This is a genomic window from Alteribacillus sp. YIM 98480, assembly GCF_009765375.1.
Classification (GTDB): domain Bacteria; phylum Bacillota; class Bacilli; order Bacillales; family Marinococcaceae; genus Alteribacillus.
Genome location: NZ_VTOK01000011.1, coordinates 1 through 115,343, shown reverse-complemented (window position 1 = coordinate 115,343; position 115,343 = coordinate 1). Strand labels below are relative to the sequence as shown.

The window sequence follows — 115,343 nt, the reverse complement described above, 5'->3', positions numbered from 1 at the left end:
GAAAAGACTACGAACAACAATCTGTCTGTAAAAGAAGAGCGGACTGCACAGCCCGTAAAAGGTATGCGCAAAGTGATAGCTGAACGTATGCATAACAGCCTTCAACAAAGCGCTCAGCTTACGATTATGAAAAAAGCAGATGTAACCAAACTGCTTCATCTGCAAAAACAAGTTCGCGGCGAGCTAAAAGAAAGAGGTATGGAATCAAAACTGACCTTAACTGCTTTCATTGCCAAGGCTGTAACAGAAGCATTAAAGGACCATCCTTTCATAAACAGCTCATTTGAGAACGATACGATAACTTTTTACAGCTCTATCCATTTAGGAATTGCTACTTCATTGGATGACGGGTTGGTTGTTCCAGTGCTTAAAGATGCGGATAAAAAATCTGTCGGAAATTTAAACCAATGCATTCAATTACTGAGCAGTAAAGCTAGACAAGGGGAGTTGACAGCAGATGAAATGACAGGATCTACATTCACTATTACAAACCTGGGAGCAGCAGGAGTAGAATTTTTTACTCCTATACTCAACCCGTCTGAAGCAGGAATTCTTGGTGTAGGGATGTCACAAGAAGCAGCAGTGTTTGAAAATGGAACAGCTGTACCTCGCCAACATTTACCACTAAGCCTTACATTTGATCACAGAGTAGTAGATGGAGAACCAGCGAGCCGCTTCTTAAATAATATAGCTTCACTGTTAGAAAAACCGTATCAGCTTTTACTATAGTAATAAACAGTATAGGAGGGAAACTGTGGGGACGGAATATGCAGAGCAGAGCGTGGAGACATTAGTAATAGGCGCTGGACCAGGCGGTTATGTGGCAGCTATCAGGGCTGCCCAGCTTGGTCAAAATGTTATGATTACAGATAAAAGTGAATTGGGCGGGGTTTGCTTGAATGCAGGCTGTATATCGTCAAAAGCTTTAATAGAAGCAGGTCAAAAATATAAAATACCAGAAACCTCTCACACGATGGGGATTCGATTTAACAAACCAGAGTTAAATGTTAAAGAATTACGTGGCTGGAAAAATAGTATTGTTAAAAGATTGACTGATGGAGTGAGCGGGCTTTTAAAAGCAAATAATGTAACGATAACTCCAGGAAACGTTTCTTTTGTGAACGAAAATACGGTTCTTATAAAAAACGAACAGGAGCAATCAAAGGTTACGTTTAATTCGTGTATTATTGCAACTGGTTCAAGGCCGGTAGACATTCCAACGATTCCAAATGGAAAAAGGATAATCACTTCTGATAAAGCCCTGGATTTTAAAGAGCTGCCCTCCAAAATGAACATTGTCGGCGGAGGCTATATTGGAATTGAGCTTGGTACAATGTTTTCTAACTTTGGAGTGGAAGTAACCATTATCGAAGCAGCGGAAAGGATTCTTCCAGCCTTCTCTGAGGATATGGCAGCCCTTGTAAGTAAAAAATTAATAGACCGTCCAAATGTAACAATAATGACAAATGCTGCAGTCGAAAGTGCAATAGAAAATGATGAAGAAGTTCAAGTTACAGTTTCTGCAAATGATACAACGCACGTATTAGATGGAGATTATTTACTTGTCACGGTAGGAAGAAAACCAAACAGTGATACATTAGAGCTGCAAAATGCCGGTATCGAACGCGATAAAAAAGGTTTTATCCCTGTAAACCAACAATGCCAGACAAATCAAAAACATATTTTTGCTATCGGTGATCTAACCGAAGGTCCTGCTTTGGCTCATAAAGCTTCTCTACAAGGAAAAATAGCTGCAGAAGCGATTAATGGACAAATAAATGATTTTACGGATTATCATATCCCAGCAATTGTATTTTCCGAGCCACAGTTAGCTGTGGTGGGTCTTACTGGATTGCAGGCAGTGGAAAAAGGGTTTGATGTTGACACCATCTCATTTCCTTTTACAGCAAATGGAAGAGCGATGACTACAAGAGAAGAGGAAGGCTTTACACGATTAATAATTGATAAAGAAGACGGCACGCTTCTCGGAGCTGAAACAGCTGGTCCTAATGCTTCTGAGTTAATCAATGAACTAACCGTGAGCATTCAGGCTGGATTGACTGCTGAAGACTTATCTCTGACTGTTCATGCTCACCCTACTCTTGGAGAGACCATAATGGAGGCAGGGGATAGAGCTCTTGGGACACCCGTTCATATTATATAACACTGTCTTTAACGTTGCAGTTGGATGAAGCGTCCAGCTGCAGCGTTTTTGTATTTTATAGTAAACCATAAAACCATCCGAAACTTAATCACGTAAAAAAAAAATTTAAGTGGTTTTAGTAGAAACTTCTATTACTAATGAATATCCTTTTGATGTTCACAAAGGAGAGATAATGGCTATTTTAGGGCCAAGTGGAGCAAGTGCAGGGAAAATTTTTAAAATGGGAAAAATGCCACGCTAAAGGAAATGATTAAATGGATAAAAAATAAACACGTCGCAGCTTTTTAGGCTGCGACATGTTTTTATTCCAGTGTTCGGTTGTTTTCATCTACTTCAAATGTGGTTTCCGGCTCAGGAGTTTCTCCTGCTTGTAAAATGCCGTCTCCTCCACACACACTGCATGAATACTTCCATTGTTCATCGTCCATCAAAAGGCCTGTGCCATCACATGCTCTACATACGTTTTGGTTTACATCCATTGCTGTTCGCTCCTTTAAGGGAGTACTAATCTATGCATTTTTTATTTGTTTGTCTTTCACCCAATTGATAAGTCCTCCTGTTAACATGATTTCCACTTGACGTTTAGATAATGCATGAAGCACCTTGATTTCTTTATTTTTATCTTTGAGAGAAGCTTTAAGCTCATTTCCTTTTTTGATACTTTCTCTTAAGTTTTTCATTACAATAATGTCTCCCGGATCAAACTGGTTATAATCATCTTCGTTTGCAAATGTCAGTGGAAGAATACCGAAATTTACAAGGTTTTGCCAATGAATTCGTGCAAAGTCTTTAACAAAAACAACACGAAGACCTAAATAACGCGGAGCCAGTGCAGCATGTTCACGGCTTGATCCTTGTCCGTAGTTGGATCCTCCTATAATAGCGTGGCCGGATTTTTCTTTTAAGCTCAAAGAACGATTGTAATAATCTTCGTCTAAAATTTCAAAGGCAAATTTGCTGATCTCAGGTAAATTGCTTCGATACGGTAAAACTCTGGCTCCGCCAGCTAAAATTTCATCAGTAGAGAAGTTGTCTCCTACTTTTAAAAGAACGGGAACTTCTATCTCATCAGGGAGCGGTTCCATATCAGGAAGAGAAGCAATATTGGGTCCTTTATGCAATTCGGTTTTTTTCGCTTCCTCTAAAGGCAGTGGTTCTTCTAGCAGACGGAAATCAACAGTTGGTTTATCAGGGTCTTTCACATCTGGATATTTCATATCAAGCGTCCGTGGATCCGTAATTTTTCCTTTTAAAGCAGATGCAGCGGCTACCTCAGGGCTGCAAAGAAATACACTGTCTTCTCTTGTACCGGAGCGGCCTGGAAAGTTACGAGGTGTCGTACGTAAACTATTTCTTCCTGTAGCTGGTGCCTGCCCCATTCCTATACAGCCGTTACAGCCCGCCTGATGAAGTCTGGCACCAGAAGATAACAAGCTGGCAATATGTCCGTTTTCAACTAGGTCTGTAAGCATTTGTCTAGATGTAGGGTTAATATCAAAAGACACACCACTAGCAATTTGCTGCCCTTTTACAATTTCGGCTGCAACAGCGAAATCACGGTAACCTGGGTTTGCAGAAGATCCAACATAAGACTGGTAAATGTCTTCTCCAGCTACCTCGTCAATGGTCACTACATTTCCTGGGCTCGATGGTTTAGCAATCAGTGGAACTAGTTCAGACAGATTAACCTCTTCATTAATATCATAGGAAGCGTCTTTGTCAGCAGTTATTTCATACCAGTCATCTTCTCGACCTTGGCTTTTGAGGAAACGTTTAATTTCCTGATCGGAAGGAAATACACTCGCCGTGGCACCCAGTTCTGCCCCCATGTTCGCAATGACGTGCCGGTCCATAGCGCTTAATTCTTCTAAGCCTGGTCCATAGTATTCCATGATCTTTCCTACGCCGCCTTTTACGTCATGACGGCGGAGCAGTTCTAAAATGATATCTTTAGCGCTCACCCAATCTGGAAGTTTTCCTGTGAGTTTTATCCCCCATATTTTAGGCATTTTTACATAGAATGGTTCTCCGGCTATAGCCATTGCCACATCTATACCACCTGCTCCCATTGCAAGCATTCCCATACAGCCGTTTGCGCAAGTATGACTATCAGAGCCAAGCAGTGTTCTTCCTGGCTTAGCTAGCCTTTGCATATGGACAGGATGACTGACGCCGTTTCCTGGCCTGCTGAAATGAAGACCAAACCGTTTAGCGGCACTTTCTAAAAACAAATGATCATCAGGGTTTTTGCTGTCTTCTTGAATGACATTATGATCGACGTATTGAGCGGAAGCTTCTGTTTTAGCCCGTTCAATTTCCATCGCTTCAAGTTCAAGCATTACCATAGTTCCTGTGGCGTCTTGCGTTAGTGTTTGATCAATAGAAAGTCCGATTTCTTCTCCAGGTGTTAATTTGCCAGAAACCAAATGTTCATTAATCAGCTTTTGAGATACATTTAAAGCCATGAAGTGATCCCCCTTCTTTGAGATAAGAAAAACTCGGCTTACCGCCAAGACCAATGGCGGAAGTCTTAGTTTTTGTTTATACTTTGAACCTTTACGAAAGTTTAAACTTTCGTAAAGTATAAAAACACATACCAATATATTGAACCTATTCCTTTCGCAAGGATATGATAAACAAAGAAATGGTTTTACAAGTAAAACGAAATTAAAAATGTTACAATAAAATCATGAAACGTTGTCTTTATTAATACGTACAAACATAAAGATTAAATACAAATAAGAAAATGGAGGAAATCAAAGTGGGCAGAAGAATTTTACTATTTATCTTAACCAACATTCTCGTTATTACTACAATTACGATTGTGTTTACGCTCTTACGTATGGCTGGTGTAGATATTTCAACGTACACAGCTGACGGCGGCATAAATTATCTGGCTCTCTTTATCATCAGTGCAGTCATTGGTTTCTCGGGTTCCTTTATATCACTGGCTTTATCAAGGTTCATGGCTAAAAAAATGATGGGCGTCACCGTCATTGATCCTGGCAACAGTACAGGAGCAGAACGCCAGCTTGTAGAAAAAGTTCACCGTCTATCTAGAAATGCTGGTCTGATGCACATGCCGGAAGTAGGTATTTATAACTCAAGAGAAGTAAATGCTTTTGCAACCGGTCCGTCTAAAAAGCGTTCATTAGTAGCTGTGTCCACTGGCTTACTAAATTCAATGGACGAGGATGCGGTTGAAGGTGTACTAGCCCATGAAGTTGCTCACGTTTCTAATGGTGATATGGTTACGATGACGCTTCTGCAAGGTGTAGTAAATACGTTTGTCGTTTTCTTTGCACGTATTGCTGCTGCAATCGTCTCTCGCTTTGTGCAAAATGATGCGATGCGCGTATTTGTACACTTTGGTGCTATTATTGTGTTTCAAATTTTGTTTTCTATTCTTGGAAGCATAGCAGTTATGGGATTCTCCAGATATAGAGAATACCATGCAGACCGCGGCGGAGCAGATCTTGCTGGTAAAGATAAAATGACACATGCATTACAGTCTCTTAAAGTGCATGTAAATAAGGTTGATAATAGTCAGACTTCCATGCAGACATTAAAAATAAACAATAAATCTTCTATGGCTATGTTATTTTCATCTCATCCGCCGTTAGAAGAACGTATTCGACGTTTGCAGGAAAGATAATAATATGGGGATCTCTCGTAAGTCGGTAATAACCGATTTTAGAGACTCCATTCTTTAGGAAAGGTTAACTTTGTTAAAGGATGGTAGTATAAGTAAAACCACGACTTCCGTTATAGGAATCGGCGGCAAGCCCGATTTTTCTAACTTAAACAAATGGTTATAAATTTGCCCATTATGTTCTTTGTACAGGCCTTGCCTTCATATTTTAAAGGGGACTATGAATATGAAGGAGGGCCTTCATTGAAAAATAATTGGGAAAGGGCGGCTCGGGAAGAACACTTATTTTGGCTTCAGATTCTTGGTGACCATGCTCGTTTCATCCACGATACACTAGCACCCTCGGAAACTGATTACATTGCAGCTGCACAAGGATTTGCTGCTTTGTTTGATCAGCTGCTAGAAAGAGCAAGAGCTGGCGGTAATAGTTATGCTTTAGAGGAATTAACTGCTCAGGCGCAACAGGCTGCAAAAGATATTCGTTTTTTAAAACTGCAAATTATCCGAACTCAATTGACAGGAAAGATTAAGATTGAACTGACTCCTACATTTATTAATCATATGGTAAATGAAGTGGATGAGTATTTACGTATTCTTCCATTTCTCGTAAGAAAAGAAGTGCCTCCTGTTTGTCATCCGCTTCACCATCATCTTATTTGGCTTATTGATGCTGCTGGGCATGCCGGGGCAATTACAGATTCGCTGGATAAAGTGGAAACCGGATTAAAAGAACGCTCGACCATGTTTGAAAAAGATTTTGATCACTTTTATTTAAAAGCAGTGGAAATGGCGGGATATTTACGTTCCAACGTAGATAACTTCCCAGCACTGCAACGTATGAATCATCAAGTAAGCTTAGAACTCCATATTTTCCGCTGCTTTTTAAATGAATTGGAACAAATGGGATTGACTAGGGAAATGCTGGGCACGCTTACTCCTCTGATGGCAGATCATATGGCTAGAGAAGAATGCTACTATTTATTGAAAGTTGCTGAGTCGGCGCATACCCAGAAACCAGATTGTGATCCGGCTAAGCCAAGAGTAGAATCATAAATATTTTACTCCCTTTTTAGGGAGATTTTTTTGTACTTTTTCTAAGTTTAACTATATAAAAAATATCAGCTTTCACCAAAAAGACTTGCCGATAAGCTCCTGGAAATTGTTTTCCCTTTGGAGTAAAATGTAGACACTCGAAATAAAATATATAGCATGAATAGAGGGAGAATGATGGAGGAGAAACAACAGGCATGGGGAGTCGCTGCAGCAAGTCTTGCCTACTTGTTCTGGGGCTTCCTTCCTTTATATTGGAAAATGGTAGGGCATGTTCCATCAGAAGAGGTGCTGGCCCACAGAATAATATGGTCCGTAGTATTTATGGTGGTCGTTTTATTTCTGGTGGGACGTTTACAAGGAGTTTGGAGAGAAATAAAGGTAACCTTTTCTTCAAAAAAGTCAGGCCTTGCTATAACACTAGCTGCGATACTTATCAGCTTTAATTGGTTTATTTTTATATTTGCGGTTAACAGTGACCGTGTGATCGAAGTTAGTCTAGGTTATTATATTAATCCACTTATTAATGTACTGCTTGGCACCCTCTTTTTAAAAGAAAAATTAACAAAAGCTGAAGGGTTAGCATTTTTGTTAGCGGCAGCCGGCGTTTTATTATTAACATTTTATTATGGCTATATTCCTTGGGCGGCGCTTAGTCTTGCTTTATTGTTTGGGATGTATGGTTTAATTAAAAAGACTGCCACTGTTGGGGCTTGGGCTGGATTAACGATTGAAACGCTCCTTATGACTCCGTTTGCATTATTATTTTTGGTTTTTATAAGAAATAATGAAACCCCATTTTTTTATGGAAGCTTGGAAACGGCCTTATTGTTAATAGGAGCAGGTGCAGCTACAGCAATTCCATTACTGTTGTTTGCAGCAGGGGCGAAGCGTATTTCTTTTTCTTTAATAGGCTTTCTTCAATATTTTGCTCCAACTATAATGCTCATATTGGGAGTCTTTCTTTTTCATGAACCATTTAGCCGTCAACAGTTGATCTCCTTTATTATTGTTTGGATTGGCTTAATTATCTTCACCGTATCCCGCTCTAATACAACGCTTAGAAATCGAAAAGAAAAGCTTGCCGATCAGAAAGCAGGTACTGGTTAAAAATAGCTGTTTTCTTTTCAAAGTGTTCATATGTGAAACGGAAAGGTTTCTTTCCTCGTAGAGATAATAAATAGAGCAAAAAAGAGGAGGGAACCTGCATGCAAGCAGCTAATGAAATATATTTCTCTGATAATTTTTTTTCTGCTGGTATCACAGATATTTTTGATAAAAACGAAAATAAAATTGGGAAGCTTGATTTAAAAAGTGCGTTTACTTCAAGTATTGATGTAATGGATCCAAACGGTAGTATTCGTTTATATGCTGCATTTCCTTTGTTTTCACGTCGCTGGGTCCTAAAAGATAAAGAAGATGAACGGATTGGAGAACTGCGCAGTACTTTTTCCTTTTTTGCAAAGAGGTTTGAATACGAGACGGAAGGACGCGGCGTTTACCGTGTGGAATCGGAAGCTTTTTCTCATGAATTTACAATTACAGAGGAAAGGGGAAATAATAAAATAGCCATTTTTGAAAAAATTAGCGGCTTTATGGAAGCTCCAGCTTATAAATTAATCAATTATTCAAACGTATTAAGCAATGACGAACTCATAGCTGTGGTTATGGGAGTTCGAATGATACTTAAAAAACGACGAAATAATAGTGCTGGACCGCCTCCCGGCCAGTAATAATGTTTAATAAAAACAGCTGTCCCTTGAGTTAAGTCTGAACTGCACTCTGTCAAGCAGACAGTAGTAATAATAAAAAGGATCTAAAGCGGCTTTACTCTTATATTCCATAGGGGTAAGGCCGTTTAATCGTTTTTGTAGCCGTTCGTGATTGTAAAAGTGTATATAGTCATCGATAGCTTGTTCTAACTCGTCAAACGCTTTGTACTTATGTAAATAATACTTCTCACACTTTAGCGTACCCCAAAAAGATTCCATCGGTCCGTTATCAATGCATTTCCCCACCCGTGACATGCTGGGCTCTATTTCTGCTTCTTGAAGCAATCGTTTAAATCCATGAGAAGTGTATTGAAAGCCACGATCACTACGGAGAAGGGGGGCGGTATCGAAGGCTTGGGTCGCCTAATTTAAAGTTTCAAAGACTAATGGATTGTTATTGGAAAGTCTTGTGAGACGAGCCATATTTAAATTCGGCTTACTTTTCGCCATAAAAATATCCCCCTCAAGGTTAAACAGATTGTTTATTTCATCTGTCTACCTTTTGGGGAGCATATCAGTCATTCTTTTCGTTCTTTAAAGTACAGTGTAAATAGTTTTTCTCGTTTGTTGGGTACAGGAAATACGCGTACCTGGGGACAAGCTGAAGAGATCTTCATAAAAGATAAAAGTATAATCATTAAACAGAAAAAGCGGCCCATATAATCTTCGAATGAAACCATATTTTCCCAAAAGCCGAACAATCCCACCCCTATTAGCAGAACTGAATATGCAGGTGAGATCACTCCTATAAGCTCCTGTTTCAGGGGCTATTTTTATACTTCAGGAAAGTTTAACTTTGTTAAAGGATCAAAGTAAAAGTAAAACTACGGCTTCCACCATATGGTTTCGGAGGCAAGCCGAGTTTTTCTAATGAAAACGGCATCTTTGAAGGTTTTATGAATAATTTGTGTTCATTTTGAAACATTTCCGTGAGCGTTATATGAAAAATGACTCTTCAAACCCTGTTTACCAAGTGAATTTGCTACGATATTCGTAAAGATTGAAGTGTGATGAAAATCACCTGGAAAGGAGTGTATCTGAGGGTGAAAAACATATATTTGCGAGTGAAGCTTTGGGCTGCACTGCCTGCTCTGTCTCTTTTATTATTAGTAAGCGGATGTGGTGAATTAACCGTTTTAGATCCAAAAGGGCCAGTGGGGGAAAGCCAGAAAGATCTAATTATCTTTTCTATTATTCTCATGTTAATCATAGTAGCAGTAGTTTTTATCGCTTTCACTTATATGATTGTTAAGTATAGAGACCGGCCGGGACGTGATGAAAAAGATTATGATCCTGATCATCATGGCAATACCACATTGGAAATTGTGTGGACGGTCATTCCATTAATTATTGTAACGGCTCTTTCGATCCCAACAGTCATTACGATTTATGAATTAGAAGAGGCTCCCGAAGCTTCTAGTGATAAAGAACCGCTCGTCGTTTATGCAACGACAGCGGATTGGAAATGGTTTTTTAGTTACCCTGAAGAAAACATTGAAACTGTGAATTACCTTCATATTCCAACGGACCGGGCGATAGAATTCCGCTTGTCATCGGCCGATTCCATGGCATCTTTGTGGATTCCTGCTCTTGGTGGACAAAAGTACAACATGGCCGGCATGGAAAATACGTTGTATCTTCAAGCAGATGAAGAAGGGACCTATGAAGGAAGAAATTCTAATTATAACGGATCCGGTTTTGCCGAGCATACGTTTGAGGTTCATGCAGAAAATGAGGAAGATTTTGAGAGCTGGGTAGAAAAAGTGAAAAATACAGCACCTGAATTAACACAGGAAGAATATGATTCGCTCCTTGCTCCAGGTCTTGAAGAAGAATTGGAATTCTCTTCAACTCATTTGGATTACGTGGATCATGGAACAAATGAAGGACGTGACTACTTAATAGAACGACACAAAGATGCATTTGAAGAACCTTTGCATCTAAAAGGTGGAAGAGGTGCTGGGGATGAGTGACCTTGGCATTCAGAAAGTGGGTGAAATGACGTGGAATTTATAGACTTTCTGTTAGAAGATTTCTTTGTGACTGGTCAGCCATTGATATATGGAGCGATGGTTTCTATTGTTTTAGTATCTATTGCCATTGTTTTTGTGTTATCTTATTTTAAAAAATGGGGATGGCTTTGGCGAGAATGGCTGACAACCGTTGACCATAAAAAAATCGGGATTATGTATATTATCGCTGCTTTGGCGATGCTTTTCCGGGGCGGAGTTGACGCGCTTTTAATGAGAACACAGCTGACACTTCCCGGAATGGAGTTTCTTGATTCTCAGCATTACAATGAAATATTTACAACCCATGGCACCATTATGATTATTTTTATGGCGATGCCTTTTCTGATTGGTTTAATGAACTATATTGTACCGCTTCAAATAGGAGCAAGAGACGTTGCATTCCCATTTTTAAATGCGCTTAGTTTTTGGTCTTTTGCTTTTGGGGCTATGATATTTAATCTATCTTTTGTTATTGGAGGCTCACCTGATGCAGGGTGGACCAGTTATACTCCTATGGCAGGAGCCACCCTTAATCCGGGGCCAGCTCAAAACTATTATCTAATAGGTCTGCAAGTTTCCGGTATAGGGACGCTGGCAACAGGCATTAACTTTATCGTTACGATTCTTAAGATGCGTGCTCCTGGAATGAAAATGATGAGATTGCCGATATTCACGTGGTCGACGTTTATTACTTCTATTATTATCGTGTTTGCGTTCCCTATTTTAACTGTAGCGCTGGCACTTATGACGATTGATCGTATTTTCGGTTCTCATTTCTTCACTTTAACAGGTGAAGGAATGCCTATGATGTGGGCAAACCTGTTTTGGCTTTGGGGACATCCGGAAGTGTATATAGTTATTCTACCAGCCTTTGGTATATTCTCAGAGATCATTTCAACTTTTGCCCGTAAGCAGCTATTTGGGTACAAAGCGATGGTTTACTCCATGGTTGTAATTGCTGGACTCAGTTTTGTCGTTTGGGTTCACCACTTCTTTACGATGGGGGCTGGAGGAGCAGTAAACTCCTTCTTCTCTATAACAACAATGCTTATTGCAGTACCGACTGGAGTGAAAATATTTAACTGGCTCGGTACAATGTATAAAGGCCGCATTCGCTTTGACACACCGATGCTTTGGTCGCTTGCTTTTATCCCTTGCTTTGTCATTGGCGGGGTGACCGGTGTAATGCTTGCTATGGCTGCGGCCGACTATCAATATCATAATACGTATTTTCTAGTAGCACACTTTCACTACGTATTAATTGCAGGAACGGTGTTTGGGTGTTTTGCAGGACTGACGTATTGGTATCCAAAAATGTTTGGTCACAAAATGAATGAAAAGCTCGGTAAAATAAGCTTTTGGTTCTTTGTAATCGGGTTTAATGTTTGTTTCTTCCCGATGTACTTCCTTGGATTCGCAGGTATGCCAAGACGTACGTATACCATTGAACCAGAATGGATGGCATTAAACGTAACAGCTAGCATTGGAGCCATTCTCATGGCTATTGGCTTTGCCGTATTTGTTTATAACATTTATTATAGTTTCCGCTATAGTCAGCGAGAAACGCACGGTGATACCTGGGACGGCAGAGCACTTGAATGGGCAACTACAACCCCTGTTCCATTTTATAACTTTGCAACCGTACCAAAAATAGAAGGACCGGAAGCCTATTGGAGAATGAAAGAAAATGGTAGAACCACGTATGAAAAAGAAAAAGTGGAACCTATTCACATGCCGAGTGATTCCGGCGTTCCGTTTGTTATGATGGCGTTTATGTTTATCGCAAGCTTTGGCTTGATTTGGGAATGGATAGGCATAGCCATAGCTGGTTTGATCGGTGTGCTTGCTTGTATGGTTATTCGTTCGTTTGATTATGATGATGGTTTCTATGTTTCTGTAGAAGAAATTAAACAAACAGAGAAAAAGGCAAGGGAGGGAGAACAATGAGTGCCCATACGGATATTAGTACCGGACCTCTTGAGTACCGGACACAAGAAGGACGAATGAACATTTTAGGATTTTGGATCTTTCTCGGTGCAGAAGTTGTATTGTTCTCCACCCTGTTTGCCACGTATGCTGTATTATTTGGACGAACGGCTGATGCTCCTGTACCGGCAGATCTGTTCGAGATGCCAATGGTTCTAATTATGACCTTTTTGCTTTTAACAAGCAGTTTCACGTGCGGTATTGCTATTCATCACATGAGACGCGGGTCGTTAAAAGGGTTGTTTGTCTGGCTTGGCATTACATTAGCGCTTGGTCTCGGCTTTCTTGGTTTCGAAATATACGAATTCGTACATTACGCACACGAAGGCGCTTCGCTTCCATCGAGCGCTTTCTGGTCTGCCTTTTTTGTTTTAACCGGAACACACGGTTTACACGTACTTTTAGGTATTTCATGGGCAGTTCTTATTTTAATTCAACTGCGTCAGCGCGGTCTGACACCGGTCACCTCAAGAAAAGTTTTTATTGTTGGGTTGTACTGGCACTTTCTGGACGTGATTTGGATCTTTATTTTTACAAGCGTTTATCTGATTGGGATGGTGGTTTAAATGAGTGAACTGACCAAACGAATCCCGAAACAACATGTCGTAGGATTTGTCGGATCTATTATATTGACAGTTGCTGCAGCATGGGCTGCCGTTGGCTCAGACCTGCCGACTCCATGGATTATCACTTCCATTATGGTACTTGCTGTTATTCAGGCGTTTATTCAGCTGTTTATGTTTATGCACATGACCGAGACCGAAAGTGGAGGTATACAAGCTGGCAACATGCTATATGGTTTTTTTGTTGCTGTTGTTATCGTAGCTGGTTCGATTTGGACCATGTCATTTGGCTACACACACGACCATGGCGGCGGCAGCGACAACGACAATGAAACAGAAGAACACGAGCACATGGATCATTAGAAAAACTCGGCCTGCCGCTAATTCCTATGGTGGAAGCCGTAGATTGCTTATACTTTGCTCCTTTAACAAAGTTAAGTGTTCCCTAAAGCATGAAATAAAAAATCCCCGTGAATGTACAATCTTCACGGGGAATTTTTTTATTTCATTTGAGAACGAAGTTCAGAGCGGAAAGAAGGTAATTTCTTTGTGTCTAATTCTTTAAAGAAACGTATCAAAAGCATAATAAGGGCAACATCTGCCAAAAGTAAACTTCCGTAAAAAGCAATAATGGAAGTAGGAGCATTAAGTACGGTAATAGAAGTGAAATGACTTAGAAAGTAATCCCACATACCAAGCATCAGCGCCCCCTGTAAAAGAGCAAGTCCCCACATACGACGGCGGGCAAAAAATAGTGGACTAACGGTAGCAAATATCATAAAGATCAGCAATATATCCATACCTTAACACCTCTTTAAAAGTAAACGGTTTCAATATTTGTTTTATTTATTGTAACAAATAATTCACAAAAAAGACATAAATAATTCAATAAATAAACAAATATTTTTGGACGAAAAGCAGGATAAGGTGAACATGCAGCGGAAACGAATACATTATTCACTATTTCAGTCTATAGAGAACAATTGACACTTGGTTTTGTTACTTTATATTCACGAGACTTTTGTCTTATTTTTTATGACAAATCTACTAAAAAATGTTAGAATTTTCTATATAAATTATTAATTAGGAGGTGTTTATATCATGTCATCTCTAAAATCAAGAGCTGCAGCGAAACTACAGAAAAAAGCCGAAAATAGGGCAAAAGAATTAAGAGACTTAATTGAAACAGGAAAGTTTAAAGAAGAACCAGGATTAGTTAGAGATAAGTTAGATGATTTTTTAGAGGATGATGAATATTTGCTTATCGTAGACAAAGATGGATGGAGTCATTTACATACGAATAGATTGCGAGAAGGTCATCCTTTTAATGATGAAGTTGGTCTAAAAGCTGCACGAACTACAGAAGCTTTACTTCAATTATATCCTCGAAATACTGGCGAATTACTAATTGATGCCTCCTGTCCAATTGGTACCAGTCCTGATGGGGAGTCATTTAATTTAAGAGTTGGAAGAGTGATACATAAAAAACTGCTCGGTCCTGTTATATTCAGTTTAGCCTTTCTGCCTGTACTTATGTTTTTTTTGCTGCAAATTCTTTTATCCAGCTCTAATGCTTTGTGGTGGGCAGGTCTTATTACTGTTATTTTTGCAGGAGGATTAGGATTTTATTTTCACCAAATTCTCACATCTTCTTTAAGGCAGTGGTATACCGTTACAAGAGCAACATCAGCTGGAAAATTAAACAAAGAGGTAAAAAATCAATCAAGAAGTGAATTTCATCAAATTGGCTTTGAGATTAACAAAATGGTCATTGGTATGAGAAATATGATAAAAGAAATTGATCACGCTGCACATTCTGTGAAAGAAATTAGTGATACACAAGAAAAAGAAACGACAGAACTTTCAGCAGGATTTGAACAAACAGCCTCTGGGATGCAGGAATTTCAAGCCGGAGCAGAAAATCAAATGTCTTCCCTTCAAACAGCCCAAATTACGATGCAGGAAATGATGGGAAACATCACCCGCATGAAAAACGGAATTCTTGAAGCATTAGATCAATCGGAAGAATCAAGCAGGGAAGCAGATAAAGGCAAAGAGGCGGTTGATTCCTCAGAAGAAAAAATGAACCACATTCAAGAAACAGTAGGAAACTCCACAAAAAAAATTAAATCTGTTGCTGCAGATGCGGATGAAATGATGAAAAAAGTGTCTTATATTACGGATATTGCAGAACAAACCAACTTACTGGCATTAAATGCGTCCATTGAAGCAGCTAGAGCAGGGGAGACAGGAAAGGGATTTGCAGTTGTAGCTTCGGAAGTGAGAAAATTAGCGGAAGATACTAATACTTTTGCCAACGACATTTTGAAAACGCTGACAAATACTAGAGAAGAGCTTGGAAGTGCTGTCTCGCAAGTGGGTAATAGTGCAGACGTCATTTCAGATGGTGTAACTATAGTGAAGCAAGCTGGAGACTCCATTAGGAAACTGCATGATTCTGCTGCTAACACCAGGACAGCAGTACAGGACAATATGAAAATTGCAGATAAATTAATGACAAATGGAGAAGAAGTTACTGGTATTATGGCGGATATCAATAAAATTGCAGAAGAGTTTACGGATACAGTTGTACAAAATGTAAGCAGTATGGATCAACAAGTTGCAGGTGTACAGCAAATTACGTCTGATGCTGCTAAGCTATCACAAGAAGCTAATCAATTAAACAAAATCGTAAGCCGTTTTCATTTAGATAAAGGGGAATAATATGACTTAAAAAGAAGCCTCCATTCATGTAGTGGAGGCTGTAAAGATGTAATACTCACTGTGCCGTACGACCTATTATCTTAAGACATTGCCCCCGGAGATTTTTACAGATTCACCTACAATGTTTGATGCAGCGTCAGTTAATAAGTAAGCAATCGTATGAGCAACCTCTTTTGGATCGGTTAATCGTCCGGATGGAATGCTATTTTTGGCGATTTCGAGCTGATCTTCAAATGAGCGGTTCTCTCGGATTGATTTATTTTTAATAGCGGCTTGTCCCATCTCCGTTTCAACATAACCAGGACATACAGCATTAACACGCACGTCATGAGTGATTGCCTCGATTGCCATGGATTGGGTGAAGCCAATCAACGCGAATTTTGATGCAGCATATGCTGTATTTCCATGTGTTCCCCGTAAACCTGATAAGGAGGAAACATTAACAATAGCTCCGTCCTTCTTTTCTCTCATCTTTTCATAAACGAGCTGGCTTAGTAAAACCGCAGATGTATAATTGATATGCATAATGCGCTCCATTTCCTTTTGTGTGAGGTTTTCAACAGTACTTCCACCAATCACTCCTGCAGAGTTTACCAATAATGAAATAAAACCATTAGCGTCACAAGAGGCTTCAAAAAGTTTTTTTCTATCGTTCTCATTTCCAATATTTGCAACAAACAAAAAAATGCGTGCATCAGGAAAATTTTTCTTCACATCGTTTTTTAACTGCTTTAATTTTTCTTCTCTACGTCCAGTGATAGTAACAGAAGCTCCCATGGAAGCGAGCACTAGCGCAGTTTCATATCCAATGCCGCCTGTTGCTCCTGTAATTAGTGCATGTTTTTCTTTTAAAGCATCATTTGCAAAAACGGGCATAACTTTAACTCCCTTCCGCTTTGTCTTTATACTTTAGAAAAGTAACAAATGACTAGAAAGCCAAGTTTCTAATACTTTATGAATATTTAATTTTATTAAAGGATTAAAGCTTACCTTTTAAAAAAGACATGGGGTTTTTACCACCATGTCTCTAAATATTCTACCAGCTAGCCTTTTTGACTCCTGGAACTTGTCCTTTATGAGCAAGTTCACGAAATACTATACGAGAAAGGTTAAACGTGCGCATATAACCACGCGGTCTTCCAGTCAATCCGCAGCGGTTATGAAGACGGGTTGGAGAAGAATCGCGTGGAAGTTTGCGAAGAGCTTCGTAGTCGCCTTTTTCTTTCAACTCCCTGCGCAGATCAGCGTATTTCTCAACTAGTTCTTGCCGTTTTTGTTCTTTAGCTCTTTTCGCTGCTCGTGCCAATATAATTTCCTCCTTTCATAAATATTGTAATAATTTATATGGAAAATCGTAATCAATACGATTAATGTTAGGTGAAACATTATAACATACTATTGCCTAAATAGTAAACAATTGAAAGAGGTACTGAAATAAAAAGAATAGGAGGTTATTCCCCTCCCTCTAGCTGTTTTCTTTCATTGAAAAATACTTTATAACCATTTTGAACAAACAAAATAACCGTGAGAGCAACGGCTCCAGCCACACCGAGAAGAATAGCTATTTGATATTCTATGGCAGTAACTGGGTTTACTCCGGCTAATATTTGTCCTGTCATCATCCCGGGTAAAAAGACAATCCCTGTTCCGACCATTGAGTTAATGGTAGGAAGTATAGCTGAATCAAATGCTTGGTTTACCATTTTTCGAGTTGCTTCCTTCGGTGTAGCTCCCAGCATTAAGGCTGCTTCTACACGAGAGCGCTGGTCTTTCATGTTTTCCATTAGTGTTTGTACACCTAAAGTAATGCCTGTCATTGAATTACCTATAATCATCCCCGCTATCGGAATGAAATACCGCGGTTCATACCAGGGGGAAAATTGGATAACAACGAAATTAAAGTAAATTAAACTTGAAAGTGTGCCAGCTGCCATCGAAATAGCAATTATCTTTTTCATTTTTTTATTTAAGTCCATGCGAACGCGCTTATATATGTTCCAAATCGCAAAAGTAACCATAATTAATACGACCGCTGTCGTCAAAAGCGGGTGAGGATTGTCGAATAAATACATCAATATGTATCCTACAATCAGCAGCTGAAAAGTCATCCGCAGTGTAGATATTAATATTTCTTTATTTCTTGGAATTTTTCTTAGTTTTACAATGATTAGTAAAAGGATAATAAAGACATAGGCAGAAAGAAGCTGCCATAGGGTTAGGTCGATAATGTTATCGTTCACGTTTCACACTCCCTTTTATGGAAAACGGGGTAATGTCCACTATATTGTCGGCAAATGCTTTTGCTATCGTTTTTGAATGGGTAACAAAAACAACGGTTTTTTCATGCTTTCTAGCATGATCGATAAACCGTTCCATCACCTTATGTTCTAAATCTTCATCGAGTGCGGAAGTTGGTTCGTCTAGCAAAAAAACAGACGAATCTAAAAGTATCATTCGAGAAAGAGCGAGTCGCTGCTGTTCCCCTCCTGAAAGAGTTTCTGCGTTTTCTTCTAAGTTTTTGTGTAAATAAAAATAATTCATCGTCTCTATTAATTTTTCCTCATCTGCTAAAGGTTTATCGGCAAATATTAGTCCAGCTTCCAAATTATCTTTTACTGTTTCACCAAAAAGTACAGGTGATTGCGACAGCATAGATATATCTCGTCTTATTTCAACAGGATCTAACTCTTCAACGGGTGTTTCGTTATAAAAAATCGTTCCGCTTGTTGAGGAAATCATATTGTTCATTAACTTTAACAAAGTAGACTTTCCCGTGCCGCTTTCACCAACCAGACAGGTAATTTGTCTCTTATTGATAGTGAGCTTGTTCAATTTTAAAATATCTTTATAAACCACATCCTGAAAAGTAAACAATGTTGTTTCCTCCTCTCTTGGTAAATTTTCTCTTTATATAGTATCGTCATAAATGCTTTTATACAAAAGAAGCGTTCCGTTACTATCGATATGATATACTATACAAATAATGGAAGGGAGAGATGATTGTATGAGTTTACTGCAAGATAAGTTTGTGAAAAACACGATTATTGATGCAATAGGTATTGAATTTGTGGAGATTAATGAGAATCATGTGGTTGCAACCATGCCGGTTCATGATGCAACTCGTCAGCCTATGGGGATGCTTCATGGCGGAGCCTCGGTTGTACTTGCAGAAAGTGTAGCAAGTATAGGAGCATGGAATCTTGTTGATCAAAAGACTGAATATGTAGTAGGACTTGAAATTAATGCAAATCACATTCGAGGGAAAAAAAGCGGGGAAGTGACTGCTGTTGGAACGCCGGTACATATAGGCAGAACGACTATGGTGTGGGAAGTAAAAATAACAGATGAAAATGACAAACTGATTTGTATTTCACGCTGCACGATTGCTGTTCGGAAACAGACTGATATGTAAGTCGCTTCTCTTTTATTTTCGAAATAATCAGATATATAATATAAGAAAGGAGGTATAAAATATATGCGAGAAAAAAAGCAAGGAACAAATTATACTGCTGCTCACTTTGGTAAATGGGAAGAGTTAAAAGACTATAAGATAGAAGAACCAGTAAAAGCGAGAGGAAAAGCTTTCTTAAATGACATTTTAGGTTTAAACGGGATGGAAGTTTCAATGAATTCATTTCCTCCGCAGACCTCTATGCCTTTTCACCATAAACATGGTGAAAATGAAGAACTTTATATTTTTGTCAAAGGTCAAGGGCAGTTCCAGGTAGATGAAGAGATTTTTGATGTAGAAGAAGGGACGGTTGTGAGAGTAGCTCCAGCTGGAGTAAGAATTTTTAGAAACAATTCTAATGAAAATTTATATTTTATTTGTGTACAGGCAAAAGAAAATTCCTTGCAGCATAATAATATTTCGGATGGAATTGTTGTCGAAAAACCAGTGGAATGGTAGAAGTGTTTAAAAGAATAGTCCTGCTGGGAATATAAAAAAAGACAACTCTGTAAGGAGAGTGTAAGTTATGACTGAAATTGCAAGAGGAGACGGAGAATTTTATATTTTGAAAAATGGTGAAAAAAAAGCGGAAATTACTTTTTCTCATGACAACAATAGCAATATTGTCATTGAACATACGTATGTTGCCGAAGAATTAGGAGGACAGGGCATAGGAAAACAGCTGGTAGCAAAAGTAGTGGAAAAAGCAAGAGCGGAAAATAAAAAAATTATCCCACAATGTGACTACGCAGAAAAACAATTAAAGAAAAAAGAAGAATATCATGATGTACTCGCTTCAACCTAAACAAATAGATTAGTCTAAAGAATTACGCTATTTAGTTCTGCATACTTTTTGATGTTGCAGAAATTTTTTTTAACTAACTAAAAATATAGAAGAGGGGCTGTTCATAAGTCGGGTCGGCTACATTTTTTAATTAACTTCAGTTGAAATACACGTAGACTTCAGCGGCCTGCAGTAAGCGGTCTTTGCTCACGAGGAAGCTGAAGTGTTCCCCGCTGCAAAGAAGATACTACGAGAACCAACAAGAGAGCTGGAGTAGAGGTCCCACTAGTGCCCTGAGGGTGAAAGCGAAGGGTATTTCAGCTGAAAAAAACCTTTTGGACAGCCCCAAGTTTATTTGACAAGTATAAGCAAGATTACTACTTCCGCCATTTGGACTTGGCGGTAAGTCAAGTTTTTCTAATATAATTTTTATACCACTCTGCAGCTCCTTGTACTTCTTCTAAAGTCAACTGGTGGCCGCTTTGTTCCCATTGCACCTTAACGTCAGCACCTGCTTCCTTTAGAAGTCTGCTAAGTCCTTCTGTTTCTTCTGGCGGGCAGATTGGATCATTTGCTCCAGCTCCTATGAAGATGGCTTTTCCCTGCAAATCTGGAAGTACAACTCCTTTGCGCGGGACCATCGGATGATGAAGCAATGCTCCTTTTAAGGCATTTTTATAATGGAACAGCAAGCTTCCGGCAATGTTTGCCCCATTAGAATAGCCTACAGCCACTATATTTTCACGGTCAAATTCATATTTTTCTGCACTGTCGTCAAGAAAGTCATGGAGTTCCTTTGTCCGGAAAACAAGATCTTCCTCGTCAAAAACACCTTCTGCTAAGCGCCGGAAAAATCGGGGCATACCGTTTTCAGATACGTTTCCTCGGACGCTTAGTATGGAAGCTTCGTCATCAATCATGCGGCCCACTTCAAGTAAATCCTCCTCAGTGCCGCCAGTGCCGTGCAAAAGTAATAATACCGGCGCATCTTTATTTTTTCCTTCTTTAAAAATATGCTTCATTGTTTGTTGTTCCACCTTTCTTCTTGTGTTAATTGGTCTAATGGGGAAAAAATGGATCAATGATATTCAGACATTTTATTATTTTTCTTTCCGACGTTTTGCTACCATATTTTCACACGTTTATTCAGGCTTATAATCGAGCGGCTTCAACCTTGCTTCGATTTGTTCGCGTTTTGGCTCGAGATAAGGAGGGAGGGCCAAAGATTCACCAAGATGATCGATATCTTCATCTCCGTCAAATCCTGGTCCGTCTGTTGCGATTTCAAATAATATTCCGTTTGGCTCTCTGAAATAAAGGGATCGGAAATAATATCGTTCTACAAAACCAGAATTAGGCAGGCCAACATCACTTATATGCTGAATCCATTTTTCTAGTTGCTCTAAGTCCTCTACACGAAAGGCGACATGATGCACCCCGCCCCGTCCTTGACGTTCAAATGCGAGATCAGGACGTTCTTCTAAATGGATTTCTGCACCGCTTCCTCCTTCACCGGTTTCAAACACGATAATGTCTGATTGGCCGTCTTGATCAGACGAGTACTTACCTTTTTCTCGAAAGCCCATCACATCAGTTAATACTTTAGTAGTAGGCGCAGCATCCCTAACTGTTAACTTTATAGGACCGAGCCCGGTCACACCGTGTCTTTGCGGAACAGGAGATTTGTCCCAAGGACTGCCTCCCGGAACGCCCTTGTTGTTTTCGTCTGATACGAGAATCAAACGCTGGCCTTCAAAATCTTTAAATGCAATTGTATTTCTGCCGCCGCGTTCTGCTACCTCTTCGTGCTCAACGCCGTGTTCTTCGAATCTTTTCTTCCAATAAAGCAGGGCCTCATTGTCCTGTACTCTTAAGGAAGTAGCAGATATACTGCTAGCCCCAGGCTGATTTGGAGCAGCCATCGGTATTTCAAAAAAAGTCAGCTCTGTACCAGGGTTGCCGCGTTCATCTCCGTAAAATAAGTGATAGACAGAAGTGTCGTCCTGATTGACTGTTTTTTTAACCAGCCGAAGCCCCATGACTTTTGTATAAAAATCAAGGTTTTCTTTTGCATTAGCTGTGATAGCTGATAAATGATGAATGCCTTTTAATTTCACTATAATTCCTCCACTTTTTCATTTTGCTGCTGAAGCTTTTTTAATAAGTCCAACAGTTGTTTTTGTTCTTCTTTTTCAAGCCCTTGAAACTGAGAAGCTTGAAATTGTTCTTGATGCGGTACTACTCCTTCGAATAAAGATTTACCTGCATCTGTTAAGGATATAACCTTCTTTTTCCAATCTTGTTCCCGCTGGATCCAGCCTAGTTGTTCCATGCGCCGCAGGACCTGAGTTATATTTCCTTTTGTAACAAAAAGTTTAGCTGCCAATTCATTTTGGGTTAATGGCTGATAGGTTCCAACTTGGACGAGCACATCAAATTGGGCAGCACTCAACTCCCATCTTTTTAAATGCTTATTCGACTTGCGTATACTCTGATTGTAAAAACGGGATAAACGAAACCAGAGAAGAAGGGCCAGCCTCTCGTTGTGTTTGGACAAAGGCGGGGTATTTTTAGATTGTGACATCATTTATCCATCCCTTTTCCAATCTATTTCCTCATCAGTTTACTTATAAACTGATGAGAATGCAAACGATATGATTTTAAAAGACAGGTACATAAGGCTTATAAATAAAAATCAACAGCTGAAAATGTTTTTAGTTTTTTTGAAAAAAGTAAGCAATATGCTTGTTATAAAAGGAGTTTCATCACTAATGTAGTGAAAGAGTTTATTAATTAATTATGCCTAATTTACAGAATAATTATTGACTTTCACTTTGCAGATGGAATACATTAGTAGTGAAAATGATATTCGTTATCAATTAACGTCGCCCTTTCGGGTAGGCGTTTTTTAAAACAAATAATTGATAATGATTATCAATATTGAACAAATGATGAAAAGGGGCTGCATAAATGGTTTTGTTAAAAACAAAAGAAACAAAAACAGAGGATAATTTAAACTCCTTTTTTATACAAACAGATGCAAAAAGAAATCAATCGTTTCAAGAAATGATGTTCAGCACAATAAAAATGCTTACGGACACGTTGGATAAAACAGAAGAGCCTTATTCTGGAAAAACACCTCTACAAATAAAAGAGATGCTTGAGCAGCCTGACCTTTATTCCTTTCGTGGAGAAACATGGGAAACGGTACTCGAAGATGTGAGAAGGTATGCAGTCGAACCAGCCATTAAAGTGCAGCACCCTGCGTGTATGGCTCATTTACAGTGCCCGGTTGTGAACCCTTCCATCGCAGCAGAGCTTATTTTAAGTACACTAAATCAATCAATGGATTCCTGGGATCAAAGCCCGGCGGCCACTTATTTAGAAGATCGACTTGTGAAATGGATGATAGAGCTTACCGGTCTTCCCGAAACAGGAGATGGTGTGTTTACAAGTGGAGGCACACAGTCGAATTACATGGGATTGCAGCTGGCAAGAGACAACTGGTGCCAGAAAAAACTTGGCCATTCCGTTAAAACAAAGGGATTACCGAAAGAGGCTGAACGTTTCCGGATTCTTTGTTCTGAAGATGCTCACTTTACGGTGAAAAAATCGGCAGTTCAGTTAGGTCTTGGCGAACAAGCAGTCACTACCATAAAAACCAATAACAATAAGGAAATAGACGGACAAGGCTGCCTGAGTACTGTAAAAGAATTGAAAAAGGATGGCTTGCTTCCGATTGCCATCGTGGCAACAGCAGGGACGACTGATTTTGGAAGTATCGATTCCTTAATGGAAATTGCCGATATAGCCGCCGCAGAAGGGTTGTGGTTTCACATAGATGCGGCCTACGGAGGAGGGCTTTTATTTAGTGACCAACATAAAAAACGACTAACAGGCATCGAACGAGCAGATTCCGTTACGATAGATTTTCATAAAATGCTATTTCAACCAGTCAGCTGTGGTATCTTTCTTGTCAAAGAAGCTGGCAGCTTAACGGTAAACAGTCAGCAGGCCGATTATTTAAGTCCAACAGAAGATGAAGAGTGCGGTATGCTGCACCTAGTTGATAAATCTGTTCAGACGTCAAGACGGTTTGACGCGTTAAAGTTATGGATGACCCTGAGACAAATAGGAATTAGAACTTTAGGAGAATGGATCGAGCAAATCATAGATTTAACGAAGAAATTGCATGATGAAATAGCCCAGAAACAAGCTTTTGAATTGGCATTAGCACCATCAATCAGCACACTTGTTTTTCGTTATATTCCCGAAACAGAAATCCCGGAAACGATGGTGGACCAGTTAAACCGAAGCATAAAAAATGAGCTGTTTTATGAAGGACAAGCAGTACTTTCCAAAACAAAAGTACACAATAAACAGTTCTTAAAAATAACATTATTACATCCTGGTGCTAATTTTCATAACGGAAAGCAAGTATTAGAAGCTATTATCCAAAAAGGTCAAACGTTAGAAGAAAAATGGAGAGGAGAAGAGATATATGGATAGTGGAAAAGCAGCAGAACAAAAATCCATCGAATGCTTTTTAAATTGCTATGTTAGAGAAACTGGCGAAGGAAAGATGGAAGACGGAATATTACATTTGCCGCTAAAGAAACAAGGAGCAGAAATAAAAGCAAAACTGCATTATACATCTTTAACAGGCCGGCATCTCTACTCTTTCCCTTTGTTTTACCGCATGAAAAATCAACCGGACTGGATAGAAGCAGACCTTGTCACACTGGTCAGCTTGTTATCGAAAGAACTGTCTCTTACCTTTGAAGGGCAGTCTATTCACATGCAGGAAATAATGAAGCGCGTGCTATTAAGCACTGAAAATATCAGATTGTTTTTGGAAAAAAGAAAAACAGAAAGCAGTCAGCTTTATGATCCTGTCAGAAGCTTCCTTGATTCTGAACAATCATTACTTTTCGGGCACTTGCTTCATCCAACACCGAAAAGCCGGCAGGGAATGAATGAGAAAGAAACAAATCAATGTTCACCGGAAACACGGGGGCAGTTTCAATTACGTTATTTTTTAATTCATGAATCCATAGCTGAGCGAGAAGGAGAAGAGGCAGAACAAGCTGTTTTATCTCTGTTGACAGAAGAAGAAAAGAAAGCATCTGGCGGAAAACCTGGTTTTCAGCTATTTCCAGTCCATCCTCTTCAGGCAGAAAAGCTGCTGCAAACCCCTGCCATCCAAGAATTAATGCAAGAAGAGCTGCTTTTTGATCTTGGACTTATGGGCAGAAAAGTGTCAGCTACTTCTTCGATTCGAACGGTCTATAATGAAAACTTGGATTATATGTTTAAGTTTTCGATACCGGTTAAAGTAACTAATTCCTTACGTGTAAATAAGAAAATTGAGTTGGAGAGAGGGCTGACCGTAAATAAGATTCTTGATAGTGAGATAGGCAAGCAGTTAAGTGAATTTTTCCCTGGCTTTTATGTTACCCGTGATCCTGCCTATCTAGCATTTAAAGGGGAGAAAGAGAGCGGATTAGAGGTCGTTATTCGGGAAAATCCTTTTAAAAAAGAGAAAGCTGCAGAAACCACATTAATAGCAGGACTATGCCAAGACGCTTTACCAGGTGAAAAACCACATATACAAAGGATTATGGAGGATCTCGCTGAACTAGAAATTAGAAACGTGGAAGAAGTCAGCATTGATTGGTTTAAAAAATATTTAAATATATCTTTGCAGCCTTTATTGTGGCTTTACTTTACGCATGGTATTGCATTGGAAGCACATCAGCAAAATTCCGTTTTAAAAATGGACAAAGGCTATCCAGAAGCTTTTTACTACAGAGATAACCAGGGGTATTATTTTGCCTCATCCAAACAGGACTATTTGCAACAGTTTGTACCAAACTTGAAGGAAAAAAGCGACACAGTCTGCGAGGATAGTCTTGTCGATGAGCGGCTCCGTTATTATTTCTTTTTTAATCATATTTTTGGTTTGATTAATGCATTTGGCTGCAGCGGCTTAGTGCAGGAAGAAAAGCTATTGCAGATGGTTAGAGAAGAATTGGAAAATTTTATTCCAGTCGTCTCTCACTCAAAATCAAATATATTAAACACATTACTGCAGCAAGAAGCGCTTCCATGCAAGGCGAATTTGCTGACACGCTTCCACGATATGGATGAATTGGTCGGTACTTTAGAGACACAGTCTGTTTACACTGAAGTGAAAAATCCGCTTGTTCAAAAGGAGGTTAGAGCTGTTGATTACTCGCATGAAACAAACATCGTATAAAAATGAGCTGGCAGATAGACAAGCTGTTGAGTTTCGGCCGTTTCAGCGAAAAGAAGACGAAGAATATCTATTTCAATGGATGCATAAAGAGCATGTGATCCCTTATTGGCAGCTGAATCTCCCAAGAGAAGCTTTTCGCTCTCACATCGACAAGGCGGTAAGGGATTCTCACCAGAAATTGTGGATTGGATTGGTCAACGGCATCCCTATGAGTTATTGGGAGACATATGACGTAAAAGATGATGTAGTAGGCCGCCATTATAAATATCAGCTTGATGATCAAGGAGTCCATTTATTATTTGGGCCAGAGTCTTTTTTAGGGAAAGGACTTGCTGCTCCGCTGGTTAAAGAAATGCTTTCTTTTATCTATGACCGTTCGAAGACAGTGAAGGTTGTTGCAGAGCCTGACATTAGAAATCACAAAATGATTCATGTGTTTAAAAAGTGTGGGTTTCAACCAGTAAAACCTATCAATCTTCCTGACAAAATCGGCCTTTTGATGGTTCATTACAGAGAAAAAGGAGGGGGAACGCTTGAACGCTGAGCAACCAGAGTTACTAGATGTAATAGGAGTAGGCATTGGTCCATTTAATTTAGGGATGGCTGCTCTTTTGGATACGATCCCGCATACGAAAGGTATGTTTTTTGAGCAAAAGCCGGAATTTAATTGGCATCCGGGAATGTTAATGGAAGGCACCACGCTTCAAGTTCCATTTATGGCTGACTTAGTAACGATGGCTGATCCTAAAAGTCCTTACAGCTTTTTAGAGTATTTAAATCAACACAACCGGCTTTATTCCTTTTATTTTTATGAAAAGTTCCATATTCCCCGCCGGGAGTATAACCATTATTGTCAGTGGGTGGCCAAAAAGCTCCCGCATTGCCGATTTAACAGCAGGGTAGAGCGGATAAAAGGAGAGCCTGGAAGCTGGGCGGTTTATGTGCATAATGTCGATAGCGGAGCCTTAGAAAAATATAATGCGAAAAACCTCGTTTTGGGGGTCGGCACAGTACCAGCTGTTCCAAACATAGAAGGGTTGGAACCTTCTGATAATATATTCCACACAGCAGAATTTATGGATAAAAAAGACGTTTGGAAAAACGCTCCTGTTGTCACTGTTATTGGTTCAGGACAAAGCGCAGGTGAAGTGTTTTATGAGCTCTTAAGCAGCAAGCCACCATCTCAACAAATAAATTGGGTGACACGCTCTCGAGGTTTTTTTCCAATGGAATATTCTAAGCTTGGTTTAGAGCACTTCTCCCCTGATTATAGCAATTACTTTCATTCCTTGCCGCAGGAGAAAAAAGATAAGCTGCTTCCTAAACAGGACCTCCTATACAAAGGAATGAGCACAGATACAATTGCAGCAATTTATGATCTTATGTATGAACGATCCATTGGAGGAGAAAAGCTCAATGTACTGTTAAAACCGTTAAGTGAGCTAGAGAAAGGAACAACAAAGGGAGATCGTTATACGCTTACTTTCCGGCAATGGGAGAAAGATAAAACATTTGACCTTGATACCGATGCAGTCATTATGGGAACAGGCTATAAGCCAACGGTTCCTCCGTGTTTGGAAGGAGCAGGCCCCTTAATGGAATGGGATGAAAAAGGGAGATTTAAAATAAAGAAACATTATGAAGTATCTTTAAAACCAACAGCTGCTGACGGCGGCAGGATTTTTGTTCAAAACGGAGAGGTTCATACCCATGGACCGGGGGCTCCAGACCTGGGGTTAGGGGCACATCGCAATGCGGTAATTATCAATGAAATCGCAGGTGAAACGATTTATCCCGTACAAGAAACCAATGTTTTCCAGCAGTTCGGATAATTACATAAGAAGGGATGAGAAATATGAAGTATGCCGAAGAATTATTACAAACATTAACTCCAGAAATGTGGCAAAAAGCTAACCGTTTACTTACTGCTAAAATGCTGCAGGAGTTTATGTATGAAGATATGATAGAGCCAGAACCTGCAGACGTAGAAGGAGATTATACGGTTTACAGCTTAGAGCTCAATGAAGGTATTGTTTATACATTTCATGCAAAGAAGCGTTTGTTTGACAGTTATTCTGTAAATGCTGAATCGGTAATAAAACATGTAAACGGCAGACAAGCTCCATTGAATACCAAAAGCTTTCTTCTCGAGCTTCAGTCTCTATTAAACATGGAAAGTACTACTGTCGGCCATTTAATAAAAGAATACGAGCAAACTTTGTTAGCGGATTGTCATTTAATGAAGAAAGATACGACGGCCGAAGAATTAATTCATCTAGATTATGCTGAACTCGAAGGCGAAATGTCAGGACACCCATGGATCACTTATAACAAAGGCAGATTAGGGTTCAGTTACGAAGATTATCTCCATTATGCCCCAGAGAAGAAGCAAGCAGTTACTCTTTATTGGATCGCAGTACACGAGGATATTGCAGAGGGGCACCATCTTTCATCTATAGATTTTTCTTTCTTAAAAGAAGAAATGGGTTCTTCGCTATGGAAGAGAGCAAATGAGAAGTTAATACAGGAAGTTCGAGAAAGACAGAAACAGTACTATTTTCTTCCTGTTCATCCCTGGCAGTGGGAAAATGTTGTTATACAGCGGTTTGCTGAAGAATTGGCTCAAAAGAAGATCATTCCGCTAGGGGAAGGAAATGACCAGTATTTGCCGCAGCAGTCCATCCGAACATTTGTCAACCAGACTCATCGATCCAAATACCATGTGAAGCTCCCGATGAGTATATTAAACACCCTGGTTTACCGGGGACTTCCTGGAGAACGCACAGTAATAGCCCCTCGAGTTACAAGCTTTATTAAAGGTATATGGGAAAACGATAAATATTTAAAAGACACATGTCAGCTCGATTTGCTTGGAGAAGAAGCAAGTGTTCACGTTTATCATCCGGGCTATGACAACGTAGAAGGCGTACCTTATCAGTATAAAGAAATGCTCGGTGCGATTTGGCGTGAAAGTGTTTATAACGTACTTGAAGAGGGGGAAAAGCCTGTAACACTTGCTGCTCTACTGCATGAGGACAGAAATGGGGACTCCTTAGTTGAACAGTGGATAAAACAATCCGGTCTCCCTGCACATGAATGGATAAAACAATTAAACACCGCTATTTTACCGCCGCTGCTCCACTATTTATACCAGTATGGAACTGTGTTTTCCCCGCATGGTCAAAATACGATTATTGTACTTGAAAACGGGAAACCAAAACGATTAATCATGAAAGACTTTGTGGATGATGTAAATATTAGTGATCAGCCTCTGCAGGAAATTCAGCATTTAGACCCAGATTCAAAAGAAGTGCTGAGAAGTGAGCCGCCGGAAGGTCTTACCCAATTTATTTTCACTGGTTTATTTATTTGTCACTTCCGTTATTTAGCTGATTTATTAGATAGAAAAGGGTTGCTGACTGAGAAGGAATTTTGGAAAACAGTACGTCAGCAGATTAATAATTATCATCAACAGTTCCCTCATCTTCAAGAACGTTTTGACACCTTTAATCTTTTTAAACCGAAGATGACAAAGCTGTGCTTAAACCGGAACCGAATGATGGCTGAAGGATACAGCGATAGTAACGACAGGCCGCACGCTTCTGAATATGGATTTGTCACTAATGCTTTGGCAGATACCCGCTCAGAAAATCCAGTATAAAAGAATTGCTGATGGAATATACAGAAAGAAGCTGTTCAAAAGGAAGCAGCTTCTTACTTTTCATGGACTTTTGTTCCGCTATTTTTCATTGGAAAAACGGAACTCATCGGTAGCGGCGTCAAGCTGGCTGGCTGAAGCAGCTACTTCACTAGAAGCTTTTTCAATAGCTTCTACTGACTGTAATAGTTTCTCTAGTTCTTTTTCAATACTGTCATTTTTATTTTTTGTTTGACTCATCGCACTCAAGATATCATCAAAGTGCTCACTCGTGAACTCCACGTTTTCTGATCCCTTTTCCACTATTTTTCCTATGCCGTCGACGGAGGATGTTACTAGCTGACCTTGCTCTTTTGAGTTATCAATTAATTCTGCAATTCTAGCCGTTGATGTTTTTGTCTGGGTAGAAAGCTTTCTGATTTCCCCTGCCACAACAGCAAATCCTTTGCCATGCTCGCCGGCTCTCGTCGCTTCTATAGAGGCATTTAATGCCAATAAATTAGTTTGTTCGGAGACTTTGTCAACTAATTCAATCACTTCGTTCATTTGACTGGAAATGTTATTTAGCTTTTGGACATGATCTGCAATACCAGTGACGCTCTCATTTACTTGATTCATATTTTTTCGAACGAGCTGAAGCTGCTCTTTTCCGTTTTCTGCCCGTCCCTGTGATTGAACAGCCAATTCGGTACCTTCTTTTGCTATAGTCATCGTGTCATTGGATTGCTGTTTTAAACTTCCTGCCGCATCGTTTGTTTGAGAGGAAATAGAAGCAAGTTCACCCGCAGTTTCACTAACATTTTTGCTCATTTCTTCTTGAGCCTCAGCACGTTCTTGCCGGATTCGTTCATGTTCTTTTTCATATTCTTCTAAAACAATTTGCTGTTCAAAGTTTAATAGCTTGCTCGTTGTTGTAATGGCTTCTATGAGTTCACTTGGTTCTTTTATATAAGATTTGTACACAGCGATAAGAGAATGGTAAAGTTTTTCAAAAGAAGCCATGTACCACTTTGTTTTGAGCCCTATTCTTACATGAGCATAGGCAATTTTTTTTCTTTTTTCTATAAAAGAGTCATCAATCTGTCCAAAAAACATTTCTTTAATATGGGTGGTGAACGTTTGTTTGAGTCGGTCAACAGTGCTGTTGTTTTCAATGATTTCTAATAAACCTGGCTGACTGGTGACTGTTTTATAAAAATCATCTGTAATCTCTGTGATATGTTCAATAACAAACGATTCGAGGCTCTTAATGACTTGAAGGTCTTCTTTTGAAAACTGAATAATGGCCAATTGTCTCTGTAAGTCTTCATGACCGCTTACATTCATTTTAATATCAGTACGCTCTTTGTTTAATAGAAACGTTTTCTTTTGTTGTTTTGAAAATGGTGACAACATTTTTTTCAATTTCCCCCCACCCCTGTTAAATTTAACAATTGTACGTTATTAATAACTTCGGTTTATAATTGGATTTTTGAAGTGGATTTTATCATTTCATAAAAATCCTTACCCTTATTCTCAAAAGGATGTAAAATAAAGAGGACGCAGATAAAGGGGATTTTGTTATGAAAGCATATTTGTTTTTACTAATCACTTCGATTATCTTTTCAGGAAATATTATTGTAGGTAAGGCGATCAATGAGCTTCCTCCTTATACGATTGCGTTTTTTCGTGTATTTATTGCATTGTTAGTCGTTTTTCCAATTGGCTTGAGACAGGCTAAACAGTATCAGACTGTTTTTCGACAAGAGTGGAAGCCGTTATTAGGCCTGGCCCTTACAGGGGTGGCTTTTTTTAATTCGTTTATTTATGCATCTTTGCAATTTACAAGTTCAACCAATGTAGCGATTATGGAGTCTGCTATTCCGGTAGTAACCATTTTGTTTAGTATGCTTTTTTTAAAAGAGAAATTGTTTGGCGTTCAATTGCTAGGTGTGATTTTATCAGTTGGCGGTGCTGTTTGGGTTATTACAGAAGGATCCTGGCAGGTAATTCGTGACCTTGCGTTTAATAGTGGAGACGTCATAATGATTGCGGCTGTTCTGACATGGGTCGCTTATTCCATTTTAGTGAAATTCCATATGATGAAATTTCCAATATACGGAAGCTTGTTGGTCATGCTGACAATTGCAAATATTGTGCTATTTCCAATTGCAGTTATAGAATGGTGGGTTATAGGTGGTTTTCCGGCAGTTTTTCAACTCAATCATTCATTAGGTTTAGTATATTTGGGCATTTTTCCTTCTCTCATTGCATTAATACTTTGGAATAAAGGGGTCGAAGAAGTCGGCCCATCACAGGCGTCTGTATTTCTTAATTTACTGCCTGTTTTCACTATAATAGGATCGCTTCTTTTTTTAGGCGAAAATATTACAATCGTTCAAGTGCTCGGAGCTCTCGTGGTGATCAGCGGTGTGCTCCTTACCACTAAAACGAAAATAAGGCCGAAATAAAATTTGACTAGCGCCAAACTGTTAGGTGAAGGCGATTGCCTAGCTGCTTATACTGATTTCCTCAAAATTTTGACGATCACAATGATTCATCCACGCTAATATTTTTATATATCAGTAAAGATAGACAGTTGTCATAAAAAAACGACAACTGTCTTCGTCATTTGATACCGTCAGCAAAAAGTAATGACTCTGTGTAATTTTCTTAAGAAGAAATAAATTCTCCGCCATTGATGTGAATCGATTGACCGGTCATATAGGAAGACTCTTCAGAAGCAAGCAGCACGTAAGCACCAGCATGTTCGGACGGTTGTCCGGGGCGGCCCATCGGACTATTTGTACCAAATTGTTCCACGCCCTCAGCTGGGAAAGTGGAAGGAATTAATGGCGTCCAAACGGGTCCAGGTGCCACCATATTAATTCTTATACCATCTTTTGCTAGCGGCTCTGCGAGGCTTCGTGTAAAAGCGACAATAGCACCTTTTGTTGCTGAATAGTCAATGAGACTTGGATTTCCGCGATAAGCATTTATTGATGTAGTGTTAATGATTGAGCTTCCTGCTTTTAAGTGGGGGATTGCTGCTTTGGTTACGTGGAAATAGGAATAAAAATTCGTCTGAAACGTTTCTTCTAGTTGTTCTGTAGAAACACCAAAAATATCATCTCGTACATATTGAACAGCTGCATTGTTCACTACAATATCTAACTGTCCAAATTCGTCTACGGTTTTTCGTACAATGTCTTTGCAAAAAGCTTCTTTTTTTAAATCTCCAGAAAGAAGTAAGCATTTAACCCCTTCTGCTTCCACCAGTTTTTTCGTTTCTTTTGCATCTTCGTGTTCGTCCAAGTAAGCAATTGCAACGTGAGCTCCTTCTTTAGCATATACCATTGAAACAGCACGGCCGATGCCGCTGTCTCCACCTGTGATCAAAGCAACTCGTCCTTTTAGTTTATCGCTGCCTTTGTATTCTTTTGGCTGAACAGGTAAAGGGTTCATTTCCGATTCAATACCAGGTTGTCTTGACTGTGTCTGAGGGGGTTGACCATCTGTTTGTCGTTGTCTGATATCCATGTTTACTTCCTCCTTTAGGTAGCCTGAGAAATGAAACTGTTTTATTTGTTCCACATCATAAGGAAACATAAACAAGAAGTTAGTGTATGTAATAACTAGCAGAATCAGACAAACGGCGGTTTCCCCGTAATTCATTGGTGAAAATCAGGTTTTCTAAAAGTACGTTAGTGGAAGATAGTGAAACAAAGCTGGACTCGTTAGGACGATGTTCCAGCTCTGTTTATGGATTCAGAAGCTAGCAGCATAATGGTCATATCGTCCATTGGCGGATTGTGAAGCCCAGCTCTGACATCCCTATAATAACGCTGCAGCGGATTTTGGCTGGATAAGCTTTTCGCACCAGCTATTCTCATCGCTAAGTCAACCATAGTGATAGCATCATTTACAACGCTGTATTTTACTGCTCCAAGCTCTGGTTTCATTTCTTGTCTTTTTTCGTTAGAGGATTCATCCCATTTTTTAGCTACACTGTACAGGAAGTGACTGCTTTTTTGAGCAAGCAGTTCGATTTCGCCGATTTTCTGTCTTACGTTAGGCAAATCTGATATGGTGCCTTTAATACTGTTGGGAGAATATTCTGTGGCAAATTGAATAGCGTATTCTTGTGCTGCTTTTGCGATTCCAAGATAGCAAGCAGGAATGTGAAGCAGCCATCCTGCTGCTGGTTTATCTCCTGGCGTCAGATAAGATACAAGATAGTGTTTTGGAATACGTACATTTTCCAATACAAGGTCATCACTGCCTGTTCCTCTCATGGCAATGGAGTCCCATGTTTCTTTAATAGTAAGTCCTTCGCTTTCACGAGGAATGAGAAAGTTCGCCACTTTGTCTTCTTTTGGGATGGTGGCGCTTACGACAAAATAGTCAAGGACTGGAGCCATTGTAGTAAATGTCTTACGTCCATTGATCTTCCACTGATCTGAACTAAACACAGCAGTTGTTTCCGGTTTTCCACCTCGTGTAGGACTGCCTGTTGCTGGTTCTGTTGCAGTATTGTTGAGCAAAGCGCCACGGTGAAGAGCTTCATTGCAAAAGTACTCATAAAGCTCTTCAGGCCAGCTTTTTTGCTCTCCGATGTTTTTTACAATTCCCATATGCCAGCCAATCGATAATGCAGTAGATCCATCAGCTTTTCCAATTATTTCTTGTGATTTCACCAGTTCTAAAAGTGATATCTCTTTTCCCCCATAATCTTTAGGAACGGTTAAAGCTGTATAACCGATATCTTTTAATTCTTGAATATTTTCTACAGGAAAAGATCCTTTTTTATCATGTATATAAGCTCGCTCTGAAAAAGGATAAACTGCTTTTTTAAGGGCTGTCAGCCGTTCTTCCATATTGTTTAGATTAAATAAATCCATGTTTTCACTCCTTTGGCTGCGACCATTCTTATTTTATACCACTGCAGCAAAAGAAGTCATTTTAATTGAACTAATTCCACCTATGTTTTCAATAAGAGGTGGGGCTAGTACAAATAAGAATGTGTATCTCTCTAGGTAGAGGATTTTAGTATTTCTTCTTCTAATAAATTCCATCCTTCTGTTAAATCTTCATGTTGGACTAGGAGAAATTAGAATACTATTAATTAGCAAAACCAGTAACGATGGAAGAAAACCAGGGAATAATGTGCTTTATGGTTTTTCACTTTAATAAATGATTGTATTCCAATAATGAGGGCAAAACAAACAATAGCAAGGGTGATGTCAAGTGATTGAAAATGATTGATTTGCTCGTGAAGTAAAGCGCCGTTTAATATGATCATTGATTCTTCCTCCAGCATCCTCTTTTTAGCACTCTTGTCTTATTTTCACTTAACTCGAGGTTATATCCAGCTGGATATAACGTATTTTTAACAAGCGGTGAGAGAGTGGCTAATGATAGGAGAAATGCAGCAAAGAGTTCCATTTACCTTTACCTCAATAACTCATTTTTGATTCTATCGTACCAGATAATTAGGAAAATAGTGTAAAAGATCATGATGGATAAGAAAAACGAAAAAACATTATACTAATATTTATCGAAGTGAGGAGGTGGTAAGTATGGAGAAAGGAAAAACGGGTACTGTTTTTAATAGTACCATGATAATTTTGATTCTAGCTATTATTGTCGGTGTAATAGCTCCTGATGCGTTAGAAAACGGAACGGCAGCAGCGAAAACATTTATTACTAATCGATTTGGCTGGTATTATTTAATTGTGGTTTCCATCTTTGTTATTGTTTGTCTGTATTTTATTATAAGTCCATATGGAAAAATCAAACTTGGAAAACCTGATGATAAACCGGATTACAGCCTTCCAACATGGTTTGCAATGCTGTTTAGTGCAGGAATGGGAATTGGGCTTGTGTTTTGGGGAGCAGCAGAACCAGTTTATCACTATGCAACAAATTCACCTACTGTTACTGAAGAAACAAATGAAGCTATTTTGGAGGCCATGCGGTTTACTTATTTTCATTGGGGTGTACATGCATGGGGAATTTATGCGATTATAGCGATTTGTCTTGCGTATTTTAAGTTTAGAAAAGACGCTCCAGGAATGATTAGTGCAACATTAAGTCCTATCATGAAAACAGACGGGGCTTTAGGAAAAACGATTGATGTCCTGGCTGTCACAGCGACGGTTTCTGGTATCGCGACTACTCTTGGTTTTGGGGCGGTGCAAATCAATGGCGGGTTATCATTTTTAACAGGTGTCCCGAATACGTTTTGGATGCAATTTGCTATTATTGCGATTGTCACATTTTTGTTTCTCATATCTGCGTCCACAGGGTTAAATAAAGGGATTAAAATTCTTAGCAATGTGAATATGCTTCTTGCAGTACTCCTTTTTGTGTTTATGCTTGTCCTTGGTCCTACTCTATTTTCACTAAACCTTTTTACAGATACGATAGGAAAATATGTTCAAACGCTGCCAAGCATGAGTTTTCGTATCGCGCCATTGGAAAAAGAGGCGCGAGAATGGATCGACAGCTGGACTATTTTCTACTGGGCTTGGTGGATAGCTTGGTCTCCCTTTGTAGGAACGTTTATTGCCAGAGTTTCGAAAGGTCGAACATTACGTGAATTTACTGCAGGCGTACTGCTTGTTCCTTCACTAGTCGGTTTTTTATGGTTTTCTGTATTTGGCGGAGCGTCTATCTTACTTGAATCAGAAGGCACGGCAGCTATTTCTGAAATGGCCGCAGAAGAAGCTTTATTCGGAGTGTTTGAGAATTTTCCATTCGGTACAGTCATGTCGATAATAGCAACTACTTTAATTGCTACCTTTTTCATCACATCTGCAGATTCAGCTACGTTTGTACTTGGTATGCAAACCTCACATGGTTCTTTAAATCCCGAAACAAGCGTAAAATTCATTTGGGGTATTATGCTTTCTGCTACAGCAGTTATTCTCCTTTATTCGGGGGGGTTGCAAGCATTAGAAAACACGATGATTGTTGCAGCTTTCCCTTTTTCCATTATAACGCTGTTTATGATATATGCCCTATTTAAAGCTCTGAAAGAAGAAAAATCATATTTCAAAAAACCTCCGAAAAGAGCAGATAAAAGAGCTTAATGAAAGCTGGTCCTTTCAATAACGGACCGGCTTTTTAAAAAGGTAAGAAATTATAAATATTTGGCGTTTTTGATGTCGAGCTCGAGCGCCTACTCGCTCGAGATTCCTTCGGTTCGTCAATGGAAAGCAAAGATCAGCTTTCCATATGCCGGCGGTTGCTCGTGAGCAAGGCGCTTGCGCTTTTCTTATGTTTAACTTTGTTAAAGAATCAACTTTTTGAAAGAAAAAGAGGAAAGTGGTACATCCAAACCATACATTTTATTCCGCTTATTAGGACAATCTTCTTTGTTTCTTTAAATGTGTAAAAATTGCGTTTATAACAAACAAAAAAGGGGATGGCAATAAGGGAAGGAGGTCAATGGAATGGAAAAAGCGATATGGAAACAAGCGGTGATCTGGATGATGGCGGGAATATTTTTTTCTGTCATTATTGAGAATGCAGATGCTCACCAAGGTGTTTTAAAAAAAGAAGACAGGGGGACTTCTGTTAAGGAGCTGCAGGAGGTTTTGATCAACATGGGGTATTTACATAGTGATGCTACTGGATATTATGGACCGCTGACAGACCAAGCTGTTCAACAATTTCAAAATGACTTTGGTCTTGGGGTTGATGGAATTAGTGGAGCAAACACATTGAGAAAGGTAGAAGACGTTAAACAAATGGCCCAAACGGTACACGGGGAAGCAAGGGGCGAGTCTTTTGAAGGCCAAGTGGCAGTAGCAGCCGTGATTCGTAATCGTCTCAACTCTTCGCAATTTCCGGAAACGGTAGAAGAGGTGATAACTGAAAGAAATGCTTTTACAGCTGTACAAGATGGTCAGTATTATCTTGAACCAAACGCAGCTGCGTATCAAGCCGTAAGAGAAGCCTGGCGAGGACGTGACCCATCACAAGGATCCCATTATTATTACAATCCAGTTATTGCTACCTCAGATTGGATTTTAACCAGAACAACTAAACTGCAAATCGGCAAACATGTTTTTGCAAATTGATCAAGGGAAATTATAAATATTTGGCGTTTTACATGTCTAGCTCCAAAGCCTACTTGCTTGAGATTCCTTCGGTTCGTCAATGGAAAGTAAAGATCAGCTTTCCATATGCAGACCATCCAGGACTTGTCGCTCGTGGGCAAGGAGCTTGCGCTTTTCTTAGTCCGTTTGTTTGATAGGAGGAAAGGATTTGGATGTTAATCGACTGCACCGCTTTTACAGCTTTAACGAAAAAAAGCGCTGGAATTAAAACCAGCGCTTTTTGCTGTTTGCAGAAAGCAGAAAACCTTTTAAGAAGGCCGTTTTACTTCGTTTTTAAGAAGTATAACTCGCGGATAAGGATATTCTTCTTCCTCTCCGGCGAAAGGATAATCGGTAAATTCTACACAGACAGTTCTTTCGTATTCTGCTATTACTCTGCATTCTTTTTGGTCATAAATCAATAATTCACCTTTTTCAAACCAGGATTCCTCTTTATTACTTTCCATTTTTAAGACCCCCTTTGTGTATTAAGTAATTTAAATCAAGTTGAAACAGAAATCAAGCGCCTCGTCTATTTCTATATCAAAATGCAATTGGACATACTTTGAACACTTTTTTTATTTTACGTGCTCAGAATAAAAGATGCAATTGATTCAAAGGAGCCTACATAGTAAAAAATCATCATTTTCTTCTATGCAACAATGAGTGCGAAAGTTGCAGAATACTCAAGGGTACTCCCGGGAAAGGAGTTTGTAAAGTCTTTACGACAAAGGTGGTGAAATGCGATTTCTGAAGAAGCTTCCAAAATAAATAAACAAAAAATAATAGCAGGTGCTGCTGCAGGCATTAGTGTTACAGGAGGAGCTATATATGTCATGAAAAAAAATGGATTCTCCAAATTATCAGCCAAAAAAGAACAAGCAAAAGAAGCAGCCAAAGAAGAAGCGTTCGAACAAGTAGAAGAATCACAGAAGCTAAAAAATGCCGCGGCAGCCACTGTCATAGCTAAAAAGTTTTATGACGCATTTGAAAAAATTCGTAAAGCGAAAGAACACGTGGAAGAAAATTTAATTGATGCCAAAGAGCAACTGAAAGATAAAGGACAGGAAGCAAAAGATAATCTCCAGCAGCTTAAGGGTGAAGTAAAAGAAAAAGGAGAAGAAGCTAAAGAAGAAATCAAAGAAAATATCGGAGGAGATAAAGATCATAGTGGTATAAAGAAACCTTCTGATATAAAAGGGCCCGTTGATGTAAAAGGTGCGACAGACATTAAAGGAGCAAATAATATTAAAAAAGTAACATAAAGGAGCTGATCAGTGTGGCAGCTATCCAAAAGAGTACAGATTCATCCAGCTTAGCAGAAGTGATTGATCGTATTCTCGATAAAGGCATTGTTATTGATTTATACGCAAGGGTCTCCCTTGTCGGAATCGAATTGATCACTGTTGAAGCACGCGTAGTTATTGCAAGCGTGGATACGTGGTTGAGATATGCAGAAGCGGTTGGCCTTCTAAGAGATGAAGTGCAAGGTGAAATAGATGATGAGTCAGGTACTAATGAAAGAGGCCAGCAGCAGTTGAATTTTGCATAGTTGGAAAGTTCGGTTAGCGAGGAGACTCTGAAATAGTGTTTTCAGAGTCTCTGGTTCTTATACTTTAGGAATATTTAACTTTATTAAAGGATCAAAGTATAAGCAAAACTACGCTTTCTGCCATAGGACTCGGCAGCAAGCCAAGTTTTCCTATCAAGGTAAGAAACATAAATATTTGGCGTTTTATTTAAATGTCTAGCTACAGCGCCTGCCCGCTCGGGGTTCCTTCGGTCCATCAATGGAAAGCAAAGATCAGCTTTCCATATGCCGGCCCTCCAGGACTTTTCGCGGGCTCCCAGGATGGGAGTCAGTTCGGCGTTGTCACAGGACGTGACGCTCGTAGCCGAACTTCCTTCTTTTAAGGCGCTCGCGCTTTTCTTACAATGTAGAGGTGAAAAGACATGAAAATGGAAGAAATAATCTCAACAGTGCACGAGTTTTTTTCTAAATATGTTCAGCCGCCTTTTCGCATTACCTCTGTAGTTAAACAAGAAAATGGATGGGATGTTGAACTAGAAGTAATAGAAGAAAAAGAATATATGAAAGCTTACGCCAAAGACCAACTGCTTGGAGTGTATGAAGCTAAGCTAGATCAAGACATGGAAGTGATTTCTTTTGAACGGGTCAGCCTGCGTCCTAGAAGTGCACCGTTAGATAAAAACGAAGGGGGGTAAACGTAATGGCGGTGAATAACACACCATTAAAAACAAAAGAAAAAACAGATGAGGAAAAGAATGAATATCAAAAGTCATCTACTTTTACAGAAAATCAAGAAGAGAAAGATGCTTCAAAACAAGAAGAACATTTTATAAAAACAAAAGAAAAAGCAGCGTTACTCTCGCGGACAAAAAAATATATAGAAGCCGGTTTTCCTGTTCACTTCACCGGACCGTCCGGAGTTGGGAAAACATCAATGGCACTCGAATTAGCCCGTCAATTTGAACAGCCTGTTATGCTTCTTCACGGTAACCATGAACTTTCTAACACGGATTTGTTGGGCGGTTTCACTGGTTATACATCTAAAAAGGTGATAGATAATTACGTTAGAACCGTATACAAAAAAGAAGAAAACCTTACAGAGCAATGGAGTCCCGGTCGATTAATGGAAGCTGTTAAAAAAGGATATACCGTTGTTTATGATGAGTTCACTCGCTCTAAACCAGAGACAAACAATTTATTTCTTTCTGTTTTAGAAGAAGGTGTATTGCCTTTGTACGGAATGAAACAAAAGGATTCATTTATCCGGGTCCATCCTAACTTTAAGGTGATTTTCACAAGCAATCCGAAAGAATTCGTTGGTGTGTATCATACTCAAGATGCTTTGATGGATAGATTGATTACCATTCCTATAGAAAATGAGGATGAAAAAACGGAAACGCGGATGCTGGCAAAGAAAACGAATTTAACATCAAGAGAAGCAGGTATTATCGTAACGTTTATTTCACGAATCAGAAAAACGTGCGAAGAAAAAAAAGAACAAGGACCAAGTTTTCGAACAGCGGTTATGATCGCTGAAATTTGTAAGAAAAACAATATATCTATAAATAATGAAAACAACACATTTGCCGATGTGTGCTCTGATATGGTCAGCGCTTATGTCATGAAGTGTAAAGGATACGAAAACCAGAATAAAGCGGAACGATTAATCAAACAAGAGTTAAAGAAAACGGGATAAGGAGTGAAGCAGAATGGCTGAAGAATTCGGATGTTACCTTTTTTGTGCAATAAAAACAGAGGAAAATCAAACCTTTGGCAGTGTTGCTCTAGCTGGGGAAGAAAGGAACGTATATACCGTTCACTATAAAAATTACGCTATGGTCGTGGCTGATGCTCCTATCAAAGTGTACGAACCAAGCCGTAAAAATGCAAAAGCTCATCAGGAGACGATAGCAAAAGTGATGAAAAAGTTTACGGTTGTTCCGATGAGTTTTGGCACCGTATTAAAAACGAACGAAGATGTTTACCTTTTACTAGAGCAACTAGAGGAGCAATTAAAAGAGATCTTTCCAAAGATAAACAACAAAATAGAAGTCGGTTTAAAAGTAATTGGGAAAAAAGAATGGCTAAACCAAGAAGCCAGTCAGCAATCTGATATAAAAAAATTAAAAGATAAAACAAAACAGAAATCAAAACAAGAAAGTTATTATGATCAAATTCAGCTTGGAGAGCGTGCGGAGCGTTTTGTAAGAGGGCTGCATGAAAGAATGGAGAATGAAATATTTTCTCCATTGGCGGAAATCGCTGATTCTTCAGTCAGCAACGAAGTGATTAGTGAGCGAATGCTTTTAAATGCTTCTTTTCTCATTGATTTAGAGAAAGAAGAGAAGTTTGATGAACTAGTTAATGAACTGTACGAAAAATGGCAGGATAAAACAGAATTTAAATATACTGGCCCTTGGCCTGCTTACAACTTTATAGACATTAAGCTAAAAGCGAAGAGCGCTACATGATACACAAATTATTTACGTGGCCGCTTGATACGGTTATAACCGTAGGGGAAAAAGTGAAAGAAGAAGTGGACAAAGAACTTTACGACCTTGATCATATCCAGAAAAAACTTGCTCATGTCCAAATGTTATATGAAATGGGAGATATAACGGAAGATGAATTTGACGAACAAGAAGAAGAACTACTAGCCCGCTTTCGAATAGCTAAAGAAAGAGAGCAGGAGGAAATCGAGGATTAGAAAGGAGTAAGAAAAATGGATGTATCTGCCCAAACGGATACCTTGATTTATTTATATGCATTTATACCAAGAAGAGAGTATGAGCAGACAGAGATTGATTCTTTAGAAGGAATAGAAGCTCCTTATGAAGTGGAATTTATATCATTTAAAGAGATTACGGCAGCTGTAACGAAAGTGCCGGAAGAAGAGTATTCGGAAGCCAATTTACAAAAAAATGTAGAAAATCTCCGGTGGCTGCAGGAAAAAGCATATCATCACCACAACCTGATGAATCAACTACATACACACTTCACCGTTCTGCCTTTAAAATTTGGTACGATTCATGAGACAAAAAGCCGGTTGGAAAAAGTAGTTGAGAATCAGGACAATAACATTCTAACTATGCTTGAACAATTGAAAAATAAGGAAGAATGGAATGTGAAAATCTATGCAGATAAAGATCAATTTGTTTCCTCTTTTATGGAAAACGATAGCGAAGTAAAAAAGAAAAAAGAAGAAATAAATCAACTGTCTCCAGGAAAGCAATTTTTTGCCAAAAAGAAAATGAATGAATGGGTGGATGAAAAAGCCAAAGCAGATATGATCTCACTTTGTGAGAAGTTTCATGAGAAGCTAGCACAATATAGTATGGATACGGAGTTAAAAAAGAACTGGGAAAAGAAAATAACAGGCAGAAAGGAAGAAATGTGCTGGAACAGTGTTTATCTTTTAAAAAAAAATCAAAAGGAGCAGTTTTTAGACTGTCTCCAATCAAAAAAAGAAGAGGCAGAAAAGGGTAATACTGGGCTTATCTACGAAATAACTGGACCTTGGCCAGCATACCACTTTTCACAGTTTAAGGAATGAGGTGAAAGCCATGCAGCAAGAGAGCCTGGAAAATAAAGATGTATCGCTGCTGGATATTTTAGATGCTGTGCTTGACAAAGGGGTTGTTATACGCGGAGATCTTACCATTTCCATTGCTGATATTGATTTAGTGTATTTAGATTTACGTATTTTACTTGCATCTGTAGAAAAGGTAAAAGAAACAGACGCAAGGGTACACCCGTCTTAATAGAAAGGAGGCCATTTGAAAGTGGATAAAACAAAATCACTTTCTTCCATGCAAATACACGAGCCGCAAGGGCGCATTTCTCTTGACCCGGAAAAAGCAGAAGAAGGATTGTCACAAATTGTATTAACTGTTATTGAATTGCTCAGGCAGCTTGTAGAAAAGCAAGCAATGAGAAGAGTGGAAGGGGGAGATTTAACAGAAGAACAAATAGAACAGTTAGGAACAGCTTTAATGAAATTAGAGGAAAAAATGGAAGAAATGAAAGAAATTTTCAATCTTGATGATGAAGATTTGAATATAGACTTGGGACCACTTGGGAATTTACTATAAAAAAGTATTAGAAGGAGGCTTCCACATGCCTGTAGAACATCCAGTAGAATCGAATAGTTTAGTAGATGTGTTAGAGACAGTACTAGATAAAGGGGTCGTTATTGCAGGGGATATCAAAATTAATTTAGCCGATGTAGAGTTGTTAACGATAAAAATTAGACTTATTGTTGCTTCTGTTGATAAAGCAAAAGAAATCGGCATGGATTGGTGGGAAAACGATCCGCACTATTCCTCTCACGCTAACAAATTACAAGAAGAAAATCAGTCACTGCAAAAGAGGGTAAAACAGCTGGAACAACGCCTGGAAAATGAATCTTCGATAATGGAAAAGAAAGAGGAGACTTCACATGATTAATCAATTTATACAAGATATCGGACACCTTATAAAGGACTTAGAAAAAGAAGATCGTTCTTCAGTCAGCAGAGTGTACGAAGAAACGGCACAGGATAATATGCCGGTGAGAAGGTATGAATATCATTTCACAAGTAAAACTTTAAACAATGACGATCCTGACTCTAATATAGAAGGGCGTGAGAATTAAAAATTGAAAAAAAGACCTGGCGGCGTTAAAGATTAACCAGCTGACTTATCTTAAAAAGGTATAAGTCAGCTGGTTATTTTATTTACACTGTAAGAACACTAGAAGTAAAACTATGGCATTTAACATCATCATACCCTTTTCCTGAACCTGTAATTGGTACTCTAAATATATCGTCAAACAATGGTCAAAACTATTTTATTATAATATTGGTTTGTATGGTTTTTTTAAAAAAGAGGTGAGAAAATAGGGGGGCTCCTCCAAAAATAAATCATTCCCCAGTAAAAAAGCAGTACATCCTCTTTTAGAGAGACCTAAGAGAAAAAAGAAGGTGATGGCAATGCGTTCAATGACTGCATATGGAATTACTGTAGCTGGAGCATCCTTTTGGGGTCTAACCGGCCTTTTTGTACAAAACCTTTATATTTTTGGTCTTTCTCCGATCCAGGTAGTCACCGTTCGTATGGTGCTCTCCACGATTATAATGTTCGCCCTAGTCAGCATCATACGACCCTATCTTTTAAAAATATTTATTCGCGACATTCCTCATTTTGTTGGTCTTGGTGTTGTCAGCATTGCGTTGTTTAACTGGTGTTATTTTACGGTAATGGAGCAGTCATCTCTTTCTGTTGCAGTGGTGCTGCTTTACACCAGCCCAGTATTTGTAGCTCTCATGTCAAGGTTTATATTCAAGGAGCCCCTGACTCTTAATAAAATCGCAGCAATTATACTTACACTGGCTGGCTGCAGCCTTGTTGCGGGTTTGCTGCCGGGAGGGGCAATGAATATAACATTCACCGTACTAATGATAGGAGTAGCTTCTGGATTTTTTTGTGCACTGTATAGTGTTATTGGGAAATTTGTGAGCAGAAAATATCATTCCGTTACGATTACGGCCTATTCTATGCTTTGCGGCAGTATCTTTTTATTACCGATCAGTAATTTGGAACAAAACGTAAAGCCGTTTACTCATCCTATGACATGGGTATATGCTGTGGGAAGCGTGCTCATATCAACCATTTTAGCTTATGTATTATATACAGCGGGCTTAAAGTATATCGAATCCAGCCACGCCGCGATCTTATCTACCGTAGAACCAATTGTAGCTATCATGGTAGGAGTTACGGTATTTAACGATATTCTGACGGTTTGGCAAAGTCTTGGGATAGTGCTGGTATTCTCTTCTATTTTGTTAGCAGTATTTTCGAGAAAAAAGAAATTCATTGCAAAGAAGAAAAAAAAGCAATTCTCTCTTGTTTTTCCATATAAAAAATAAAGCAATGGTGTGTTATAGCAGATCATTTGGATGGAACGGTAAAAGCGATTTATTATATACGGTTATGATACGTTTAAAGAATGCCGTACGGAACACAGTGTTCTTTAAAAACTACTACTGTTTTTACCATAAAACTTGACAAAAGAAGCGAGGAAAACGTATGCAGGGGTTTAAGTTTTTAACATACACGATGTATGTGTTCTTATATGTCATTCATATTTTTATAGAAAATAATAGTTTACTTTACGGAATAGGCTTGCTTGGAATTGCTGCATTTTTTATATCTTTTTATGGAGCAAGCCGCACCTATCAGGTGTTAGCCGCGGTATTTTTTAGTGTTTCTGTTTTCTTATTTTTGGTGTATAACCTCCCGATAAAGGATGTTCCGTTTTATTTCACCTCAATGGGGTTATTACTATCGCTATTGTACATGATTCCGCTTATAAATCATTTTATGATTGTCGGCAGATATGAACGGTCTTTATACCGGTTATTACAATCAAATACTGCTGATTTAGCGCAGTTTTATCGTAGAACATCCTTTACACATTATGTGTTGGGGCTGTTTATATTTCTTTCAGCCATTCCTATTGTGTACCGGTTTGTCGAGAAGCGTTTAAATGGATTTTCACAGGACGTGTTCCATCGATTTGCCACGCAGTCAATGCTTCGCTCGTTTGCTAGCGTGAATGTGTGGAGTCCGATTGAAGTATATATTGCGCTGGTCCTTGGCATTACAAGTGTTTCGTATTTAAGCATCCTGCCTTGGCTCTTTGGTTTCTCGATTCTTATGTTAATGCTCGATTGGCTTCTGGCAGGAAAGTATCGTAAATATTCGATTGTGAATGAAACTGGCCCGAAACGATTTATCACAAAAAAAGAAGGACGAAAATTGGTAACAATGGTGCTGTTTCTTGTGTTGTTTATTAGTACGGCATCTATGGTGCATTTGCTTATAGGTATTGATTTTTTCGAAGCCATTATTATTGTTATCTTCCCTTACACTTTTATATGGGCGGCAGGTATTAAACGAATGAGAACTTTTAGACGCTATAATATTCTTACATGGCCCAGACAGATTAATACCATGCAAAACTTTATGCTGCTTTTTTTAACTTTAGGGCTTTTTAATGAAATTGTAGAACAAACGAATATTTTTGCAGCTGTGCGCGCCTCTATGACGGGGATAGGAGAAACTCCTATTTTGTTATTATTATTATTACAGCTTAGTGCTCTTGGGTTGGCGTGTGCTGGGGTACATCCGCTAGTTACAATTAGTATGCAGGGACTGTTTGTAGAACCATTTTTACAAGAGATAAACCCGCTTAGCATAGCAATTGTGATGATTACTGCTACGCTTGCAAATGATGCAGCAGGAACATTTAACGTACCGATTACTATGATGAGCCAGTATATGAAACGACAACCTTATCAGCTTACACTTTGGAATTTGCCGTTTGCTTTAATGTTTGGGGGCACGGGAGTAGTGATTGCTTATCTCCTGTTATAAATGATGTGAAGGTATTTAGGGGGAGAGTGTGGAATATAAATGATAAGTTGTGTATAAAAAACTTTACTGGACACCTAATTTTTCTAATACTTTATTCTCTTAAGTAAAATAAAAAATTTAAAGTATAAAGAAAGAAGGGTAATAAAATGGGTTTCTCTATGGAAATGAACTGGGAAATTATTACTCAAAAAAAAGCAGAACGCTTAGGGGAACGCTCTTTTCGTTTAAAAAAAGAAGGATATCACATGTTTCCGCTTGACACTAAATTACCGATTCAAACGACCGAAGAAAAAGCACCCTTTGGAAGAGCAATTATTACAAAAGTGGAGTGGGGTGCAGGTTGTACTACTCTCCACTATGAGCTTGTTTCGTTGAGCTCTGTTAATTAATGGCAGTATGCCTCACCATTGAAAAATACGAAAGAGCTAACCATAGGTATACTTTTTGGATTAGCTCTTTCTCTAGTAACAATTTCTAAACAAACACCATTTCCTTTGTTTCCCCACGCATGCTTCGAACTTCATCAGGATTAGCAATGACTGTCGGCTGAAAATCAATAAGTATAGCCGATCGTTCTCCTGGACCGTCTGCATCTCCTTTTTCTACCTCACCGACATAATGTGTAACTAAGGGATCATACACACCGTAAGATTCTAAAGGGTTTTCTAAATAAAAAGAAGTCGTTATATCTTTTTCATTCAAGTCCTCCGGCATGTTGCCGCGCTGAGAAGGATTAGAAATAGCATTCATCCCGCCAGTAATGTTTCGTCTTCTAATTAAGTGAGCAAAGGTAAAGGGTTCGCCGTCTTGATGAAGGTTGTTTGGTGATGATACGGCCACATCCCCCTCTTTTTCGACTTGCAATTTCACAAAGTGGATTCCCGCATGAACGGGCATTAACGCATCTTCTCTCATCCAAAACGTTTCTTTAAAATCAAAACGAATAATTTCTTCAAGTAGTCTATTGGTCATCGTATCCTTTGTCAGCGAAGGAAAACGCCGATATTCACCGGTATATTCCGGGTTAAAGCTGCCTTGAAAGTATTCGTAATAGGCTTTTCCATTCACTTCGGATTCAGGAAGCCATTGAATTTGATATGTTTTAGGCATGATAACAGCCCTGGCATAACGCCGGTAACGATTTAATTGAGGGGCATATTCATCAGGCGGCAGGTTGTCAAAAGCACTTGTCAACTGCTCTAGATCTGTTTCTATTCCTTCATATTTAATCATATTTATTAAGTCATAATAGGCAAAGCCAGTTTCTTTTAATTGGCTCACAAGTATTACCTCCAACTGAAATATAACTCCTTAACACTATAAAAGTTTATCACGTTTCCTAGAATAGCAAAATGATCTATAATGATGGAAGGAACATTCGTTCTTATTGTAAACAGAATAAAAAATCAAGGAGCGAAGAAAATGCCTGTTATTTTAGCCGAAAAACCGAGTCAGGCAAAAGCTTATGCCGAAGCTTTTCCAAAAGGAAGTAAGAAAGAAGGATTTATAATTATTCCAGCTTGTTCTGTTTTTCCAAATGGCGCGCTGCTGACATGGGGAGTTGGTCATTTAGTGGAATTAAGGTCTCCGGCTGAGTACGAACCTTCTTGGAAACGCTGGAATCTCTCACAGCTTCCTATGATACCAAACACATTCCAATTTAAGCCTAGCTATAAAACGAGAAAACAGTTCCAGATTGTTCGAAGGCTTCTCCAAGAAACTAACGAAATTATTATTGCTACTGATTGCGACCGCGAAGGCGAAAATATTGCAAGGAGCATTATATATCATGCGGGGGCAGAGCATAAACCGACCCGGCGTCTTTGGATTAACAGTTTGGAAAAAGATGAAGTGAAAAAAGGATTTGAGCAGCTCCATCAGGCCGAGCAATATGTAACCTTGTACGAAGAAGCTCAAGCCAGGCAAATTTCAGACTGGGTAGTCGGTATGAATGCCAGCCGTTTATATACATTGCTTTTGCAGAAAAAGGGAATACAACATGTTTTTAGTGTAGGGAGAGTACAGACACCAACCTTGAAACTTATTTATGAACGTCAAAAAGAAATGGAAGAGTTCACACCAGAGCCATTTTTTGAAGTGAAAGCTCAATTTAAAACAGATAGGGGCTCATACGAAGGGAAAACGAAAAAACGTTACAAAACAAACGAAGAAGCCAAAAGTGTATTAGACAAACATGGAATTGCCTCCAAAGACAGATGTGAAGTGAAGGAAGTAAACGTTTCACAAAAGCGGGTGAAGCCTCCCATGCTTCATTCCCTTTCAACACTCCAGACTTTGGCTAATAAGAAATATAAATACAGCCCGTCTAAAACATTGGAAATAGTGCAATCTCTTTACGACCAGCCGTTGAAGCTTGTCACTTATCCAAGAACAGACACACAGCATATTACTAAAAACGAATTCGCCTATATTCAAAAAAATCTATGCTCTTATCAAAAGTTAACCGGTTATATGTTTGAACCTTCGTCCTTTCAGCCCAAAAAAAGATATGTAGACGACAGCAAAGTTAAAGAACACTATGCTATTATTCCAACGAAAAAACTTCCAACTGAAGCAGCTATTCAAAAGCTGCGCACAGATCAAAAAAATATTTATTTTGAAATCGTAAAAAGCGTATTGGCCATGTTTCATTACGATTATGAATTTGAAGAAACAAATGTGATAACCGATGTAAAAGGATTGAATTTTTATAGTAAAGGCAAAGTAGAAAAAGCAAGAGGCTGGAAAGAGCTGTTTGACAGCGGAGTTACTAAACAAAAACAAGGAAAACAGCAGCTTCCAGAACTTCCGCCAGTACACAAAGGTTTACAGGCTGACGCTTTTATCCATATTAATAAAGAGATGACAAAACCGCCAAAACCATACACAGAAGGACAGCTTATAAACATGATGAAAACGTGCGGACAGGTTATTGAAGATGATGAAGAAGCGAAGGCTGTTTTAAAGGAAGCAGAAGGACTTGGGACAGAAGCAACACGAAGCGGAATTATTAAAACACTCATTCGACAAGAGTATATCGAAGTGAAAAAGAACATTGTTTATGTCACTAAAAAAGGAGAAATACTCTGTCAGGCCGTGGAAGGCACGCTTTTATCCAAACCGGAAATGACAGCAAAATGGGAAATGTTTCTTAAAAAAATAGGGCAGGGAGAGGCACAAAAACAAACATTTATTAGTAATACCGCTGCTTTTACAAAAAAGCTTGTCGCTTCGGCAACGTTAGAAGTGGACAACTTAAAAGTCAATACAGAAGGTTTACCTGCGCAAAAGAGAAATTTTAGAAAAAAGACAGCAAATGATCCAATTGCTCTTTGTCCCGCCTGTAAAAAAGGAAACATTGTGCAGCGACAATCATTTTATGGCTGCACGGAGTATAAAAATGGATGCAGACAAACCTTTAATAAAACGATATTAAAAAAGACAATTACACCCGCACAAATCAGACAGCTGTGCGAGAAAGGGGAAACTCGTTTGTTAAAAGGCTTTAAAGGAAAAAAGACATTTGATGCTAAACTTGTTTTAAAACATAACAAGGTAGAATTTTCTTTCCCGAGCTCCACATAATAAGGAATCATAAGAGTGGATAATAGGGAGGGATATTATGAATTTTATTTGGGAATCAGTCGTTCTTGTATTAGGTGGCTTGCTGCTTTTAAGAGTGGCTGGGAGAAAATCAATCAGTCAAATGACAGTAGCTCAAACCGTCATTATGATTTCTATAGGGTCACTGATTATTCAGCCAATAATAGAAACTTCTATCTGGAAGACGATCGTTTCTTCGGCTATCTTTATTGGTTTTTTGCTTCTCATGGAGTACTTGCAGGTCAAATTTAATGCGATTGAAAAACTTTTGACTGGAAAATCCAAAATAGTGATTAGAGATGGTCAAATTCAGTATGATCAGCTAAAACAACTTCGATTTACAGTGGATCAATTAGAATTGAGATTAAGGCAGCAGGGGATAACTAACCCAGCTGATTTGAAAACAGCAACATTAGAATCAAACGGACAGCTAGGGTTTGAGTGGATGCCTAAGAAACGGCCGATAACAGTCGGGGATCTTGAACAGCTTTTGGGTAAATCGTTAACAGAGGTTGAAAATCCGCAAAATGTATTTACAGAAGCAGTAACCAAGCATCATCCGGTTTCAAACAACAAGCAATTCAAATAAGGGAGGACCATAAAGGTCTCTCCCGATATTTGTTATACGGTTACCCCTTGAGGAGCATTCATATGAAGCGGTGGTAAAACAAGCCAGCCTTTTTCTTTGTTCATTCGCAGTACCTTCGCACCTGCTTGTGCTTTATTCGTGTGATATTGACCGAATAACATAGCAATGTCTTCACGGGTACTTTCTCCAATGATTTGGCTGCAGCTAACCAAACCGGTCGCTATATCTTTGGCAATCATTGCTGATATTTCCGGATCGTTAAAGCGCGCTCCTATCGGAATATCTTCCGGATGAGAGTAAGGTCTTTCCGGAGGGGAAGGAGGCAGCCCAACGCCGTTTTCTTTTAACACTTGTTCAATTTCCATTTCTTCTCGTCTTGCTCCATCTACCATGTCTTCAAGCAATTTGAACAAATCAGCGTCTCCAGCGTGGTTCATATAGGTTTGGTAACTAGAAATAGCTCCTTTTAGTCCAGTTAAATACGTCCACAAACTAAAAACTTCCCCGTAATGCATCGGTTCTTCATATTGATTTCCGCTTAATATACCCATGATCATCCTCCTCAATGAGATCATTATAGGTCTCCTTTTATAATTTCAGGTATTCTGAAATGGGGGGGTGAACCGACATTTATTAGGCTGTGCAAACCACGCAAAAATATATATGGAGACAGGTGGTATGAAAACCAATAAATAAGCACGGGACTTTTTGTAAAGAAGTATAGTTTAGAATACAGAATAAGAAATTAACGGAAAGCAAAATTTTTATGACACTGCAAGAATTTCATCATTCATTTCTATATCAGTATAAACGAACATTAATAAAATTTCCTCGTTATCTTTCGATTTTCGCTTCAGACGGACGCTTTCCGCTACAATCGATATCATGTTCGTTTTTGATAATCAAAATAGCACTTATGAAATTTATTCCACTAAGTCAGTTTTTTCGTTATAATAAAAATACACATTGTTTTCTAGGGTTCCGCTTATTTAGGCCTGGTCCGAGAGAAAACACACAGTACCAACTGTGGCACGGAGGGAGAAAAGCCCGGGAGATCTTCAACAATGAGGACTCTCGGGCTTCTTTGAGGTGAAATGTAATGAATATAGAATGGTTAAAAGTTATTACGGCTGCTGTATTTGAAGTCATGTGGGTAATTGGTTTAAAGTATGCCTCTACTGTTATGGAGTGGGGAGGAACACTTTTTGCAATGTATGTTAGTTTTCATCTATTGGTTATGGCTGGAAAAAATCTTCCTGTCGGCACCGCTTATGCTGTGTTTGTTGGACTTGGAACAGCAGGAACTGTTTTGGCTGATATTATCTTCTTTGGAGAACCTATAAAGGTCATGAAAATCATTTTGATCCTTGTTCTGTTAATTGGGGTTATTGGTCTCAAATTGGCAGGTGATGAAACACCAGAGAAGCAGAAGGAGGTTCGCATGTAATGGCATGGTTTTATTTAATAATTGCCGGATTTTTTGAGATGACAGGAGTTACCATGATTAATAAGTTACATACCGAAAAAAGTAAAACAGCTTTTGTTTTGATGATAGCAGGGTTTGGTTTAAGTTTTATATTTTTGTCTTTAGCTATGGAAACCCTGTCAATGGGCACCGCCTATGCGGTGTGGACAGGAATAGGAGCAGCGGGGGGAGCACTTGCAGGAATCTTTTGGTACGGTGAATCCAAAAGTTTATTTAGGATAAGCTGTATAGCATTAATCGTGTCAGCAGTAATTGGATTAAAGCTTATCTCATAACACTTGAGAGAAAAGTGATACTTCTTTTAACAATAGGGGTAATCCCTTGCAGAGGGTATTTTAGTTCTATATATTGGGAAGAGAAGATAGAGTGAAAACATGTAAAACTTAATTTCTAAAAAAGGAGAAATGAGCACGATGGAAAGCATTTTTTACGAATCTCATGCAGGTTCATGGTTTTTTTTGATCTTGTTTTTTGTTATTAGTTATTTTTTCACAAAACAAAAGATCACCTTGATGCTGCAGCGCTTGTTTGCACTAATCATGATAATAACAGGTATTGGAACGCTCTTCTTTTATAATTTCCCGCTTCTTTATATTTTAAAAGGAGTGCTTGCCATTATACTTATTGCCGTGATGGAAATGCTGGTTGCTCGTAAAAAGAGAAATGAACCTCAAGGCGGTTTATGGGCTGCTTGTATTATTTTAATTATAGCTGTCTTACTTTTAGGCTTTAACGTAATTGGATAATAAAAAGCCAGAGCATCAGGTCTTTTACAACCTGCGCTCTGGCTTTTTTGTACTTTGGAATTTAATTTTGTTAAAGGATAAAAGTATATGCAAAACTGCCAATTCCACCACTTGGATACAAACGTTTCCAATAGCGTCAAGGGGTACTCGCATTTCTTCTTATTCTCTTTCAAAGTCCCCGTTTTTACCACCGGTTTTCTTTAACAAGTAAGTTGGACCGATGATCATGCCTTTATCGACTGCTTTACACATATCGTAAATCGTGAGTGCTGCAGTGGAAGCGGCTGTGAGAGCTTCCATTTCAACCCCTGTGTTCCCTTTTACTTTTACTTCAGAGGTGATGAGAATGGTATATTCTTCATCCTCGGTAACAGACCATTCAAATTGAATATCCACTCCATTTAAGGAAAGCGGGTGACACATTGGTATAATATCTGCTGTTTTTTTGGCTCCCATAATTCCTGCTACCTGAGAAACGGCAAATACGTCTCCCTTTTTGTTTGTGCCTTCCTGAATCTGGTCGTATACTGCTTTAGTCACTGTGATACTAGATCTTGCTATTGCTATACGTGCAGTTTCTTTTTTTTCTGTAATGTCAACCATTTTGGCACGGCCTTGTTCATTAAAATGAGTAAACTCCGACACATTTACCATTCCTTTTTCTATGAATATTTTTACCTGCTGAGTTTAATGCGGTAAATAAATGAGCTGGAATAAAAACAGGACAGCGAAGACATAAACGAGCGGATGAACAGTCTTTCCCTTTCCTTTAACGCATTTAATCAATGGATGAGAAATAAAACCAAAAGCGATTCCAGTAGCAATACTTGATGTTAATGGCATGCTTAAAATTACTAAAAAGGCAGGAAAAGCCTCATCAAATTCTTGCCATTTGATTTGTGAAACGGATCCGAGCATCAGGCTTCCTACAATAATTAGGACAGGAGAAGTGATAGCAGGAAGTCCAGAAACAGCACTCACTGCAGGCCCAAAAAAGATCGCCAGAATAAACAGTACTGCCACCGTTATGGTTGTAAGTCCTGTTCTGCCGCCAGCTGCTACTCCTGAAGAGGACTCTATATAAGCACTAGTCGGACTTGTCCCAAAAATAGAACCGACTGTTTTTGCAACTGAGTCAGCTAATAGAGCTTGCCGTACTCTTGGCATTTTATTGCCTTTCATCAGTCCTGCTTGCTCTGCAACACCGATCATTGTACCAGTGGTATCAAAAATAGTAACAAGTAAAAAAGAAAATACTACAGCGTAAAGACCGTATTGAAAAACATCAATAAAGGCTTCTAGTGGAGAGCCGAATATAAACCATTCCGGATTAGGCGGAGCAGAGGTAAAACCATCTTCAAAACTCAAGTGGCCGGTAAAAAATGCAATAATTCCGGTAATAACCATCCCTAAAAATAAGGCACTATTGACATTCATGGCCATGAAAATAATAGTAATGCCAAGCCCGATCAATGTAAGAAGCACTTGAGGAGACTGCAGATCACCTAGAGCTACTAGATTTTCTGGATGAGCTACAATCAGCCCGCTCATTCTCAAACCGATAAAAGCGATAAATAACCCGATGCCAGCAGTTATGCCATATTTTAAATTGGAGGGTATAGCTTCAATTAATTTTTCCCGAAAAGGAGTCAAGGAAAGTATGACAAATAACACTCCAGACACAAAAACAGCCCCAAATGCTGCTTCGTATCCGATTTGGTCATTTGCTCCGACTACGGAGTAAGCAAAATAAGCATTTAACCCCATCCCTGGTGCAACCGCAATTGGATAATTAGCAAAAACAGCCATCCACAATGTCCCAACAACTGTAGCTATAATGGTTGCCATAAAGACATGTTCAAAAGGAACGCCTGCATCGGAAAGAATGATCGGATTAACAACTACAATGTAAGCCATTGTTAAAAATGTCGTTATTCCGGCGAGCAGCTCTGTTTTTGTATTAGTATTGTTAGCCTGTAGTTTAAATAGCTTTTCCAACATGAATGATCACCCTAAAAACGAACTTTTAAAAAACCATGTTTAATAATATTCGTTTTTAGATTTTTTTACAAGGGCTGCATCAAATCTTTTTAAGAGCGGATCCGTTGTAATATATTTCTTTGTTCAAACATTTTAAGTAACGCATAGGCAAGAATACCTCCAGTGAATGCACTTAATAAAAAGGAAGGCACAAATGCAAATAAAGCAGTTGTTTCTCCGAGTAGAAGACGGGCAATTGGATATGTAAGCAAGGCTCCAATAATTCCTGTACCAATAACTTCTCCGGCTGTACTAATATTTAATTTTTTTGTGTACTTATACAAAATACCAGCAAATAGAGCTCCTACCATACTTCCAGGAAAAGCAAAGATGGAGCCTGTCCCAAACATATTCCGAAGAAGGGAGGTGCCAAATGCTTGAATGACGGCGTAGCCAGGTCCGAGCAAGACGGCAGAGATGACATTTACAAAGTGCTGAACAGGAAAAATTCTAGCGAATCCAATTGGGATAGAAACAAAAGGACTTGTCACTGTCGCAATGGCAATTAATAAAGCAGTGTAAGATAATTTTTTTGTGTGGTTCATGTGCGGTCCCTCCTTCTATAACTATCTCAAGAAAAAAGCTATTCTTCAATAAAACATCATGCTTTTTCGGAGGAAGAGAGAACAAATACAAGCATAATTGGAAACAGATAACCGATTACAGACTGAATGGTAGCTACAAGCTGTGAATAACCGACAGGGGTAATATCACCATAGCCGACAGCTGCCATCGTAATAACACTAAAATAAATCGATTTCCAGATAAATGTGGTCATTGAAATATCCTGGTGCTGCTCATAGTGATCGATAACATGTCCCATTTCAGTTACTTCTAAAACCATGTATATAACAGCAAAGCTAACAGAAACGTTTATGAATAACATGGAAAGGAAAAAAAGTGCGGTCCATTTGTTATTTAAAATACTCATGCTTATCCTCCCCATAAATAAGGCTTGATTATTTTATGGTTTTTACATGAGAATAATGAGTCGCATTAAGCGTATATTCAGATTTTTTTCATAGCATGTGTTACTATGAAAGTAACATAACATAAGGTTAACATAGTTTTTTGTAACTAATTGAATAGAAGGAGCACTTATTAATGGAGTATGTAAAGCCCATAAAAGAATTAGAAGTGATATTTTTAATGAAACGTGAGCTAAAACAACAATCTTCGAGAAATTATTTGTTATTCGTTATGGGTATTAATACAGGGTTAAGAATCAGTGAAATTCTTGCTCTTTCCATTAAAGACGTGTATCAAAGCAACGGAGAACCAGTGGATTTTTTAAAATTAAAAAGAGAAGATGTCTATCTTAATGCGCAAGTGAGGCGTGCCCTGAGATGGTTTGTAAAAAAACATCCATTTAGTAATCCAGAAAGTTATTTGTTTCTATCTTCTCGAGGGGAAACAGCGATCAGCAGGCAGCAGGCTTATCGCATTATTAACCAGGCTGCGGAAAATGTGGGTTTGGCAGAAAAAATTGGTCCCCACACGTTACGAAAAACGTTTGGTTACCATGCCTATAAGATGGGGATTGCGGTTTCACTTATACAAAGACGCTTTTGTCATCACACACCAGCTGAAACGCTAAGGTATATCGGTATAAATAAAGAACAAGTAAAACCACAGCTGGATATAAATTTATAGGGAGGGGGAGCCACGTGTTAATCGGAAGTTTTAATATCGATTCCTTTGTCTTATTAGCTGCTTTGCTATTGATTGTTGGCGTCAGTGTCACAAAATTTTCATCACGTCTTGGTATGCCCTCCTTGGTGCTGTTTATTTTAGTAGGAATGTTAATTGGAAGCGATGGATTAGGCATTATTTATTTTGATAACGCAGAACAAGCTCAATTAGTGGGTATTATTGCGTTGGTTATTATTTTGTTTGAAGGTGGTACACAGACAAAATGGTCAACCATCCGGCCGGTTATGTGGCCGTCTGTATCACTGGCTACAATCGGAGTATTGATAACATCCTTGATTGTTGGTTTTGCTGCTAGGTTTGTTGTCGATCTATCCTGGCTTGAAGCACTTTTACTTGGAGCTATTGTAGGTTCGACGGATGCTGCAGCCGTATTTGCCTCGCTTAAAGAGCGTAATATCAGCACAAAAGTTGGGGCAACAATGGAAGCTGAATCAGGCACAAATGATCCAATGGCTGTCTTTTTGACTTTAATCTTTATCGAATTGATCACTGTGAATCAGCCTAATTATTTACTTTTGTTTGGCTCCTTTTTTTGGCAGATGGGACTGGGTTTATTAATCGGGCTAGCACTTGGTAAAGTTGCCTCTATCTCTATTAATCATATTAACTTGGATTCGAGTGGACTGTATCCTATTTTTGCCCTTTCGTTCGCTCTATTAACATACAGCACAGCTTCCCTAATAAATGCAAGTGGTTTTTTGGCTGTATATGTTGCTGCTCTTGTTATAGGAAACTCCGAGTTGACGTATCGACACTCGATTTTTCGTTTCAATGAAGGTTTTGCATGGATGGCACAAATATTAATGTTTATTATTCTTGGTTTACTAGCGTTTCCGGAACAAATTTTATCTGCCCCTGTAATAATAAACGGCCTGCTGTTATCTGCTGTTCTAATTTTAATAGCACGGCCTGTCGCAACATTTTTATCAACCATTGCAATGAACTACTCGCTAAAAGAAAAAACATTTTTGGCCTGGGCAGGACTGCGAGGAGCAGTGCCAATTGTACTGGCTACATTCGCTATTGTGGCAGAAGTAGAAAAGGGACAAATGATCTTTAATATTGTTTTTTTTATTGTATTAACTTCTGCTCTTATTCAAGGTTCGTCGCTTTCGTTTATGGCAAAGAAACTTGGATTGTCTGGTCCAAAAAAAGAAACGCCGCATCATTCCCTTGAACTAATTTCCATAGGTAAAGCAAATGCTGAAATTATTGAATTTAAAACGGATGAAAATACGCCTATTGTCGGGCAGAAGCTTCAGGATATTGAGTTTCCAGATACAGTACTGGTAAGTGCAATTGTTAGGAACGAAAAACTAGTCACTCCCTATGGAGAGACGGAAATTAAAGAAGATGATTTCTTATATATTCTTGTTTCACGCAAACAAAAAAACAAGCTCCGCCGGATGTTAAAGCGTGATTATTAAACGATTAACCGACGAAGGCAGAAGGTGTGATAAAATGAAGACGGCAATTATTTTAGTAATGAGGTTAACAGCATAAGAAAAACGACGACATTTGCCTTAGACATGCGGCGGCAAGCCGTGCTTTTCTTATGCTTTAGAAGTGTTTAACTTTGTTAAAGGATCAAAGTATAAGCAAAACTATGAGTTTCGTCATTTGGATTTGGCGGTAAGCCAAGTTTTTTTAAAGATAAGAAATTATAAATATTTGGCGTTTTATGTCTAGCTCCGGCGCCTACTCGCTCGAGATTCCTTCGGTTCGTCAATGGAAAGCAAAGATCAGCTTTTCATATGCCGACCCTCCAGGACTTGTCGCTCGTGAGCAAGGCGCTTGCGCTTTTCTTAAATGGATTTTATTAAAGGTGGTCTTTGTATGACTGTACTTTTTGACGTTTTAATACCAATTGCTCTTATCTTTTTAACAGGTTTTTATTTGCAAAAAAAACAGATGATAGACGTTCGTTCTGTTTCATCTGTTGCTCTTTATATTTTAACACCTGCTCTCGTTTTTCGAACATTTTACACAACAGAACCTGATGGGGACTTATTTAAAATTGCTGTTTTTTCTGTATTGTTCTTACTAGTTATGCTTCTCGTTAATCGATTATTTGCTTACTTTTTTAAGTGGAATTCTAAAGAAACAAGCGGTATGGAACTTGCTGTGACTTTCATGAATTCTGGGAATTACGGTGCACCTTTGATATTATTTGCTTTTGGTGAAACAGCTTTTGCATATTCCGTAGTGTTTATGGTTATTCAATCGCTTTTAATGAGTACAGCTGGAGTATATTTGGCGAATCGAAGCAGTTTAACAGCAGCTGATGCTTTCCGGGTTGTGTTGAAGATGCCTGTTTTTTATGCTTTAATACTTGGAGTGTTGTTTCAAGCTTTACATATAGATATAAAAGAAACGTATATGGATGCGGTTAGTATGCTGGCGGATGCTGCTATTCCTGTTGTGATGGTGGTTCTTGGGATGCAGCTGTCAAAAATATCAATTTCTTCGCTGGAATGGAAACTAGTCAGTATAGGTACCTTATTAAGGCTTGTGATTTCCCCATTAATAGCTTTGGGACTTACTGCTTTGCTTCAAACAAATAGCACGTTAAGCATTGTATTGATAGTTTCTACTGCCATGCCCACAGCTGCCACCATAGCGATGATAGCTGTTCAATTTGATTCCAGTCCACAGCTGGTATCAAGTATTACATTAGTGACAACACTTTTAAGTGTGCCGTCTTTGTGGATATTGCTTACAATCATAGGAGTGTAAAAGAAGTGTCACAGGTGTTAAACGAAATATAAATTCAAACTGGTACAATAATTACTATAAACCCTATAGAAAGAAGGGAACAACATTGAAAAAGATAAGCGCCATCTTTTTATTTAGTCTTCTATTAGCGGCTTGCGGTCAAACGGAGGAAAAGGAAGGACAAACGAGTGATAACAATGATCCTGAGGAACCAATAGAAGTAGAAATTGAAATGGCAGAAGAAGCAGAACAAGAGGAAAAAGTTGAAATAGGGGCTTTGGTTACTCAAGGAGAAGAAAAAGTAACAGATGCTAATGAAGTGCTTTTTGAAATATGGAAAGAAGGCGAAAAAACGGAAAGCGAAGAATTTTTGGCTGACGAACCGGAAGATAACAAATATTCGATTGCACACACCTTTGAAGAGGACGGTGTTTACCATGTTACTGCACATGTGACAGCTCGAGGAATGCACAGCATGCCAACGGAGGAAATTACAGTAGGTCAGTCCGTTGAAAAAACAGAAGACAATGGTGAGGAAACAGATATTCATGCTGGTCATCAACATGGTTCTCCTGTAACGGCACATTTGCAATCTCCCTCTGAATTCAAAGCAGGAGAAGAAATGGAGATGTCGTTTCAAGTGACTGAAGAAGGAGAGCCGATACGTAATGCTAGAGTAAGGCTTGAGATATGGCAAAAAGGAGACGATACGCGGGACTGGATTGATGCTGAGGAAGAAAGTGGTTTATATATTGCTTCTCATACCTTTGAAGAATCAGGGGATTATATGATGACCGTTCATATTGAAGATGAGGAAGATCTGCACGAACATGTAGATAAAATGGTATCAGTAAAATAAGATAGAGATCTTATTACGAGACTGGCTCCAGTGTGTGAAGGAGCCAGCCCTGCCTATGAATCGTTATTCTCCTCTTTTTCTCCGTTCTGTAATAGGCTCTGCTCCAATCCCCCAGTTGTCTGTTTCTACCTCATCAATCACGACTACAGTAGTGTTAGGATTTTTACCAAGCACGTCTTGTAACAATTTGGTACTCCCAGCGATGAGCTCCTTTTTTTGTTCAGCAGTTACTGGTTCTTGTTCTTTTGTAATTTTAATATTAATGTATGGCATACATTTTCTCCTTTCTCATTTCAGTGGGTAAGAAACTTTTGATTTCATCTGTTTTTTTTCTAGTCCTTGTGCTATCCCGAGACACCCCATTCCAGTTAAAAGTACAGCACCTGCAAAGTAAAAAGAGGAAGATAAAGCTGCCGTTGCTGATATGAGTAAGCCGGCAGCAATGGGTCCTATCATTTGGCCTAGACTATAAATGAAAGTAAATCCCCCAATTATATTATTGCTTTGTCCCACAGCAGCATTCCTCGCTTCTGCCATAGTTAGTGTTACAATCCCCATAAAGGTTGCTCCAAAAAGAAAAGAGCCAACTAATGCACCGAAACCATTAAAGAAAATAACAGGGAAAAGAACACCTAATATTTGCAGAAAAAAAGCAGCCTGCAATGCTGCAAGGTTTCCAATTTTAGAAGCAACGCCAGACCATATAACACATGAGGGAGCAGCAGCCGCACCGACTAAAACCCAGGTTAAAGAAGGGTTCGATTGAAGCATCGGAATGTCACCTGCAAAAGCCACCAAATAAGTTCCGCTGATTATGTAACCGATTCCTTCTAGTCCATAAGCGGCGCAAAGCCACGGTAATATCGTTCTCGTTTTTGACTGGACTAGATTATTTTCTGCGTTTTTTATTTCAGGGCTCTCTTTTTCAGGTGCTTCAGAAAGTCTTTTCCAGGTAAATAATGCTAGAATAGAGGATAATATTCCAAGAGCAATCCAAATCCCTGCCCAGTCAAATGAAATGGATAAAAGTGGTACAAGAAGTCCGGTAGAAAATATACCTAATCCTACTCCTCCAAATAGGTATCCTGTCCAAGAAGCACGCCCTGCCCTGACTAGGTGATCTATGACAATGCTTGAAATAAGAACAAAAACAATACCGCTTGTTACCCCAGATAAAAAGCGTAAAAGATGCCAGATTAACTCATTTACGACAACTCCCATCAAGAAAGTAGAAGCTATGTTCAAGATCAAATGAAAATATGCATAATAGGCTTTTCCTTTTTTCCATGCCATTTTTCCTGCTAGAAGAGCACCTACAAGATAGCCAAAGTAATTGCTAGAAGCCAAGTATCCAGCTGTTTCATTATTTAAATGTGTTGCTTCTACCATTAATGGCAGGATGGGAGTGTAAGCAAATCTCCCAATACCCATTACGACAAACAGACCTGCCATTCCTGCTGCTAACATAAGTATTGCATATTTTTTTGAAAGTACTTGCATCATATATAACACGTCCTTGCTTTAACTTCCTCTATCTTATCACAGTTGCCGTTAAAATCACTTTTCCTAGTTTGACAGATTCGGTATGTTTGTTTTAAAATTTAGAAAAATACTAAATACAACCACTAGGGGTGCCTTATAGAAAGGCTGAGATTAAAGTGAACCTTTAAAACCCTCAGAACCTGAACTGGATTATTCCAGCGGAGGAAAGTGGAGCGAAATGGACATAACAGACAAAGCTGACCAGACCGCTTTCCACTTTCAGGAAAGCGGTCTTTTTAAATGTCTAGGAAATTATATTTTTTCAATTGTAGATAACTATTTCCATATCATTTTGGCCGCGTCTAGCTCCAGTGCCTACTCGCTCGAGATTCCTTCGGTTCGTCAATGGAAAGCAAAGATCAGCTTTCCATATGCCGACCCTCCAGGACTTGTCGCTCGTGAGCAAGGCGCTTGCGCTTTTCTTAATAAAAGGGGGTATTATGAAACCGTCCTTGCACGTTATTTCTACTGGAAATCAATCCCTAGAAAAATGGTTGAATATAACCGCTAACATTCATCCGTACGTTGATTTCATCCACATTCGTGAAAAGCTGTGGGATGTAAAAAAGATGGACGCTGCGATACTGGGATTATTAAACGCAGAAGTGCCTCCTCGTAAAATCATTCTTAATAACCGGCCGGAGTTGACAGCTGCGTATGGTTTAGGGGGCGTTCATTTTCCTGAAAACGTACCAATTCATAAATCGATGGAAGATAAATGGTTAACAGGCTGTTCTATACACAGCCAAGAAAACGCTGTAAAAAAAGAAATGGATGGTGCAGACTATTTATTTTTTGGACATGTCTTTGAAACAAAAAGTAAGCAAGATACTCCTCCTAGAGGTTTAAAGTCGCTGACGCAGGTTGTAAATTCCGTAACATGTCCAGTTATAGCGATAGGAGGAATCTCTTCTCAAAGAGTGAAGGATTGTGTTTCTCACGGAGCCAAAGGTATTGCTGTAATGTCTGGCATCTATGGGGCAGTCCAACCAATCGAGAAGGCAAAAGCTTATCAAAAAGCTTTAAAAGAGGAGGCATTACATGAAGAAAACATATGATGTGCTGATTATTGGCGGTGGCGTCAATGGCTGCTCTATCGCTTATCAAATGTCCAAAAGAGGTTATCAAGCAGCTGTGCTTGAAAAAACTAGAGTTGGTGCAGAAGCATCCAGCGCAGCTGCTGGAATGCTTGGGGCACAGGTTGAAATCAAAGAAAATGGACCGTTTTTTGATTTTGCGAGAAAAAGCAGAGATATGTTCTCTCAGTTGGTACCTGAATTAGAAGAAACGTCAGGAGTTCCCGTGTCTTATGTACGGAATGGAATGCTAAAAGTGGCTCAGACTGATACGGAAGTAAATCATCTTTTAGACATGCTCGCTTTTCAAAAAAAGGCGGGAGAACGAGCAGAGTGGAGAGATCCGAATGTAATCTCTGTCCAGGAACCAAACATAAAGGGTGATATAAAAGGAGCCCTTTATATTCCTGGAGATGGCCAGGTGAAAGCTAAAGAATTAACCCAGGCCTATGCACGCGGAGCAAACCTATTAGGAGCAGATATTTACGAATTTACTCCTGTCACAGGATTGTTAGAAGAAAAAGGAAGGGTAAATGGGGTGACTACGCCTTCTGGCCGCTTTTATGCCGAACATGTGGTACTCGCTGGCGGGGTTTCGTCTGATTTAATTCCAACTGCAAAAGCGAACATCCCTTCCATGATACCAGTAAAAGGCGAGTGTGTATCAGTCAAACCTGCAAAACCAGTAATGACAGCAACCATTCATGCTTCTGATTTTTACCTTGTTCCAAAACCTGGCGGAAACATTATCATAGGTGCAACCGAACAAGAAGGCCGCATGGATAAACCAGTTAGTGCAAGAGCTGTTCAGGAACTGCTTTCAAAAGCAATCCGGCTTGTCCCTGACCTTCAAGATGCCGAATGGGTCGAGGCATGGAGCGGTGTACGACCGCAAACGATTGATGGTATGCCGTATTTGGGTGCTGCTTCCATTAAAGGGCTGTGGATGGCAGCTGGCCACTACCGTAACGGTATATTGTTATCTGCATTAACGGGGGAATGGATGGCAGATTTAATAGAAGGCACTGCTGATAATGAGGAATGGATCCGGGCATTTGCTCCATTGCGATTAAAAGATGGAAAGGAGAATCTGGTTGAAACTAATCATTAATGGCATGACAAAAGAAATACCTGATAATAATTCTAATGTGACATTATTGCTCAACCATCTGCAAATCGGTCAAAAAAAAGCGGTAGTTGAAAGAAATGGAAATATTTTAGTCAAAGAACAACATGACAATGAACCCGTGAAGGACGGGGATAAATTTGAAATAGTTCATTTTGTTGGAGGAGGATAATACGATGTTAAATATCGGTCCATATTCTTTTCAGTCAAGGTTATTTCTAGGAACCGGAAAGTATGCTAGCGGAGAAGTGCAGAACCAGGCGGTAGAGACTTCTGAAACGGAAGTGCTTACATTTGCCGTAAGACGAATGAATATATTTGATGACAGTCAGCCCGATCCGTTTGAAAGCATGGATCTCAGCGGATTTAAACTGCTGCCTAATACTGCTGGTGCAAAAACGGCAGAAGAAGCTGTGCGAATTGCAAAAATGGCCCAAGCAGCTAACATGTGTGACATGATTAAAGTAGAAGTTATAGGGTGTGACAAGACGCTTTTACCTGACCCTGTAGAAACGATAAAAGCTACAGAACTGCTGCTTGATGAAGGTTTTATTGTTCTTCCTTATACGTCTGATGATGTTGTACTGGCCAGACATCTGCAGGAGCTTGGCATTCATGCTATTATGCCTGGCGCCTCCCCAATAGGTACCGGACTTGGTATTATAAATCCATATAATTTAGCCCACATTATCGAACAAGCTGAAGTTCCTGTTATTGTCGATGCTGGGATTGGCAGCCCTAAAGATGCCTCTTACGCCATGGAACTAGGGGCTGACGGTGTACTATTAAATACTGCAGTGTCTGGAGCTGGAGATCCTGTGAAAATGGCGGGAGCAATGAAACATGCAGTCGAAGCTGGTCGTTTAGGGTTTGAAGCTGGACGTATTGAAAAGAAAATGTATGCCCAGGCAAGCAGTCCTGTGGAAGGAATGAGCAAGCTTTGATGGACAGCCGTTATTCCAGACAAGAACTCTTTCATGGAATCGGTAAAACCGGCCAGCGGCTCTTAAAAAACAAGCACGCAGTCATTGTCGGAGCAGGAGCACTAGGAAGTGCAGCCGCAGAAACACTGGTACGAGCAGGGGTTGGGAAAATTACGATTATTGATCGTGATTTTGTTGAATACAGCAACTTGAACCGACAGCAGCTTTATACTGAACAAGATGCAGAAGCCAAAATGCCAAAAGCGGAAGCAGCTAAAACTAGATTGCAAGCAATAAATAAGGAAACAGAGATAATAAGTGTTACAGGAGAAGCCGACTCTTTTGTATTAGAGCAAGCACTTCCAGCCGATTTGTTTATTGATGCGCTGGACAATTTTGATACGAGAATGCTAATTAATGACTTTTGTCAAAAACAAGGCCTGCCATGGATATACGGAGCTTGTGTGGGCAGCTATGGCATTACTTTTACTATTCTGCCTCAAAGCACACCTTGCCTTCATTGTTTAATGGAAGATATTCCACTTGATGGGGAAACGTGTGATACAGCAGGGATTATTGCGCCGGCCGTACAAATGGTTAGTTCGTATCAATCCACAGAAGCGCTGAAAATTTTAACAGAAAACTGGTCTGCCTTACGAATGAAATTATTGTCATTTAACCTTTGGAACAATGAATCATCTTCTATTGATGTTAAGTTGTTAAAAAAAGCGGACTGCCCATCTTGTGGTAAAGCAGCCTCGTATCCATTTTTGGAATATAAAAACCGTGCAAAAACAGAGGTGTTATGCGGGCGTAATGCCGTACAAGTCCGACCGGCAGAACAGCAATATTTGGCGTTACCTGATTTAAAAAAGAGATATTCAAAAGTCATTCAACAAGAAAATAAACACCTTATTGTTCTCAATCTTGAAGGGAAACGATTTGTTATTTTTCAGGACGGCAGAACGATCATACACGGAGAAAACGATAAAGCCAGAGCTCGGCTCTTGTATCAAAGATATATAGGCGGATAATTATTTGAAATCTATGAATAGAGAGCTGTTCCAAGTAGGGTGAACAGCTCTTTTTCACTTGTTTTCAATACGTTTATGATGGCTTCTAGCATAGGTAATAAAATTTTTAAGCGCAGTCACAAAGAAGGGCATTTTTTTATTTGCTAAGTAGATTGTGAGTTTACTTAATATTGTTGCATTATTATAATATAGCGAAATCAATTTTGAACCAAAGAGAAAGTATTAGACGGAGCATCTTCTAGCAGTGTAATATTTGCGAAATGCAGCAGAACATGATACCTTTTCTATGGTTCCACATTTAACGTGAAAATATGAAAAAAACGTCTTTACGGCGTCCATATAGAATCAATTTTAGTAATCGAAACTATTTCAAGAGTGGAGGTAGTAACGTGAATATTATCGTTGCTGGCGGAGATGGATTTTGTGGATGGCCCACAGCCTTGTATTTATCAAAACAAGGGCATGATGTGTCAATTATTGACAATCTGGTAAGAAGAAAATATGACGATGAGTTAAGATCAAACTCAATTACTCCAATTGCTTCATTAGAGGATCGCGTTAAAAAATGGAAAGAACTAACTGGTAACGAAATTCGTACATACGAAGGCGATCTTAACCATTACGACTTCTTAAAAGAAGTACTTAAGCGTGAAAAACCAGAGGCATTCGTCCATTTTGCCGAGCAGCGTTCAGCTCCTTACTCCATGATTGACCGTGAACATGCTATATATACCCAAGTTAATAATGTTGTAGGCACCTTAAACGTTTTATATGGCATTAAAGAAGTAGTTCCTGACTGTCATTTGATTAAATTGGGGACAATGGGAGAGTACGGAACTCCAAATATTCCTATTGAAGAGGGTTATTTGGAAGTGGAGCATAAAGGGCGTAAAGATGTCCTTCCTTACCCAAAACAGCCAGGCTCTTTTTACCATCTTTCCAAAGTGCACGACAGCCATAATATAATGTTCACATGTAAAATTTGGGGAATACGAGCAACAGATTTAAACCAGGGAATTGTCTACGGTCTTGATACTGATGAAACAAAAATGGATCCAGTCTTAGTCAACCGTCTTGACTACGATGGGGTATTTGGCACAGCTTTAAACCGTTTTATTATTCAATCTACGATTGGACATGACCTCACTGTATATGGAGAAGGCGGGCAAATTCGTGGTTTCCTTAATATAAGAGATACCGTTAGATGCATTGAAATAGCAGCAGAAAATCCTGCTGTTAAAGGAGAATTCCGCGTATTTAATCAATTCACAGAAGAGTTCTCTGTTTTAGATCTTGCCAATAAGGTTCAAAAAGTTGCAAAACAAGAAGGTTATACCGTAGACGTCGCGCATTTAGAGAACCCTCGGGTGGAGCTTGAAAATCATTTCTATGAAGCAGCTAATACAAAGCTGAGAGATCTTGGACTTGAGCCTCATCTTTTAACCGATGACGTTATTCGCGAAATTTTAAAAACGGTAGTGAAACATAAAGATCGCGTAATTAAAGATAATGTATTGCCAAACATTACGTGGAAATAAAACAAAGCCATCGGCCTGGAGCAGTATGTATTCAAATATCCTTGCCTTGGATCTTCTTTGGAGAAAAGCTTGGCTTGCTGCTGAGTCCTTATGCGAATGCAGTTGTTTTGTAATAAGGGAACAGGGAGTGTACTCATTGTGAAAATTGCTATTGTAACAGAAACGTTTCTTCCTTCTACGGATGGAATAGTTACTAGGCTTACAGCATGTATAAGATGGCTGCTTCAAGCTGGGCATGATGTCAGAATTATTGCGCCTGATCTTGGTGTATATGAATTTGAAGGAGCAGAAGTTAAAGGGGTGCCAGCGAGCACGCTTCCTTTTTACCGCTCCAAACAGTTCGCTCTTCCGAACCCAGTTGTAAGAAAATATCTTAAAGAATATGAACCTGATGTTGTCCATGTTGTAAATCCTGCTATTCTCGGGTTTTCTGGTGTAAGAGCAGCAAAAAAGCTTGAGTATCCTTTAGTAGCATCTTATCATACGAATGTAGCTCAATACTTAGATTACTATAGGCTCTCCCTATTTAAAGGTTTGATATGGTGGTATTTTCGAAAACTCCACAATGAAGCGGATTTGAATTTATGTACTTCTAATACGGTACAACAAGAACTTATAGAACGTAAATTCTATAACGTGCATGTCTGGCAGCGAGGCGTTGATACAGAAATGTTTCACCCGAAAAACTACGATTCTTCGATTCGTGAGAAGCTTACAGACGGACAGCCGGAACGAAAGCTTCTTCTATATGTAGGAAGACTTGCCGCAGAAAAGGAAATTGAAAAACTTAAACATGTACTGGATACGTCTGATGAATTTACTCTTGCTATTGTAGGAGACGGGCCGCACCGAGGAGCGCTGGAAAAACATTTTGAAGGGACAAAAACTGTTTTTACCGGATATATGCATGGAGATCAATTAGCTAAAGCCTTTGCCTCTGCTGATGTGTTTGTTTTTCCATCTACGACAGAAACACTTGGACTCGTTATTTTAGAAGCAATGGCTTCTGGCCTTCCTCTAGTTGCTGCGAAAAGCGGGCCGACTTGTGAACAGATCGAGGATGGCAGGACAGGCTTGTTGTATGATCCGTATAAAGAAGGAGATTTCACGGAAACTATCCGTTGTTTTGAAGATGAAACGCTGCGTAAAAGACTTGCAATAAATGCAAGAGAAGATATTAAGACGTTAGGCTGGTCTGGAGCAGCAAGGCAGCTTCTTACACTTTATGAGGAAACTGCAGGAATAAACGAGGAAAGCCAAAAAACCCAACAACTGACATAGCAAAGGTACAGCTGTCAAAACAGAAGGGATAACATGAAAAGAAATAAAGTCAAGCATGGACCTTTTCAATTCATGCAGTTTAGTGTGATCGGTCTTACAAACGCAGGTGTGGATATAGGCACTTTAAATCTTCTGCTTATTTTGTTTCCAACAGATGATAGAGGAATGCTGGCTCTTTTTAATACAATTGCGTATTCATTAGCAGTTGCGAACAGTTATTATTGGAATGCTCATATTACCTTTCGCCATTCCGCGGCAGGCAACAATCGACAGAGGCTGGCCTTTATTGTTCAGGGCATAGTAAGCCTTGGAGTAAATAATTTTGTTTTCCTTGGGATTAACCAGCTGTTCCAGGTTTTTGAAATTCCTCGCTGGATCCGTTACAATACAGCAAAAGGAATGGCGATGTTTTTATCTTTTACTTCAAGTTTTTTTATGATGAAATTTTTCGTTTTTAAAGAAACAAAGGAAAAGAATAGAGAAAAGATATAGGCCCCCATGTCAGAGAGGGCCTTTTTTAAGGCTCTATTATATTTGTTGGGGGATGAAAAAAATTTAGACATAAAAAACACGCATGCTCCAAAATCCTTTACACTTGAATGGTCCTACAAACAAGAAAAGGATTGGAGTTGCGTGTAGATGAATTTTAACATGAAGTGGCCTGGATTAGAAGAAGTAATGGTCAAAACGGAAAAGATAGGGGAGGCATTTTATCTCCACGTGGAGATCCCCCGTAAATCCCATCGTGTCCAGCATGCGGGGAAAGAACAAGCCGGGTCCATGCTTACCGTATCCAAAAAATTCAGCACCTTAAAGTATTTGAACGAACATCTTATATATTTTATCGAAGGCGTCGTTATGTGTGTTCTTGCGGCAAACGCTTTACGGAACGCAATCCTATCGTCTAACGGTATCAAAGGCACTCACGGGAATGGAATCAAGCCCTTGGTCTGCGTGTCATTCAAGGAAAAAATTTTAAAGATACGGCAGGTCAATTCCGGACGTCTTCTGCTACCGTGATTCGGCGTTTTGATTCGATTTCAGCCTCGACGTTAAAGGAAGTGAAGAGCCTGCCGCCGGTCATTGCGATCGATGAATATAAAGGGGATACGAATGAAGGGAAGTATCAAGTGGTCATTGTGGATGGGGACACCAGAGCTCCTCTCGATATTCTTCCTAATAGATAAAAGAAGCTACAGTTGTAATCGAAACCATCGACATGAATGTATAATGAATAATAGTAACCGGAATACCAAGTGCTGCAGCCATAGCAGGATCAAAGGACGTCATTTTCAACTCTTTGTCCATAATGAAAATGTGGAGTAAATCAATAATAAAGACAATAGTTATTAGCCAAAACGCATCCGGTCCAAGTGAAATACCGTTCCATTCCAATGTATTGAAGGGGATAAACAAAATCTATAAAAAACACCTGTTGTAAAAATCATGTTTACAACAGGTGTTCCTTCAGTTGAAGGGATTTAGGAACAGCTCTTTCTATTTTTCTATTCTGTTAGGGAATCATAAATCATGTCCATATTCCATTCCATCATTTTAATGTACGTATCACCATCTTCCCCCGGTTCAGCTAGTGAATCGGTAAAGACTTCTCCGGCGATTGAAACATCGGTTTCTCTAGAGACTTGCTCCATACTGCGTGGATCGATACTTGTTTCGACAAAGAGAGCTTTCACGTCTTTTTCTTCAATTAGATCAACAACGTTTCGAATTTGATCTGGACTACCTTCGTTTTCTGCGTTAATCTCCCAAATGTAGCCTGCTTCAAAATCATAAGCATCAGAAAAATATTTGAAAGCCCCTTCGCTTGTTACTAAAAAGCGCTCTTTTTCAGGAATTTGATTGAATTTCTCCACAGCTTTTTCTTGTAACTGTTCTAATTCTTCGATGTATGCCTCCGCATTTTCCTCATATCGTTCGGCATGATCAGGATCGATTTCGATTAGAGCATCCCGTGCATTTTCAGCGTATGTTATACCATTACGTACATCCAGCCATGCATGTGGATCTTCTTCTCCATTATTTCCTTCTGATGTTAAATACTTTGCTTCAACACCTTTGCTCATTTCAAATACAGGTGCATCTTTTCCATCTTTTCCTGTTGTAGAAAGAAGTTTTTCAAACCAACCATTTCCAGTTTCTAAATTTAACCCGTTATAAAAGATGATATCAGCATCGGTTGCTTTTTGTACATCTTGAGGCAGCGGTTCATATTCATGAGGATCAGCGCCAATTGGCGCAATACTGTGTACCTCTACTTGATCCCCGCCGACATTTTTTACAATGTCATATAGAATCGAATACGTTGTCACCACTTCGACTTTTTCCTTAGACTCTGCTGCCGTTTCATCTTGAGACGTTTCCTCGGACGCACACGCACCAAGAATCATAATAAATAAGCTAAGGAATAATAATGAAAAGATTTTTTTCAATGTTGACTCCTCCTAAGTTGATGAAAAAAGTTGTATACGTCACTTTCACAGATTGATAGAGTTGCGAAAGTGAAATGATATATTTTTAATCTGCCAGCGCAGATCGTTTTCTCTTTACTTTGATCCACCGCCAAACGAGGCCGTATTTAGGTGAAAAGAAGAAAGCAATTGTAAACAATAATGTTGCGATGAGAACAATGGTTGCACCTGAAGCTAAATTATACGTAAAGCTAAAGTACAGGCCGATGACAGAAGAAATCACTCCGACTGCTGATGAGAGGAATATCATAATCCACAATCGATCGGTCAATAGATAAGCCGTAGCTGCCGGTGTGATAAGCATCGCTACCACTAAAACAATTCCAACGGTTTGTAAAGAAGCAACCGTAACCATGGTTAAAAGGGTCATTAACGCATAATGAATCATCTTCGTAGAAAGGCCGTAAGCCTGTGCCATGGTTGGGTCAAAAGATGTAACAAGCAGTTCTTTGTAAAAAAGATAGACGGTTAAAAGGACAATGATTCCAATAACTAACGTCAGCCACATATCGGAAGGCTTTACCGCTAAGACGTTGCCAAACAAAATATGATAAAGATCGGTGCTGCTTTTCATTATCGTAATTAAAATGATCCCAAGTGCAAATGCTGCTGTAAAAAGAATTCCAATCGAGGTATCATGTTTAATGCGGCTGTTTTGACTGACAAAACCGATCCCTATGGCTGTCAAGACACCGGTTAATACCGCACCGAAAAAGAAATTAATCCCGATCATGTAAGAGATGGCAACTCCAGGCAGAACAGCGTGAGAGATAGCATCCCCCATTAATGCCATGCCGCGTAATATAATGAAGCAGCCGATGACACCGCAAATAATTCCGACCATAATCGATGTTAATAACGCTTTTTGCAAGTATTCATACTGTCCAATGGCTTCTATAAAGTCGATCATACGTTGATCCCCACTTCATTTAGGAATGAAAATTGATCTTTATACGCTTTTGCCATCACTTCAGGACGGAACACACTTTCCACTTCTCCGCATTCAATTAATTCTTTATTAATTAACACCAGTTGATCGAAATAAGAATGTGCTTTGCTTAAATCGTGATGGACGACAAATACGGTTTTTCCTTCATCACGCAGCTCTTTTAAAACGTTGATAATCGTCTTTTCACTCGAAACGTCTACACCAACAAAGGGTTCATCAAGGAAAAACAGGTCTGATTGTTGCGCCAGGGCGCGAGCTAAAAAGACTCGCTGCTGTTGTCCGCCAGACAGCTCCCCAATTTGCCGATGAGCGAAATCCTCCATATGAACTTGCTGTAAGCATTCATAGGCCCATTCTTTTTCCTTCTTCTTTGGTCGTTTGAATAGTCCTAACTTCGGATAGGTACCAATAAGGACCGAATCAACAACCGTAATTGGAAAATCCCAATCAATGTCATTACGTTGTGGAACATACGCCACTTTCTTTCTTGTTTCATAGACTTGCTTGCCGCATATTCTGATGTTTCCTTTATCGATCGGAATAAGGCCCAACAATGCTTTTAATAATGTTGATTTTCCTGCTCCATTTGGGCCAATAATACCAACTAGGTTGCCTTTTTCAATTGTAAAATTAACGTTTGTAATCGCCTCATTTCCATAATAGGATACGTGCAAATCGTTTACTGACAAGGCCATTTTCATATGTGTCACCCTTTCTGAAATACATCCGTTCGTTAAAAGAAGCAAATGTTTGTTTTAGTTATAAAAGTTTCCATAGGGAAACTTTTAAGCAAAAGAGGGTGGAATAATTAACGCAATAGCATCCATAAAGATAAGTTGTAAAATAAATTACTTTCTCTCTATTACGTTAATCATTCCATGTCAATTCATCGAAATGTAATAAAAATTCAGTACTATCCTATATTAAGTAAGTATCTATCAATATAGGTATCTGTTTCCCTATGGAATAATATATGCCTGAATGTAAAAAAGTTTACCTAATGCAAAATATAACCAAAAAATTTTTTTGTCAATTTGTTACTGAAAGAAAACACCTAATCGCATAAAGTCCTTTACCTGAATATCCTTGAGGCAAAAGAAAGGAATGAAAAATCTAGTTGCAGTCTAATCTTAAGACGCTCCTTCTATGGCAGCGTCTGCATTATCTGCATCCTAGAGGGCTTACTATTTTCACATATGTTTCATCTCAATTTATGTCATTTGGGCAAATGAAGTGCTTGATTTTCACAACTTTTTCAAATGAATTTTGTCTTAGTGAATAAATGTTTACCATAGGCAAAAAATACCGTAAAAGAAAAACCAGTTTTACCTGGTGCTAATAAGTTTCCCTAAGGAAAGAATAGAGCAAATACAAATAAACGTCAATCATTTTTTACTTTACAGCAATGATTTTTTATACCTATAGAAAAATTTAAGTTTGTGAAAAGAAACAAAGCATAAGTTTGTTTATGCATGATCTGGTGGTTTCTATGGTAAGTGGAACAATATGCTTACTTGCTATTCCCAGATCTTTGAACCTTCTTTTTAAGTTTTTATTCATTCTATGCCCTTTCATAAATAATATTGTAAATTACAGTTCTTTGAAATAAAAAAGATAATAAAATCAAAGGGAAATAGAAAAGTGCTATAGAAAGTAATAAATAGGGGGAAAATGTCCCTATAGATATCTTCCGCTCGGCGGGAAAAGGGGGAATTGCTTAATGAATCGTGAACCTGTTCATTTATATCTTTCCCGCTACAAAGACCATATTAAATATTTGCGGGACACGGGTCAGGAAACTCCTGGCTGGAGAGATTTGAGAGAAGAGGAGCTTCCAGACTTTTTGGAAATTAAAGATTCATCTGTAGAAATACAAGGGGATACACCAGTTAGAGATTACGAAAAAGAAGGTACTTGGAAAAGAGGAAGCATGCTGCACATGCGAATGGTGTTGTTGGATGGAACGAAGTATGCCATGCATGGTTATTATGTAGAGGAGAAAAATGATTGGTATCCTAATGAAAACCCAGTTATTCATAAAAGCAGCAAATGCGGGTTTTGCCAATCCATCATCGGCTTGGGAGGAGAAGGAAATGTGAAAGAAGAATTTTGTATGCTTCCGCTTCCTGAGAAAAAGTATTTATTTGAAGAAGTATTAAAAAGACATAAAAAAGAGTTGTATTAGAAGAAAATCGGCTTAACAATGAACAATTAACCCTTGTTCATTCCAACATTTCTTAAAAAGTTATTTTCAAAAGACTACTACCTATAAGGTGCACGTTGTAGTCTTTTTATTTTGTACTTAGGCATGTTTAACTTTGTTAAAGGATCAAAGTATAATTAAAACTACGTCTTCTGCCATAAAGCCTTGGTAGCAAGCCGAGTTTTTTTTAATCAAAGAGGAGAGAAATAATGAAAATAGTTATAGCACCTGATTCATTTAAGGAAAGCATGACGGCTCTTGAAGCTGCGCAAAGCATTGAAAAAGGGTTCAAAGATTTCTTAGGAGAAAAAATAACAACTGAATTAATTCCGATGGCAGACGGAGGGGAGGGAACTACTCGTTCCATGGCAGATGCTTTAAACGGAACGATACATACAAAAACCGTCACGGGACCAAATGGAAACAAAGTACAAGCTGACTATGCTATTCTCGAAGAAAACAATACAGCTGTTATGGAAATGGCAGAGGCTTCTGGGATCGGATTGACAGCTAAGGAGAAACGAAATCCTTTAAAAGCTACTACTTACGGGACAGGAGAACTTATCAAAGCTGCACTTGATCATGGCGTAGACAAAATTATCCTGGGAATAGGAGGAAGTGCCACAAATGATGGCGGAGCAGGGATGGTGCAAGCTCTTGGTGGGAAGCTGCTGGATGCTGACAATAATGAATTAGAAGCTGGAGGAGGAGCACTTTCTCAATTAAGAAAAATTGATGTGTCTGGTATTGATAGGCGTCTCGCAAAGACAAGCATTGTTACCGCGTGTGATGTAAATAATCCTCTAACAGGGCCAAATGGAGCTAGTGCTGTTTATGGCCCTCAAAAAGGGGCAGATGAAAAAATAGTGGCATTATTGGACGATGCATTGAGCCATTTTGCGGAGATTATTCGATCGGATATCGGCAGAGATGTGGAAAATCTTCCTGGAGCTGGGGCAGCAGGGGGCCTCGGTGCTGGATTGACTGCTTTTTTAAATGCTTCTCTTGAACCTGGAATTGAGATCGTTCTGAAAGAAACGAACTTTTATGAGAAAGTAAAAGGGGCCGAGCTTATTATTACAGGAGAGGGAAAAATAGATCATCAAACGGTTTATGGAAAAACTCCAATTGGAGTAGCAAAAGCTTCTGCTAAAAGCACAAATGCCCCTGTCATTGCATTGTGCGGCCAACTAGGGCAAGGATATGAAGCCGTTTTTGCACATGGCATTACGGCTGCCTTTAGCATTATGCCAGGACCGGAAAGTGCAGCCACAGCAATGGCTAATGGGAAAGAGTATATATCTAAACTCGCTAGAAATATAGCAGCGGTTAAATTTTCTGAACGTTAAAATGCGGTTGATCTGCCTCGGCCCTGCTGAATACGTTATTTCTTTGCGATGTCTATGCAGATAAAGTGCTGTTAGCATCATGAGAAAACTTGCCGTTTCTGTTTTGGGGCGGCAAGTTTTTACATTATCCTTAACATAATCCGTACTTAGACTATGTTTGTCTTGCTTTCTTTTCACAAAGAATCATGCAGCAAAGGCGTTGGGGCGAATGTGTTTATTACAATATAGGTGATAATAAATGCGAAATTGATTCTTTGACACGTATCCATAACGAACGTTTTTTGTATTCAATGAAGGTTAGTTCTCTTGAATGTTTCATATCTTGTTCAAAAATTAAAGCTAATCGTTCTACGGTTGGTCTATGATACAAAAAGACATTAACTTCAAAGTTCAGCCGAAAACTTCTAACATCAATGTTAGCAGTACCGACAGACCCCACTTTGCCATCCACTACAATCGTTTTTGCATGAATAAATCCATTTTCATAAATGAAGACCCTTGCGCCTGTCTTTAACAAATCACCTATATGTGAAAGCGTAGCCCAGTATACAAAAGGATGGTCTGGTTTATTAGGAATCATTATTCGAACGTCTTTTCCAGATAAGGCTGCAATCCGCAAAGCATCCATTAAACTTTGGTCTGGAATAAAATAAGGCGTTTGAATATATACTGATTCTTTTGCAGAGGTAATCATTTTAATATAGCCATTTTTAATCTGCTCCCATTCTGAATCGGGGCCGCTTGACACAATTTGAGCAGCCATATCACCCGCTGCTTCCATAAACGGGAAATACTTTTCATCATAGTGAATGTAATGATGGTGGGTTGCTTGATTCCAGTCTAAGATAAATCTAGTTTGTATAGCTTTTACCCCTTGCCCTTTTATACGGAGGTGGGTATCTCTCCAATAACCAAACTTTGGGTTAAGACCGAGGTATTCATCCCCTACATTAAAGCCTCCGACATATCCGATCTTTCCATCAATAATGACTAATTTCCGATGGTTGCGGTAATTTAATCGAAGGTTAATAAAAGGAATGCGTTTAGGAAAGAAAATTTCCACTTCTCCGCCCGCTTCTTTAAGTGATCGAAAGACTTTTTTAGAAAGACTTCTAGATCCCATTTCATCGTACAGAACTCGAACTTTAACGCCTTCTTTCGCTTTTTTTGTTAAAGCCTGCAATAATCTGGAACCGAGATTATCGTATCGAAAAATGTAATATTGAAGGTGGATATGAACTTTTGCATTTTCGATATCGCTTATCAGCTGATCAAACTTTTTTTTACCATCTGTAAATAAATCGACTTCGTTATCTTGTGTAAGAAGAGCGTCATTGTTTACAAGCTGCATGTATATAAGATCTCTGTATTCACGGGAATCAGGATCAGAAAAATGAAAACGCTGGTCACGAAGGGATTCAATTTGTTCTTTTAACAAGTCTTCAATACCGATTTTTTTAATATCTTCCCAATCGAACAGCCTTTTTCTGCTCATGTTTTGTCCAAATATTAAATACAGGATAAATCCAAGAAAAGGGATAAAAAACAAAACCATAAGCCAGGCCCATGTTGATGTAGCATCTCTTCTTTCTAAGAAAATAATGATTCCTGCAAATATGAAATTTATAAAAAACAGAAAACTAATTAAAACTGAGAGTACGTCCATTTTGTTCCCTGCCTAACTGTCATGAATAAAAGGCCAGCAAGAGATGATTCATGACAAATTTTTCCCTGATTAATCAATATACTGATTTTTTCAGTATAACAAAAAAGGTATTTTTAGTCTTTTCATTTGTCCACCTATCATTTACTTTGTAAGATAGTATAAAATAAAGGAAGTAATCATGTATAAGACATTATAAATAAAAGTATAATATATCGTTTGGGAAGAAAGGGGTTCGTCAACTAGATGAACAGAGAATATCTAGGAGTGGACGTTGGAGGAACGTTATCTAAAATAGTATATACGGCAGGTGATTATTGGGAATATAAAAAAATGCCTACAACTCAAATCAAAGAAGTCGATCATTGGATTAATAGTCGTTTCAATAACCCTGTTATACATATTACGGGAGGAAAAGCAGGTTTGTTCACCCAAAAATCAACGTTGCCTGTAAAAAAAATAAATGAATTTGAGGCTACTTGTGAAGGGGTAAGATGGCTTTTAGAAGAAAAAGGTCTGCTTTCTCTAACGGGATCTCGATTTATGGTAACGAATGTTGGAACAGGAACATCTATTCATTTTGTGAACGGTGACTCGTATGAAAGAATAGGCGGAAGCGGTATGGGCGGTGGTACACTGCTCGGGCTTTCTTATTTGTTAACGGGAGAAGATGATTATGATGAAATTTTGAAATTAGGTCAAAAAGGAAAAGGCGAAAAGTTAAATGTAACAGTTTCTGATATATATTCACATGAAGTACCGCCAATTTCGGGGGATTTAACCGCCAGTAATTTTGGTAACGTTTCCCGAATGAAAGAGCAATCTTTTTCGCAGGAAGATTATATTTCTGCGGTCGTTCGTATGATCGGAGAAACCATTACCACCATGAGTGTTCAAGCAGCCGAAAGATTAAAAACAGACTCGGTAGTGTATATCGGATCGACTTTTTCCCATCATGACACACTGAAAGATATTATTAAAGGCTACACTGAATTACGAGGAAAAAAAGCATTTTTTCTCGAACATGGAGAATACAGTGGTGCGATAGGGGCTTTTCTAAATAAAGGGTTAAAAAAAGCAATTTTATAAACTTTTTATATAAAAGTAAGGTTTTAGAGCAGGAGATGAATGCATTGAGTATTGATGATTATAAACAAGTATTTTTAGAGTCCATATATTCGCTTGAAAATATATCAAAATATTTACAGCCGAAGATGCCGCTTTTAAGTGAGCTGCAATTGACTTCACGCCAGGAAACAATAATGATTTTATTCATTCGAAACGAAAATATTACTTTAAGTGAGTTGTCAGAGCGGCTCGGAATTTCCAAGAGTGCGATCAGTCAGGCAATGAATAAACTTGAAAAAGATAATTTGCTTATTCGTTCTATTAATGAACAAAACCGCCGCGAAATTACAATGACCCTTGGAGAAACAGGCAAGGAACTTAAAGAGCAATTTGAAGCTTTTGAAGCTACTATTATTAAAGAGTATATTTCCCAGCTTCAATTAGAAGAATTAAAACAAGTTAGAGATGTCATTATTAAACTTGAAGGCATTATTCAGCACGGTGAAGAAAACAATGAATAAAAATCTTTGGAAAGCTGCTTCCTTAAAAGGTGGAAGGAGCTTTTCTTACGTTAAGAATTAATAATTTTAACAACAGCACTTTGTTTTTATGAATATGAAAATAAAGTGAACAAAACCTCCAGCACTTGACGGTCTTTTGTTGTTGAGTTAAATTGTTAAATAGTTAAGTTTCTAAATAGTTTCGTTTTGTAAAATGTTTATAAAGTATAATGAAAAAGGAGGGGGGATGGGATGGAAAAAGAAGAATTATTAAAGTCGATTAGTAATGCTTTATTTGATTTATCTTTAAACATTCACGAAGAATTTGGAGGCGTTTATCAAGAAATACCTGAGCGTTACCGCTTTGTTATCATACTTATTTCTAAATATAAAACACTATACGTAAAAGATCTCGCAGACCTGCTTCATATCTCCCCTAGTTCGGTAAGTCAGATGTTATCAAAAATGGAAAAAGAAAGGTATATCGTAAGGGAATTAGATCCCGGGAAAAGGCGGCAGACTTTTGTCAAACTAGGAGTGGAAGGAGAAAAAATACTTAGGAAAATGACGGAAACCACAAATAAAATTTATTCAAAATATCTTATCAAGTTATCTTATAATGATCTAGTTTCATTCCAGCAAATTGCTGTAAGAATTAAAGAAGTTGTAGAGTCGGAAAGGGAGGCAGCTGAATGAAGCTCACAAATTTGTCGATCAGACGACCAAAATTAACGATAGTAGGCATGATTTTATTTATTTTATTAGGAGGAGTGTCATTAACAAATCTGCCTCTTCAGTTGTTTCCTGAGATCAACCCTCCGGTAGGAGCCGTGGTCACAAGTTATCCTGGAGCGAGCCCGGAAGAAGTGGAAGATAAAGTAACAGAGCCATTAGAAGAAGAATTGTCTACACTGTCTGGACTTAGCAATATGACGTCCACTTCCGAAGAAGGGATGACCCTCGTTTTACTGGAATTTTCTTGGGATTCTACCATTGATGAAGTGGAACAGGATATTATTACATCAATGAATCAAGCTGTCCTTCCAGATGACGCGAATGACCCGAGTTTTTTGAAGTTTGATCCATCGATGATGGGCATGGCACAAATGGCAATAACTTCAGATAATCAGGACATTCAAGATTTTCAGGGAGACGTAGAGGGGTTTCAGTCAGAACTTGAAAGAATAGATGGAGTCGCAAACGTTGATACGTCCGGAGAGGTAACGGAACAATTTGAAATCAATCTGGACCAAGAAGAACTTGAAAGTAATCAATTGTCGCAAGAAGATATTGTAAATGTTGTGCAATCTCATGATATTACGCTTCCCGGTGGAACAATTGAAACCGGAGATCGAAGTTTAACCACGCGTGTGTTAAATACGTTAGCTGGAGAAGAAGATTTATCAGAACTAGTGATAGGAGCCGATCCGCAAAACGGTGAAGAGCTTCTGTTATCAGACGTGGCAGAAATTGAATTGACGACAGCTGAGCAAACAGCTATTACAAGAGCTAATCAGGAGCCTGCTTTACAGATGACGGTTATGAAAGAGACAGATGCTAATACAGCACAGGTCTCGAAAGCTTTTAATGAAGAGATGGAATCATTGCTTGGTGAAGAAGAATATGAAGATTTAACGGCAATCTCTTTTTATGATGAAGGGGAATTTATTCAAGAATCTATAGATAGTGTTTCGATGGCACTCATACTTGGCGGCGTGTTTGCTATGGTTGTTCTGTTTTTCTTCTTAAGAAACTTGAAAACACCTCTTATCATAGGCATTGCGATACCTTTTTCTGTTATTGTTACTTTTGGTTTCTTATATTTTACGGATGTCAGCTTAAACCTTATGACACTAGGTGGTTTAGCTCTTGGTATCGGGATGCTTGTTGATAACGCTATTGTGGTTATTGAAAATATATACCGCCATTTATCCATGGGGAAAACCTCCAGGCAAGCTGCGGCAGAAGGAACTAAAGAAGTAGGAGGAGCTATTACTGCATCTACTTTAACGACAGTGTCCGTTTTCTTGCCTATTGTGTTTATCAGTGGTATTGTTGGCAATATTTTCACCGAATTTGCACTTGCGGTTGCATTCAGCTTACTTGCTTCATTACTGGTCGCCTTAACAGTTGTTCCAATGATGTCAAGCCGAATGCTCACACCTCCAGATGAAGACAAGGAACGAAAAAGACAAAATTCTTCCTTTATAAAAGGATTAGAACGCTCTATTACATGGGTGTTAGGTCATCGGTTTATTACTTTATTTATTACATTTCTTTTGCTGGTCGGCGGTGGTGCTGGTCTCACAGCAACAGGCATTAACTTTTTACCGGCAACTGATGATGGATATTTTACAGTAGATGTCGAAATGGATTACGGAACGAATCTGGATAGGACAACAGAAGTAATGGAAGAGATTGAAGATATACTTGACGATGAATCGGTTGTAGCAGATTACATGTCCGTTATCGGTTCCTCCGAAGAATCGGCTGGAATGGGCGGGCCTTCCGGGTCGCATGAAGCTCAAATGTTTATAACGATGACCGATTTAGAAAATAGAGATCAAAGCACCATCGACTTTGTCGAAGAAATTGAAAGTGAAGTTACAAGTGTGGATGCTGACGCTGACATTTCGTTATCGACTCAGGCAGCAGTTGGCGGCGGTGAAGCAAATACGGTTGTCTTTTCCGTCAGTGATAATAACACGGAGGAACTAGAGGAAGCGGTAACAGCTATTGAAGATGACTTAAACGATGAGGATGAGGTTAGAGAAGTAGAAACATCTGCTGATGAAAGAGCACCTGAAATGCAAGTTCGTGTAGATCAAGATGCAGCTCGTGATAACGGGTTAGTTCCAGCGCAAATCGCAGACATTGTTCACAATGTTACACGAGGAGAAACAGCCACTTCTATACAAACGGACAGTAATGACAACTATGATGTGATTGTAAAGTATTCTGAAGAGTCTCTTGAGAATCAAGAAGATCTAGAAAACCTTCTTATTCCTAATGGGGAGGGAGAATACATTGCGCTTGATGATTTGGCTACGATCGAAGAGGGAGAAGGCCCGGCTGTCATTAACCGATTGGATCAGGAGCGAAGTGTAGAGTTTACAGTAACTTACAGCAGTGATACGAATTTAAATGACATGTCAATGTTAATTGAAGACATTATTGAGGATGCTGATTTAGCAGACAGCACCAGCTACGCTTTTTCTGGGGAGCAAGAATTGCTTGACGATGCAATTGACAGTCTAGTATTTGCTTTTCTTTTAGCACTTTTATTTATCTATCTGGTGATGGCAGGTCAATTTGAATCCTTTAAATATCCGTTTGTCGTTATGTTCAGCGTGCCGCTTGTCGTGATAGGGGTAATGCTTGCCCTTACTATTACACAGACGCCGCTTAGTGTAACGGTCTTTATCGGTTTAATCGTACTTGCTGGTATTGTGGTGAACAATGCGATCGTGCTGGTTGATTATATTAACCAAATGAAAGAAAAAGGTATGCCTGCAAGAGAAGCCATTATTGAAGGGGTAAAACAGCGTACTCGCCCTATTTTAATGACTGCTGTTACTACAATTTTAGGGGTTGTTCCGTTAGCTCTTGGACTTGGAGAAGGTACAGAAATTCAGCAGCCGATGGGGATTGCTGTGATAGGAGGACTTATCAGCAGTACATTCCTTACATTGTTTGTCATTCCTGTGGTGTACAGTTTCTTTGATAAAGAGACAAGAAATATGAATAAACGATATGTGACGCCTGAAGGCAGGGTTATATATTCTTATGAACTTAGACGCTATTATCAGGAAAGTGCTGCACAAGAAGAAAATGCGCTTCCAGAAAGTACCTATAATGAAGCAGGATCAGATAAAAACATTCGCAATACAAATCAAAATGAACATTTATCAAAAGATGATATTATTTACCTGTTAGAACGTATTCTTCAACACTCCAAAGGAAAGTCCAACGAGGAAGAGCAAGAAAACAAAGAAGATAGAGACAAAAATAATGAGTAACAAAGTAGAAGCTGTTATTTGACACTGTTATCGCTGTCAAGTAACATGGAAATAACTTAAAACAAATGATCCACTAGGGGCGCTGTGATAGCTGAGATGATGCAATGCGAAGCATCGGTCCCTTTGAACCTGATATGGGTAATACCATCGTAGGAAAGTGGAGCGAAGACTTGTAATATGGTATTAATATGTCGACCGCTCTCTTTTCGGAGAGCGGTTTTTATACTATCGGAAAGTTTAACTTTGCTAATGGAATAAAGTACCAGTAAAAGACTGAGGCTTCTGCGATTCGGACTTGGCCGCAAGCCGAGTAATACTAACACTATTGTAAAAGTGATGATGGGATAAAGAATAAGAAATCAACGGCACACGTGCAATTGCTGCCGCGCTGTCACTGGCTGAGGGGTTTTGGCAGTTTTCTTTTACAAATATAGACAAGCTAAGTTTTTCAACTTGATGAGGAGGTAATAATATGAGAAGAGTACCAAGTGCTTTATCAATTGCTGGGACAGATCCAACCGGCGGAGCAGGAATACATGCTGATTTAAAAACGTTTCAGGAATGCAAAGCCTATGGAATGGCCGTGGTCACTTCAGTTGTAGCTCAAAATACAAAAGGAGTTCAAGATGTTTGGCATGTTCCGCTTGAAATGGTGGAAAAACAAATGAAAGCAGTTTTAGAAGATATTCGCCCAAATGCCGTGAAAACGGGTATGATTGCTACTCCAGAAATGATTGAGAAAGTGGCAGATTTGTTAGACGGGGAAGATATCCCCCTTGTAATCGACCCGGTTATGGTGGCAACAAGCGGTGACTCATTAATAGAACAAGAATCAACATCGTTAATGAAAAATCGTTTAATGCCTCTTGCCCACGTGGTGACACCTAACATAGCAGAAGCTGAAACACTTACAGGGTTAAGCATTAAAACCCAGGAAGAAGCGGAACAAGCAGCTAAAATGCTTGTAGATGAAATGGGTGCGTCAGCTGCAGTGGTTAAAGGAGGACATTTTACAGGTGATGCCACCGATATTTTATATGTTGATAGGCAAATCGATTATTTAACAGCTCCTCGAACTGATACAAATCATACTCATGGTACAGGATGCAGTCTTTCCGCTTCTATTGCAGCTTACTTGGCAAGAGGAAACACTATTAAAGAAGCTGTTACAAACAGTAAAACGTTTATTTCTCAAGCCATTCACGATACGCTAGGTATTGGTAAAGGAAACGGACCCGTAAACCATTGGGCTTCTCGATTAAAAAAGGATGATATTTTAGTTTAAGGAGGAGCTGGCGTGAGAAGTAAAGAAGCAAGTAAACTTTTAGAACAAGTAAGAGAGCAAAAACCATTAATTCATAACATTACAAACGTAGTTGTTACCAATTTTACTGCAAACGGCATTCTATCTATGGGTGCTGCGCCCGTAATGGCGAATGCTGTACAGGAAGCAGCTGATATGGCTTCAGCTGCGGATGCGCTCGTATTGAACATTGGCACCTTAAATGAGACACAAATAGAAGCAATGATGCTGGCAGGAAAGGCCGCAAATAAAAAAGGAATCCCCATTGTGCTTGACCCTGTAGGAGCTGGAGCAACGGCTTACAGAACAGAAACGGCTCGTAAGCTTCTAGAGCAGCTAAATATTATGCTGCTCAGAGGAAATGCGGCGGAAGTGTCTGCGATAGCAGGTTTAGAGAGTGATATTCGGGGTGTTGATGCTTCAGGTAGAGAAAAAAATATGGAAGCTATCGCCTCTCATGCGGCCAAGACCCTAAATATTGCTGTAGCAGTGACAGGAGCCAAAGATGCTGTAGCTGATAACAGCTGTTTATACTCAATTAATAATGGCCATTCCATGCTGACAAGGATTACAGGCACTGGATGTCTAGCTAGCGCGGTCATCGCAGCCTTTCTTACTGTAACAGAAAAAACCGCCTCAGGAGCTGCTGCTGCATTAGGTTATTATGGGGTTGCAGCAGAAAGAGCAGAAGGATTTGCATCAATGCAAGGTCCTGGGACCTTTCAGATCGAATTGCTTAATGCCCTTTACCACGTTGGAGAAATGGATTTTAAACAACAACTGCATATTGAAAAAGAAATATTAGATCGCGGGGGTTCAACTCATGAATAAAGAAACTCTTTTGCTTTATTTTATTATGGGAAGTAATAATACATCACAACCCCCTTCGCAAGTTTTGAAAAAAGCAATCAACGGAGGTATTACATGCTTTCAATTTAGAGAAAAAGGCTCCGGGGCATTAGAGGGGAAGGAAAAAGAAAAAATGGCTGGAGAACTGCAATCCATCTGCCGCGAACACAAAATACCGTTTATTGTAAATGATGATACAGAACTTGCTATTTCATTACGTGCAGATGGTATTCACGTGGGACAAGATGATGAGTCTATCCAAGAACTAAAGAAGAAATGTCCATCTTCTATGCTTATTGGAGTATCTGCTAAGACAGTAGAAGAAGCGAAAGAGGCAGAAAGCCAAGGGGCTGATTATATTGGAACCGGGCCGATGTTTAAGACCACAACTAAAGAGGATGCTGAATTACCTATTGGGCCCGGCGGCATACGGTCATTGAGAAAACAAGGTATACAGATGCCAATCGTCGGCATTGGCGGCATCAATGAAACCAATGCTGTTGAAGTAATAGAGGCAGGTGCGGACGGGGTTTCCTTTATATCTGCTATCAGCCAGGCTGATGATCCAGAAAAAGCAGCCAGCACATTAAAAGACAGGTTAACCAAAAGGTACTGATAATACGTTATCGGTGAACAGAATTAAACCACGGCTTCCACCATGAGACTGGTGAAAACTGTGGTTTTTCTAATTCTAACAAGAGTGAAGAACCCTGCTGCTTGAGATGGAAAACCATCTTAACTTCAAATAACGTTCGGTCTAGAAACAAACAGAAATAGAGAACATATTAAACCCTTTCGCAATGTATGTTTGCAACAAAATATTAGGAGCGAAAGGATACAACAGTGTGGTTTTGACTGCTTTTCTCCGCTAATTCTATAACTTTAATAACGCGGGCCGCTTCATGTGCAGTTACAGGTGGTTGATGCCCTTCTAAAATAGCATCACGAAATTTGATATAGTATTGTTCGTATGCTCCTTTTACACTTGGTATGTTTCTATTTCCATTTTCATCTGTCAGGATGGCCTGATTATCTTTTAAATCTTCTCCCCATCCTTTATCTCCAGGTTTTCCACCAATCTTCAACATATCTTCCTGGGAATCCAGTCCATACTTAACGAAACTTCCTTTTGTGCCATGAACAATATAACGGGGGCTGTCGCCAATCGCCACGGATCCCGAACGAAGGATGACACGCTTTTTTTCATATCCTAAAATAACGTGAAAATAGTCTGCTGTTTTTCCGTTTTCACGCTGCACCTGAATATCTCCGAAAATTGTCTCAGGTTCTCCGAATAACAAAAGAGCCTGATCAACCAAGTGGGAACCAAGGTCATACCAAGTTCCTGAACCAGGAAGATTCTGTTCCCTCCATCTATCTCTTACTTCAGGCCGGAAACGGTTCCAGACCGCTTCGTATGTATGTACGCCTCCAAGTTCTCCGTTTTCCATACATTCTTTTAATGTTAGAAAATCATTGTCCCAGCGTCGATTATGGTAGACGCTTAGAAGAAGTCCTCTCTCTTCGGCAATGACAATCAGTTCTTCTGCTTCTTGTAAGTTTGGTACAAATGGTTTTTCCAACACAACATGCTTGTTGTGCTCTAGTGCTTCTTTTGCCAGTTGGTAATGAGTAGTATTTGGCGTAGTTATAATCACAGCATCTAGTTCAGAATGCCGGCACACGTCCTCTGCACTGCTGATTACTTCAGCGTTCGGAAGCTGGTCTTTTACTTTGCCAGGATTAGAAGAGGCAACGTGAGTAATTTCTACATTTTTTACAGTATCAATTACAGGAGCATGAAAGGTAGCCCCGGAAAAGCCAAAACCTATCAATCCTGTTCTAATATAAGACATATGATCACTCCTCTTGTGGTGGCTTACATTATCTCTTGGTTCTTATTTCGTGAACGTATTGGTTTTTCCTGCTTTTTGAGCGCTGCAAAATGGTTTGCTTAAAGACGAAAAATTCCGTTATATTTCTATTTTTAGTATTGCAGAGGAGAATAGTTGAGAATGAAACTAACTGCCACATAGAACTAACTACTTGAACACGCCTAAACATTAACAATTTTCCCTGACGTTATCATTTCTAACGTAAAAAAATAAAAAACTATGTCATGTTTCCTTCCTAACTTGTAGAATATCCTTTTGAAATGAGAAACAATGAACATTAAGAATGTGAAAATAGAGATGGAACGTTCTGCTGGAGGGAGAAAAATGAGAAAGAAACTTATTATTATAGGAAACGGTATGAGCGGATTGCGTTTCATAGAAACGATCATTTCTCACGATAGTGACTCTTTTTCTATAAGATCTTTTGGTGAGGAACCAACGCTTCATTATAATCGCGTCAAACTTTCTTCTTATTTACAAAATGAAACAAACGAAACTTCTTTGTTTTCTCATACGGATGCGTGGTATAAGGAAAACTACGTAAATATGCATACAAATGAACAAATTATTCGGATAGATACAGATAAAAAACTCGTTTATACGAATAGAAATGAATCATATCCGTATGATCAATTAGTTTTAGCAACAGGTTCAAACCCAGTTCAATTAAATATCCCAGGCCATGATAAAGAAGGAGTATATACTTTTAGAACTTTGCAAGACGCAAAGGACCTTAAAGCACTGGCTGCAAAGGCCCGGAGAGGGATTATAGTAGGTGCTGGATTTTTAGGGTTAGAGGCAGCTTATGGTCTTTCTAAAGCTGGGATGGACGTGAACGTTATTCAAAGAGGCGATACTTTATTGACACCACAGCTGGATGACACTGCTTCTCTCTATTTACAGAAGGAATTAGAAAAGCGTGGTATCTCTTTTTATTTCGATCAATCACTTGAAAGCATAAAAGGCAAGAAACGAGTAGAACGCGGGATCCTGCAAGATGGTACGGAAATTGATACTGACTTAGTACTCTTTACGGTTGGCATTAAGCCGAATATAGAAGTTGCTAAAGAAAGCGGGATTAAGACAAACCGCGGTATAGAAGTCAACGATTATATGCAGACAAGCGCAGCGGATGTGTATGCAATAGGAGAGTGTATCGAACATAATGGTATCTCCTATGGACTTGTTCCACCAGTATATGAACAGGCTGAAATTGCTGCACATCATATTTGTGATATGCAAAAAACGGCTTATAACGGTTCTCCGTCCTACAGCCATTTAAAAATTGCAGGTATTGATTTGTTCACTGCTGGAAGCATCGAGGAATCCAAACAAACAGATAGTATTGTGCATGCGGACAGCACGAAGCCGCTATATAAAAAAATGGTACTCCAAGATGATGTGATTAAAGGAGCTATTTTATTTGGTGATACTTCTGCAGCAGATGAAATTTCAAAACGAATTATTATTCAAAAAGCCTTATCTTATCAAGAAAAAAACCAGCTGCTTTCCGATAAAAATATGAATGAGGAACTGATTGATTCTTCTCCAGAAACTATTGTTTGTAAATGCAATCAAGTAAACAAGCAAACTATTCTTCAACATATAGCAGCAACAAAAGACCCGAGCCCGAGTACTATACAGGCTTCAACGAAAGCTTCTTCCTCATGCGGCGGCTGTTCAGGGGACGTTTCAGGTCTGCTTCGCGTTTTTGATCAATGTAAGCACCAAGTACGGAAAGAAACGATGTGCTCTTGTACTTCCTTAGAGGGTGAAGAGGTACGGGAATTAATATATAAAGGGATTTGGAAAAATGTATCAGATGTAATTACTGCGGCTGAATGGAGGGCAGAAGGATGCGATACTTGTTTGCCGGCTCTGCACTATTATCTGTCTGTACATGGACAAACAGAGCTGACTTCGCCTCCGTGGATTCATAAAGAAGAGGCTGGCACTGTAACTATTGAATCCCTGCCCATAAAAGAAGATGCAACACCAATAGTATTAAGTACCTGGCTGCGTTTGGCCGATAATATTTCTTTTTCTTCCTTGAAAATGACTGGAGATCGCAGAATAATGCTCACAGATGTATCTTTGGATGATGCAGAAATGGTTTGCGAAACGACTTCCACACCGATGGCTGCACAACCTTCAGCACAATTAGAACCGTTTTCCTTACAAGTGCCTGATGGAAAAAGCGAGCTGGAAGAATTGGAACATTTCTTATTTCCGTTATCGTTTCCAGCCCCATTTTCTATAGAAACAACAAAAACGTACCCTGGTTCCGTAAAACGTAACGGATTGACCCTTGTCAGAAGCGGGGATACGTGGGAAATGCATGTTAGTGGAAGTGAGGATCGTCTTATTTTATATGTTTTTTCAAGCGCAGATTTAAAGGAATTTACAGAAACGATCATACAGTATTACCGGGAAAATGCTCTTTACAAAGAAGCCTTTGCAGATTGGATAATAAGGGTGTCACCACCTGTTATTCGAGAAATTCTTTTATCAGAAGAAGAGAGAGAAGGATTGCTCTATCGGATGGAAAAACAAGTCCGTGATGTATGGAAAATGAAAAAAGAGATGATTACCCTTTAGCCACCACAGCAGGATAAGGAGGAACCTTTATGAATGAAAGCATGCTTGCCAGCTTTCGGGAACGTCAAAAAACAGCAGCAGAAGAAACGGTTTATGAAACACAATGTCCTTTTTGCAGTATGCAATGCAAAAAAAAAGTCATCGAGGAAAAGAGTGCAGGACGATATCGTTATAAAACCATTGGCATGGATAATCCAACAACGAAGGGGCGTCTATGCGTTAAAGGTAAAAATGCCTATCAGCACGCCATTCACCCAGAACGTATTACTTCCCCGTTAATTAAGGAGAACGGAAACTTTCGAAAGGCTAGTTGGAAGGAAGCGTTAAACGTAATCCAACAGAATGTAAATGCCCTTCAAACAGAGCATGGATCTGACTCCGTTTCTGTTTACGGGGGAGGCTCTTTAACGAATGAAGAAGCTTATTTGCTCGGAAAATTTGCCCGTGTTGGTCTTGGTACAAAATACATTGATTATAATGGCCGCTTCTGTATGTCTTCTGCTGCATCAGCTGGTATGAAAACATTTGGTTTAGACAGAGGACTTACTAATCGGTTAGAGGAAATTCCTGAGACAAAATGTATTATACTTGCCGGTACAAATGTAGCCGAATGCCAGCCCACATTCGTTCCTTATCTAGAACAAGCGAAAGAAAACGGCGCTTTTCTAATTGTAATAGATCCGCGAGAAACAGACACAACAGCCTTGGCAGATCTGCACCTCAAAATAAAACCAGGTAATGATCGAAAGCTTGCTCAGCTGCTTGAAAAAATGGTGATAGAAGAACGGTTACAAGATGAAACATTTTGTGAAGAAAGGACGAACGGTTATACCGAGCTAGTGGACAGCCTCAAAGATATATATGTGGAAGAAGTATGTGAAGATATAGGGCTCACAGCTCAGGATGTTTATGAAGCGGCTGTTCGGTTTGGCAGTGCAAAAACGGGTATGATTTTTACAGCCAGAGGGGTAGAGCAGCAAACGGATGGACATGAATCGGTACGCCATTTTCTTAACCTTTTGCTTCTAACTGGAAAAATAGGTAAACGAGCTTGCGGGTATGGTGCTATTACTGGTCAGGCCAATGGGCAGGGAGGGCGTGAACATGGTCAAAAAGCTGACCAGCTTCCTGGCTACCGCTCTATAGAAATTAAAGAAGACCGAGAATATATTGCTCATGTATGGGGAGTGAAAGAGGAAGAGCTTCCTGAAAAAGGAGTATCGGCGTATGAAATGATGGAACGAATGGAACAAGGAGAGATTAAAGGATTATTTCTTATAGGCTCAAATCCTGTTATTTCAAATCCAAACGCTAACCTTGTTCGTCGAGCTCTTTCTTCCCTTTCTTTTATGGCAGCTGCTGAAATGTTTATGACAGAGTCCGCTTCATATGCAGATGTCATTTTGCCTACAACTTCATATTTAGAAGATGAAGGAACATTAACGAATATGGAAGGTCGTGTAACCTTACGTGAAGCTTCTCGTAAACCAATCGGAGAAACCAAACATGACTGGCAGATTATATCTGAAATAGCAGTAGTTTTAGGTAAAGAAAAATATTTTGATTATAGATCACCAGAAGAAGTGTTTAATGAATTGCGGCTCGCTTCTAAAGGTGGGAAAGCGGATTACTATGGAATAACGTACGAACGGATTCGAAAAGAGTCAGGAGTCTTTTGGCCTTGCTCGAGTGAAGAAACCGTAGGGGAGCCTATTTTGTTTTCACGTTCTTTTGAAACAGATGACGGAAAAGCTAGATTATTTTATAACAAGCCATCTTTGGAAATAAAAGAATCAGTAAATGAAACATACCCGCTTTATATGACAACGGGAAGAACGATGAACCACTATTTAAGCGGAGCACAAACGCAGAAAAGTTCACGTCTATTGGCACGAGAATTTGAATCGTTTGTGTATGTTCACCCGGACACTGCTCGATCCTATGGAATACGGCCAGGAGAATTAGCAGTCATTTCCTCAAAGCGCGGGGAAACACTGCTTCGCTGTTCCTATTCTAAAGATATAAGACAAGATACACTGTTTGCACCCATGCACTGGGGAGGAGAACAAAATATTAATAATCTCATTGATGGGAAACTGGATCCGATTTGCCGTATGCCTGGGTTTAAACGAGCAGCGGTATCTATTCGTCCTTATTAAAAAGATAGGAGCTGTCTTAAGGATTAAATTATCCAAATGACAGCTCCTTTTTTATGTGAAGAAAGATATTTCACTTACGGGAATTTTAAAGGAGCAGTAATATCATGTTGATCACGGTAAGAACGGTAAGAAACAATTTGGTGGTCGGACGTATAAACATCCATTTGTAATATATAAGAATCTCTCATTTCTAAATAATAATGAATGCCGTCTTCGTTTAGCCGGTAAAAAGTAAAGGACATCCCCAAAAATGTTTTATTTGTTTTTTTTCTCTCCGGGTGGGTTTGAATATATTCGGCCAACTGTTCAACTGTAACCGTAGAGGTACCAGTAATATCATATAATTTTTCTTTTACCAATATACTTACTTGTTGAAACGTTATTTTTGTTTTCTCCATCACGTTTTTAAAATATCCTGCCATCGTATTCCCCCTTCTTTTTATTAAGGTTTGATCTTATGTATAAATTTATGCTCGTCCTCAACTCTTCATCACTTCAAATAAAACGATTGTTTTTCAAATTAAATACAAAGCAAATCAAATTAGCCTTATTTTATTGAGGGAAAAACTGTTATATAAAATTTTTAACTACTTACCAGCCTGTATGCCTTTTGTGTGTAAGAAATATTCCTACTGAAAAAACATGTTAGGTTATCTAACACAATACAACACATGTTAATTTTTTTAACCTAGAATGATAATTAACATAAAGAGAAAAACAACATTTTCAAAAAGGTGGAGAGACGAATGAAGAGTAAAACTGGGAAGATATACTTCGTAGGAGCTGGTCCCGGCGACCCAGAATTAATCACATTAAAAGGTTTAAAAGCACTGCAGCAAGCAGAAGTCGTCGTTTATGATCGCCTCGTTCATCCGTCTCTATTGTTAGAAGTAAAAGCAGATACGAAGCTAATTTATTGCGGAAAACAGCCTTGCAAGCATACGCTTCGCCAAAGCGATATTCAAAAAGAGTTAATTATACAAGCGAAAAAAGGAAAAACAGTCGTTCGATTAAAGGGCGGTGATCCCGCTGTTTTTGGAAGAGTTGGTGAAGAAGCAGAAGCAGCTGCTAAGCAGAGGATAGCTTATGAAATTGTTCCAGGTATTACTGCGGGTAGTGCGGCAGCTATTTATTCTGGTGTGCCGCTGACTCACAGAGACCATTCCCGCTCTTTTGCTATAGTAACCGGGCACAGCAGAAACAAAGACGGCAAGCCTAACATTGCATGGGGAGACTTGGCAAGAAGCGTGGATACGATTGTTTTTTACATGGGTGTTAAAAACCTTTCCTATATAGCCCAACAACTTATAAAAGAAGGAAAAGATCCATATACAAGCACGCTGGTTACGGAATGGGGAACGTACGGAAGACAGAGGTCTATGACTGGTTCCCTTGCTGAAATCCCTCATATGGCTGAAAAGTATAACATGAGCAACCCAGCAGTTATTGTAGTAGGCGATGTGACAAAGCTGCATGATTCCTTGCAGTGGATCACTGAAAAACCACTGAGTGGACAAGGGATTATTACTATACCATCAGATACAACAGACAAACACTTTGCTCAAGGATTAGAAGAAGAAGGAGCTGGGGTTTATCTCTTAAATAAAACAACCGAAGAATCAGACTTATCAAAAAACTCCAAAGAAATCATGGCTCGATTAATAATGGACGGACACGCAAATTATGTGCTGGTTCAAGATGTACCATCAGCGAAAGCTTTGTTGAATGACACGAAAGGGATCAGCTTCGAAAGTGAAGACATTTTTTCTCACGTTTCGTTTATTTGTATGGGCAAAGAGACAGAACAAGTTGTGCGAGAACGTGGGTATAAGCCCGCTGTAGTACTCCCAGTCCTTTCAAGTACAGACACACTGGTTGATGCGTTAAGCGAAAAACAAAATCAAGATATTGTGTAAACCAAGTAAGAGGAGTGGAATGAAAATGGAAAAAGAAAGATTAGTATTAATTGGAAACGGTATGGCAGGTATACGCACGATAGAAGAAATTTTAAAAAGAGATCCTAATAGATTTCAAATCACAGTATTTGGAAAAGAACCTCATCCTAACTACAACAGGATTGCACTATCTTCTGTTTTGCAAGGAGACAGCAGTGTAGATGACATTATTTTGAATGATTATGAGTGGTACGAAAAGAACGGTATTGAATTGTATACTGGAGATCCAGTCGTTAAAGTAGACAAACGAAGGAAAAAGATCCATAGCAAAAACGGAATAGTATGTGAGTATGATCATTTGATTTTTGCGACAGGTTCTAATCCATTTATGCTCCCGTTACCTGGTGCGGATAAAGAGGGAGTTATAGCCTTTCGTGATATTAAAGACTGCGAAACAATGATAGAAACTTCTAAGCATTATAAAAAGGCAGCAGTAATAGGCGGCGGTCTTTTAGGTCTGGAAGCGGCCAGAGGGTTATTAAACTTAAATATGGAAACAGAAGTCATTCACATTTTCGATTATTTAATGGAGCGCCAGTTAGATGCACCGGCTTCTGATATGCTGCGCCGAGATCTTGAAGAGCAAGGCATGCGTTTTCACATGAATAAGCAAACAGAAATGATAAAAGGTCACGACAGAGTAGAAGGCTTAAAGTTTAAAGATGGTTCTTTCCTAGAAGCAGATCTGGTTGTTATGGCTGTTGGAATTAAGCCAAATATAGAATTAGCTAGTGATACGGGTCTTAAAACAGAACGGGCCATTGTTGTCAATGATTTTATGGAAACAAGCGCAAAAGACATTTATGCCGTGGGAGAATGTGCCGAACATAACGGTATCGCTTACGGTTTAGTTGCTCCATTATATGAACAAGGAAAAGTATTGGCTGATCACATATGCAGCAAAGAGACAGAAGGTTATCATGGATCTTTAATGTATACTAAGCTGAAAGTTTCCGGAGTTGACCTTTTCTCAGCCGGCCAGTTTCAAGATGAAGAAGATACACGTGCCATAAGGGTACATGATGAGTTTGAAGGAATTTATAAAAAAGTAGTTGTGAAAGACAATAAAGTAGTTGGATCTGTTCTATATGGCGATACTTCCGACTCGCCGCGCCTGCTTGACATGATGAAAAAAGGGCAGGATATTTCGAATATGAACAAAGCGGTTATTCTGCCTTCGGAGGATGAGAATAGTTCAGGAGAAAGTCCAGTGGTTTCTATGGCAGATGATGAACAGATTTGTGATTGTAATGGTGTTTGTAAAGGAGAAATTGTAGAAGCAATTAACAACGATGGACTTTCTACTGTTGCCGACATTACAAAGCACACAAATGCAGGTCGTTCATGTGGAGGATGTAAACCGCTCGTTTCTGATTTATTATCCGCAACTCTTGGTGATGAAGCAGTAAGCAATCAAAAGGAACCAATGTGCGGTTGTACAGATCTATCTCATGATGAAGTATCAGAAGCTATTAAGGAAAAGCAATTATCTTTCACTAGAGAAGTAATGAATGTGCTCGGTTGGGAATCAGAAGAGGGGTGCTCCAAATGCCGGCCAGCTATCAACTATTATCTTGGTCTTAATAAGCCGGAAGAGTATGAAGATGATCATACGTCCCGTTTTATAAACGAAAGAGTACATGCAAATATTCAAAATGATGGTACCTATTCCGTTGTGCCTCGTATGTACGGCGGGGTAACAGATCCGGATCAACTTCGTAAAATCGCGGACACAGCTGATAAATATGAAGTGCCGATGCTGAAAGTAACAGGCGGACAACGTATCGATATGCTTGGTGTAAATAAAGAAGATTTACCTTCGATTTGGAAAGATCTTGGTATGAATTCAGGCTATGCGTATGCTAAATCAATCAGAACTGTAAAAACATGCGTTGGGGAAGACTTCTGCCGCTTTGGGACCCAAGACTCTATCGGAATGGGTATTCAAATTGAAAAGAAATTTGAACGCTTGAACACGCCTCATAAAGTGAAAATGGCTGTCTCAGCCTGTCCGAGAAATTGTGCTGAATCTGGAATAAAAGATATCGGTATTGTCGGCGTTGAAGGAGCTTGGGAGATGTACGTTGGCGGTAATGGCGGTGTTGATCTAAGAGGTGGAGACTTATTCTGCAAAGTCGAAACGGGAGAAGAGTTGTTAGACACTATGAGCGCCTTTTTACAATATTACCGTGAGGATGCACGCTACCTTGAAAGAACTTCTCACTGGGTAGAACGCGTAGGACTTGATCATATTCGATCTGTAGTATTAGACGACGATGAAAAACGCAAGCAGCTCATTGAAAACATGGAAAGAGCCCTGCGTGCACGTCCAAAAGATCCGTGGACGGAAGTATCCGAAAACGAAGCCAAGCAAAAAGAATTGTATGAGAAAAAACAATTGGAAGTTGTTCAATAATTTTTGGTTAGAAAAGGGGAATAAAAATGCAATCCACCAAAGATGAAAAGCAAGTGATGATTTGTCATATCGATGATTTAGTAGAAGGTGTTCCTAAAGAAGTCATCGTTAATGGAGAATCGATTGCTGTATTCAAAACAAATAAAGGGAAGGTTAACGCATTGAAAAATAGCTGTCCCCATAAAGAGGGTCCTCTCTCTCAAGGGATAGTCAGTGGTGATCACGTGTTTTGTCCGCTTCACGATTGGAAAATCAGCGTAGAAACAGGTGTGGTAGAAGCTCCTGATGAAGGCTGTGTGAAAAAATTCCAAACTGAAGTGAAAAATGAAGCAGTCTATCTCGTTTTATAACTTATCTATGAAACTGTCATTCGTGTATCGCGAATGGCAGTTTTTTGTGTAAACGGGTTTTTAGGTCTTGAAAAGGAAGGGCGATCGGAGTATTGGAAACAGCTATGGCACGTAGGCGGCTGACGCGAAGAAGCGAGAAAGTTACTGGCCGATCTATGCTGTTTTAGGTGTAGGTTTTTTCATTCAGATGCAAGGGAAAACTTTTAATGTTGCTTCAGGTAAGAAGGGAGAAGGTAAAATGACATTTGATTCGCTTGCATTAGTCATTGTATATCTGCTCGTACAGTTATTTGCAAATAAAATTATTTCTTCGTCAGCGATCGGTCGTTTTAAATGGCTGTCATTTTCTGGTGGTGTGGCTGTATCATATGTATTTGTTTATGTGCTTCCATCTTTACATAAAGAGCAAGAAGGATTTTCCCAAACAAAAGGGCTGACGATGGAATCGGAATTATATATATTAGGGCTCTTGGGGCTGCTTATTTTCTATGGAGTGCATAAAGCAGCAGAAAGAGCAGCTAGGGAGCATGAGAAAGGAGAAGGACACTTTTTCTGGATTCAAATGGTATTTTTCTCACTTTATAACATGCTTATTTCCTATATTATTTTTGCTTCTGACATAGAAGGTATTGAAGCAGTGTTTTATGGTGTTGCTGTTGGATTTCATTTTATGGCTGTTTCTCACGACATGTGGAGGGAAGACAGCAAGCGGTATGAGTCACTAGGAAGATACTTGCTTGCTGTCGGAATTGTTGCTGGCTGGGTAACAGGGGTGTTTGCTCCGCTTCCTTCATTTGTTCTCGCCATTGTGTTTGCTTTTATCTCCGGTGCAATGGTGTTAAATGTTCTGAAAAAAGAGCTGCCATCTGAGGAAAATGCACATTTTAAAACATTTTTGGCAGGATCTCTTGGTTATACAATCATTACTTTAGCATTAAAATACTTTTTTGACTGGTGAAAGAAGGTTATTACAAGGCATCCAAAGCTTGTTCAATGTCCTGCCATATATCCTTTTCTGCTTCAAGCCCTGCCGACAGCCGTAACAAGCGATCACTAATCCCCATTTTGTTTCTCGTTTCGTGTGGGACAATAGCATGTGTCATCGTCGCAGGGTGTTGAATTAACGTTTCTGCGTCTCCTAAACTAACCGCAATTTGGATCATTACAAGATGATTCATAAACGACTGAGCTGCCGCTTTGGTTCCTTTTAGTTCAAAACTTATTAATCCGCCGAAATGGTCCATTTGCTTTGCTGCTAAGGAATGTTGAGGGAAATCTGGGTCACCGGGGTAGTATACTTTTTCGATTTTTGAATGGTTTTTCAATCGCTCACTGAGTAATTTTGCGTTTTCAGAGTGACGTTTCATCCGTAAAGATAATGTTTTTATACCCCGTAAAAGCAGCCAGGCATCAAATGGCCCAAGAATTCCTCCCATGTCTTTTTGAGAAGAGCGTCTTACAAGAGATATAAAATCTGTACTACCTGCTGCAAGGCCTGCGATTACATCTCCATGTCCCCCGATGTATTTTGTGGCACTGTGCAAAACGACATCTGCTCCGAATTCCAGCGGCCTTTGTAAAACAGGAGAAGAAAAAGTGTTATCTACGATATAGAAGAGGTTGTGCTGCTTGGCAATGTTCCTAATCATCTGCAAATCAACTAATTTCATCGTTGGATTAATGGGGGTTTCTACGTAAATAGCTTTCGTTTGCGGTCGTAATAATGATTCAATGGTTTCTTTCTTATCCATATTGACAAGACTAAAATCAATATTAAATCGATCTTTTAACATTTGAAGGAGACCAAAGGTACAACCATATACACCTTCTGAAACAAGAATATGGTCACCTGTTTTTATAACCGAGGTCACCACAGCAGAAACAGCGGCCATCCCGGAACTAAATGCTATTCCTTCTTCCCCGTTTTCAAGGTCCGCTATTTTATATTCTAGTTCCTGAACTGTAGGGTTTCCTAATCTGGAGTAAACAAAGCCGTCTTCTTCTCCGGCAAACCTTCTTTCTCCTTCTTCAGCAGATGTAAACGAAAAAGTAGAAGTTTGAAAAATTGGCGGTATGAGACTGCCATGATAAAACCGGGAAGAATAATTTCCGTGAATCAGGCGGGTATCGATACTTTTATTCATTATCGTCATTCCCCTTTTTATTAAGATAAGGCTTCTATATAAGTATATAAAAAGGCCTCCGTTACATGCACATCAGTGTGCGAAAGGCAACGGAGGACCAAAAAATGATTAAGCAGCAGATTGGACGCTGCGCCCATCATAGAAAAACTGAGGCCTGTATTTAGAAATGAGGATAACGACAAAGATCGTTATTAGCATTTCAGGAACGAGATAAGAAGCATTATATACTGCTGAATACGTTACAACCGGTACACCGTCTGGGGCATATTCACCAAACCATATCAACCCTGCACTGAAATGATCGATGAAACGAAGCAGCGTGCCAAAAGCTACACCAATAATGATCAGGAAAACGGGCACTTCATGTTTAAAGTGATTTCTGCTGACAAATAAACCGGCCAGCCCAAGAACGGCATAAGCAATCGGATATTCGAGTATAAATTGTATAGGATGGACAATAATGGCACCGAAAAGAATTTGAAGGATCCCAGTTAAAAAACCGGTCGTTACCCCTGCTTTCCACCCTCGACGAAAAGCAATAACAAATATGGGGACCATTACGAGCGAAATGGATCCTCCCATCGCCCAAGGAGCACTAAATTCAATATAGCTTAAAATAATTGAAAGCCCTGCCATAAAAGCAATTTCTAACATAATCAGCAAACGATTATTCTGCATAACTTAAAAAATCCCCTTTCACTGCCACTGGGGAAAAGGGGGATGGTGTTTAAAGAAAACAGCCTGTAAGTAAGAATGCTTCTCACACCACTTCCCTACGCTGGTCTCAGCCAGATCAGGTTCTAAGAGTTGAGACAATCGTCTCTCTCAGTCAATGACACCCCTAGTGGACATATAGTATTTCTTTTAATGTAGCATATATTAAAATGTTTGCAAACGAATGCGATGATCCTATATATTCCATTTGTAAATAAATATATTATTCGCAAAATTATATTTTTTCTTTTATAATCGAATTGTTAAAACATAAAAATGTATGAATAAGGGAAGGTGGTGAGATTAATTCTGTAAGCGGTATCAGATCAGAAAAATAAAGAGAGACAGTTGAAAAGGAGCGTGAATGGTTATGCCGGCTATTGTTTTAGCAATCATCGGGTTAATTGTGTTTGCTCTTGGTTATCGTTATTATTCTAAATTTATAGCAGAGCGTATTTACAGGCTGGATCCTAATTATCAAACACCAGCCCATCAATTCCGGGATGGTGTGGATTTTGTACCGACCAACAAATGGGTGCTCTGGGGCCATCATTTCACGTCTGTCGCTGGGGCAGCGCCTATTGTAGGACCGGCTGTAGCTGTTTATTGGGGGTGGTTGCCTGCCTTTTTATGGGTTGTATTAGGGACCGTTTTTGCAGCTGGTGTTCATGACTTCGGGACGCTCGTCCTGTCTGTGCGCAATAAAGGGCAATCGATTGGAACGCTGGCGGAACGCATTATCGGAAGACGTGCCAAACTGTTATTTTTGTTCATTATTCTAATTTTGGTTCTCATGGTCAACGCAGTATTTGCCTGGGTTATTTCGAATTTATTCATAACATTTCCAGCAAGCGTCCTGGCGGTGTTTATTCAGATACCGCTTGCGATTTGGATCGGTTATACGGTTAATAAAAAAGGAAAAAATATGCTCGTGCCATCTCTTGTTGCACTGGCTGTAATGTACGCAGCAGCTGTTATTGCCAGCACTATTCCTGCTTTACAAATCGATTTGGTGTCTTACTTTGGAGGAGAAGAAACAACTGGGTTATTCGGTTTAGACGCGGTTTCATCGGCATTTTTAATTTGGATTGCCGTCCTTATGATTTATGTTTACATTGCTTCGATTCTGCCGGTGTGGAAGCTTCTTCAGCCGCGTGATTATATTAATTCGCATCAGCTGGTGGTAGGGCTTGCTATTTTGTACCTTGGTTTATTTTTCACGTGGCCGACTCCTGAGGTAACAGCGCCGGCTACACGGGAAGTATCGGACGTTTCTTGGTTCCCACTTCTCTTTATTACCATTGCTTGTGGGGCGATTTCCGGGTTTCATGGTCTGGTTTCTTCTGGGACCTCATCGAAACAGTTAAATAAAGAAACGGATGCACGTTTTGTTGGTTATTTTGGTGCAGTCGGAGAAGGAACTTTAGCCCTAGTGACCATTTTAGCAGTGACCACCTTCTTTGCTTCACAAAGTGATTTTCTATCTAGCTATGAAAGTTTTAATACAGCAAATGCGGATGGGCTGGCCCATTTTGTTGGAGGTGCGGGGCAGCTAGCAACCGGGCTTGGTTTACCAGCAGGCGTTGCGGAAACCATTGTAGCAGTAATCGTTGTTAGTTTTGCAGCTACAACACTAGATACCTCTGTACGTTTAATGAGGTATATTATATCAGAACTCGGGCAGGAGTATAGTGCACCTGGCCTTACGAAAAAGCATGTAGCAACAAGTATTGCTGTAGGAGCAAGTACACTGCTTGTAATGCTGCCTGGAGACCGAGGGTTTGGCTCGGGAGGATATTTACTCTGGCCATTATTCGGTACGTCAAACCAGCTCCTTGCTGGTATTAGTTTGCTGCTCATTTCTATTTGGCTTAGAAGAAAAGGACGAAATTTCTTGTTTACCTTTATACCAATGATCTTCTTGCTTTTTATGACGATGTGGGCCATGACAAGTCAGGTTATTTTCCAGTGGTCTTGGTTAGGAGACGGGGATGCACAAATTCTTTTATTTGTACTGGGAGCTATTATATTAGCGTTCACCGTATGGATTTTGCTTGAAGCGATAGCGCTGTTCCGAAGAGAACCACCGAATACTGATCCGGACAATGATTAATACAACTTTCCGTGGTAAAATAAACTCCATAAAGGGGCTTATCGTGTGGGCAAACCTGTTCGCCGGCAAGCCCCTTTATTATCTGTCAAAATAGATCGGAGGGAGAGAAATGGCCGATAATAAGATGAGCTTAAAGAAGTTGATAGAATTTTATGATGAAGTGCTGCGTCTTCCCCATCGTGCTGAAATCAAACGTGAAATACGGGATGAAGACGATCTTTTTTTACTGTTATGCTTTTCAGAATTACTCGGCCTGCCAAACCCAGTTTCTTACTATACTTTGGAATTATATCCGGAAATGGTGGAAAAGTTTCACGAATGGCATCTGCGGATGGGAATGGATAAATCTCCGTTAAACGGTATACGCTGCTGCTAACAGAAGAGATGCCAGCGTTTGTTTTAATACTTTTGGAAAGCTTAAACTTGCTAAAGGATCAAGGTATAAGTAAAACGACGTCATCCGCCATAGGACTTGGCGGCAGGCTGAGGTTTTCTAAGGCAAACCGGTTCTGAAAGGAATGAAATAATGGAGAAACTGTTTAATTATGAGATTTTGTTTTTTGGGGGAAAGGGCGGTGTAGGAAAATCGACGTCTTCTTCTGCCTTTGCACTCGCAGCTGCAGAAAAAGGGAAGCGGACTTTGCTCGTCTCAACCGATCCAGCTCATAACCTAAGTGATTTGTTTGATACAAACATTGGCGATAAAAGAAAACAGCTCACCGAAAACCTGTGGGGTATGGAAATTAGCTCCGAGAAAGAATCCAGGCGCTACATTAATCAAGTGAAGGACAATTTAAAAGGGCTTGTGAAGTCCCACATGGCTGAAGAAGTCAATAGACAGATTGACATGGCCGCTGTATCTCCGGGTGCGGAAGAAGCAGCACTGTTTGACAGGCTGGTTCAGATAGTGTTAGAAGAAAAAGAATATTTTGATACCATAGTATTTGACACAGCACCTACTGGTCATACGGTGCGGCTGTTGTCACTGCCCGAAATGATGGAAGCATGGATAGAAGGGATGCTAAAGAGAAGGCAGTCAATTAATGAAAATTATTCACAATGGTTAAATGACGGAGAACCAGTGGATGATCCGATTTACAGAGTGCTTATGAATAGAAAAGATAGGTTTTCCGAGGCAAGAAAAGTGTTGATTAATAACAAACGAACCGCCTACATATACGTACTAATACCGGAAAAGCTCCCAGTTGCAGAAACGAAACGAGCTTTACAGATGCTAGAACAGGCTAATTTAAAGGTGAATGCATTAGTTGTAAATAAATGTTTGCCAGAACATGCTGGAGACAGTATGTTTATTGAGAAGCGTAGAAAACAAGAGCGTGCTTATATTCAACAGATTAAAGAAGAATTTCCCAACCAGAAAAAAATATTTTTGCCTTTGCTAGAAGAAGATATTGCAACAAGGAAGGCTCTTGGAGATATAAAAAAAGAATATCTTTTTCCTTCCTTACGTGTTTAAGACAGTTAAAGACATAAGAAAATGAAATGCTATGAAAAAGTAGAGTTTATTGAAAAGGTAAGAAACTATAAAAATTTGTCGTTTTCAAACGCTAACTCCTGAATCCGGCTGCTTAGCACAAACGAGGTAAATCAGTTCCGCGTTATCACAGGATGTGAGATTTAGCTGACTCACTTAAATCGTAGAGGCTAGTCGAACCGATAGCCCAACCTCCTTTCATTTTTATAGAAGAGTACAAATGTGAACCATACCGCTTTGGAAGGAGAGTGAGGTAAATGGCTATGCTAGAGAATGAGTGGAAGAGTAAATGAAAAGTTAACAGTGCTATGAAGAGGGCAATCCAGCCTCTTCTTTTTTTATAGCTTCAATCATTCTAATTTGCTGACCTTCCATCTCTCTTGGGATAAACTTCCAGTTGCCGAATGAAATATTTTCCCCTTCTTGAACTTCTGGCTTTTCAAACAGCATAAGGCCTCCAATAGTATCTATCGGTCCATCCTCAATGTCAATTTCTAATAAATCATTTACTTCTTCAATAAGTACTTTTCCATCAAGCATAAAATTTGTTCCAGCATCGTTTAACTTTTGGATTAAAGGGTGTTCATCCGAATCGAATTCATCTCGGATTTCTCCTACAATTTCTTCTAAAATATCTTCTACTGTTACAAGCCCGGCTGTACCGCCGTACTCATCAAGCAAGATGGCCAAATGAATTTGTTCTTGCTGCATTTTTATTAAAAGCTTTGATATAGGCGTAGAGTCTAAAACTTGAATTACTGGGCGTGTGTAAGTCGATAAATCAACATGGTCCATTTTAACGAGATCACTAAACACTTCCTTTGCATGTATCATACCAGTGATGTGATCTTTGTCTCCATTAACAATTGGATAGCGTGTGTATCTTTCTGTTGTCATTATTTTTAAGTTATCTTCTAAAGAAGCATTATTAGTAAGTGTGACCATCTCTGTTCGAGGTATCATTATTTCTTTTGCTAAACGATTATCAAACTCAAAAATCCGATTAACAAATTTATATTCAGACTGATTAATTTCGCCTTTCTCATAGCTTTCCGATAAAATAATGCGGAGTTCTTCTTCGGAATGAGCTACTTCATGCTCCGAAGCAGGTCTGACTCCAAATAAACGGGTGATTGCTTGGGCAGAACCATTTAACAACCAAATAAAAGGGTACATAATTCGATAAAACCATATAATTGGTTTTGAAAATAACATAGTAATCTGTTCTGCTTTTTGAATCGCAAAAGTTTTAGGGGCCAGTTCTCCCAGGACGACGTGCAAAAATGTTACCAAGAAAAAAGCTATGGAAAAACTCAAAATAGTATTGATGGTACCAGGAAGATTAAAAGGTTCCAAAATAGGGTGAAGTATGCGTTCAATCGTTGGCTCGCCTAACCACCCCAAACCTAGCGCAGTGATCGTGATACCCAGCTGGCAAGCAGATAAGTATTCGTCAAGGTTGGAAATAACTTTTTTAGCAGCTTCTGCTTTTTTATTACCTGTTTCGAGTAATTGATCAATTTTGGAAGTGCGGACTTTTACAATAGCAAATTCTGTAGCTACAAAAAATGCAGTAAAAAGGATTAAGAGAGCAAGTAAAAATAAATTAAGAATTAACATGGTCCACCTCCAATTATGGAGCTTTTTTCTTATGATGGCATGTAACAAAAATTTTACTCATTATGTGCGTTTTAGTGGGTGGAGGGAGAAGAACTGAACAAGCGAGTAGAACCGCTGAAAGAAGGGAAAGAAGAGCCGAAAAAAGGAGAAGAAGTGCTGAACCCTGGGAAGCGAGAGCTGAAAGAAGAGAGAAGAGCTGAACAAGCGAGTAGAACTGCTGAAAGAAGGGAAGGAAGAGCCGAAAAAAGGAGAAGAAGCGCTGAACCCTGGGAAGCGAGAGTTGTAAGAAGAGAGAAGGGCTGAACAAGCGAGTAGAACCGCTGAAAGAAGGGAAGGAAGAGCCGAAAAAAGGAGAAGAAGCGCTGAACCCTGGGAAGCGAGAGCTGAAAGAAGAGAGAAGGGCTGAACAAGCGAGTAGAACCGCCGAGTCTTGAAAAGGCAAACCTGATTATCAAGGCATACTCTGGCTTATCTTTTTTGAAATCACTGCTTATAAATATAAAAAGGATGTTGCCTTTAAATAGAGAATTAATGTATATACTTTTTAAAGAAAGGAGCATTTTGTTTTTGTGATAATTAAAAAAAGAGAAAAGACTCTTCATCTAAAAAAGCTAGAAGCCCTCGAACGAAGAATGCCTTCAGCTCACAAAAATCGTTCTATGGTAGAGGAAACACTTGCAAGGCAGATGGCAGGATTTAAAGGGGAGTTAGCAATTAATTATCCTCTTAGCTTTTTGCCTCAAATGACGTATTATATTTTCCATCATCTTCGCCTCTTTGATGGAACTCGTCCTTTCCAATTGGATACTTTGCTCCTTACCCCGTATTACCTTCTCATACTTGAAGTGAAAATTATTTCTGGCTCCATTACTATTAATCATGATTTTCCCCAAATTATTCGATCAAGTGAAGATAAAGAAGAAGCATTTGCAGATCCATTTATTCAAATTGAACGTCAAAAGCTGCAAATGAAACAATGGTTTATTAATAATAGACGCAAGACAATGCCTATGGAAGCAATAATTGTAATGGCAAATGAGCGTACGGTTGTTCGACATGACAATGCAAACTCTCGGTCTCTTGAAGAAAAAATTATACCGTGTGGTGGGATACCTAAATGTATTAGAAACATGGAAGCTAGCTATAAGAAGGCCCATTATTCTGAAAAGGAGCTTGAATCTCTTTCCAACCTTTTGTTAAGAGGGCACCAAGAACTAGATAGTGATATCTTAAAGCAATTCCAAGTTAACCAATTAGAACTAATCTCGGGTGTACAGTGTTCTGCCTGTTGGCGTTTTTCAATGGTATGGAAACGTCGAAGGTGGCAATGTCCTTATTGCCATTCTCGTTCGTTGAATGATCATTTTCAAGCATTGGAAGATTATTCTCTTCTTTTTTCTCCAATCATCTCCAATCGTGATGCAAGGAAGTTTTTGCATCTTTCCTCTCCTGATAATACAAAACGCATGCTCCGAAAATATTCGAATCGTTATACTGGAAAAACGAGTGGAAGGAAGTATTTACTGAGATAAAACTTGATTGACAGGCTAACTGTCAAATCTAAACAGAAGTGCTCAAATCAAAAAGGAAAGCTGGAACAGAAGGGGAGAGAGCTCAATGGGAAGGGAAGTGCCGGAATCTAGACTCGAAGCGCTGAACGCAAAAGGAGAAGAGCTGAATGAAGAAGAAGAGCTGGAACAGAAGGGGGAAGAGCTGAACACAAAGAGAAGTGCCGGAATCTAGACTCGAAGCGCTGAACGCAAAAGGAGAAGAGCTGAATGAAGAAGAAGAAGAGCTGGAACAGAAGGGGGAAGAGCTGAACACAAAGAGAAGTGCCGGAATCTAGACTCGAAGCGCTCTGAACGCAAAAGGAGAAGAGCTGAATGAAGAAGAGCTGGAACAGAAGGGGGAAGAGCTGAATCTAAAACATAGCCAGCCGAACTAACTAAAAAAAGACCGCCTCTCTTAGCTTAACTGAGAGACGATCCTTTCTTTGATCCAAGACGGTATTACAACTCCAAAATTTCTCTAATATCTTCTTCAGAAAGAGAAGACAAACTTGTTTCTCCAGATTGAATAACTTGATCGAATAAAGCTTTTTTCTTGTCTTGCAAAGCTTGAATTTTTTCTTCAATAGTACCTTGAGATATCATTTTAACCACTTGAACTGCGCGTTGTTGCCCGATACGGTGAGCACGGTCTGCAGCTTGGTTTTCAACGGCAGGGTTCCACCATAAATCAAAGAGAACGACGGTGTCTGCCCCTGTTAAATTAAGTCCTGTGCCGCCAGCTTTTAATGAAATAAGGAAAGCTTCATTTTCTCCTTCATTAAATCTATCCGACATCTGTAATCTTTCTTGACTTGGTGTTTTGCCGTCTAAATAGAAATACGACAATCCTTCTTTTTCGAAAGCTTCACAAATAAATGAGAGCATGCTCGTAAATTGTGAGAACACAAGCACCCGCTGTCCGTTTTCACGGGCGTCTTTCATAAAGTTCATTAATTCTTCGAGCTTTCCAGAGCCGCCTCCATATTCTTCTAAGAACATACCGGGATGACAGCACAATTGACGAAGTCTGGTTAAGTTAGAAAGGATGTTCATGCGATTTTGCTGGAAAGTTCCGGTTTGCAGCTGCACGGCGGTTTCCTCTTTAATACGGTTTAAGTAAGCTACATATGTTTCTCGTTGCTTTTTAGTTAGATCACAATGAATAGTTGTTTCAATTTTATCTGGAAGCTCAGTTAGAACTTCTTTTTTCGTACGGCGCAAAATAAAAGGAGAAACGCGGTGCCTGACACTGTCTGCCGGTAATGTTTTGAAAGACTGTACATCTGGGAATAAACCTGGCATCAAAATTGCGAATAAGGACCATAATTCCTCGATTTTATTTTCAATAGGTGTTCCGCTTAGCGCAAAAGCTTTTTCGGTTTGGAGTTTTCTTACTGCTCGAAACGTTTTAGAAGTATAGTTCTTTAAGGCTTGAGCTTCATCTAAGATTATCCCATGAAAAGCAATATTCTCATAAAGTTCGACATCCCTTCGAACCAAAGGATATGAAGTAATAAATACATCGGTGTTTTTCGTGTTTTCAATTTGTTGTTTTCGTTCTGCTTTCGACCCGTAGATGATTTGAACCTTAAGAGTTGGAGCAAAAGTGTTCGCTTCTTTCTCCCAATTGTAAACCAATGAAGAAGGTGCCACGACTAAAAATGGCGGGGCGTCAGAACGTTGTTTTCTTTCAGACAATATATAGGTTAACGTCTGTAACGTTTTACCAAGTCCCATGTCATCTGCCAAAATACCGCCGAATCCATAAGCAGTTAGAGCTTTAAACCAATGGAAGCCTTTTTCCTGATAGTCTCGAAGGGTACCCTGAATTTCTTTAGGAATAGATGCTTCAAATTTTTCAGGAGAGCGTATATCATTTAATAACTTTTGGACACTTTCATCTTTATGCCATTGTCTCCCCGTGTTTAAATATTTATCTATTTGAAATGCCTTATAAGCCGGAAGCCGAAGTGTATTATTTTCCAAATCTTCTGGAGACGCACCTGTATCATTTAACATTTCCTTAATGCTATTTAGTATCTCGTTGTCTAGGGAAACAAAACGTCCATCATCTGTTTTATGATACCGTTTTTTTTCTTTTAAAGAAGTCATCAGTTTATATAAATCCTCTTCATTTAAATCATCGGTTTGAAAGGAAATATCAAGCCAGCCTAAAGACTCGTCTAATGAAGAATCGATGGAAAAAGAAGCGGCAGGAACGAGCAATTTTTCTACGTCTCTGCTCATAAATACATCGGCAATTTCTTTAAGTTCCGGCAATATGCTGGTGAGAAAGTAAAAAATAGAGTCTTCGTCTGTTAATGACAATGCTTCACCATTCCAATGAAATCCAGCGGATTCAATTAACTGAAGCAATTCCTCTTCTTTTTTCGTTTCGCGCACAATTACAGCATTATCTTCTGCGATGTTTCTTTCTTCTGTAACAGCATGAAGAGAGTGAGGTCCATAAGAAAACAAAGGTTCTGCTAATAATGCGTTATCTTTTTTATCTAAATAAATTTTCTTTTGCAAAGAATGCTCTTCTACACGTTGTTCTACATCTGTTCCCATGTTCAGTCTTCTTTGTTCTTTTAAAGAACTCACCACATTAGAGTACACTTGCTCTAACTCCGTCTTTTCTAAAGGAAGCCGGCCTTTAGGTGTGTCCATCAGCATGTGGAATAAAAGCTTTGTAGAATGGTCTTTTTCATCCGATGTTTCATACAACCGGTCATTCCAAATGTAATATGGTGTCAGACTGACTTTTTTCGGCGGGTATTCAAAAGAAGAATAGGATAAGAAATAATTATTTCCTTCCCTGTTCAATTCAAACGTTCCCGGCCACTGCTGTTTAATGACTAATGGAACGGGGCTGCCTACTGCAGGATTTATATAAACATTCATGCAGTCTGTCAGCGCTTGAATCACTTGTTCTGCAGCAACAGGAGGAATCGTTATTTCTGACTGAGATTTTTTTTCCGAGTAAAAAAAGCTCGTTTGCCGGCCGGTCCATTTTTGATTTCGAATGACTTCTTCAAGCTGTCTTAAGGCATTAAGATCTGCTTCTTCGAAATAGTGATACGTAGGGTCAAACGTAAATTTTTTTGTGAAAGGCAGCAATGATCGCTGCCTCATCGCTGATAATAAAGCTTCGATATCTTTGACGACGTATAATTTATCCGTTCCTATTTTTAGTTCAATAGAAAAAAATTGTTCTTGCGGCTGGTAATAATCCGTATGAAAAGTAAGCATATATTCTGCTTGTAACGCTTCTCCAACGGATTCTACAGTCTGCATGCGTCCGGCAAAATAATCAACAAACAGCTTTCTTAATGAGGCTGTTTTCTCTGTTTCCGTTTCCTGTGATTTATGAAATCTCTTCTGCACTCTCCGTTCTCTCTTTTTATTCTTTTGAGAAGTATCAAGAGCAGGAGATAGTGAAATCAGTACAGCAGTAATATGTTTACATATGTCCATTCGGCCTGTGTGGGCAGGACAGGTACATGAATATTCCTGTAATTCTCCATCTTCATGAAACAGCAGGTGGACTTTGTATGGAAAAGAGCCTGATACATTCGCCTTTACTTTTGTAAAAGATCCTGCCGTGTTGTGTGACAAATCCTCCACCCTGTTTTCTTCCCAGTAGGATAAGCCTCTTGAGTAGATGGTATTGCCTGCTAGAGCACGAATCTCCGATTTTGTTAAATAGCGCAAGGTGGATCCTCCTTCGCATTTTATGCATAACCATTATTTTATCATAATTATCTTTTATTTATCGTTGGAAAGTTTTTATACAAATGCTAGTGTTTGTGGAGTGAACATTTGTAAATATGAGATAGAAGGAAAATAGCGCACAAAAGTAGAAAAAATAATAAAGTAGAAAAAATAATATAGAAAGCAGAAAGATGAAGGTGGGTTTAACCATGACTGAAAAATATGACATCATCGAAAAAGCGAAGCATAAAGCATGGGAATTTTTTGAGGGGGCAGACCCAGCCCATGATTATTGGCACACTCACCGAGTAGCCGTTTGGGCCGTAGAACTGGCAGAAGAAGAGGGAGCGGATGTATTCATTTGTGAAATCACAGCATGGCTTCATGATCTCGCAGATAAAAAGTTAAACCACTCCGAAGAAGAAGCGATTAATCATGTAAGGGACTGGCTGCAAACACATCTTGAAAATGATAAAGAGATTGAACAAATCATAGATATTATCGAAACAATGTCTTATAGAAATGGAAATAATTCTTCTATGAGTACTCTTGAAGGCAAAGTTGTCCAAGATGCGGATAGACTTGATGCGATAGGTGCTATAGGTATTGCACGAGCATTTGCTTATGCAGGGGCAATAGGTGAACAATTACATATACCAGCCTCTCCTGATCAAGAAAAACGTCGAACAGCAATTGAACATTTTTATGATAAACTGCTGCGATTAAAATCTTTAATGAATACAGATACAGCCATTGATATTGCTAACAAAAGACAACGTTATATGGTAAATTATCTCGAACAATTTTATAGTGAATGGGAAGGTAAACTTTAAGTAACCGCCCCGGTAGAGACTCCGGGAAAAGATTCTTTTTTTCTTTGGGTAAGAAAGCTTTAATGAGGGAGTATACATTTTTGGCGTTTTTATGTCTAGCTTCAGCGCCCAGCCGCTCAGGCGCACACGAGAAAGAGGAACTTTTGCTAAAACCGCGAACGTGCTGTCGCAACGCAAAAGTCAACACCTCCTGTGCAAGCCCGTTCAGCGTTGTCACAGGACGTACTTCCACACGATGTGGTGACTTCTACGTTGCACACTCGTCGCCAAAAACGCCACGTCCTGTGGCATTGGCGACATTAGCCCATCCTATGCGTCGACGTGTGCGATCTTAGTAGAAGTTCATTAAAATGAGCTGAACGTCTGATGTCTTCCCTTTCGACTCCGGGCCGCAGGCGACCCTGAGCGAAAGCTCCAGAACCTGTCGCGGGCTCCCAGGATGGGAGTCAGTTCGGCGTTGTCACAGGACGTGACGCTCGTAGCCGAACTTCCTTCTTTTAAGGCGCTTGCGCTTTGCTTAAAAGGTAAGAAATTATAAATAGTTGGCGTTTTACATGTCTAGCGCAAGCGTCTACTCGCTCGAGATTCCTTCGGTTCGGCATATGGAAAGCAAAGATCAGCTTTCCATATGCCGACCCTCCAGGACTTGTCGCTCGTGAGCAAGGCGCTTGCACTTTTCTTATTATTTTGTTAATTGCAGAATTTCATTTGGGGTGTGCAGCATGTGATCGGGGTTTGATTTTTCAGGCTGAACCGCTCCCCAGCCTGCTAGAGCGAAAGCGATACCAGCAGAATGAGCACATTTTTCGTCGTGCAGTGTATCCCCTATATATACTGCTTTTTTTGCTGTTTCCCCGCTTTTTTGTAAATAAGCCATTAACGGATCGGGCTCTGGTTTGTGTTTATCGGTATCATCAGCACAGACAATGGTATCAGCGTAAGGATGAAGGTCAAATCGTTCTACTTCCTCCTTGAATTCCTTTTTTGTTTTGGAGGTGACAATCCCAATACTGTACTTTTCTGTTTTCAGATTCTTTAATGTATCATGAATGCCGGGAAAAACTTTTACAAGTTTACGGTTAGATTCCATATAATGAAGCCATTCTTCCCGAACTTTTCGTTTTTCATTTACTCCGAGCACCTCTAATGCGTCATCTCCAGGAATACCCAGTACTGGCTTTAATTCTTCTATAGAATAGTCATTGCCAACCCCATTTTTAAGGGCACTTTGCAGAGATTTTAGTATTGCCTCTTCTGTATCTATGAGTGTTCCATCTACATCAAAAATAAAAGATTGGTACATAAATAACCTCCTGATCACTAATGAAATCCTCTTTCTTAATTTCCCAAAAATCGCAGGAGTTAACCAGCAGAAAGAAAGGTTGTCATAATTTGTGAAACAAAAATGAAAAATGGAGTATACCAGAGAAAACAATACTAATGAAAGAGAATATGTCAAATGACTAACGCTTACATGCTGTTTGGTAAGATCGAAAATGTATGGTAAAATCCGTTTGTTCACAACGCCGGCTTTTGGAGGGCAAAAGCCAATACACAAGACAAGAGGGTCGGGCAATTAAAGATAGAACGGAGCTAGTTCCCACCCATCAAAAATAAGTAGAAAGAAGGGGAAAAGAGAAAGTGAATACCGCAAAATTAAAAAATGAATGGTTTGGAAATATCCGCGGTGATGTACTCGCGGGTATGGTTGTTGCCTTGGCGTTGATTCCTGAAGCAATCGCTTTTTCCATTATTGCAGGATTAGATCCTATGGTTGGATTGTATGCATCATTTTGTATCGCTGTGGTGATTGCGTTTGTAGGCGGCCGGCCTGGTATGATTTCTGCGGCAACAGGGGCAATGGCCTTATTGATGGTTACACTTGTTGCAAATCATGGACTGGAATACTTGTTAGCCGCAACTATATTAACTGGTATTATTCAAATCGTTTTTGGATTTAGTAAATTATCGCGGCTGATGAAATTTATTCCAAGATCTGTAATGGTGGGATTTGTGAATGCTCTTGCGATCCTTATTTTTATGTCGCAAATAGAGCACTTTGAGGGTGAAGGCTGGATGATGTATAGTTTAGTCGCTTTAACCCTGTTTATTATTTACTTGCTGCCAAAGCTTACGAAAGCTGTGCCATCTACGTTGGTTGCTATTATTATCGTAAGTGCACTTGCTATTTTCATTGGTGCAGATGTACGTACGGTGGGTGATATGGGTGCGCTTCCTGATACACTGCCTGTTTTTCTCTTACCGGAAATTCCATTAACGATTGAAACGCTTATTATTGTATTTCCTTATGCACTGGCTTTATCGGTTGTTGGTTTACTTGAATCTTTATTAACTGCTTCTATTGTAGATGACATGACTGATACTGAAAGTAATAAGGATAAAGAATGCCGCGGTCAGGGATACGCCAATGTTGTTACAGGATTCTTTGGCGGCATGGCCGGGTGCGCGATGATTGGACAATCAGTTATAAATGTCAAATCAGGCGGTAATGGCCGGTTATCATCATTGGTGGCTGGAGTATTTTTAATGTTTTTAATTCTTGTTTTAGGTAATTTAGTAGTGCAGATACCAATGGCAGCTCTTGCCGGCGTTATGATTATGGTATCTATTAGTACCTTTGATTGGAACTCTATAAAAATGTTAACAAAAGTGCCAAAAAGTGATTCTACCGTTATGGTCGTGACGGTAGCTACCGTAGTTATTACTCACGATTTATCAAAAGGTGTGCTGGCCGGGGTTATTTTAAGTGCTATCTTCTTTGCAGCGAAGATATCGAAAGTGAAAGTAGCTGAAGCGGCAGGCAATTCTGCAGCTCAAAAGATTTATCAAGTGGATGGTCAATTGTTTTTTGCTTCGGTAACTGATTTTGTCAAAAGTTTTCAATACAATGAAGATGGTGTGAAAGAGGTAGAGATTGATCTTTCAAGTGCTCACATTTGGGATGATTCAGCTGTAGAAGCAATAGAAAAAGTAAAAGTCAAGTTTGAACAGAAAGATGTAGAAGTAACCTTGAGCGGATTAAACAAAGAAAGTTCTCAGCTCATGAATAAATTAGAAGGCTTGTCCTCAGGTCATTAAATTGGTGAAAAGACGCGGCATGTCGATTTTGGGGCATGCCGTAGTTTTTTATTTGCACTGAGAGGAAAGCATTTTAGGATGGATGAATAAGCAACGTAGTCAAAATGTTGAGGAAGTCAGTATAAGTGCACCTAGGCAATCGCCCTCACCTAAAGGCTTGTCGCTAGCCAAGATTTCTTAAAAGAGAAGAATTTATATCACTTAGTATCTTTTCATCTCTTCAGCGGTCCATTTTTCTTCATGGAAAAAAATAGATGATAAGCTAAGTTAATAAAAGACACTATCAGAATTGATATATTCTTTTGAAAAATAGTAGAATAGCAACAAACCTCTAACTTTTGGGGCGTTCAATGAGTGAATTTCTATAATAGAAAAAAACGTTATAATGTATGAAAAAAAGGGGAGAAGAGAATGTATCAAAAAGTACTGCTAGCCGCAGACGGGTCAGAACATTCCCGTCGTTCAGCCGATCATTCTATTGCATTAGTAAATGGAGAAGAAAAAGCTCATATCGATATCGTCTATGTTGTTGACGGAGATAAATCAAAAGCAGATGTTTTGCACTATGGTAACACGGAGCTTATTCAATCAAAACGAAAAGAAAAATTAGAACCGATTGAAAAAAAGCTTAAAGAAAACAACATTCCCTATGATATTCATTTAAAACACGGTGAACCAGGTCCGGCCATTGTTAAATTTGCCAATGACGGAGACTATGACTGCGTTGTGTTAGGAAGCCGAGGTTTAAATCAATTGCAAACGATGGTTCTTGGAAGTGTAAGCCATAAAGTAGCTAAACGAGTACATTGTCCAGTTATGATTATTAAATAAAAGTTTTTTAATATATAGAGGAGGCTGGGACAAAACCCAGTAATTAAAAAGAGTGGTCCTCGCCAATACGTTGGTGAGGACCACTCTT

The 115,343-nt window shown here is 39.2% G+C and carries 116 protein-coding genes, 2 pseudogenes and 4 riboswitches (1 of these 122 running past the window's edge); of the genes and pseudogenes, 82 read left to right on the top strand and 36 right to left on the bottom strand.

Features of this window, described 5'->3' with window-relative positions:
* Together FZF09_RS14915 and lpdA are read left to right on the top strand one after the other, a co-directional pair.
* Positions 1 to 729, top strand: partial view of a dihydrolipoamide acetyltransferase family protein gene (locus tag FZF09_RS14915; RefSeq protein WP_158737399.1) — the 3' portion only. 507 nt of this gene lie to the left of the window's left edge; only the last 729 of its 1,236 coding nucleotides appear in the window; its start codon lies off the left edge, out of view; its stop codon occupies positions 727 to 729.
* A gap of 25 nt (positions 730 to 754) precedes the next feature.
* The gene (gene lpdA / locus FZF09_RS14910; RefSeq protein WP_158737398.1) at positions 755 to 2,164 is read left to right on the top strand and encodes a dihydrolipoyl dehydrogenase; all 1,410 of its coding nucleotides are present in this window, start codon (positions 755 to 757) and stop codon (positions 2,162 to 2,164) included.
* Positions 2,165 to 2,466: 302 nt separating this feature from the next.
* On the opposite strand, the gene FZF09_RS22665 is transcribed toward lpdA, so the two are convergent.
* On the bottom strand, positions 2,467 to 2,643 hold the full coding sequence (locus tag FZF09_RS22665; protein ID WP_199256804.1) for a hypothetical protein: 177 nt from the start codon (positions 2,641 to 2,643) through the stop codon (positions 2,467 to 2,469).
* A 30-nt stretch (positions 2,644 to 2,673) separates the two neighbouring features.
* Entirely contained in the window at positions 2,674 to 4,629 is a 1,956-nt protein-coding gene (locus tag FZF09_RS14905; RefSeq protein ID WP_158737397.1) for an aconitate hydratase, read from the bottom strand.
* Between the two features lie 296 nt (positions 4,630 to 4,925).
* Between FZF09_RS14905 and htpX the strand changes: the two genes are divergently transcribed.
* From htpX to FZF09_RS14885, 4 genes are all read left to right on the top strand, one after another.
* Positions 4,926 to 5,819: a protease HtpX gene (htpX, locus tag FZF09_RS14900; protein ID WP_158737396.1), complete on the top strand. Its 894-nt coding sequence runs from the start codon at positions 4,926 to 4,928 to the stop codon at positions 5,817 to 5,819.
* A gap of 240 nt (positions 5,820 to 6,059) precedes the next feature.
* Positions 6,060 to 6,869, top strand: a complete 810-nt coding sequence (locus FZF09_RS14895; protein WP_233269515.1) for a DUF2935 domain-containing protein — start codon at positions 6,060 to 6,062, stop codon at positions 6,867 to 6,869.
* A gap of 171 nt (positions 6,870 to 7,040) precedes the next feature.
* Complete coding sequence (gene rarD, locus FZF09_RS14890; protein WP_370514467.1) at positions 7,041 to 7,976, top strand: EamA family transporter RarD; 936 nt, start codon at positions 7,041 to 7,043, stop codon at positions 7,974 to 7,976.
* Positions 7,977 to 8,074: 98 nt separating this feature from the next.
* A complete protein-coding gene (locus FZF09_RS14885; RefSeq protein WP_158737394.1) occupies positions 8,075 to 8,599 on the top strand; it encodes an LURP-one-related family protein in 525 nt (174 codons plus the stop codon).
* A gap of 87 nt (positions 8,600 to 8,686) precedes the next feature.
* Here the strand turns inward: FZF09_RS14885 and FZF09_RS14880 are convergent.
* Positions 8,687 to 9,040, bottom strand: a pseudogene (locus FZF09_RS14880) (transposase); the annotation flags it as partial.
* Between the two features lie 650 nt (positions 9,041 to 9,690).
* On the opposite strand from FZF09_RS14880, the gene qoxA reads away from it, so the two are divergent.
* From qoxA to qoxD, 4 genes are read left to right on the top strand one after another with little or no spacing between them, the layout of a single operon-like run.
* Positions 9,691 to 10,611, top strand: coding sequence for a cytochrome aa3 quinol oxidase subunit II (qoxA, locus tag FZF09_RS14875; protein ID WP_233269520.1), 921 nt, complete (start codon positions 9,691 to 9,693; stop codon positions 10,609 to 10,611).
* Positions 10,612 to 10,641: 30 nt separating this feature from the next.
* The gene (gene qoxB, locus FZF09_RS14870; RefSeq protein WP_255450595.1) at positions 10,642 to 12,597 is read left to right on the top strand and encodes a cytochrome aa3 quinol oxidase subunit I; all 1,956 of its coding nucleotides are present in this window, start codon (positions 10,642 to 10,644) and stop codon (positions 12,595 to 12,597) included.
* Positions 12,594 to 13,202 carry a cytochrome aa3 quinol oxidase subunit III gene (qoxC, locus tag FZF09_RS14865; RefSeq protein ID WP_158737392.1) on the top strand — a complete coding sequence of 203 codons (609 nt, stop codon included), beginning with the start codon at positions 12,594 to 12,596 and terminating at the stop codon, positions 13,200 to 13,202. The genes qoxB and qoxC overlap by 4 nt, the downstream gene beginning before the upstream one ends.
* Positions 13,203 to 13,562: a cytochrome aa3 quinol oxidase subunit IV gene (gene qoxD / locus FZF09_RS14860; protein ID WP_158737391.1), complete on the top strand. Its 360-nt coding sequence runs from the start codon at positions 13,203 to 13,205 to the stop codon at positions 13,560 to 13,562.
* 137 nt (positions 13,563 to 13,699) lie between these two features.
* On the opposite strand, the gene FZF09_RS14855 is transcribed toward qoxD, so the two are convergent.
* Positions 13,700 to 13,999, bottom strand: coding sequence for a hypothetical protein (locus tag FZF09_RS14855; RefSeq protein ID WP_158737390.1), 300 nt, complete (start codon positions 13,997 to 13,999; stop codon positions 13,700 to 13,702).
* Positions 14,000 to 14,300: 301 nt separating this feature from the next.
* Here FZF09_RS14855 and FZF09_RS14850 point away from each other — a divergent pair, with 301 nt between their 5' ends.
* Complete coding sequence (locus FZF09_RS14850) at positions 14,301 to 15,923, top strand: methyl-accepting chemotaxis protein (protein WP_158737389.1); 1,623 nt, start codon at positions 14,301 to 14,303, stop codon at positions 15,921 to 15,923.
* Between the two features lie 75 nt (positions 15,924 to 15,998).
* Here FZF09_RS14850 and FZF09_RS14845 read toward each other — a convergent pair whose 3' ends face one another.
* From FZF09_RS14845 to FZF09_RS14830, 4 genes are all read right to left on the bottom strand, one after another.
* Entirely contained in the window at positions 15,999 to 16,799 is an 801-nt protein-coding gene (locus FZF09_RS14845; protein ID WP_158737388.1) for an SDR family NAD(P)-dependent oxidoreductase, read from the bottom strand.
* A 160-nt stretch (positions 16,800 to 16,959) separates the two neighbouring features.
* Positions 16,960 to 17,229: a 30S ribosomal protein S14 gene (gene rpsN / locus FZF09_RS14840; RefSeq protein WP_158737387.1), complete on the bottom strand. Its 270-nt coding sequence runs from the start codon at positions 17,227 to 17,229 to the stop codon at positions 16,960 to 16,962.
* Between the two features lie 145 nt (positions 17,230 to 17,374).
* Positions 17,375 to 18,163 carry an ABC transporter permease gene (locus FZF09_RS14835; RefSeq protein ID WP_158737386.1) on the bottom strand — a complete coding sequence of 263 codons (789 nt, stop codon included), beginning with the start codon at positions 18,161 to 18,163 and terminating at the stop codon, positions 17,375 to 17,377.
* The gene (locus FZF09_RS14830; RefSeq protein WP_158737385.1) at positions 18,153 to 18,797 is read right to left on the bottom strand and encodes an ABC transporter ATP-binding protein; all 645 of its coding nucleotides are present in this window, start codon (positions 18,795 to 18,797) and stop codon (positions 18,153 to 18,155) included. The genes FZF09_RS14835 and FZF09_RS14830 overlap by 11 nt, the downstream gene beginning before the upstream one ends.
* A 130-nt stretch (positions 18,798 to 18,927) precedes the next feature.
* On the opposite strand from FZF09_RS14830, the gene FZF09_RS14825 reads away from it, so the two are divergent.
* The 3 genes from FZF09_RS14825 to FZF09_RS14815 all read left to right on the top strand — a co-directional run bounded on the left by FZF09_RS14825 (position 18,928) and on the right by FZF09_RS14815 (position 20,179).
* A complete protein-coding gene (locus tag FZF09_RS14825) occupies positions 18,928 to 19,335 on the top strand; it encodes a PaaI family thioesterase (protein WP_199256803.1) in 408 nt (135 codons plus the stop codon).
* 63 nt (positions 19,336 to 19,398) lie between these two features.
* Entirely contained in the window at positions 19,399 to 19,833 is a 435-nt protein-coding gene (locus tag FZF09_RS14820; protein ID WP_158737384.1) for a cupin domain-containing protein, read from the top strand.
* 67 nt (positions 19,834 to 19,900) lie between these two features.
* Positions 19,901 to 20,179, top strand: a complete 279-nt coding sequence (locus FZF09_RS14815) for a GNAT family N-acetyltransferase (protein ID WP_158737383.1) — start codon at positions 19,901 to 19,903, stop codon at positions 20,177 to 20,179.
* 386 nt (positions 20,180 to 20,565) lie between these two features.
* Here the strand turns inward: FZF09_RS14815 and FZF09_RS14810 are convergent, their stop codons facing one another.
* The 3 genes from FZF09_RS14810 to FZF09_RS14800 form a co-directional block, all read right to left on the bottom strand.
* The gene (locus FZF09_RS14810; RefSeq protein ID WP_158737382.1) at positions 20,566 to 21,180 is read right to left on the bottom strand and encodes an alpha/beta hydrolase; all 615 of its coding nucleotides are present in this window, start codon (positions 21,178 to 21,180) and stop codon (positions 20,566 to 20,568) included.
* Between the two features lie 120 nt (positions 21,181 to 21,300).
* A complete protein-coding gene (locus FZF09_RS14805; RefSeq protein ID WP_158737381.1) occupies positions 21,301 to 22,275 on the bottom strand; it encodes a ring-cleaving dioxygenase in 975 nt (324 codons plus the stop codon).
* A complete protein-coding gene (locus tag FZF09_RS14800) occupies positions 22,275 to 22,742 on the bottom strand; it encodes a MarR family winged helix-turn-helix transcriptional regulator (protein WP_158737475.1) in 468 nt (155 codons plus the stop codon). Before FZF09_RS14800 ends, FZF09_RS14805 begins: the two co-directional genes overlap by 1 nt.
* Before the next feature lie 386 nt (positions 22,743 to 23,128).
* Here FZF09_RS14800 and FZF09_RS14795 point away from each other — a divergent pair, with 386 nt between their 5' ends.
* Genes FZF09_RS14795 through FZF09_RS14775 form a run of 5 tightly spaced genes read left to right on the top strand, consistent with a single transcriptional unit; the run spans position 23,129 to position 30,078 of the window.
* Entirely contained in the window at positions 23,129 to 24,667 is a 1,539-nt protein-coding gene (locus tag FZF09_RS14795; protein ID WP_158737380.1) for a pyridoxal phosphate-dependent decarboxylase family protein, read from the top strand.
* Positions 24,660 to 26,417, top strand: a complete 1,758-nt coding sequence (locus FZF09_RS14790) for an IucA/IucC family protein (RefSeq protein ID WP_158737379.1) — start codon at positions 24,660 to 24,662, stop codon at positions 26,415 to 26,417. The genes FZF09_RS14795 and FZF09_RS14790 overlap by 8 nt, the downstream gene beginning before the upstream one ends.
* Complete coding sequence (locus FZF09_RS14785) at positions 26,386 to 26,961, top strand: GNAT family N-acetyltransferase (protein WP_233269514.1); 576 nt, start codon at positions 26,386 to 26,388, stop codon at positions 26,959 to 26,961. Before FZF09_RS14790 ends, FZF09_RS14785 begins: the two co-directional genes overlap by 32 nt.
* Positions 26,951 to 28,249: a lysine N(6)-hydroxylase/L-ornithine N(5)-oxygenase family protein gene (locus FZF09_RS14780; RefSeq protein WP_199256802.1), complete on the top strand. Its 1,299-nt coding sequence runs from the start codon at positions 26,951 to 26,953 to the stop codon at positions 28,247 to 28,249. Before FZF09_RS14785 ends, FZF09_RS14780 begins: the two co-directional genes overlap by 11 nt.
* A gap of 23 nt (positions 28,250 to 28,272) precedes the next feature.
* Positions 28,273 to 30,078, top strand: a complete 1,806-nt coding sequence (locus FZF09_RS14775; protein WP_158737378.1) for an IucA/IucC family protein — start codon at positions 28,273 to 28,275, stop codon at positions 30,076 to 30,078.
* Positions 30,079 to 30,156: 78 nt separating this feature from the next.
* On the opposite strand, the gene FZF09_RS14770 is transcribed toward FZF09_RS14775, so the two are convergent.
* A complete protein-coding gene (locus FZF09_RS14770; RefSeq protein ID WP_233269519.1) occupies positions 30,157 to 31,470 on the bottom strand; it encodes a globin-coupled sensor protein in 1,314 nt (437 codons plus the stop codon).
* Positions 31,471 to 31,637: 167 nt separating this feature from the next.
* Between FZF09_RS14770 and FZF09_RS14765 the strand changes: the two genes are divergently transcribed.
* Entirely contained in the window at positions 31,638 to 32,525 is an 888-nt protein-coding gene (locus FZF09_RS14765) for a DMT family transporter (protein WP_158737376.1), read from the top strand.
* A 202-nt stretch (positions 32,526 to 32,727) separates the two neighbouring features.
* Here FZF09_RS14765 and FZF09_RS14760 read toward each other — a convergent pair whose 3' ends face one another.
* The 3 genes from FZF09_RS14760 to FZF09_RS14750 all read right to left on the bottom strand — a co-directional run bounded on the left by FZF09_RS14760 (position 32,728) and on the right by FZF09_RS14750 (position 35,356).
* Positions 32,728 to 33,594 carry an SDR family oxidoreductase gene (locus tag FZF09_RS14760; RefSeq protein WP_158737375.1) on the bottom strand — a complete coding sequence of 289 codons (867 nt, stop codon included), beginning with the start codon at positions 33,592 to 33,594 and terminating at the stop codon, positions 32,728 to 32,730.
* 197 nt (positions 33,595 to 33,791) lie between these two features.
* Positions 33,792 to 34,955, bottom strand: coding sequence for an acyl-CoA dehydrogenase family protein (locus FZF09_RS14755; RefSeq protein ID WP_158737374.1), 1,164 nt, complete (start codon positions 34,953 to 34,955; stop codon positions 33,792 to 33,794).
* A gap of 224 nt (positions 34,956 to 35,179) precedes the next feature.
* Entirely contained in the window at positions 35,180 to 35,356 is a 177-nt protein-coding gene (locus tag FZF09_RS14750) for a hypothetical protein (protein WP_158737373.1), read from the bottom strand.
* A 277-nt stretch (positions 35,357 to 35,633) separates the two neighbouring features.
* Between FZF09_RS14750 and FZF09_RS14745 the strand changes: the two genes are divergently transcribed.
* The 3 genes from FZF09_RS14745 (at position 35,634) to FZF09_RS14735 (ending at position 38,314) form a co-directional block, all read left to right on the top strand.
* Complete coding sequence (locus tag FZF09_RS14745; RefSeq protein ID WP_158737372.1) at positions 35,634 to 37,148, top strand: glycine betaine uptake BCCT transporter; 1,515 nt, start codon at positions 35,634 to 35,636, stop codon at positions 37,146 to 37,148.
* Positions 37,149 to 37,511: 363 nt separating this feature from the next.
* A complete protein-coding gene (locus FZF09_RS14740) occupies positions 37,512 to 38,141 on the top strand; it encodes a cell wall hydrolase (protein ID WP_158737371.1) in 630 nt (209 codons plus the stop codon).
* 32 nt (positions 38,142 to 38,173) lie between these two features.
* Positions 38,174 to 38,314, top strand: coding sequence for a hypothetical protein (locus FZF09_RS14735; RefSeq protein WP_158737370.1), 141 nt, complete (start codon positions 38,174 to 38,176; stop codon positions 38,312 to 38,314).
* Positions 38,315 to 38,428: 114 nt separating this feature from the next.
* On the opposite strand, the gene FZF09_RS14730 is transcribed toward FZF09_RS14735, so the two are convergent.
* Positions 38,429 to 38,626, bottom strand: a complete 198-nt coding sequence (locus FZF09_RS14730) for a hypothetical protein (RefSeq protein ID WP_158737369.1) — start codon at positions 38,624 to 38,626, stop codon at positions 38,429 to 38,431.
* Between the two features lie 369 nt (positions 38,627 to 38,995).
* Here FZF09_RS14730 and FZF09_RS14725 point away from each other — a divergent pair, with 369 nt between their 5' ends.
* The 15 genes from FZF09_RS14725 (at position 38,996) to FZF09_RS14655 (ending at position 47,495) form a co-directional block, all read left to right on the top strand.
* Positions 38,996 to 39,424: a hypothetical protein gene (locus tag FZF09_RS14725; RefSeq protein ID WP_158737368.1), complete on the top strand. Its 429-nt coding sequence runs from the start codon at positions 38,996 to 38,998 to the stop codon at positions 39,422 to 39,424.
* 14 nt (positions 39,425 to 39,438) lie between these two features.
* Complete coding sequence (gene gvpA, locus FZF09_RS14720; protein WP_158737367.1) at positions 39,439 to 39,711, top strand: gas vesicle structural protein GvpA; 273 nt, start codon at positions 39,439 to 39,441, stop codon at positions 39,709 to 39,711.
* 191 nt (positions 39,712 to 39,902) lie between these two features.
* Entirely contained in the window at positions 39,903 to 40,073 is a 171-nt protein-coding gene (locus FZF09_RS14715) for a hypothetical protein (protein WP_158737366.1), read from the top strand.
* Between the two features lie 39 nt (positions 40,074 to 40,112).
* The gene (gvpO, locus tag FZF09_RS14710) at positions 40,113 to 40,385 is read left to right on the top strand and encodes a gas vesicle protein GvpO (RefSeq protein WP_158737365.1); all 273 of its coding nucleotides are present in this window, start codon (positions 40,113 to 40,115) and stop codon (positions 40,383 to 40,385) included.
* A 5-nt stretch (positions 40,386 to 40,390) separates the two neighbouring features.
* Positions 40,391 to 41,386 carry a gas vesicle protein GvpN gene (gene gvpN, locus FZF09_RS14705; protein ID WP_158737364.1) on the top strand — a complete coding sequence of 332 codons (996 nt, stop codon included), beginning with the start codon at positions 40,391 to 40,393 and terminating at the stop codon, positions 41,384 to 41,386.
* A 13-nt stretch (positions 41,387 to 41,399) separates the two neighbouring features.
* The gene (locus tag FZF09_RS14700; RefSeq protein ID WP_158737363.1) at positions 41,400 to 42,161 is read left to right on the top strand and encodes a GvpL/GvpF family gas vesicle protein; all 762 of its coding nucleotides are present in this window, start codon (positions 41,400 to 41,402) and stop codon (positions 42,159 to 42,161) included.
* On the top strand, positions 42,158 to 42,397 hold the full coding sequence (locus FZF09_RS14695; RefSeq protein WP_158737362.1) for a gas vesicle protein GvpG: 240 nt from the start codon (positions 42,158 to 42,160) through the stop codon (positions 42,395 to 42,397). Before FZF09_RS14700 ends, FZF09_RS14695 begins: the two co-directional genes overlap by 4 nt.
* Positions 42,398 to 42,412: 15 nt before the next feature.
* Positions 42,413 to 43,243 (top strand): GvpL/GvpF family gas vesicle protein, encoded by an 831-nt coding sequence (locus tag FZF09_RS14690; RefSeq protein ID WP_158737361.1) that lies wholly within the window; start codon positions 42,413 to 42,415, stop codon positions 43,241 to 43,243.
* Positions 43,244 to 43,253: 10 nt separating this feature from the next.
* On the top strand, positions 43,254 to 43,451 hold the full coding sequence (locus tag FZF09_RS14685; RefSeq protein WP_158737360.1) for a gas vesicle protein: 198 nt from the start codon (positions 43,254 to 43,256) through the stop codon (positions 43,449 to 43,451).
* Positions 43,452 to 43,499: 48 nt separating this feature from the next.
* Positions 43,500 to 43,781, top strand: a complete 282-nt coding sequence (locus FZF09_RS14680; protein WP_158737472.1) for a gas vesicle protein K — start codon at positions 43,500 to 43,502, stop codon at positions 43,779 to 43,781.
* 25 nt (positions 43,782 to 43,806) lie between these two features.
* Complete coding sequence (locus tag FZF09_RS14675) at positions 43,807 to 44,136, top strand: gas vesicle protein (RefSeq protein WP_158737359.1); 330 nt, start codon at positions 43,807 to 43,809, stop codon at positions 44,134 to 44,136.
* Complete coding sequence (locus tag FZF09_RS14670) at positions 44,129 to 44,323, top strand: hypothetical protein (RefSeq protein ID WP_158737358.1); 195 nt, start codon at positions 44,129 to 44,131, stop codon at positions 44,321 to 44,323. The genes FZF09_RS14675 and FZF09_RS14670 overlap by 8 nt, the downstream gene beginning before the upstream one ends.
* Before the next feature lie 337 nt (positions 44,324 to 44,660).
* Entirely contained in the window at positions 44,661 to 45,596 is a 936-nt protein-coding gene (locus tag FZF09_RS14665) for a DMT family transporter (protein WP_158737357.1), read from the top strand.
* 160 nt (positions 45,597 to 45,756) lie between these two features.
* Entirely contained in the window at positions 45,757 to 47,106 is a 1,350-nt protein-coding gene (locus tag FZF09_RS14660) for a hypothetical protein (protein WP_158737356.1), read from the top strand.
* 146 nt (positions 47,107 to 47,252) lie between these two features.
* Positions 47,253 to 47,495 carry a DUF2584 family protein gene (locus FZF09_RS14655; protein ID WP_158737355.1) on the top strand — a complete coding sequence of 81 codons (243 nt, stop codon included), beginning with the start codon at positions 47,253 to 47,255 and terminating at the stop codon, positions 47,493 to 47,495.
* Positions 47,496 to 47,580: 85 nt separating this feature from the next.
* Here the strand turns inward: FZF09_RS14655 and FZF09_RS14650 are convergent, their stop codons facing one another.
* Positions 47,581 to 48,387, bottom strand: a complete 807-nt coding sequence (locus FZF09_RS14650; RefSeq protein WP_158737354.1) for a 2OG-Fe dioxygenase family protein — start codon at positions 48,385 to 48,387, stop codon at positions 47,581 to 47,583.
* A 141-nt stretch (positions 48,388 to 48,528) separates the two neighbouring features.
* On the opposite strand from FZF09_RS14650, the gene FZF09_RS14645 reads away from it, so the two are divergent.
* Both FZF09_RS14645 and FZF09_RS14640 read left to right on the top strand, forming a co-directional pair.
* Positions 48,529 to 50,691, top strand: a complete 2,163-nt coding sequence (locus tag FZF09_RS14645; protein WP_158737353.1) for a type IA DNA topoisomerase — start codon at positions 48,529 to 48,531, stop codon at positions 50,689 to 50,691.
* A 37-nt stretch (positions 50,692 to 50,728) separates the two neighbouring features.
* Positions 50,729 to 51,298, top strand: a complete 570-nt coding sequence (locus tag FZF09_RS14640) for a DUF421 domain-containing protein (protein ID WP_158737352.1) — start codon at positions 50,729 to 50,731, stop codon at positions 51,296 to 51,298.
* A gap of 32 nt (positions 51,299 to 51,330) precedes the next feature.
* Here FZF09_RS14640 and FZF09_RS14635 read toward each other — a convergent pair whose 3' ends face one another.
* Positions 51,331 to 51,849, bottom strand: coding sequence for a DUF3231 family protein (locus tag FZF09_RS14635; RefSeq protein WP_158737351.1), 519 nt, complete (start codon positions 51,847 to 51,849; stop codon positions 51,331 to 51,333).
* A gap of 411 nt (positions 51,850 to 52,260) precedes the next feature.
* A riboswitch (guanidine-I (ykkC/yxkD leader) is annotated at positions 52,261 to 52,354 on the top strand.
* Positions 52,355 to 52,397: 43 nt separating this feature from the next.
* Here FZF09_RS14635 and FZF09_RS14630 point away from each other — a divergent pair.
* The 3 genes from FZF09_RS14630 to FZF09_RS14620 all read left to right on the top strand — a co-directional run bounded on the left by FZF09_RS14630 (position 52,398) and on the right by FZF09_RS14620 (position 53,530).
* Entirely contained in the window at positions 52,398 to 52,745 is a 348-nt protein-coding gene (locus FZF09_RS14630) for a DMT family transporter (protein ID WP_304503069.1), read from the top strand.
* On the top strand, positions 52,745 to 53,059 hold the full coding sequence (locus FZF09_RS14625; protein WP_158737350.1) for a DMT family transporter: 315 nt from the start codon (positions 52,745 to 52,747) through the stop codon (positions 53,057 to 53,059). Before FZF09_RS14630 ends, FZF09_RS14625 begins: the two co-directional genes overlap by 1 nt.
* Before the next feature lie 138 nt (positions 53,060 to 53,197).
* A complete protein-coding gene (locus FZF09_RS14620; RefSeq protein WP_158737349.1) occupies positions 53,198 to 53,530 on the top strand; it encodes a DUF1516 family protein in 333 nt (110 codons plus the stop codon).
* A 159-nt stretch (positions 53,531 to 53,689) separates the two neighbouring features.
* Here the strand turns inward: FZF09_RS14620 and moaC are convergent, their stop codons facing one another.
* From moaC to FZF09_RS14600, 4 genes are all read right to left on the bottom strand, one after another.
* Positions 53,690 to 54,175 carry a cyclic pyranopterin monophosphate synthase MoaC gene (moaC, locus tag FZF09_RS14615; RefSeq protein ID WP_158737348.1) on the bottom strand — a complete coding sequence of 162 codons (486 nt, stop codon included), beginning with the start codon at positions 54,173 to 54,175 and terminating at the stop codon, positions 53,690 to 53,692.
* A 42-nt stretch (positions 54,176 to 54,217) separates the two neighbouring features.
* The gene (locus FZF09_RS14610; RefSeq protein WP_158737347.1) at positions 54,218 to 55,531 is read right to left on the bottom strand and encodes an NCS2 family permease; all 1,314 of its coding nucleotides are present in this window, start codon (positions 55,529 to 55,531) and stop codon (positions 54,218 to 54,220) included.
* An 89-nt stretch (positions 55,532 to 55,620) separates the two neighbouring features.
* A complete protein-coding gene (gene thiW / locus FZF09_RS14605; protein WP_158737346.1) occupies positions 55,621 to 56,115 on the bottom strand; it encodes an energy coupling factor transporter S component ThiW in 495 nt (164 codons plus the stop codon).
* 56 nt (positions 56,116 to 56,171) lie between these two features.
* On the bottom strand, positions 56,172 to 56,501 hold the full coding sequence (locus tag FZF09_RS14600) for an ion channel (RefSeq protein ID WP_158737345.1): 330 nt from the start codon (positions 56,499 to 56,501) through the stop codon (positions 56,172 to 56,174).
* A 173-nt stretch (positions 56,502 to 56,674) separates the two neighbouring features.
* On the opposite strand from FZF09_RS14600, the gene FZF09_RS14595 reads away from it, so the two are divergent.
* The 5 genes from FZF09_RS14595 (at position 56,675) to FZF09_RS14575 (ending at position 60,857) form a co-directional block, all read left to right on the top strand.
* Complete coding sequence (locus tag FZF09_RS14595) at positions 56,675 to 57,223, top strand: tyrosine-type recombinase/integrase (protein ID WP_158737344.1); 549 nt, start codon at positions 56,675 to 56,677, stop codon at positions 57,221 to 57,223.
* Between the two features lie 20 nt (positions 57,224 to 57,243).
* Positions 57,244 to 58,710: a potassium/proton antiporter gene (locus tag FZF09_RS14590; RefSeq protein WP_158737470.1), complete on the top strand. Its 1,467-nt coding sequence runs from the start codon at positions 57,244 to 57,246 to the stop codon at positions 58,708 to 58,710.
* Positions 58,711 to 58,964: 254 nt separating this feature from the next.
* Entirely contained in the window at positions 58,965 to 59,123 is a 159-nt protein-coding gene (locus FZF09_RS14585) for a hypothetical protein (RefSeq protein WP_158737343.1), read from the top strand.
* Positions 59,120 to 60,019: an AEC family transporter gene (locus FZF09_RS14580; protein WP_158737342.1), complete on the top strand. Its 900-nt coding sequence runs from the start codon at positions 59,120 to 59,122 to the stop codon at positions 60,017 to 60,019. Before FZF09_RS14585 ends, FZF09_RS14580 begins: the two co-directional genes overlap by 4 nt.
* 85 nt (positions 60,020 to 60,104) lie before the next feature.
* Complete coding sequence (locus FZF09_RS14575; protein ID WP_158737341.1) at positions 60,105 to 60,857, top strand: FixH family protein; 753 nt, start codon at positions 60,105 to 60,107, stop codon at positions 60,855 to 60,857.
* Positions 60,858 to 60,920: 63 nt separating this feature from the next.
* Here the strand turns inward: FZF09_RS14575 and FZF09_RS14570 are convergent, their stop codons facing one another.
* Both FZF09_RS14570 and FZF09_RS14565 read right to left on the bottom strand, forming a co-directional pair.
* Positions 60,921 to 61,130 carry a 2-hydroxymuconate tautomerase family protein gene (locus tag FZF09_RS14570; protein ID WP_091584642.1) on the bottom strand — a complete coding sequence of 70 codons (210 nt, stop codon included), beginning with the start codon at positions 61,128 to 61,130 and terminating at the stop codon, positions 60,921 to 60,923.
* 15 nt (positions 61,131 to 61,145) lie between these two features.
* On the bottom strand, positions 61,146 to 62,360 hold the full coding sequence (locus FZF09_RS14565; protein ID WP_158737340.1) for a YbfB/YjiJ family MFS transporter: 1,215 nt from the start codon (positions 62,358 to 62,360) through the stop codon (positions 61,146 to 61,148).
* A 114-nt stretch (positions 62,361 to 62,474) separates the two neighbouring features.
* A riboswitch (TPP riboswitch) is annotated at positions 62,475 to 62,583 on the top strand.
* Here FZF09_RS14565 and FZF09_RS14560 point away from each other — a divergent pair.
* The 10 genes and pseudogenes from FZF09_RS14560 to FZF09_RS22830 all read left to right on the top strand — a co-directional run.
* Positions 62,578 to 62,910, top strand: coding sequence for a hypothetical protein (locus tag FZF09_RS14560; RefSeq protein ID WP_158737339.1), 333 nt, complete (start codon positions 62,578 to 62,580; stop codon positions 62,908 to 62,910). Its footprint overlaps the riboswitch before it by 6 nt.
* The gene (locus FZF09_RS14555) at positions 62,840 to 63,457 is read left to right on the top strand and encodes a thiamine phosphate synthase (RefSeq protein ID WP_158737338.1); all 618 of its coding nucleotides are present in this window, start codon (positions 62,840 to 62,842) and stop codon (positions 63,455 to 63,457) included. Before FZF09_RS14560 ends, FZF09_RS14555 begins: the two co-directional genes overlap by 71 nt.
* Positions 63,441 to 64,586, top strand: a complete 1,146-nt coding sequence (gene thiO, locus FZF09_RS14550; protein WP_158737337.1) for a glycine oxidase ThiO — start codon at positions 63,441 to 63,443, stop codon at positions 64,584 to 64,586. The genes FZF09_RS14555 and thiO overlap by 17 nt, the downstream gene beginning before the upstream one ends.
* The gene (gene thiS, locus FZF09_RS14545; protein ID WP_158737336.1) at positions 64,570 to 64,773 is read left to right on the top strand and encodes a sulfur carrier protein ThiS; all 204 of its coding nucleotides are present in this window, start codon (positions 64,570 to 64,572) and stop codon (positions 64,771 to 64,773) included. The genes thiO and thiS overlap by 17 nt, the downstream gene beginning before the upstream one ends.
* A 4-nt stretch (positions 64,774 to 64,777) precedes the next feature.
* Positions 64,778 to 65,545 carry a thiazole synthase gene (locus FZF09_RS14540; protein WP_158737335.1) on the top strand — a complete coding sequence of 256 codons (768 nt, stop codon included), beginning with the start codon at positions 64,778 to 64,780 and terminating at the stop codon, positions 65,543 to 65,545.
* Positions 65,545 to 66,558 carry a ThiF family adenylyltransferase gene (locus FZF09_RS14535; RefSeq protein ID WP_158737334.1) on the top strand — a complete coding sequence of 338 codons (1,014 nt, stop codon included), beginning with the start codon at positions 65,545 to 65,547 and terminating at the stop codon, positions 66,556 to 66,558. The genes FZF09_RS14540 and FZF09_RS14535 overlap by 1 nt, the downstream gene beginning before the upstream one ends.
* 389 nt (positions 66,559 to 66,947) lie before the next feature.
* On the top strand, positions 66,948 to 68,096 hold the full coding sequence (locus FZF09_RS14530; RefSeq protein ID WP_158737333.1) for an NAD-dependent epimerase/dehydratase family protein: 1,149 nt from the start codon (positions 66,948 to 66,950) through the stop codon (positions 68,094 to 68,096).
* Positions 68,097 to 68,234: 138 nt separating this feature from the next.
* Positions 68,235 to 69,377 (top strand): glycosyltransferase family 4 protein, encoded by a 1,143-nt coding sequence (locus tag FZF09_RS14525; RefSeq protein ID WP_158737332.1) that lies wholly within the window; start codon positions 68,235 to 68,237, stop codon positions 69,375 to 69,377.
* A 33-nt stretch (positions 69,378 to 69,410) separates the two neighbouring features.
* Positions 69,411 to 69,869, top strand: a complete 459-nt coding sequence (locus FZF09_RS14520) for a GtrA family protein (protein WP_158737331.1) — start codon at positions 69,411 to 69,413, stop codon at positions 69,867 to 69,869.
* Between the two features lie 147 nt (positions 69,870 to 70,016).
* A pseudogene (locus tag FZF09_RS22830) lies at positions 70,017 to 70,561 on the top strand (transposase family protein); the annotation flags it as partial.
* On the opposite strand, the gene FZF09_RS23125 reads toward FZF09_RS22830, so the two are convergent.
* The 4 genes from FZF09_RS23125 to FZF09_RS14490 form a co-directional block, all read right to left on the bottom strand.
* Positions 70,554 to 70,772, bottom strand: a complete 219-nt coding sequence (locus FZF09_RS23125) for a metal ABC transporter permease (RefSeq protein WP_255450599.1) — start codon at positions 70,770 to 70,772, stop codon at positions 70,554 to 70,556. The pseudogene FZF09_RS22830 and the gene FZF09_RS23125 sit on opposite strands and share 8 nt — an antisense overlap.
* A 110-nt stretch (positions 70,773 to 70,882) precedes the next feature.
* On the bottom strand, positions 70,883 to 71,827 hold the full coding sequence (locus FZF09_RS14500) for a metal ABC transporter substrate-binding protein (protein ID WP_233269513.1): 945 nt from the start codon (positions 71,825 to 71,827) through the stop codon (positions 70,883 to 70,885).
* Positions 71,828 to 71,912: 85 nt separating this feature from the next.
* Positions 71,913 to 72,776 carry a metal ABC transporter permease gene (locus FZF09_RS14495; protein WP_199256801.1) on the bottom strand — a complete coding sequence of 288 codons (864 nt, stop codon included), beginning with the start codon at positions 72,774 to 72,776 and terminating at the stop codon, positions 71,913 to 71,915.
* Positions 72,773 to 73,516: a metal ABC transporter ATP-binding protein gene (locus tag FZF09_RS14490; RefSeq protein WP_158737329.1), complete on the bottom strand. Its 744-nt coding sequence runs from the start codon at positions 73,514 to 73,516 to the stop codon at positions 72,773 to 72,775. The genes FZF09_RS14495 and FZF09_RS14490 overlap by 4 nt, the downstream gene beginning before the upstream one ends.
* A gap of 1,019 nt (positions 73,517 to 74,535) precedes the next feature.
* Here FZF09_RS14490 and FZF09_RS14485 point away from each other — a divergent pair.
* Both FZF09_RS14485 and FZF09_RS14480 read left to right on the top strand, forming a co-directional pair.
* The gene (locus FZF09_RS14485; protein ID WP_158737328.1) at positions 74,536 to 75,000 is read left to right on the top strand and encodes a hypothetical protein; all 465 of its coding nucleotides are present in this window, start codon (positions 74,536 to 74,538) and stop codon (positions 74,998 to 75,000) included.
* Between the two features lie 227 nt (positions 75,001 to 75,227).
* Positions 75,228 to 76,367, top strand: a complete 1,140-nt coding sequence (locus tag FZF09_RS14480) for a glycerate kinase family protein (RefSeq protein ID WP_158737327.1) — start codon at positions 75,228 to 75,230, stop codon at positions 76,365 to 76,367.
* 217 nt (positions 76,368 to 76,584) lie between these two features.
* Here the strand turns inward: FZF09_RS14480 and cls are convergent, their stop codons facing one another.
* Positions 76,585 to 78,033, bottom strand: coding sequence for a cardiolipin synthase (gene cls, locus FZF09_RS14475; protein WP_158737326.1), 1,449 nt, complete (start codon positions 78,031 to 78,033; stop codon positions 76,585 to 76,587).
* Positions 78,034 to 78,276: 243 nt separating this feature from the next.
* Between cls and coaW the strand changes: the two genes are divergently transcribed.
* The 7 genes from coaW (at position 78,277) to thiE (ending at position 86,385) form a co-directional block, all read left to right on the top strand.
* Positions 78,277 to 79,119, top strand: coding sequence for a type II pantothenate kinase (gene coaW / locus FZF09_RS14470; protein ID WP_158737325.1), 843 nt, complete (start codon positions 78,277 to 78,279; stop codon positions 79,117 to 79,119).
* A gap of 44 nt (positions 79,120 to 79,163) precedes the next feature.
* Entirely contained in the window at positions 79,164 to 79,619 is a 456-nt protein-coding gene (locus FZF09_RS14465) for a MarR family winged helix-turn-helix transcriptional regulator (RefSeq protein WP_158737324.1), read from the top strand.
* A 231-nt stretch (positions 79,620 to 79,850) separates the two neighbouring features.
* Positions 79,851 to 80,294, top strand: a complete 444-nt coding sequence (locus FZF09_RS14460) for a MarR family winged helix-turn-helix transcriptional regulator (protein ID WP_158737323.1) — start codon at positions 79,851 to 79,853, stop codon at positions 80,292 to 80,294.
* Positions 80,291 to 83,617, top strand: coding sequence for an efflux RND transporter permease subunit (locus tag FZF09_RS14455; protein ID WP_158737322.1), 3,327 nt, complete (start codon positions 80,291 to 80,293; stop codon positions 83,615 to 83,617). Before FZF09_RS14460 ends, FZF09_RS14455 begins: the two co-directional genes overlap by 4 nt.
* Before the next feature lie 65 nt (positions 83,618 to 83,682).
* Positions 83,683 to 83,790: riboswitch (TPP riboswitch) on the top strand.
* A 299-nt stretch (positions 83,791 to 84,089) separates the two neighbouring features.
* The gene (gene thiD, locus FZF09_RS14450; protein WP_158737321.1) at positions 84,090 to 84,902 is read left to right on the top strand and encodes a bifunctional hydroxymethylpyrimidine kinase/phosphomethylpyrimidine kinase; all 813 of its coding nucleotides are present in this window, start codon (positions 84,090 to 84,092) and stop codon (positions 84,900 to 84,902) included.
* A gap of 12 nt (positions 84,903 to 84,914) precedes the next feature.
* On the top strand, positions 84,915 to 85,751 hold the full coding sequence (thiM, locus tag FZF09_RS14445; protein ID WP_158737320.1) for a hydroxyethylthiazole kinase: 837 nt from the start codon (positions 84,915 to 84,917) through the stop codon (positions 85,749 to 85,751).
* Entirely contained in the window at positions 85,744 to 86,385 is a 642-nt protein-coding gene (thiE, locus tag FZF09_RS14440; protein WP_158737319.1) for a thiamine phosphate synthase, read from the top strand. The genes thiM and thiE overlap by 8 nt, the downstream gene beginning before the upstream one ends.
* Positions 86,386 to 86,590: 205 nt before the next feature.
* On the opposite strand, the gene FZF09_RS14435 is transcribed toward thiE, so the two are convergent.
* Positions 86,591 to 87,625 carry an oxidoreductase gene (locus tag FZF09_RS14435; protein ID WP_158737318.1) on the bottom strand — a complete coding sequence of 345 codons (1,035 nt, stop codon included), beginning with the start codon at positions 87,623 to 87,625 and terminating at the stop codon, positions 86,591 to 86,593.
* Positions 87,626 to 87,988: 363 nt separating this feature from the next.
* Between FZF09_RS14435 and FZF09_RS14430 the strand changes: the two genes are divergently transcribed.
* Together FZF09_RS14430 and nasC are read left to right on the top strand one after the other, a co-directional pair.
* Positions 87,989 to 90,262, top strand: a complete 2,274-nt coding sequence (locus tag FZF09_RS14430) for an FAD-dependent oxidoreductase (protein WP_158737317.1) — start codon at positions 87,989 to 87,991, stop codon at positions 90,260 to 90,262.
* A 29-nt stretch (positions 90,263 to 90,291) separates the two neighbouring features.
* Positions 90,292 to 92,421: an assimilatory nitrate reductase catalytic subunit NasC gene (nasC, locus tag FZF09_RS14425; RefSeq protein ID WP_158737316.1), complete on the top strand. Its 2,130-nt coding sequence runs from the start codon at positions 90,292 to 90,294 to the stop codon at positions 92,419 to 92,421.
* Positions 92,422 to 92,495: 74 nt separating this feature from the next.
* On the opposite strand, the gene FZF09_RS14420 is transcribed toward nasC, so the two are convergent.
* A complete protein-coding gene (locus FZF09_RS14420) occupies positions 92,496 to 92,843 on the bottom strand; it encodes a hypothetical protein (protein WP_158737315.1) in 348 nt (115 codons plus the stop codon).
* Between the two features lie 324 nt (positions 92,844 to 93,167).
* On the opposite strand from FZF09_RS14420, the gene cobA reads away from it, so the two are divergent.
* From cobA to FZF09_RS14400, 4 genes are all read left to right on the top strand, one after another.
* Positions 93,168 to 94,337 carry a uroporphyrinogen-III C-methyltransferase gene (cobA, locus tag FZF09_RS14415; RefSeq protein ID WP_158737314.1) on the top strand — a complete coding sequence of 390 codons (1,170 nt, stop codon included), beginning with the start codon at positions 93,168 to 93,170 and terminating at the stop codon, positions 94,335 to 94,337.
* Positions 94,338 to 94,362: 25 nt separating this feature from the next.
* Positions 94,363 to 96,792, top strand: a complete 2,430-nt coding sequence (nirB, locus tag FZF09_RS14410) for a nitrite reductase large subunit NirB (protein WP_158737313.1) — start codon at positions 94,363 to 94,365, stop codon at positions 96,790 to 96,792.
* Between the two features lie 26 nt (positions 96,793 to 96,818).
* Positions 96,819 to 97,142 (top strand): nitrite reductase small subunit NirD, encoded by a 324-nt coding sequence (gene nirD / locus FZF09_RS14405; RefSeq protein WP_158737312.1) that lies wholly within the window; start codon positions 96,819 to 96,821, stop codon positions 97,140 to 97,142.
* Between the two features lie 238 nt (positions 97,143 to 97,380).
* Entirely contained in the window at positions 97,381 to 98,100 is a 720-nt protein-coding gene (locus tag FZF09_RS14400) for a hypothetical protein (RefSeq protein ID WP_158737311.1), read from the top strand.
* Between the two features lie 10 nt (positions 98,101 to 98,110).
* On the opposite strand, the gene megL is transcribed toward FZF09_RS14400, so the two are convergent.
* Positions 98,111 to 99,286 carry a methionine gamma-lyase gene (gene megL, locus FZF09_RS14395; RefSeq protein WP_370514466.1) on the bottom strand — a complete coding sequence of 392 codons (1,176 nt, stop codon included), beginning with the start codon at positions 99,284 to 99,286 and terminating at the stop codon, positions 98,111 to 98,113.
* A gap of 108 nt (positions 99,287 to 99,394) precedes the next feature.
* Positions 99,395 to 99,964 carry an energy-coupled thiamine transporter ThiT gene (thiT, locus tag FZF09_RS14390; RefSeq protein ID WP_158737309.1) on the bottom strand — a complete coding sequence of 190 codons (570 nt, stop codon included), beginning with the start codon at positions 99,962 to 99,964 and terminating at the stop codon, positions 99,395 to 99,397.
* 75 nt (positions 99,965 to 100,039) lie between these two features.
* Positions 100,040 to 100,139: riboswitch (TPP riboswitch) on the bottom strand.
* Between the two features lie 231 nt (positions 100,140 to 100,370).
* Here thiT and FZF09_RS14385 point away from each other — a divergent pair.
* The 3 genes from FZF09_RS14385 to FZF09_RS14375 all read left to right on the top strand — a co-directional run bounded on the left by FZF09_RS14385 (position 100,371) and on the right by FZF09_RS14375 (position 103,590).
* Positions 100,371 to 102,113: a carbon starvation CstA family protein gene (locus tag FZF09_RS14385; protein ID WP_158737308.1), complete on the top strand. Its 1,743-nt coding sequence runs from the start codon at positions 100,371 to 100,373 to the stop codon at positions 102,111 to 102,113.
* Between the two features lie 109 nt (positions 102,114 to 102,222).
* Positions 102,223 to 102,489 (top strand): cory-CC-star protein, encoded by a 267-nt coding sequence (locus tag FZF09_RS14380; protein WP_199256800.1) that lies wholly within the window; start codon positions 102,223 to 102,225, stop codon positions 102,487 to 102,489.
* Positions 102,490 to 102,639: 150 nt separating this feature from the next.
* Complete coding sequence (locus FZF09_RS14375; protein WP_158737307.1) at positions 102,640 to 103,590, top strand: ArsA family ATPase; 951 nt, start codon at positions 102,640 to 102,642, stop codon at positions 103,588 to 103,590.
* A gap of 324 nt (positions 103,591 to 103,914) precedes the next feature.
* Here the strand turns inward: FZF09_RS14375 and FZF09_RS14370 are convergent, their stop codons facing one another.
* Positions 103,915 to 105,228 carry a hemolysin family protein gene (locus FZF09_RS14370; RefSeq protein WP_158737306.1) on the bottom strand — a complete coding sequence of 438 codons (1,314 nt, stop codon included), beginning with the start codon at positions 105,226 to 105,228 and terminating at the stop codon, positions 103,915 to 103,917.
* Between the two features lie 78 nt (positions 105,229 to 105,306).
* Here FZF09_RS14370 and FZF09_RS14365 point away from each other — a divergent pair, with 78 nt between their 5' ends.
* The 3 genes from FZF09_RS14365 to FZF09_RS23120 all read left to right on the top strand — a co-directional run bounded on the left by FZF09_RS14365 (position 105,307) and on the right by FZF09_RS23120 (position 106,971).
* Positions 105,307 to 105,531, top strand: a complete 225-nt coding sequence (locus FZF09_RS14365; protein ID WP_158737305.1) for a hypothetical protein — start codon at positions 105,307 to 105,309, stop codon at positions 105,529 to 105,531.
* Positions 105,532 to 105,797: 266 nt separating this feature from the next.
* On the top strand, positions 105,798 to 106,760 hold the full coding sequence (locus FZF09_RS14360) for a nuclease-related domain-containing protein (protein WP_158737304.1): 963 nt from the start codon (positions 105,798 to 105,800) through the stop codon (positions 106,758 to 106,760).
* Between the two features lie 85 nt (positions 106,761 to 106,845).
* Positions 106,846 to 106,971, top strand: coding sequence for a hypothetical protein (locus FZF09_RS23120; RefSeq protein ID WP_255450586.1), 126 nt, complete (start codon positions 106,846 to 106,848; stop codon positions 106,969 to 106,971).
* Between the two features lie 266 nt (positions 106,972 to 107,237).
* Here FZF09_RS23120 and FZF09_RS14355 read toward each other — a convergent pair whose 3' ends face one another.
* Positions 107,238 to 110,492, bottom strand: coding sequence for a DEAD/DEAH box helicase (locus FZF09_RS14355; RefSeq protein ID WP_158737303.1), 3,255 nt, complete (start codon positions 110,490 to 110,492; stop codon positions 107,238 to 107,240).
* Positions 110,493 to 110,701: 209 nt separating this feature from the next.
* Here FZF09_RS14355 and FZF09_RS14350 point away from each other — a divergent pair, with 209 nt between their 5' ends.
* Positions 110,702 to 111,325, top strand: coding sequence for an HD domain-containing protein (locus tag FZF09_RS14350; RefSeq protein WP_233269512.1), 624 nt, complete (start codon positions 110,702 to 110,704; stop codon positions 111,323 to 111,325).
* 682 nt (positions 111,326 to 112,007) lie between these two features.
* On the opposite strand, the gene FZF09_RS14345 is transcribed toward FZF09_RS14350, so the two are convergent.
* Positions 112,008 to 112,628, bottom strand: coding sequence for an HAD family hydrolase (locus tag FZF09_RS14345; RefSeq protein ID WP_158737301.1), 621 nt, complete (start codon positions 112,626 to 112,628; stop codon positions 112,008 to 112,010).
* A gap of 338 nt (positions 112,629 to 112,966) precedes the next feature.
* Here FZF09_RS14345 and FZF09_RS14340 point away from each other — a divergent pair, with 338 nt between their 5' ends.
* Both FZF09_RS14340 and FZF09_RS14335 read left to right on the top strand, forming a co-directional pair.
* Entirely contained in the window at positions 112,967 to 114,424 is a 1,458-nt protein-coding gene (locus FZF09_RS14340; RefSeq protein ID WP_158737300.1) for a SulP family inorganic anion transporter, read from the top strand.
* A 411-nt stretch (positions 114,425 to 114,835) separates the two neighbouring features.
* Positions 114,836 to 115,255, top strand: coding sequence for a universal stress protein (locus FZF09_RS14335; protein ID WP_158737299.1), 420 nt, complete (start codon positions 114,836 to 114,838; stop codon positions 115,253 to 115,255).
* Positions 115,256 to 115,343: the final 88 nt, after the last annotated feature.

What these genes read in the sequence shown, in the direction of transcription:
- FZF09_RS22665 (WP_199256804.1), bottom strand. Translation starts at nt 2,643, where the DNA reads ATGGATGTAAACCAAAACGTATGTAGAGCATGTGATGGCACAGGCCTT.
- FZF09_RS14905 (WP_158737397.1), bottom strand. Translation starts at nt 4,629, where the DNA reads ATGGCTTTAAATGTATCTCAAAAGCTGATTAATGAACATTTGGTTTCT.
- rarD (WP_370514467.1), top strand. Translation starts at nt 7,041, where the DNA reads ATGATGGAGGAGAAACAACAGGCATGGGGAGTCGCTGCAGCAAGTCTT.
- FZF09_RS14885 (WP_158737394.1), top strand. Translation starts at nt 8,075, where the DNA reads ATGCAAGCAGCTAATGAAATATATTTCTCTGATAATTTTTTTTCTGCT.
- qoxC (WP_158737392.1), top strand. Translation starts at nt 12,594, where the DNA reads ATGAGTGCCCATACGGATATTAGTACCGGACCTCTTGAGTACCGGACA.
- qoxD (WP_158737391.1), top strand. Translation starts at nt 13,203, where the DNA reads ATGAGTGAACTGACCAAACGAATCCCGAAACAACATGTCGTAGGATTT.
- FZF09_RS14855 (WP_158737390.1), bottom strand. Translation starts at nt 13,999, where the DNA reads ATGGATATATTGCTGATCTTTATGATATTTGCTACCGTTAGTCCACTA.
- FZF09_RS14850 (WP_158737389.1), top strand. Translation starts at nt 14,301, where the DNA reads ATGTCATCTCTAAAATCAAGAGCTGCAGCGAAACTACAGAAAAAAGCC.
- FZF09_RS14845 (WP_158737388.1), bottom strand. Translation starts at nt 16,799, where the DNA reads ATGCCCGTTTTTGCAAATGATGCTTTAAAAGAAAAACATGCACTAATT.
- FZF09_RS14825 (WP_199256803.1), top strand. Translation starts at nt 18,928, where the DNA reads ATGAGTTTACTGCAAGATAAGTTTGTGAAAAACACGATTATTGATGCA.
- FZF09_RS14820 (WP_158737384.1), top strand. Translation starts at nt 19,399, where the DNA reads ATGCGAGAAAAAAAGCAAGGAACAAATTATACTGCTGCTCACTTTGGT.
- FZF09_RS14815 (WP_158737383.1), top strand. Translation starts at nt 19,901, where the DNA reads ATGACTGAAATTGCAAGAGGAGACGGAGAATTTTATATTTTGAAAAAT.
- FZF09_RS14810 (WP_158737382.1), bottom strand. Translation starts at nt 21,180, where the DNA reads ATGAAGCATATTTTTAAAGAAGGAAAAAATAAAGATGCGCCGGTATTA.
- FZF09_RS14800 (WP_158737475.1), bottom strand. Translation starts at nt 22,742, where the DNA reads ATGTCACAATCTAAAAATACCCCGCCTTTGTCCAAACACAACGAGAGG.
- FZF09_RS14795 (WP_158737380.1), top strand. Translation starts at nt 23,129, where the DNA reads ATGGTTTTGTTAAAAACAAAAGAAACAAAAACAGAGGATAATTTAAAC.
- FZF09_RS14790 (WP_158737379.1), top strand. Translation starts at nt 24,660, where the DNA reads ATGGATAGTGGAAAAGCAGCAGAACAAAAATCCATCGAATGCTTTTTA.
- FZF09_RS14775 (WP_158737378.1), top strand. Translation starts at nt 28,273, where the DNA reads ATGAAGTATGCCGAAGAATTATTACAAACATTAACTCCAGAAATGTGG.
- FZF09_RS14770 (WP_233269519.1), bottom strand. Translation starts at nt 31,470, where the DNA reads ATGTTGTCACCATTTTCAAAACAACAAAAGAAAACGTTTCTATTAAAC.
- FZF09_RS14765 (WP_158737376.1), top strand. Translation starts at nt 31,638, where the DNA reads ATGAAAGCATATTTGTTTTTACTAATCACTTCGATTATCTTTTCAGGA.
- FZF09_RS14760 (WP_158737375.1), bottom strand. Translation starts at nt 33,594, where the DNA reads ATGGATATCAGACAACGACAAACAGATGGTCAACCCCCTCAGACACAG.
- FZF09_RS14755 (WP_158737374.1), bottom strand. Translation starts at nt 34,955, where the DNA reads ATGGATTTATTTAATCTAAACAATATGGAAGAACGGCTGACAGCCCTT.
- FZF09_RS14750 (WP_158737373.1), bottom strand. Translation starts at nt 35,356, where the DNA reads ATGATCATATTAAACGGCGCTTTACTTCACGAGCAAATCAATCATTTT.
- FZF09_RS14745 (WP_158737372.1), top strand. Translation starts at nt 35,634, where the DNA reads ATGGAGAAAGGAAAAACGGGTACTGTTTTTAATAGTACCATGATAATT.
- FZF09_RS14740 (WP_158737371.1), top strand. Translation starts at nt 37,512, where the DNA reads ATGGAAAAAGCGATATGGAAACAAGCGGTGATCTGGATGATGGCGGGA.
- FZF09_RS14735 (WP_158737370.1), top strand. Translation starts at nt 38,174, where the DNA reads ATGTCTAGCTCCAAAGCCTACTTGCTTGAGATTCCTTCGGTTCGTCAA.
- FZF09_RS14730 (WP_158737369.1), bottom strand. Translation starts at nt 38,626, where the DNA reads ATGGAAAGTAATAAAGAGGAATCCTGGTTTGAAAAAGGTGAATTATTG.
- FZF09_RS14725 (WP_158737368.1), top strand. Translation starts at nt 38,996, where the DNA reads ATGAAAAAAAATGGATTCTCCAAATTATCAGCCAAAAAAGAACAAGCA.
- FZF09_RS14715 (WP_158737366.1), top strand. Translation starts at nt 39,903, where the DNA reads ATGTCTAGCTACAGCGCCTGCCCGCTCGGGGTTCCTTCGGTCCATCAA.
- gvpO (WP_158737365.1), top strand. Translation starts at nt 40,113, where the DNA reads ATGAAAATGGAAGAAATAATCTCAACAGTGCACGAGTTTTTTTCTAAA.
- gvpN (WP_158737364.1), top strand. Translation starts at nt 40,391, where the DNA reads ATGGCGGTGAATAACACACCATTAAAAACAAAAGAAAAAACAGATGAG.
- FZF09_RS14700 (WP_158737363.1), top strand. Translation starts at nt 41,400, where the DNA reads ATGGCTGAAGAATTCGGATGTTACCTTTTTTGTGCAATAAAAACAGAG.
- FZF09_RS14695 (WP_158737362.1), top strand. Translation starts at nt 42,158, where the DNA reads ATGATACACAAATTATTTACGTGGCCGCTTGATACGGTTATAACCGTA.
- FZF09_RS14690 (WP_158737361.1), top strand. Translation starts at nt 42,413, where the DNA reads ATGGATGTATCTGCCCAAACGGATACCTTGATTTATTTATATGCATTT.
- FZF09_RS14685 (WP_158737360.1), top strand. Translation starts at nt 43,254, where the DNA reads ATGCAGCAAGAGAGCCTGGAAAATAAAGATGTATCGCTGCTGGATATT.
- FZF09_RS14680 (WP_158737472.1), top strand. Translation starts at nt 43,500, where the DNA reads ATGCAAATACACGAGCCGCAAGGGCGCATTTCTCTTGACCCGGAAAAA.
- FZF09_RS14675 (WP_158737359.1), top strand. Translation starts at nt 43,807, where the DNA reads ATGCCTGTAGAACATCCAGTAGAATCGAATAGTTTAGTAGATGTGTTA.
- FZF09_RS14670 (WP_158737358.1), top strand. Translation starts at nt 44,129, where the DNA reads ATGATTAATCAATTTATACAAGATATCGGACACCTTATAAAGGACTTA.
- FZF09_RS14665 (WP_158737357.1), top strand. Translation starts at nt 44,661, where the DNA reads ATGCGTTCAATGACTGCATATGGAATTACTGTAGCTGGAGCATCCTTT.
- FZF09_RS14660 (WP_158737356.1), top strand. Translation starts at nt 45,757, where the DNA reads ATGCAGGGGTTTAAGTTTTTAACATACACGATGTATGTGTTCTTATAT.
- FZF09_RS14655 (WP_158737355.1), top strand. Translation starts at nt 47,253, where the DNA reads ATGGGTTTCTCTATGGAAATGAACTGGGAAATTATTACTCAAAAAAAA.
- FZF09_RS14645 (WP_158737353.1), top strand. Translation starts at nt 48,529, where the DNA reads ATGCCTGTTATTTTAGCCGAAAAACCGAGTCAGGCAAAAGCTTATGCC.
- FZF09_RS14640 (WP_158737352.1), top strand. Translation starts at nt 50,729, where the DNA reads ATGAATTTTATTTGGGAATCAGTCGTTCTTGTATTAGGTGGCTTGCTG.
- FZF09_RS14635 (WP_158737351.1), bottom strand. Translation starts at nt 51,849, where the DNA reads ATGGGTATATTAAGCGGAAATCAATATGAAGAACCGATGCATTACGGG.
- FZF09_RS14630 (WP_304503069.1), top strand. Translation starts at nt 52,398, where the DNA reads ATGAATATAGAATGGTTAAAAGTTATTACGGCTGCTGTATTTGAAGTC.
- FZF09_RS14625 (WP_158737350.1), top strand. Translation starts at nt 52,745, where the DNA reads ATGGCATGGTTTTATTTAATAATTGCCGGATTTTTTGAGATGACAGGA.
- FZF09_RS14620 (WP_158737349.1), top strand. Translation starts at nt 53,198, where the DNA reads ATGGAAAGCATTTTTTACGAATCTCATGCAGGTTCATGGTTTTTTTTG.
- FZF09_RS14610 (WP_158737347.1), bottom strand. Translation starts at nt 55,531, where the DNA reads ATGTTGGAAAAGCTATTTAAACTACAGGCTAACAATACTAATACAAAA.
- thiW (WP_158737346.1), bottom strand. Translation starts at nt 56,115, where the DNA reads ATGAACCACACAAAAAAATTATCTTACACTGCTTTATTAATTGCCATT.
- FZF09_RS14600 (WP_158737345.1), bottom strand. Translation starts at nt 56,501, where the DNA reads ATGAGTATTTTAAATAACAAATGGACCGCACTTTTTTTCCTTTCCATG.
- FZF09_RS14595 (WP_158737344.1), top strand. Translation starts at nt 56,675, where the DNA reads ATGGAGTATGTAAAGCCCATAAAAGAATTAGAAGTGATATTTTTAATG.
- FZF09_RS14585 (WP_158737343.1), top strand. Translation starts at nt 58,965, where the DNA reads ATGTCTAGCTCCGGCGCCTACTCGCTCGAGATTCCTTCGGTTCGTCAA.
- FZF09_RS14580 (WP_158737342.1), top strand. Translation starts at nt 59,120, where the DNA reads ATGACTGTACTTTTTGACGTTTTAATACCAATTGCTCTTATCTTTTTA.
- FZF09_RS14570 (WP_091584642.1), bottom strand. Translation starts at nt 61,130, where the DNA reads ATGCCATACATTAATATTAAAATTACAAAAGAACAAGAACCAGTAACT.
- FZF09_RS14565 (WP_158737340.1), bottom strand. Translation starts at nt 62,360, where the DNA reads ATGATGCAAGTACTTTCAAAAAAATATGCAATACTTATGTTAGCAGCA.
- FZF09_RS14560 (WP_158737339.1), top strand. Translation starts at nt 62,578, where the DNA reads ATGGACATAACAGACAAAGCTGACCAGACCGCTTTCCACTTTCAGGAA.
- FZF09_RS14555 (WP_158737338.1), top strand. Translation starts at nt 62,840, where the DNA reads ATGAAACCGTCCTTGCACGTTATTTCTACTGGAAATCAATCCCTAGAA.
- thiO (WP_158737337.1), top strand. Translation starts at nt 63,441, where the DNA reads ATGAAGAAAACATATGATGTGCTGATTATTGGCGGTGGCGTCAATGGC.
- FZF09_RS14540 (WP_158737335.1), top strand. Translation starts at nt 64,778, where the DNA reads ATGTTAAATATCGGTCCATATTCTTTTCAGTCAAGGTTATTTCTAGGA.
- FZF09_RS14535 (WP_158737334.1), top strand. Translation starts at nt 65,545, where the DNA reads ATGGACAGCCGTTATTCCAGACAAGAACTCTTTCATGGAATCGGTAAA.
- FZF09_RS14520 (WP_158737331.1), top strand. Translation starts at nt 69,411, where the DNA reads ATGAAAAGAAATAAAGTCAAGCATGGACCTTTTCAATTCATGCAGTTT.
- FZF09_RS14495 (WP_199256801.1), bottom strand. Translation starts at nt 72,776, where the DNA reads ATGATCGACTTTATAGAAGCCATTGGACAGTATGAATACTTGCAAAAA.
- FZF09_RS14490 (WP_158737329.1), bottom strand. Translation starts at nt 73,516, where the DNA reads ATGAAAATGGCCTTGTCAGTAAACGATTTGCACGTATCCTATTATGGA.
- FZF09_RS14485 (WP_158737328.1), top strand. Translation starts at nt 74,536, where the DNA reads ATGAATCGTGAACCTGTTCATTTATATCTTTCCCGCTACAAAGACCAT.
- FZF09_RS14480 (WP_158737327.1), top strand. Translation starts at nt 75,228, where the DNA reads ATGAAAATAGTTATAGCACCTGATTCATTTAAGGAAAGCATGACGGCT.
- cls (WP_158737326.1), bottom strand. Translation starts at nt 78,033, where the DNA reads ATGGACGTACTCTCAGTTTTAATTAGTTTTCTGTTTTTTATAAATTTC.
- coaW (WP_158737325.1), top strand. Translation starts at nt 78,277, where the DNA reads ATGAACAGAGAATATCTAGGAGTGGACGTTGGAGGAACGTTATCTAAA.
- FZF09_RS14460 (WP_158737323.1), top strand. Translation starts at nt 79,851, where the DNA reads ATGGAAAAAGAAGAATTATTAAAGTCGATTAGTAATGCTTTATTTGAT.
- FZF09_RS14455 (WP_158737322.1), top strand. Translation starts at nt 80,291, where the DNA reads ATGAAGCTCACAAATTTGTCGATCAGACGACCAAAATTAACGATAGTA.
- thiD (WP_158737321.1), top strand. Translation starts at nt 84,090, where the DNA reads ATGAGAAGAGTACCAAGTGCTTTATCAATTGCTGGGACAGATCCAACC.
- thiE (WP_158737319.1), top strand. Translation starts at nt 85,744, where the DNA reads ATGAATAAAGAAACTCTTTTGCTTTATTTTATTATGGGAAGTAATAAT.
- FZF09_RS14435 (WP_158737318.1), bottom strand. Translation starts at nt 87,625, where the DNA reads ATGTCTTATATTAGAACAGGATTGATAGGTTTTGGCTTTTCCGGGGCT.
- FZF09_RS14430 (WP_158737317.1), top strand. Translation starts at nt 87,989, where the DNA reads ATGAGAAAGAAACTTATTATTATAGGAAACGGTATGAGCGGATTGCGT.
- nasC (WP_158737316.1), top strand. Translation starts at nt 90,292, where the DNA reads ATGAATGAAAGCATGCTTGCCAGCTTTCGGGAACGTCAAAAAACAGCA.
- FZF09_RS14420 (WP_158737315.1), bottom strand. Translation starts at nt 92,843, where the DNA reads ATGGCAGGATATTTTAAAAACGTGATGGAGAAAACAAAAATAACGTTT.
- cobA (WP_158737314.1), top strand. Translation starts at nt 93,168, where the DNA reads ATGAAGAGTAAAACTGGGAAGATATACTTCGTAGGAGCTGGTCCCGGC.
- nirB (WP_158737313.1), top strand. Translation starts at nt 94,363, where the DNA reads ATGGAAAAAGAAAGATTAGTATTAATTGGAAACGGTATGGCAGGTATA.
- nirD (WP_158737312.1), top strand. Translation starts at nt 96,819, where the DNA reads ATGCAATCCACCAAAGATGAAAAGCAAGTGATGATTTGTCATATCGAT.
- FZF09_RS14400 (WP_158737311.1), top strand. Translation starts at nt 97,381, where the DNA reads ATGACATTTGATTCGCTTGCATTAGTCATTGTATATCTGCTCGTACAG.
- megL (WP_370514466.1), bottom strand. Translation starts at nt 99,286, where the DNA reads ATGAATAAAAGTATCGATACCCGCCTGATTCACGGAAATTATTCTTCC.
- thiT (WP_158737309.1), bottom strand. Translation starts at nt 99,964, where the DNA reads ATGCAGAATAATCGTTTGCTGATTATGTTAGAAATTGCTTTTATGGCA.
- FZF09_RS14385 (WP_158737308.1), top strand. Translation starts at nt 100,371, where the DNA reads ATGCCGGCTATTGTTTTAGCAATCATCGGGTTAATTGTGTTTGCTCTT.
- FZF09_RS14380 (WP_199256800.1), top strand. Translation starts at nt 102,223, where the DNA reads ATGGCCGATAATAAGATGAGCTTAAAGAAGTTGATAGAATTTTATGAT.
- FZF09_RS14375 (WP_158737307.1), top strand. Translation starts at nt 102,640, where the DNA reads ATGGAGAAACTGTTTAATTATGAGATTTTGTTTTTTGGGGGAAAGGGC.
- FZF09_RS14370 (WP_158737306.1), bottom strand. Translation starts at nt 105,228, where the DNA reads ATGTTAATTCTTAATTTATTTTTACTTGCTCTCTTAATCCTTTTTACT.
- FZF09_RS23120 (WP_255450586.1), top strand. Translation starts at nt 106,846, where the DNA reads ATGGGAAGGGAAGTGCCGGAATCTAGACTCGAAGCGCTGAACGCAAAA.
- FZF09_RS14350 (WP_233269512.1), top strand. Translation starts at nt 110,702, where the DNA reads ATGACTGAAAAATATGACATCATCGAAAAAGCGAAGCATAAAGCATGG.
- FZF09_RS14345 (WP_158737301.1), bottom strand. Translation starts at nt 112,628, where the DNA reads ATGTACCAATCTTTTATTTTTGATGTAGATGGAACACTCATAGATACA.
- FZF09_RS14335 (WP_158737299.1), top strand. Translation starts at nt 114,836, where the DNA reads ATGTATCAAAAAGTACTGCTAGCCGCAGACGGGTCAGAACATTCCCGT.